Genomic DNA, 113,776 nt, shown 5'->3' on the forward strand with positions numbered 1-113,776 from the left:
GCTTATGGCCTGAGCCGTTGGCTGATCTGCCAACGTCGCAACGGTGAGAAAAGCTGCGGTGAATGCCATAGCTGCCGGTTGATGCTGGCGGGAAATCACCCGGATTACCATGTGTTGACGCCGGAAAAAGGTAGAAGCAGCCTGGGGGTGGAACCCATCCGCCAGCTGATTGATGTCCTTTATTCTCATGCGCAGCAGGGCGGTGCCAAGGTGATTTGGTTGCCACAGGCGGAGTTGCTGACCGAGGCTGCCGCTAATGCCCTGTTGAAAACGCTGGAAGAACCGCCGGAAAAAACCTATTTTCTGCTGAGCTGCCGCGAGCCATCACGGTTGCTGGCGACGTTACGCAGCCGTTGTTTGTACTGGCATCTCGCCAGTCCGGACGAACCGCTCAGCCTGCAATGGCTGAATCGACAGACGCCGGGTAATCAGGTTGATCTCCTGACTGCCTTGCGCCTGCATGACGGTGCGCCGTTGGCCGCAGAGCAATTGCTACAGCCGGAACGTTGGCAACAGCGTAGCGTGTTGTGCACGGCCCTGAGCGCCGCTTTGCCGCAGCACGACATGTTGTCGTTGTTGCCGGTATTGAATCACGAAGACGTTGCTGAGCGGCTTCACTGGCTATGTTCATTGCTGATGGACGCCATGAAGTGGCAGCAGGGTGCCGCCAGCTTTGTTCTGAACCAGGATCAGCAACCGCTGGTGCATCAACTGGCCAGCCGTCTGAGCAGTACGTCGCTGCAGCAAGCCGTGCAGCAATGGCTGCATTGTCGCCATCAGTTGCTTGGTGTCGTCGGCGTTAACCGTGAACTGCTGCTGACCGAACAGTTACTTGGCTGGGAGCAGTTGCTTGGCGCTACCGGCTATTCTCACCCCCATTCGCTGTAAAAGAGTTAAATATTATGTTGTTAGTAGATTCTCATTGTCACCTCGACGGCCTGGATTACCAAACGCTGCATCAAAATGTGGATGATGCTTTGGCGAAGGCCAAAGCGCGCGACGTCGGTTACGTGCTGGCGGTGGCCACCACTTTGCCGGGCTATCAGGCGATGACGCAATTGATTGGCCAACGCGATGACGTGGCCTTCTCCTGCGGGGTGCATCCGCTCAATCTGGAAGGTGGCTACGACTACGCTGAGCTGCGCCGTTTGGCAGCAGCAGAGCAAGTGGTGGCACTGGGTGAAACCGGGCTGGACTACTTCTATCAGAAAGACAATCTTGAGTTGCAGCAAGAGTCGTTCCGTGAACATATTCGTATCGGTCGCGATCTGAACAAGCCGGTGATCGTGCATACCCGCGATGCGCGAGAAGACACACTGGCTATTCTGCGTGAAGAAAATGCCCAGGACTGTGGCGGTGTGCTGCACTGCTTCACCGAAGATTGCGCTACCGCAGAGGCGTTGCTGGATCTGGGGTTCTACATTTCTTTCTCCGGAATCCTGACCTTCCGCAATGCAGAACAACTGCGTGAAGTGGCGCGCTATGTGCCGCTGGATCGTATTCTGGTGGAAACCGACTCACCGTATCTGGCTCCGGTGCCGCATCGCGGCAAAGAAAACCAACCTGCCTATGTGCGTGATGTGGCTGAATACATGGCGGTATTGAAGGGTGTGAGCCTGGAAACACTGGCCGAAGCCACCACCGCCAACTTTTCACGCTTATTTCACATCGAACTCTAATCTTTGACCTAGGCTATAGCTGTGATTAACGAAATCTGAATTCTTTTTAAGCTCGTAATTAATTGCCGAAACGGGTAATGTTCTCACCCGTTTTTCGGGCGAAGTGCGGGCGTTTTTCGCTCATTTTTACCAAAAAATAGGCGATGTAAGAAAAATACCCGGTTTTGTTCATCGAAACGTGACTGTCATCAAACATTGCGCAGTCTATTTATTTTACTCTGCGTAATAATTCAAGGGGTGCTCAGACACCCTGAATTGCAGGGGTTTTTCTCCCCCCCTTGCAACGCGAAGAATCGCGAAAAGTAGCAAAGCACTATTACTCAGGAGCACACTCAACTATGTTCAAGAACGCATTTGCAAACCTGCAAAAAGTAGGTAAGTCGCTAATGCTGCCGGTATCCGTATTGCCTATCGCAGGTATCCTGCTGGGCGTCGGTTCCGCCAACTTTAGCTGGCTACCGGCGGTAGTCTCACACGTGATGGCGGAAGCCGGCGGTTCCGTTTTCGCCAACATGCCGCTGATTTTTGCCATCGGTGTTGCCCTGGGCTTCACCAATAACGACGGCGTCTCCGCGTTAGCTGCGGTAGTGGCTTACGGCATCATGGTGAAAACCATGGCGGTGGTTGCACCGCTGGTACTGCACCTGCCGGCTGAAGAAATTGCGGCCAAACACCTGGCGGATACCGGTGTGCTCGGGGGGATTATCTCCGGCTCCATCGCGGCCTATATGTTTAACCGTTTCTTCCGCATTCAGTTGCCGGAATATCTGGGCTTCTTTGCCGGTAAGCGCTTTGTGCCGATTATCTCCGGCCTGGCGGCAATCGTTCTGGGCGTAGTGCTTTCCTTTATCTGGCCTCCAATCGGTACGGCTATCCAGACCTTCTCCCAGTGGGCGGCTTATCAGAACCCGGTAGTGGCGTTTGGTATCTACGGCGTGGTTGAACGTTCGCTGGTGCCGTTCGGTCTGCACCATATCTGGAACGTGCCGTTCCAAATGCAAATTGGTGAATACACCAACGCAGCGGGCCAGGTGTTCCACGGCGATATTCCACGTTATATGGCGGGTGACCCAACTGCGGGTAAACTGTCCGGTGGCTTCCTGTTCAAAATGTACGGTCTGCCTGCTGCGGCGATTGCCATCTGGCACTCAGCCAAGCCGGAAAACCGCGCTAAAGTCGGCGGTATCATGATCTCCGCTGCGCTGACCTCTTTCCTGACCGGTATCACCGAGCCGATCGAGTTCTCCTTCATGTTCGTTGCGCCGATCCTGTACGCAATCCATGCCATCCTGGCTGGCCTGGCGTTCCCGATCTGTATCCTGTTGGGGATGCGTGACGGCACCAGCTTCTCACACGGTCTGATCGACTTTATCGTCCTGAGCGGCAACAGCAGCAAAATCTGGCTGTTCCCAATCGTCGGTATCATCTACGGTCTGGTGTACTACACCATCTTCCGCGTGCTGATTGCCAAGCTGGATCTGAAAACCCCAGGCCGTGAAGATACGGTTTCTGAGCAGGTTGCGCAGGGCGGTTCCGAAATGTCTGCGGCGCTGGTTCAGGCCTTTGGCGGTAAAGATAACATCACCAACCTAGATGCCTGTATCACCCGTCTGCGCGTTAGCGTGGCGGACGTGAGCAAGGTTGACCAGGCTGATCTGAAAAAACTGGGTGCTGCCGGCGTCGTTGTCGCAGGCTCGGGCGTTCAGGCTATCTTTGGTACCAAATCTGACAACCTGAAAACCGATATGGACGAATACATCCGTAATCATTAATTCAGGCAGGGGAGTTTTGAGGGAGGCGAAAGCCTCCCTTTTTTATTGGCGAGAATTTATTTTACTGCGTGCTTTTGCAGATACTGTTCAAACACCGCCAGGGTGTCGTTAGAAATGTGATGTTCAATCCCTTCGCTGTCCAGCTCCGCCGTTTCATTCGGTACTCCCAGGCATACCAGCAGATCAACCACAATCCGGTGGCGACGCCGTACCTTCTGCGCCAATTGTTCACCTTCTTCGGTCAGAAAAACCCCACGATAAGGGCGTGACTCCACCAGACCGGCACTTTTCAGTCGGGCGATGTTTTTGATCGCGGTAGGGTGCGATACGCCGAAGCGTTTGGCGATATCCGTGGTCCTGGCTTCGCGGGTGGTGACCAGCAGGTCGGCGATCAGCTCAACATAGTCCTCGATCAGCGCATTGGATTGCGCCTCACGAGCGCGGGTGAAGCGCAGGGCATGTTCAGCCTCATCCGGCATTTCAGCCACCACGGGGCGTTCGGCGTCGTCTGGTGCGCTTGTTGCCATAGTCGGAGACGTCCTTTAAACGATAAACCAGTAAGTTGCAGGTTAATGCAGTCCCGCCATACGTTAGTCCAAAGACGACGCATTATCAATTCGGCTGGCGTATTCGATGACAAGATGACAATAAGAAATATTTGTACACAAAGGCAGTTAATCTTCCATTTTGCATAAAGTGTAGCCGATGCTACATTGCTGTGAGTGTTGGGTGAAAAATAACCAGAAAAAGATTGAGGGTAAATCATGCGTGATGCGGCAACCACCACATCGTTAACCGAACGAACCAATGCGGCAATAGGTAACGCACTTGCCGGGCGCAAGCGTGGTGCATTCACGCCGCTACTGTTCGCCGGGCCAGCTGTGATTGCCTCTATTGCCTATATGGACCCGGGTAATTTCGCCACCAATATTCAGGCCGGTTCGAAATACGGTTACAGCCTGCTGTGGGTGGTGGTGATGGCTAACCTGATCGCCATGTTGTTTCAGGCGTTGTCGGCCAAGCTGGGTATCGTCACCAGTCGTAATCTGGCAGAGATGTGCCGCGACCAATTTTCTCGTCCGGTGGTCATTGGTATGTGGCTGCTCAGTGAGGTAGCGGCAATGGCTACCGATCTGGCGGAGTTTCTGGGCGGTGCGATAGCGCTGGCATTACTGTTCCATATGCCGCTGCTGCCAGGAATGGGAGTGACGGCGGTGATCACCTATGCCTTGCTGATGGTTGAGAAGAAAGGCTTTCGTCCGGTGGAACTGATGATTGGCGGCCTGGTCGCGGTGATTGCGCTGTGTTATCTGGTCGAAATGTTTATCGTACCGGTCGATTGGGCGGCAGCGGGCATTGGTATGGTTACCCCGCAATTGCCGGATGCACAGGCGCTGACTATTGCCGTCGGTATCATTGGTGCCACCGTGATGCCGCATGCCATCTTCCTTCACTCGGGCCTGACCCAGCACCGTGCGCCGGGCAGTGACAGCGGCGAGCGCCGTAAATTGCTACGTTTTTCCAACATTGAGGTGGTGATTGCGCTGTCTATCGCCGGGTTGGTGAATATCGCCATGGTGATTATGGCCTCCAGCGCCTTCCATGCCGGTAACAGTGATGTGGCTGAAATTGGTACGGCCTACCACACGCTGACGCCACTGTTTGGCGCCGCCGCCGCCGGTATCTTCCTGATGTCGTTGATTGCCTCCGGTATTTCCAGCTCGGTGGTGGGTACCATGGCGGGCCAGATGATCATGCAGGGGTTTGTCGGTTTCCGCATTCCGGTCTGGATACGCCGCATGGTGACCATGATCCCGGCGTTCATCGTGGTTGCGTTAGGGGTTAATGCCACCGATGCACTGGTTTACAGCCAGGTGGTACTGAGTCTGGCGCTGCCGGCGCCGATGATTGCTTTAGTGATGTTCACCCGCCGTCGCGACATTATGGGCGAATTTGTCAATAGTCGCCTGACCAGCCTGGTGTCAATTATCGGGACGGTGATTATTCTTTTGCTCAACATGGTGTTACTGCTGCAGACCTTCGGCGTTGCTATTCCCGGTCTGGGCTGACCGATAAGCCGTGCAGTCTCGCTGTCACGGCTTTTGACTAAGGGTAACCCCTGGTAACTTGCCGCGAGTTATTACAAATTCCCCACGCCACCGTCGATCAGCAACTCACTGCCTACCATAAAGGCGGACTCGTCAGACGCCAAAAACACCGCCGCCTTGGCTAATTCCAGCGCCGTGCCCATGCGGCCAATCGGCACCAGTGTGCGGATCTCGTCGCGCAGTATTTGCTCATCGGCATCCTTCAACCCGAGCTTGCCCAGCTCTGGGGTTTCTGTCGGGCCGACGCTCGACTCGTTAGTCAACTGGATGCGTGCGCACGCACCACAGTTGATAGAAGATTAGTCACCAATGCCCGGCGGGTTGATGGTTGAGTGTGAGATCTTCTCATCGTGTTCGCCCCAACGATCCAGCACCTGCCCATACTCGCCACTGGCGATCACCCCATTGATGGCGGCGTTGATGGCCGCAACCAGGCCGTTATCTTTTTTGGTGGTCACTGCCACATAGGCCACGTTCGGTCCAATCCCGACCATTTTGGTTTTGCCGGTCAGTGCCGCTTTGTAGGTGCCGGTAGAGTGGGGGCCGAAGAATGCATCGGTGCGTCCAGACTGAATGCTCAGGTTAGCAGCGGCGTCATCGGTGACATAAATCGGCTTCACCGGTGCCAGGCCGTTTGCGCGGTTCTGTTTATCCCAACCAAGCAGGACATTTTCCTGATTGGTTCCCGAGCCGACAATAACCCGTAGCCCGGCAATGTCCGCAGGTTGGTTGATGGAGGTGATTTTGCTGGCGGATTTCACATAAAAACCCAGCGTATCCACGCGGTAGGTGGCGAAATCAAACCTGGTTTTGCGCAGCTTGGTGACGGCAATATTGAAAATAGCGGCATCGTATTTGCCCGAGCTGATCCCGAGTGGCCAGTCTTCCCAGGAGGTAGGCACCAGATTCAGTTCCAGCCCCAGGCTGTCCGCCACCAGTTGTGCAATATCCGGATCGCTGCCAATCAGCGTTTTATTGTCTTCGGCAAACAGCGCCAGTGGCGGAGAATTTTCAGACGCCACCGCTACGGTCAGCTTGCCCGGTACGGCGAAAGGGTAATTAGCCGGGATCAGTGCCATCGCGGCTGGGTTTTTTGCTGCACGCAAATGTTGCTGATTAGCCTGCAGGTCAATAATGCTTTTGGTTTCAGCCGCTGCATGGCCGCACAGCAGCAGCGCGCCCAGCACCAGGGTTTTGCATCGCATGTTTTCACCTATCCTTTTTTAATCATAGGGTTACTATTGGCGGCGGCAACAGACAAGTAAAGCAACAATAGTGAATAACCAAAGTGAAAAAAATCAGATGAATGCCGCGGGCAACGCTGACATCGGCGAGATTTCCCTGAATGGTTGTCTGATTCTGCATCACTCAACGCGGAAAGTGCGCAATCAGGTTGAAAGCAGTAGAATTTGTCACTCATACTGCGTACAGCTTATTTTCCTCTACAAGGAACGCCAGATGGCCGAAGAAACGATTTTCAGTAAAATTATCCGCCGTGAAATCCCTGCTGATGTGGTCTACCAGGACGAACTGGTCACCGCTTTCCGTGATATTTCACCTCAGGCCCCGACCCATATTCTGATCGTACCCAATGTGCTGATCCCCACCATCAACGACGTTACTGTTGAGCACGAAGCCGCTCTGGGCCGTATGATCACCGCCGCCGCCAGGATCGCCGAGCAGGAAGGTATCGCCGAAGACGGCTACCGCCTGATTATCAATTGCAACCGTCATGGCGGCCAAGAGGTCTATCATATTCATATGCATTTGGTCGGTGGCCGCTCATTGGGGCCGCTGCTGTCACGCTAATTGAGGAAAATAATGCGCTATAGCAAAACCCTGCGTTGTCTGATGACGCTGACGTTGCCCGCCATCATACTGATGGGCTGTAGTAGCCCGCGTGGCATTGCGGTTAACGAACGCCAGACGGTAGTGATGGATTCGCCGGTGCTGACCGCGGGCATTCTGGCTGACAATCCGTCGATTTCGAATGCTTCCGGACGAGTGATGGCGACCTCGGAGCTCAGCAACAGTCAACCAACGCCGGTTACGGTGCGCTATCGCTTCTACTGGTATGACGATCAGGGGCTGGATATCCGGCCTTTTGAAGCGCCGCGCACCATCACTATTGCGCCAAATTCAGACGCCACTATTTACTCGCTCAATGGCAACCTCGATGCCAAGCGCGTGCGTCTGTATTTATTCTTGTAAACTCTTGGTTCATTGAGAGAGGGATTAATGAAAAAGTATCTATTTGTCGCGCTGGCCGCGTTGGTATTAACCGGCTGTCTGTCGCGCCCACCGGAACCGGAACAACCGCAACCGCCGGTAACCGTTGAGCCGGTAACGCCACCGGTGACCGAAGAACCGCAGCCACCGGTGACTGAACCTGTCCCGCAACCGCCAAAGATCCAGCAGCTCGATTGGCTGAGCAGCGTACAGCCGCTGGTCAATCAGATGCTGAAAGCTGATGGCGTTAATCCGGGCAGCGTGTTGCTGCTCGACAGCGTGAAGAACAACACCAACGGTGCGTTGCAGACTGCGAAAGCGACTTCCGCACTGCACAAGGCTTTGGCATCAAATAAAACCTTCACCATCGTGCCGGAAGCGCAGTTGGTTACTGCCAAACAGACGCTGGGCCTGTCGGCAGATGACAGCCTGGGTTCACGCAGCAAGGCGATTGGTCTGGCGCGTATCGTTAGCGCGCAGTATGTGCTGTACAGCGACGTCAGTGGTGATGTGAAGTCACCTACGCTGGATATGCAATTGATGCTGGTGCAAAGTGGTGAAATCGTCTGGTCAGGCAATGGCGCCGTTACACACTGAAGCCGAACTGCGAAGACTGATTGAGCACGAACTGCCGGCGGTGAAAACCGCCGGTTGTCGTTTTAGCCCGGTGCAGGGCCTGACCGGCGAAAGTTGGCGTATTGAAGGCGAAGGTGTGCAACTGTTGGCGCGTCAGCAAAGCCCAGAGAAAAGCGCGCTGGGCGTCAGTCGTCGGCGTGAGGCGCGGGTGTTATCTCGTGTCGGTAAGGACATCGGCCCACAGGTTTTAGCGCAAAATAATCAGTGGATTATTTTGCAATGGCTTAATGGTGACGTTGTCACTTCAGCGGATTTTGCTCGGTTGAATGAGGGAGGCCGCCTGGCTGAGTTGATGGCCGGTTTACATCAACGGCCGCCCTGTGGTTACCCGCTGAGCCTGCATCGACAGTTTACTCGTTACTGGCAGCAGCTGGATCCCCGACGCCTGACACCCGCCTGGTTAAAGCTGCATCAGCGTTTTCTGCGCTGTCGGTCCCCAGCGCCGCTAAAACTGGCTCCCCTGCATATGGATATTCATCCGGGCAATCTGATCGCACAGGGTCAAGGTTTGCGGCTGATTGACTGGGAGTATGCGGCCGACGGGGATATCGCGCTGGACATCGCCGCACTGTTTCGCAGCAATGCCTGGTCGCCAGCCGAACAACAGCAATTTTTACGGCATTATGCCCGCATCGGCTACTCAAATTTACCTCTGCTGAGCGCACAGGTGCAGCGTTGGTTGCCGTGGGTAGATTATCTGATGCTGTTATGGTTTGAAGTGCGCTGGCAACAAACCGGCGATCCCGAATTTTGCGTTGGGGCGCAGTGTTGCACCGGCGTTTTTGTTTAACATCCCCATGTTCTGAATAAAGTGAAGTGAGGTGGCCGTGGGCCCAGTAATGTTAGATGTCGCCAGCTATGAGCTGGACGCGGAAGAACGTGAGATCCTGAAACACCCGCTGGTGGGTGGCCTGATCTTGTTCACCCGCAATTTCCACGATGCGCAACAGCTGCGTGAGCTGGTACGCCAAATCCGCGAGGCTTCTCACCATCGGCTGGTGGTGGCTGTGGATCAGGAAGGCGGCCGCGTGCAGCGCTTCCGGGAAGGTTTCACCCGTCTGCCAGCAGCGCAGTCTTTCGCCGCATTAAACGAAGCGCATGAGGGCGGGCGTCTGGCACAGGAAGCCGGTTGGCTGATGGCGGCGGAAATGATCGCGCAGGATATCGATATCAGCTTCGCGCCGGTGCTGGATATTGGCCACGTCAGCGCGGCGATTGGCGAGCGCTCGTTCCACAGCGATCCGCAACAGGCGCTGATGATGGCCGAGCGTTTCATTCAGGGCATGCACAGCGCCGGAATGAAAACCACCGGCAAGCATTTCCCTGGCCACGGTGCCGTCAGTGCGGATTCGCACAAAGAAACCCCCCGCGATCCGCGCCCGTTGGCTGAGATCCGCGAACATGATATGGCGATCTTCCGTGAATTGATTAACCGTCAGTTGCTGGACGCCGTGATGCCGGCACACGTCATCTATACTGAAGCAGACCCACGTCCGGCCAGCGGCTCGCCTTACTGGCTGAAACAGATCCTGCGCCAGGAATTGGGTTTTGACGGCGTTATCTTCTCGGACGATCTGTCAATGGAAGGGGCGGCGATTATGGGGAGTTATGCCGAGCGCGGCCAGGCCGCATTGGATGCGGGCTGCGACATGATCCTGGTATGTAATAGCCGTGCAGGGGCGGTCAGCGTGCTGGATAACCTGTCCCCGGTCAAAGCAGAGCGGGTGAAACGGTTATATCATCGCGGTCAGTTCACCCGTCAGGAGCTGCGTGACTCTGCGCGCTGGCAACAGGCGCATAAAGAGTTGAATGCGCTCAGCGAACGCTGGGAAGAGCACAAGCAGCGTAATGCGGGGTGAACCCAGGACGTCGTAGTGCGGCGTAAATGATGAGGGCTGCGGCGCGGCCCTCTGTTTGTTGCGAGGATCCAGATGATTATCTATTTACATGGCTTTGATTCCACCAGTCCCGGCAATCATGAGAAGGTGTTACAGCTGCAGTTTATCGATCCTGACGTACGCTTTATCAGTTACAGCACTTTGCACCCACGCCATGACATGCAGCATTTGTTGAAAGAAGTGGACAAGGCGGTTCAGCAGGGCGGCGACAAACATTCGCTGATCTGCGGGGTGGGCCTCGGGGGTTTTTGGGCCGAACGTATCGGCTTTCTGTGCGGTATCCGCCAGGTGATCTTCAACCCCAATTTGTCTCCTGAACAACATATGCAAGGCAAAATCGACCGGCCGGAAGAGTATCGCGATATCGCCACCAAGTGCGTCGAGGACTTCCGTGAGAAAAATCGCGATCGCTGTCTGGCGGTGCTTTCCCGCCACGACGAGGTGCTGGACAGCCAACTCAGTGCTGAACTGTTGCACAAGTACTATGAAATTGTCTGGGATGAACAGCAGACCCACAAGTTTAAAAACCTGTCGCCACATCTGCAGCGCATCAAGGCATTCAAGACCCTGCCTTAACAGTTTCATAACGCCTGAAAGCGCCGCAATGATTGTCCTTAACAGGCAAAAATTGCGGCATTTTTTTACCTAAAAGCCCCGTTTTTCCCATTGGGGGACAAAATTTAAAACTGTGATCTCGCGCTAACTATTTGAATCACAATCCTCAAAATTTCCCTTCGTCCAGGCTTTAACCAAAAAAGTTTGATGTACATCAATTTTGGTATGACCAAATAACCCCACATGCTATTCTGGCTTCAGATAGCAGGTTTATTTTAAGCGAACCCTATGTATTCTAAGGATATTATTTATTTACCCTTAGGTAACAATTGGTTCACATTTAGGGGGTCATTTTGACAACGCCAAAGAAAAAAATCGTCATTGTCGGCGGTGGTGCCGGTGGTCTGGAACTGGCGACCAGCCTGGGCCATAAACTCGGTCGTAAGCACAAAGCAGAAATCACGCTGGTAGACCGCAATCACAGCCATCTGTGGAAGCCTTTGCTTCATGAAGTAGCAACCGGTTCCCTTGATGACGGCGTCGACGCGCTGAGCTACCTGGCACACGCACGCAATCACTCTTTCAACTTCCAGTTGGGCTCGCTGACCAACATTAATCGCGAAACGCAAACCCTGCAGTTGGCGCAAATTTGCGACGAGCACGGTGCTGAACTGGTTCCTGCACGCGAACTGCCTTACGACATCCTGGTAATGGCGCTGGGTAGCACCTCTAACGATTTCGGTACTGCCGGCGTGAAAGATCACTGTATCTTCCTGGACAACCCCCACCAGGCACGTCGTTTCCACAACGAAATGCTGAACCTGTTCCTCAAGTTCTCTGCACAGCCGGGGCAAAAAGAGCGGGTGAATATCGCCATCGTCGGCGGTGGTGCCACCGGTGTGGAACTGTCTGCAGAGCTGCATAACGCGGTGAAGCAACTGCACAGCTATGGTTTTGAGGGCCTGGACAACAGCGCACTGAATGTGACGCTGGTCGAAGCGGGCGAGCGTATTCTGCCTGCGTTGCCGCCGCGTATTTCGGCCGCTGCGCATCAGGAACTGAACAAGCTGGGTGTACGCGTATTGACCAACACCATGGTTACCAGCGCGGATGCCAAAGGTCTGAATACCAAGGGCGGCGAATTTATCGATGCCGATCTGATGGTGTGGGCGGCCGGTATCAAGGCACCGGATTTTATGAAGGACATCGGCGGTCTGGAAACCAACCGCATTAATCAGCTGGTGGTGGAACCTACGCTGCAGAGCACGCGCGATCCGAATATCTTCGCTATCGGTGACTGTGCCTCCTGTCCGAAAGAGGGCGGTGGTTTTGTGCCACCACGCGCCCAATCGGCGCACCAGATGGCATCACGCTGCTTCACCAACATTCTGGCGCTGATGAACGGCCAGACGCTGAAGCCTTACGTGTATAAAGACCATGGTTCGCTGGTGTCTCTGTCCCGTTTCAGCACCGTTGGCAGCCTGATGGGCAACCTGATGCGTGGTTCGATGATGGTAGAAGGCCGCATTGCGCGCTTCGTCTACATCTCGCTGTACCGCATGCACCAGGTGGCTTTACACGGGTATATTAAAACCGGCCTGATGATGTTGGTCGGCGGTATCAATCGGGTGATCCGCCCGCGGTTGAAAATGCACTAACAGTTGCCGATCTTGACCCACCCACGCCGGTTCGCCCGCGTGGGTTTTTTTATGCCGCTCCCCGTGCGATAGGGCAGTGACGGGCTGATTGTTCAGCACAATGTCCCGTGAGTATGGGTAAAAGTCTTAAGATTCCTCCTAAACACTGGGGCTAAGGGCGATTTTCAGCATCATTGGTCGCATTGTCTTATTGCGAGGTTCTGGAACATTGTGCAGACTTTATCTTGTTTACAGACGGCGCGTCGCGCACGCCGTAAACCGGAATACCACGTGCCGCCAATGCGCAAAATAATAAGCGCGGTGCAATGTCGGTAAAATCCCCGGTACAAATGCGTGGTAACACTTTCAGGAGGATTTCCTGTGAACAAGTCAATGTTAGCCGGTGTGGGTATTGGTATTGCAGCAGCACTGGGTATTGCTGCGGTGGCCAGTCTTGATGTTTTTTCTTCTGGTCCGCAATACGCGCAGGTAATTGCTGCAACGCCGATCAAAGAAACCATCAAAACACCGCGTCAGGAATGCCGCAATGTGACCGTCACTCATCGTGCGCCAGTGCAGGATGAGAACCGCATTGCCGGTTCGGTTCTGGGTGCAGTAGCCGGTGGCGTTATTGGCCATCAGTTCGGCGGCGGTCGTGGTCGTGATGTGGCGACGGTGGTGGGTGCCTTGGGCGGCGGTTACGCCGGTAACCAGGTGCAGGGTGCGATGCAGAATAACGACAGCACCACCAGCACGCAGCAGCGTTGCAGAACGGTCTACGACAAATCACAGAAAATGCTGGGTTACGACGTGACCTACAAGATTGGCACTCAGCAGGGCAAGATCCGCATGGATCACGATCCCGGCACCCAGATCCCGCTGGATAAAAGCGGCCAACTGGTGCTGAACAAAGCCTAATCAACAGACAAGAATTAAACCCGCGGACAGTGCTAGTTCCAATCGTTTAACGCAGTTAAGCGAGCGGCATTAATATTGACGCGGGTTTCTGCATTCTATACCCGTCGCCTTTCAAGTTGCAGCGTTGTTACCTGCACTCAGTTATGTGGCCCGTCCATGGGCCACACCCCTTTGGGGCCGCTGCTAGCAGCGTTCAAATCTGCTCCCGGCAGATTTGTCATCCCAGTTACTTACTTAAGTAAGCGCCTGGGGATGAGTGAGCTGGGCGCCTAGCTGCAACGTGAAATTCATTGGGTATAATGTCGGTAGGTTTTCCCCGCAGGCCAGTTCTGACGCGATTCCCGACCTAATGTATCCGTGCGATTTATCCGGGCATACCTTCAATAGTGCAACAGTGTTTGTTATATTATTGTGCAGTTGAGTGGGTGTGATGACGTCATCTCACACCGGCCCAGTCCAGGCATTTGGTCTCCCGGAGACAGAGATAAAAACATGTTAGATTTTCGCTTTCCGACTGCAATGCAAATGGTACTTAGCGTGGCCGTGGCTGAGAAGCTGGGCGTGCGTTCGACCAGTGCGGTGCTTGCCGCCGGTCTGGAAGCCAACCCGAGTTTTATCCGCAAGCTGATGGTGCCACTGACCAAAAATGGCATCATTGTTTCGACCTTGGGCCGTAACGGTTCGATTCACCTGGGCCGCCCGGCGGAGCAGATCACCTTGCGGGATATCTATCTGGCCGTTATTGATGATAAACGCATTTGGGCCGCCCGACCGGAAGGGCCGGCGCGTTGCCTGGTCAGTGCCAACGCCTGCTGGTATTTCAAGTCGGTGGTAAACGAGGTGGAAGAGGCATCGCTGAACGTACTGGCGGGCTACACGGTAGCGGATTCTCTGGCAGAGTTGGAACGGGGCGATAAGCGAGCCTGCGCGGCCTATGCAATGCAAGACAAGAAAGACGAAGAGACAGCAGAAAAATAGTCTGCGGTAGATGCGGTATAAAGAATAAGACAAAGAAAAGCCCGGTATAAAAACCGGGCTTAGGTTGCTGACAAAGCAGGAAAAAGCGTGGTTTTTCCTGCTTTGTGGTGAGCAGCCGAAAATCAATAAATTGATTTTCCTGATTTTTATTTATCGGCCTCTACTCGCTCTGGGCAGAAATGAGGTTTGTCATCAGTCTGAGCCCGGTATAAAAACCGGGCTTTTTTTATGGCTGTGGCAGATGAATTATTCCGCCACGGGTTGCCGCGTTTTACGTGTCACCATACGGCGCAGAGTAACGTAGAACACCGGAGTCAGGAACAGCCCGAACAGTGTGACCCCCAGCATGCCGGAAAATACCGTGATGCCGGTGACGCCGCGTACTTCGGCACCGGCGCCGTGTCCGAGGATCAATGGAATAGTCCCGGCGATAAAGGCGATGGAGGTCATTACAATCGGCCGCAGTCGCAGACGACAGGCTTCCAGTGCCGCTTCCATAATGCTTTTGCCCTGTAGCTCCAGTTCACGGGCGAACTCGACGATCAAAATGGCGTTTTTACAGGCCAGGCCCATCAATACCACCAGCCCCACCTGCACGAACACGTTGTTGTCACCGCCGGTCAGCCAGACCCCAAACAGAGCCGACAGCATGGTCATCGGCACGATCAGGATCACCGCCAATGGCAGCGTCCAGCTTTCGTACAAGGCTGCCAGCGCCAGGAAGGCCAGCAGCACTGCCACCGGGAAGACAATAATGGCCGCGTTACCCTGGGTGGACTGCTGATAGCTCAGATCGGTCCACTGAATGTTCATGCCGTTCGGCAACAGCTTGTTGGCCATGGCCGTCAGTTCACTCATGGCCTGCGACGATGACAGTACTCGCGGATCGGCATCACCAATCAGGTCTGCCGCTGGGAAACCGTTGTAGCGGATCACTGGATCTGGGCCGTAAGTGGTGCTGATGCTGACCATGCTGCCAATTGGCACCATTTCCCCTTTATCGTTGCGGGTGCGCAGGTTGGCGATATCTTCCACGCTGTCGCGGAACTGACCGTCGGCCTGCGCCATCACCTTCCAGGTGCGGCCATAACGGTTGAAGTCATTGATATAAGACGAACCGAGATAGGTCTGCAAGGTGCTGAACAGGGCATTGAGCGGCACCCCTTGCGCCTTGGCCTTGTCGCGGTCAATTTTCGCGTCCAGCTGCGGTACGTTGGCCTGATAGGACGAGATCGGGAATCCCATGCCCGGCGTTTGCATGATCGTGCCCGACATGGTGTTGATTGCTGTTTGCAGCGCGCCATAGCCCAGGCCGGCACGGTCCTGAATATACAGTGAGTAACCGGAACCCTGGCCGATACCGAGGATAGGCGGTGGCATAATCGAGAACGCAAACCCTTCCTGGATCTGTGAAATCTTGGCGTTAATCTCGGCATTGATCTGCGCCGCGCTGCGGGTACGGGTGCTTAACGACTCCAGCGCAAAGAACACGGTGCCGGTGTTGGGCGTATTGGTAAACTGTAATGCATTCAGCCCGGGGAAGGAGACCGCATCCGTCACCCCGTCGACGCTCAGGCCGATGGCGCTCATCTTGCGTATCACCGCGTCGGTACGCTCCAGTGACGCGCCCTCCGGCATTTTCACGCCGCCAATCAAATAAAGCTTGTCCTGAGTCGGGATGAATCCACCGGGCACGGTTTTAAACATCACCCCGGCGGCGCACAGCAGCAGCACATACACCACAAATACCGCGCCGCGTTTGCCCAGCGCCCGGGAAACCCCACGTTGATAACGTTGTGAACTGCTGGCAAAGAAGCGATTAAACGGACGGAACAGCCAGCCGAACAAGCGATCAATCAGGCGTGATGGCAGGTCCTTCGGCGCGTCATGCGGTTTCAACAGCAACGCCGCCAACGCCGGTGACAGGGTCAGCGAGTTGATCGCCGAGATTACGGTCGAAATGGCGATAGTCACGGCGAATTGTTTATAAAACTGACCGGTGACGCCGGACAGAAACGCCATCGGTACGAACACTGCGCACAGCACGACGGCGATGGCGATAATCGGGCCGGATACTTCACGCATTGCCTGGTGCGCTGCCGCCAGCGGTGACAGGCCCTCTTCGATATTACGCTCGACGTTTTCCACCACCACGATGGCATCATCGACCACGATACCTATGGCCAGCACCAGTCCGAACAGGCTCAGGGTGTTGAGCGAAAAACCCAACAAATAGAGTGCCGCAAAGGTACCGACGATTGAGATCGGCACGGCCAGCAGGGGAATGATCGACGCCCGCCAGGTTTGCAGAAAAAGAATGACCACCAGAACTACCAGCAGCACTGCTTCGAACAGAGTATCTACCACTGAGCGAATCGAATCGCGCACGAATACCGTTGGGTCGTACGGGGATTGCCAGCTCATGCCGTCCGGAAAGCGGGTCGACAACTCGGCCATTTTAGCCCGCACCGCGTTGGACAATTCTATGGCATTGGCCCCCGGAGCCTGGAAGATACCAATCCCTACTGCGTCCTTATTATTGAGCTGGGCACGTAGCGCGTAGCTGCCGGAGCCCATTTCAATGCGTGCGACGTCGCGCAGGCGAACGACTTCACCGTTGTCGCCGCTCTTGAGGATAATATTGCCGAACTCTTCCTCGGTCTGCAGGCGACCCTGCGCATTGATCGACAGCAGATAATCGCTGCGGGTCGGCATCGGTTCCGCACCCAGTTGCCCGGCAGAAACCTGTACGTTCTGCTCCTGCATGGCAGAGACCACATCAGAGGCGGTCAGCCCGCGTGAGGCAACCTTGTTCGGATCGAGCCAAATACGCATGGCGTACTCACCGGCACCGAAAATCTGTACCTGGCCGATACCGGGCAAACGAGCCAGCTCATCCTTGACCTTCAGAGTGGCGTAGTTGCGCAGGTAGAGCGAATCGTATTTACCGGAAGGGGAAACCAGATGGACCACCAGCGTCAGGGCCGGGGATTGCTTCTGGGTCGTTACCCCTTGCCGCCGCACGTCCTCAGGCAGACGTGCTTCGGCCTGCGCCACGCGGTTTTGTACCTGCACCTGTGCCTGATCGGGATCTGTTCCTGGGCGGAAGGTGACGGTGGTGACCAGCACGCCGTCAGAACCAGCCACCGACTTCATGTACATCATGTTTTCGACGCCGTTGATCGCCTCTTCCAGCGGGGTTGCCACCGTTTCAGCGATCTCTTTCGGGTTAGCGCCGGGGTATTGGGCACGTACCTGCACGCTGGGCGGCACCACGTCCGGATATTCACTGATCGGCAGCAGCGGGATAGCAATAACACCGCCGACAAAAATCAGAATCGACAGTACCGCGGCAAATATCGGCCGGTCGATGAAAAAACGGGAAAAGTCCATGGATCAGGATCCTTTATTGGGGCTTAGTTGAGTGCGGAAGCGTCGGCGTTGATCGCCACGTTTTTGGCAGCGACGGGCATACCCGGCATAAACACTTTTTGCATACCGTCGACGATCACCCGGTCACCGGCAGCCAGCCCCTTCTGTACAATACGTAGCCCGTCAGCCACCCGGCCCACTTCGATATCGCGTCGTTGCGCCTTGCCGTCCTTATCGACGATATAAACAAACTTGCGATCCTGATCGGTCATTACCGATTTATCGTTAATCAACATGGCATTGAACTCGGCACTGCCGGGCATCTGCACCCGGGCGAATAGCCCTGGAGTGAAGCGGCGCTCAGCGTTTTCCAGCAGGGCGCGCATGCGAATAGTGCCGGTACTGGCGTTCAGCTGGTTGTCGGTAAAATCAACAATGCCCTGATGCGGATAGCCGTCTTCGCCGACCAACCCGACCTTCACCGGCAGTTTTGTCGTGCGCCGCCCATCGTTTTGGTAACGCAGAAAAGTGGCTTCATCGACGTCGAAATAGACGTAAACCTTATCGAGCGACACCAGCGTGGTGAGTACGCTGGCACTGTCGCCGGTGGTCACCAGGTTGCCGGCGGTGATCATTGCGCGGCTGGCTCGCCCGTCAATCGGTGCAATCACCCGGGTAAAGTCGAGGTTCAGTTGCGCCAGATCGAACTGGGCCTGAGCCGCCAATACGTTGCTCTGCGCCTGCGCGGCAGAGGAGCGGCGTTGTTCCCACACTTCGGTCGATATCGCCTGGCTGCCGATCAGTTTCTCGGTACGGCCGGATTCGCTGCGGGCCAGTGCCGCCTGATTGCGTGCCCGAACCAGTTCGGCCTGTGCCTGCTCACGAGCGGCGCGGTAGGTACGATCGTCGATGGTGAACAGCACCTGACCTTTTTTCACTTCATCGCCTTCGGTGTAATTCACTTTATCGATATAGCCGGAAACCCGTGGCCGTAGCTGGACGCTTTGCACCGCCTCGATGCGACCGTTAAAAGCATCCCATTGGCTGATGGGTTTTATCACCACGTCGGCGGTACTGACGGCCGGTGGCGGGGGAGCCGCATTTTGAGCGGCGCTGTTGTCACACCCGGCCAGCAGAGCGACCAGCAACGCGACGGCAGAGAGGCGTGTGCTGATACCGATGCCGCTTTGGCGACGGTGTGAATGGAACAATGAGTTTGGCTGGCTTGGCATTATTTTTCTTTCCAGTAGTTAGCACGATCTGGCGATACACCCGGCCCTGTTATCCGGGTAACTTCCCTGGCCTGTGACCGGCGGCAGAGCGGTTGCACCGGTCATTGGCGCAACGGTTAGGTTTTGAAACACATTGTTGTCACATTAATGTATCAATATCGGTTACATTAATTGGCCGGATTATAGAAGTGCCTCTCTGTTAAATGCAATAATAAAAATTGCATTTAATGCGAAACTGCTGCAACGTAATGGCATCGGGCAGCGGATTTATCTGCCAAGTCATGGGAGCGTCAGCATGAACAGCACGGGTTTTATTACTGATTTGATTGAGTGGATTGATAACAATCTGGAAGAGAAGCTGGATATCAATACCGTAGCGGGCCGCGCGGGGTATTCCAAGTGGCACCTGCAACGAATGTTCAAACGCCAGACCGGTTACGCACTGGGAGAATATATTCGCATGCAGAAGCTGAGGGTCTCGGCAGAGCGCCTGGCCAACAGCGGCGAACCGATCGTCAGCGTGGCGATCTCACTCGGCTTTGACTCGCAGCAGTCCTTCAATCGCAGTTTTAAACGCCATTACGGGCAAACCCCGGGCGACTGGCGTCGCTCCGTGATGCAGCCATCCATGGCGGCTGGTCGCACGCACTGAGGCGAATTGCAGACAACAAAAAAGCCTGAACTTGCGTTCAGGCTTTCTCGTAAAATATGGCGGTGAGGGAGGGGTTCGAACCCTCGATACACTTACGCGTATACACACTTTCCAGGCGTGCTCCTTCAGCCACTCAGACACCTCACCGTATTTTGTCGTTGCGTGCTCACTGCTGCAACGGGGCGCTACTATAGGGAGAGCGAGCGATCCGGTCAAGCAGAATTTCTGCGTTTCGGCGCGTCCGCTTAAGCCGTGTTCGCTTTGCTGAAAACTGCGGCGAACGGCAGGGGTGGGGGCCTGACACCCGAATTCCCTGTCTTGCAGACAACAAAAAAGCCTGAACTTGCGTTCAGGCTTTCTCGTGGAATATGGCGGTGAGAGAGGGGTTCGAACCCTCGATACACTTTCGCGTATACACACTTTCCAGGCGTGCTCCTTCAGCCACTCAGACACCTCACCGTTTTACTTCATCGCTAACGCATTGCGCTGTCGACGGGCGCTAATGTAGGAGAATCTGATCCCAGCGTCAACCCTCTTGTGACATAACCATGACTGTTTAGCTAAACTTGCAGCAATTTGCTGATTTACCGAGCGATCGCCCATCATGTCGCAGCAATTGATGGGGAGACATGGCGTAAATTATATAGCAGACTAATATTTGAACGCTTTAGTATGCATTAGCTCAATATATCAGCAAGAGTGAGGCCTGCAGTGCTGTTGTATGCATTAATACTGGATTATTAGTCATATGTATCGCTAAATGGAAAGGTGCTGGCGCGGGGTTTTGGCAAGGATCTTCACACCGCCGCGCAGGTTGCCGGGCAACGACCCGGCGATAAGCAGACAGGGATTGATCTAACAAATAATAATGCAGCAGAGGTTCATTTTGACTTCGACAGATTCCACACCAACGGCGCCTCAGCGCCATGCCATTCCTCCGGGGGCCGGGGCACTGTTCTTTATCCAAATCTTCGCCACGCTGGGTTTTGCCGTCCTGTACTCCACGTTAGTTCTGTACGCCACCAAGCGACTTGGTTTCAGCGAAACTAACGCCAACGCCATGATGGGCGTATTCGGGGCGTTCAACTACGGCTTGCATATGTTCGGTGGCTATCTGGGTGGGCGCTTCCTCAGTAACCGCAACCTGTTCGTGCTGGGTATGATGCTGCAGGTGATCGGTTGCGGGTTGATCGCCGTTGCCGGGGTTTGGGGACTCTACTGGGGCCTGGCGATGTTTCTGACCGGCAGTGGGCTGAACGTCACCTGCATTAATATGATGTTGACCCAGCGTTTTAAGCCGGACGACGATCGGCGCGAATCAGCCTTCCTGTGGAACTACGCCGGGATGAACCTGGGTTTCTTTGTCGGTTTTACCGTCGCTGGCTATTTCCAACTGACCGAAAACTATCGCGCGCTGTTCCTGTTCGCCACTCTGGGCAATGCGGCGGCAATCATCGTCGCCGTCAGCCGTTGGCGCATTCTGGCCGACCTCAACACACCATTGCATGATGCCAGCCGTGGAGAATATCGCTGGCGCATGCTGGTCGGGTTAGCGGTATTGGTGGGGTTGGTGCCTATTATCCGCGTGATGTTGACCCACGCGGAGTTCAGCGGTTATTTCGTTATTGGCCTTGGCGTGCTGATTTTCCTGATGCTGTGCGTGGTCACGTTACGTCATCACCCGCGTGACGAACGCCGCCGGATGACGGCTTACCTTATCTTGTCGCTGGGCTCATTGGTGTTTTGGGCGCTGTATCAGTTGGCGCCGATGGGGCTGATGCTGTTCTCCGAGCACAATATCAACCTGAACGTCTACGGTATTCAGGTGGCACCGCAGTGGATCCAGAACATCAATACGCTGGTTATCGTGGTTGGTGGGCCGTTGATGGCCTGGTGGTTCAATAGTCTGCGCGCCCGTGGCTGCAAAATCGACATTCCGATGCAGTTCTCCGGTTCGTTGTTTTGTATCGGGCTGGGTATGCTGGTACTGCCATTGGGTATCAGCCTAGCCGGCGGTGACGGGCTGGTAGCGTTTAAATGGATTGCCATCAGTTATGTGCTGCAGAGCATCGGTGAATTGATGATTTCCCCGATCGGCTACGCGATGATCGGCAAATTAGCTCCCCCGCGCTATCAGGGGGTGATGATGGGTTGCTGGATGATGGTCACCGGCGTCGCTTCGGTATTGGCGGGCTACGTTTCGGGCCTGATGCCGGAAAACAGCGGCAGTACTCCGGTGTTGACCAACCCTGGTTACAGCGAAGTGTTCAGCGTGCTGGGCTGGGGAGCCGCAGGCGTCGGCGTGGTGATGCTGATTTTTATCCCGCTGCTGCGCCGTCTTATCAGGCACGACACGCCTGTCGCCGCCTGAGATCCCGCAGCATAAAAACAGCCCCACTGGTCGGGGCTGTTTTCGTTTTGGGCTTTAACGCTTGCATCTGTCGGCGAATCGCGGAAGTCTGGGTGGAAACAGATAAAAACAGACGGAGATGCGAAGATGAACATCATTTTTTACCACCCTTTCTTTAATGCCGAGGAATGGCTAACCGGCCTGTCACAGCGCCTGCCGCAAGCTAAGGTACGTGCCTGGCAACCGGGCGATGATCGTCCGGCGGATTACGCGCTGGTGTGGCGCCCCCCCCATGAGATGTTGGCTAGCCGTGGTCGGTTGAAAGGCGTGTTTGCCCTCGGTGCCGGCGTTGACGCTATTCTGGAGCAAGAACGTGCCTACCCGGGTACCCTGCCGGCAGGTGTGCCGTTGCTGCGCCTTGAAGATACCGGCATGGCGCAACAGATGCAGGAATATGCACTGAGCTATGTGTTGCGCTATTTCCGCCGTTTTGATGAATATCTGCTGTTGCAACAGCAGCAAGAGTGGCGGCCGCTCGATCCCCATCAGCAGGATAACTTCACTATTGGCATTCTCGGCGCCGGAGTGTTGGGGAAAAGCGTGGCGCAGAAGCTGACGGCGTTTGGTTTTAACGTACGTTGCTGGAGCCGCAGCCCCAAACAAATCGACGGCGTGCAGAGCTTTGCCGGAGTCGAACAGCGCGCCGCGTTTCTCGATGGTGTGCAATTGCTGATCAATCTGCTGCCCAATACGCCGGAAACCGCCGGGATCCTCAATCAGCAGCTGTTCGCGCATTTGGCTCCGGGGGCTTATCTGATCAACCTGGCACGCGGCGCGCATCTGGTTGAGGAGGATCTGTTACAGGCGCTGGAGCAAGGCCGGCTTGCCGCCGCTACATTGGACGTGTTCGTCACTGAGCCGCTGGCGCAGGCGCATCCGTTCTGGCGTCATCCGCGTGTCACCATTACCCCGCATATTGCTGCCATCACCTTACCGGAAGCGGCGATGGATCAGATAGCGGCGAACATTCTCGCGCTTGAGGCCGGCGAAACACCGGCCGGAGTGGTAGATATGCTGCTCGGTTACTGATCTTCCGGTGATGCACCGGCTAAACTCGATAAATAACAAACCGCGCCTGCCGCCGTATTCTGGCAGGCTGCTCAGAAGGAGAAGCAATGTACCTCGTTGATTTACATATGCACACCGTCGCCAGCACCCACGCCTATAGCACGTTGCATGATTACATCGTCGAAGCCCGGCAAAAGGGCATCAAACTTTTCGCCATCACCGACCACGGCCCGGATATGGCCGATGCACCGCATTATTGGCACTTTATGAATATGCACGTGTGGCCGCGTCTGGTGGACGGCGTAGGCATCCTGCGCGGCATCGAGGCCAACATCAAAAATCGGCAAGGTGATATCGACTGCACCGGTCCGATGCTGGATAAAATCGACGTGATTATCGCCGGTTTCCACGAGCCGGTGTTTGCGCCACAGGACAAGGCCGCCAATACCGAAGCAATGATCGCCGCGATGGCGCAGGGGGATGTGCACATTATCAGCCACCCCGGGAACCCAAGATACCCGATTGATATTGCTGCGGTTGCCGCTGCGGCGGCCAAGTATGAAGTGGCGCTGGAACTGAACAACTCGTCGTTTACCCATTCGCGCAAGGGCAGTGAAGACAACTGCCGGGCCATTGCCGCCGCAGTGCGCGATGCCGGTGGCTGGTTAGCGCTGGGCTCGGATTCACATATTGCCTTCTCGCTTGGCGGTTTTGAACACTGCGAGCGCATTATTGCCGAAGTGGAGTTCCCGCAGGAGCGCATCCTTAACGTTAGCCCACGGCGCCTGCTGGACTTTCTCGAACGGCGCGGCAAGCCAGCGATTGCGGAACTGGCCGATTTGTGACATCGTCCCGGCAAATTTTTCCGTATTGTATAAGGCATTATCATGAATGAGTTTTCTGTTGTTTGCCGCGTGTTGGGTACGCTGTTTTATCGTCAGCCGCAAGATCCATTGCTGGTGCCGCTGTTTACGTTGATCAAAGAAGGCAAACTGCGACAGCACTGGCCGCTGGAGCAGGATGAACTGTTGGTCCGTCTGCAGCAGGGTTGTGATGTCAACCAGCTGTCCAGTGATTTCAACGCGATGTTTGTCGGCAGTGAATGCAGCGTATCACCATTCCGTTCTGCCTATGTTGAAGGGGCGACAGAAGCGGAAGTACGTACTTTCCTGCAGCAGCGCGGTATGCCGCTTGGCGAAGCGCCAGCCGATCATTTCGGTTCATTGCTGTTGGCCGCCTCCTGGCTGGAAGATCAGGCGCAGGAAGACGAAGCACAGTCGCAGATCACCTTGTTTGACGACTATTTGCTGCCCTGGTGCGGCCGCTTCCTTGGCAAAGTGGAAGCTCATGCCTCTACCGGTTTTTACCGTACCCTGTCGCTGTTGGCTCGCGAGTCCATTCAGGCGATGCGTGACGAGCTGGCGGAGTACGAACAAGACGAAGAACACTCGGGCGAAGAGGGCGAACAGCCTTAATACTTTGCCAGCCGGTTTGTGCCAAGCGGCGAAACCGGCCACTTTCCTTGCTACACAGGTTTTCATCCCCCATACGTATATTGACAAATAATCCCCTAATCTGACGGTTCACCGGCGGTTAGGCCCATCTGTGCCTGCGCGCTACGTTTCCTTCGGCAAAGGGTAAAGTATGAAAAATAACTGGATGCAGCAGATCCAATCCATGATTGGGCAAAAGGCCGGTTCAATCGGCGGGACGGAAGGCATCGGCAAACTGCTGGCCCCGACCGCACTGGGTGGCCTGGTGGGCGTCTTGCTTGCGAACAAGTCATCACGCAAATTGGTGGGTAAATTCGGCAAGAACGCGTTGATTATCGGCGGCAGCGCGGCGGTGGGCGCAGTGTTGTGGAATAAGTATAAGCAACGAGTGAAAGAAACCCATCAGGATGAACCGCAGTTCGGTCTGCAAACCACGCCGGTAGATTTGCGCGCCAAACGGCTGGTGCAGGCGCTGGTGTTTGCCGCCAAGAGCGATGGCCATATCGATGCGGAAGAAAAACGCGCTATCGACCACAGCCTGGAACAGCTGCAGGTAGGAGAGGAAGCGCAAAAATGGGTGCAAGAGGCCATTGACCAGCCGCTGAACCCGGATCTGATCGCCCAGAGTGTGAAGAATGAAGACGAAGCGTTAGAAGTTTATTACCTGAGCTGCATGGTGATAGACGTCGATCACTTTATGGAGCGCGGTTATCTCGACGCGCTGGCGCAGTCGTTGAAGATCCCGGCGGACGTTAAGCAGAGCATCGAAAACGACGTGAACGAGAAAAAGCGCGAGCTGGCGTAGCGCCGCTTGGCAAGCCGGGGGGAATCGTGTCACTCTTGCCTTAATCAAGGTAAGCGGATGATTTAGCAATGATGACACCCCCTAAGGCAGAAAAACGTCCTTATCCCATCACTACCCACGGCGACACGCGGGTAGATGACTATTATTGGCTGCGCGACGATGAGCGCGCAGACCCGCAGGTGCTGGACTATCTGCAGGCGGAAAACGCCTTTACCGACGCAGTGTTGAAACCGCAGCAGGCGCTGCGCGAAACTCTGTATGAAGAGATGGTGGCGCGTATTCCCCAGCAGGAACATTCGGTGCCTTACGTCCGGCACGGCTACCGTTATCAAACCCGCTTCGAACCGGGCAATGAATACGCGATTTACGTCCGTCAGCCGCAGGCCGAGAGCGAGCATTGGGACACTCTGATCGACGGTAACCAACGTGCCGAGCAGCGTGAGTTTTATACCCTTGGCGGGCTGGAAGTTAGCCCCGACAACCATAAGCTGGCGGTCGCGGAGGATTTCCTTTCCCGTCGCCAGTACGACATTCGATTCAAAAACCTCAGCGACGATAGCTGGACTGATGAAGTGCTGGAAAATACCTCCGGCAGCTTTGAATGGGCCAATGACTCGGCCACCGTGTATTACGTACGCAAACACGCCAAAACGCTGCTGCCTTATCAGGTCTATCGCCACGTGGTGGGCACCGATCCGCAGCTCGATGAGCTGATCTACGAAGAAAAGGATGACACCTTCTACGTCGGCTTGGAAAAGACCACTTCCGATCGTTTTATTCTGATCCACCTGAGCAGCACCACCACTTCGGAAATCCTGCTGCTGGACGCCGATCGCGCCGACAGCAAGCCGCAGATGTTTGTGCCGCGTCGTAAGGATCATGAATATGGTATCGATCACTATCACCAGCATTTCTATATCCGTTCCAACAAGGACGGCAAGAACTTCGGACTCTACCAGAGTGAGCAGGCGGATGAGGCGCAGTGGCAGACGCTGATCGCTCCACGCATCGAGGTGATGCTGGAGGGCTTTAGCCTGTTCCGTGACTGGCTGGTGGTGGAAGAGCGCAGCGAAGGCCTGACCCAACTGCGACAGATCCACTGGCAGAGCGGCGAAGTGAAGCGCATTGCCTTCGACGATCCTACCTACACTACCTGGCTGGCGTATAACCCGGAACCGGAAACCGAGCTGCTGCGCTATGGCTATTCTTCGATGACCACGCCGACCACGTTGTATGAGCTTAATCTCGACAGCGATGAGCGCGTTATGCTCAAGCAGCAGGACGTGAAAAACTTCACCCCGGAAAATTACCGCAGCGAGCGGGTATGGGTGAAGGCACGCGATGGCGTCGAAGTTCCGGTTTCTCTGGTCTACCGCCACGATAGCTTCACGCGCGGCACTAACCCGCTGATGGTGTATGGCTACGGATCCTACGGCAGCAGTATGGATCCGGCCTTCAGCGCCAGCCGCTTAAGCCTGTTGGATCGTGGTTTTGTGTTTGTACTGGCACACATTCGCGGCGGCGGTGAACTGGGGCAACTGTGGTATGAAGACGGTAAATTGTTCAAAAAGCAAAACACCTTCAACGACTTCATCGACGTGACCGAGGCGTTGATCGCCCAAGGTTACGGTGACGCCAAACGGGTATTCGCCATGGGCGGCAGCGCCGGTGGCCTGCTGATGGGCGCGGTGATTAACCAGGCACCCAAGTTGTTCAACGGCATTGTGGCGCAGGTGCCTTTTGTTGATGTGGTCACCACCATGCTCGACGAGTCGATTCCGCTAACTACCGGTGAGTACGACGAATGGGGCAACCCGAACGAGCAGGCGTATTACGACTACATTTTGCAATACAGCCCGTACGATCAGGTTAAGGCGCAGGATTATCCGCATATGCTGGTCACCACCGGCCTGCATGATTCTCAGGTGCAGTATTGGGAGCCGGCCAAGTGGGTGGCCAAGCTACGTGAGCTGAAGACGGACGATCGCCAACTGTTGCTTTATACCGATATGGATTCCGGCCACGGCGGCAAGTCCGGGCGTTTCAAAGCTTATGAAGATATCGCGCTGGAGTACGCCTTTATTCTGGCGCTGGCGAAGTAACCTTCAGGCGGGCGGCCGGTGCTGCCCGCTTTTTCAACCAATTAGATAGTATTTCAGCGTGTGCTTCATGTCCGGACTGAGGTCTTCGATAGATTTCAGCATCCAGCGTAAATAGCCGGGATCTTCCTGCGCGACGCGATCAATTTCCTGTCCACGATACTTACCGAACTTAAACTTCTTCAGCAGCACTGGCTGGTCAGTGATTTGCGCCATCTGTTCCGGCGTCCAACCTGAATCCTTGATGATGCGTTGCAACAGCGCAACGGTCACGTAGCAGTCGTATAACGCCCGGTGTGGGTAAAGCGTGGTGTCCTGCGGCAGTTGAACATCGAGATTCAGCGCATAGCGCAGATATTGGTTGCCGTATTTGATGTCCGGGTACAGGTTGCGCGCCAGTTTCATGGTGCATATCCAGGCGCCGCGCATTTCGGGTAACACGCTGCGATCGAATGCTGCATTGTGCGCGACATAGTAGGGGCTGCCCTGATAGCGACCGATCGCTACCGCGATGCGTGGTTTCCCTTCGACCATCTGCTCGGTGATATGGTGAATGGCCATGGACTCAATGCTAATAGGACGGTCGGGGCTGATTAAATCGCTCATTGGGTTGGCGATCTGTCCATCGATCAGATCAACAGAGGCCACCTCTACCACGCCGCCTTCCAGCCCGCAGGTTTCAGTGTCTATTACGCGTAAATTCATGGTTTCCTCAGAGTAGCTGCACAGGTTTAGCTTAACCGGCAGGCCTGCTCCTGCCAACCACTGAAAGGTGGAGCATTATTTCAGGCAACAAAAAACCCGCCATGGCGGGTTTAATTACGGTTAGAAGTTCGCTTACTCGCCGGTCGACTGGCCTTTCTTCGCGCGTTTGCCTGCACGTTTTTCTGCAGGGGTTTTCAACGGCTTCTTCTTCGCATTTTTTTTGCTATCCATTCCCTTACTCATGATGGCCTCTCAGTTACCTATGGTTGGGTGGGTTGCTCAGCCATTAACCCCCTTACGTCTGTCGGATGCAAGCAGGAAAGCGAGTGGTTTTTTTAATCGATTGTTTATAGGTGCAATTTTGTTTTCTTATGCGTGGCCGCTTAATCATTAATATATGTTATAATATAACAATTAAGTGATAACCGGAGAGCGCAATGAACGTTGTGACCTTACTAAACCAACAGCAGCTCCTGGCCATGCCGGAGTCTGATTACATGAACCCGGCGCAGCGGGCCTTCTTCCGCCAGCGCTTGCTGGATGAGCAACAAAAGCTGTTGCAGCACATTGATGTGCTGAAGCGGGATATCGATGGCGGGGAGGTGTCCGGTGACGAAGCGGATAAAGCCGCTCGGGAAGAGGACCTGCGATTACTTTTCCGCCAGTTGGATCGTGAAAGCCGCCTGCTGCCGAAAATCAGCGCAGCGCTGACGCGATTACATAACGGCGAATACGGCTATTGCCGTGAAAGCGGTGAGCCTATCGGGTTGGCGCGCCTGTTGCTGCGGCCGACGGCGGAGCTAAGCATTGAAGCCAAAACCGCTCAGGAAATGCGCGAGCCACATCTGCGTAAACGGGGCTAAGTTCACGGCTGGCTACTCGTGGCCAGCCGCTATTTTGTCGTCAGTTCGTATTCATTTTAAGCAAACGCACGCTAACTTGGTGGGGAGGGTAGGAGTTTTCAGGTTTTACCGTTGACCAAATGGGTGGCTTCGGTTTTTATGAGGGCATGACCCACTCAGAGACGGAAGCGCCATGGAACAATTAAGAGGTTTGTACCCGCCGTTAGCAGCATATGACAGCGGTTGGCTGGACACTGGAGATGGCCACCGGATCTACTGGGAGCTGAGCGGCAACCCAAAAGGTAAGCCGGCGGTGTTTATTCACGGTGGGCCGGGCGGCGGTATTTCCCCTTATCACCGCCAACTGTTCGATCCGCAGCGTTATAAGGTGTTGCTGTTCGATCAGCGTGGCTGTGGCCGTTCCAAGCCGCACGCCAGTCTGGACAACAACACGACCTGGCATCTGGTGCAGGACATTGAACGGCTGCGCGAAATGGCCGGTGTCGATCAGTGGCTGGTGTTTGGTGGTTCCTGGGGCTCGACGTTAGCGTTAGCCTACGCGCAAACCCACCCGCAACGCGTCAGCGAAATGGTGCTGCGCGGTATCTTCACACTGCGTAAGCAGGAGCTACATTGGTACTATCAGGACGGTGCCTCGCGATTCTTCCCGGAGAAATGGGAGCGCGTCTTGTCGATTCTTTCAGAGGAAGAGCGTAAGGACGTCATTGCGTCTTATCGCCAGCGCCTGACCTCAACGGATTTGCAGGTGCAGCTTGAGGCGGCGAAGCTGTGGAGTGTGTGGGAAGGGGAGACGGTTACCTTGCTGCCAAGCAGCGAGTCGGCTTCTTTTGGTGAGGATGACTTTGCGCTGGCGTTTGCCCGCATAGAAAACCACTATTTCACCCATATGGGCTTCCTGGAGACCGATGATCAACTGCTGCGCAATGTCCCGCTGATCCGCCATATCCCGGCGGTGATTATCCATGGTCGCTACGATATGGCTTGCCAGGTGCAAAACGCCTGGGATCTGGCGAAGGCCTGGCCGGAGGCGGAACTGCATATCGTCGAGGGGGCCGGACACTCGTTTGACGAACCGGGTATCCTGCATCAGCTGATGCAGGCCACCGACAGGTTTGCCGCAAAGTGACATGAAGCCCGCCATCTCGGCGGGCTTCAGACAGATGGCAAACCTCATTTCTACATAGAGCGAGTAGAGGTCGATAAATAAAAAATCAGGAAAATCAATTTATTGATTTTCGGCTAATCACCACAAAGCAGGAAAAACCACGCTTTTTCCTGCTTTGTCAGCAACCTCAAGCCCGCCATCTCGGCGGGCTTTTTACTATTTGGACTTCGGCTCGTACGGCAGGCGTGAAAACTTGTGTGATTCGACGCGGTAATGCGCCACGCGTTCGCGGAAATAATCACGCAGGTGCGCTGGCTGTTCGCGCTCAACCATTTCCGGGATCACCGGCATGTTGTAGCGTTCTTTGAACGCCACACCGGAAGCCGCGAGATCAACGTTCACTTTGTCCATCTCTTTTTTGGAAAGCTCTGCCAGATTGTAACCCACCGTATTCTCCTTACTGTTACCGCATTGGATCAGCGCAGAAGGTAATGCACCCGGCGGCGCTTGGCAAGCCTGAAGCGAAGAAGGGGAGTTAAATTCAAAGAATGACAGGTGCTATGAAGGGTTATTTATTACACTGATGGCAATGTAATCTATTTATTATTTTAAATAAGAATGATTCGCCTTTTGATTAAATATATAGATGTAAATGGTTATCATAATAATTCAAATTAATAACTTGTTTTTTATGTAAGTTGTTGATTTTAATTTAATTAAAAATTAATTGGGTAATGATGTGAATCAGGTGTGTTTATTTTGTTTTCACCAAGGCATAATGCGTGGAAATTAAGTTGATACCTGCAAAATAAAGGAATGATTATGCTGATGCCAGAAATGACCAAGAAGCTGAATGAGCAACTGAACCTGGAGTTTTACTCTGCCAACCTGTACCTGCAAATGAGCGCATGGTGCAGCGATAAAGGCTTTGAAGGGGCCGCCTCATTCCTTAAAGAGCATTCTCAGGAGGAGATGCAGCACATGCAACGCCTGTTCGAATACCTGAGCGATACCGGTTCCCTGCCGCTGCTGGGCAGCATCGCTGCACCGCCGGTTGAGTTTGCCTCCCTGGCGGATGTGTTCCAGCAGACTTACGAACATGAGCAACTGATTACCCGTCAGATCAACGAACTGGCGCATGCTGCCATGACTGCCCACGATTACTCTACCTTCAACTTCCTGCAGTGGTACGTTGCCGAGCAGCACGAAGAAGAGAAGTTGTTCAAATCCGTGCTGGATAAACTGGCGCTGGTGGGTAACAGCGGTAATGCACTGTTCTTCATTGATAAAGATCTGAAGAAAATGGGAGCGGCTGGCGAGAACGGTAACGGCCAGGTTTAATTACCCTGGTTGAAAACCGCGTGCCGGCGTTGCCCGATGCGCGGTTTTTTTATGCCCTGAGTTTATCGCGGTTATGCAGCGATATGTGCTACCAGATCGCAAAATACCAGCGTTCTGCTCGACTTGCATAATAACACTCGTTATCATTTGACCCGATACGCTACAGGGATGGTAGAGAGTTAAAACAGTGGGTTACTGGTTAATCCCTTCTTCTGTTTACCCGTGGCGCAATCATCTGCGGTGGGTTGGGCTACTGATTCATCGCCCTGGCGGTTAGCCTTAACCCTTATCACCCTCGATTATTGCTGTAAGGGATATCACTGTGATTGGTAAAATTCGTTCTTCTTATCGCCTGTTTTCCACTATTTTCGTGCTGTTTGTTGGGCTTTCTTCACAGCAGGCTCTGGCGCATGCTCATTTGAAAGTTGAAACACCGGCGGCAGATGCCAGCGTTAGCACGGCACCAAAAGTGCTGACGCTTAACTTCTCCGAAGGTATAGAGCCTAATTTTAGCGGCATTAAAATCACCGGGCCAGACAACGCTGAAGTGAAAACCGGCAAGTTGCAGCTTGATGCGAACAACAATACCCAGGTCAATCTGCCTATCGAAGCCGACCTGGCAGCAGGAAAATATAACGTCAGCTGGCATGTGGTTTCGGTCGACGGTCATAAAACCAAAGGCCAGTACAGCTTCACCGTAAACTAACTTATGAGTCTGGCGACCCTGTTTGTCCTGTGTCGCTTTGTGCACTTTGCGGCGGTGATGCTGATGTTTGGCTCCAGCCTGTTCACCGCCTTATTGTCGCCACAGCGCCTTTCCCCGTATCTCACCCGTGATGTGCGTCCTTTGCTGGTCTCCTGTACCTGGCTTGCCGGGCTTTCTGCCGTGGTGCTGCTGGCTATTCAGGCCGGACAGATGGGCGACGGCTGGGCTGACACCTGGCGACTGGACGTGTGGTGGGCGGTACTGGGCACCACCTTCGGTGAAGTCTGGCGCTGGCACCTGGGCATTTCATTATTGGCGTTGCTGAGCCTGTGGTTGGCAGAACCGCGCCGCACGCAGATTTTGGCACTGCTTTCCACATTGTTGCTGGTCAGCATGGCATTTATTGGCCATGCAGCGATGCATGATGGAGCACTCGGCGTAGCGCATCGTTTTAACCACGCACTGCATTTGTTGGCAGCCGGTTACTGGTTTGGCAGCCTGCTGCCGTTGCTGGTTTGCCTGCGTTATCTGGCGCAACCACAAATCCGCAGCGATGCGGTCACTACGCTGATACGCTTCTCGCATTGGGGCCACCTTGCGGTAGCGCTGGTGTTGTTGACCGGCGTGATCAACAGTTTGATTATTCTCGGTAGCTGGCCGCTGGACGTTGATTCATCTTACCAGCGCCTGCTGCTGTTCAAAACCGGACTGGTGGCGCTGATGGTGATGGTGGCGTTGGCCAACCGTTATGCCATCGTCCCGGCGATGAGCAGTATGCCGCAGTTGGCACAGCGCGGGCTGGTGCTGGCTTGCTGGATTGAAGTGGGGTTGGGCGCGGGCGTGCTGCTGCTGGTCAGTTTATTTGCAACTTATGCGCCGGTGTAACATTGCAGCTTGCCGGATGCCCCCAAACTGCGGGAAAATTGAATCAAATAGCAACCTTAAGGCCACAACATGAAATCGGCATTACTTGGAATAACGCTGCTGGCAAGCGCGACCGGTGCGCTGGCGGCAGATCAACTGGTGAACATCACCAAGCTGGAATACGGCAAACAATGGGCGTTCACCAAAGAAGAGGTGACGTTGCAGTGTCGTAGCGGCGGTGCACTGTTCGTACTCAACAACAGCACGCTGATGCAGTACCCGCTCAACGAAACCGCAGAGGAGCAGGTGAAAACAGGGCGGCAGCGCGCCCAGCCGCTGGACGTGATCCTGCTGGATGACGCTGCTAATCCCGGTCATAAAATGAGTGTTGAGCCGTACCGCGAACGCGCCGAAAAGCTGTGCGCTAACTAATCGCTTATCCCACAATGGCTTAGCTTGGAGTGACTGGTGATGGAAAATTACGCGGAATTAATTTCTTCATGAAACTATCACTTGCCGTGTTACTGGCTGGCAAAAATAGCGCGGTAAGCTACTCTTAAAGTGCACGGCTGAACAAGCTTTGCACAAAATGCCAACTTTTAGCGCACGGCTCTCTCCCAAGAGCCATTTCCCTAGACCGAATATAGGAATCGTATTCGGTCTTTTTTTGTTTACCTTTAAAACCAATTGCTTATCTCGTTCATTCTGAGGGCGCCAGCGCAGTGTCTGTGGCCGATAAAACGTTACCATCAGGCACCGCTCTGAACAATGTCACTGAGCCGGGAGAGTACTTCCAGAACGTGACGCGCAATGCCACGTTGGCGATGAATTATCCTGAGGAAGTGGCTGGTGCATTGAAGGTATTCCGCATCGGGGTAGATGAGGGAGCCTGTCGTCAGGTGTTTATGCCCTATAATTCAACGGTTGAGTAACGGCGTTATGCATTCGGCAATCCGCTCGTGTTCTCTGCCTGAAAGGCGTATCGATAAGTAATGGCCGGCGATTGCCGGCCTAATACAGCCAGCGGCCAGCCTTGGCTGATTCAGCAAACATTCTGACGGTTAGCGGTTTTTTTGACTGCTTTACGGGACTTGCTATGAACCATTTACGGAAAAACCATGGTATTTCCCATGGATAATAATCTTCGATATTTAATTCTGAAACATCAATATCGAATTGAGTGGAATATTTATCTATTACTAATGCTAAATCCTCGACCTCTGAAAATTCTTGCAGGATATCGTCTGGTTGAAGTAGAACAGGTTTAAGCCACAAAGTAGTGACTTTGGGTAGCTGTTCCCGAAAGAACATTAAAACATTTTCGTCGGTTACCATATTTTATCGCTTCCTCTGGCTATCCGATTGTAAGTAGTTGTAGCTTTAAATACGATAGAAGACACATCGTATGCAAGAATTACCCACCCGAGTACTGGAACTGTGCGGCCAACAAATGCTCCCAGATTATTCACAAATTTTGGTTTCAAGGTTTTAATACTGGCGTTGGTGAACGTAGGGAGTCGAAAAGGGAGCTCGATGTTTAAATAGCGTCGAGCTGTTTCCGAAGCTATGGATGTGCCTTTAGTCGCTCCAGCGAATTTACCTCTTGTGGGGCGGGTTGGCTGCCCCAGAATGATGCTAGCTGCAGCTACAATATCGGAAACCCCAAACTGCTCATTTACGGCGTCAAGGAAAACCCAAAAGAAAAGTTCTCCCGCTGAAAGATTTGAAACGCCCTTATAAAAATACGTCCCGCCTAATTCCTTAACCGTATCCATAACTTTTCCTTGTCATTTTAGTCGTTGCCTAACATACCAACTGAAGCGAAACATTTCTATGCTGGATGCTGATTTGGGAAAATTGCCCGGTTTTTGTTCTGAGGTGTGTTGCGGGATGCTGCCGCTTTGGTTCGAGAGAAAAGATAGTTATGCCCGGCGGTGTAGAGGTTGGCTTCAGAAGGGATTTTGTCAAAAATCCCTTTCGAGTTTTTTCCGAGCATCCCCAAAAAAATGATATGTGTTTAATTATTTTGACGTTTTTTCGCATGCTTTCTTGGGCATGCTTTAATTGATTTTCATTTTAACCGCATGATATTTAATGAATTAAATAATATGGTGCGGGTATACAGTTGGGACCTGGACAATATTTTCTGTTAGCTTCAGCGACGCAGGTATTTTCTGTCTTCGTGCTAATGGTGATAAGTATAGGGCCCCAATGGCCGGTGCTCGTAATTACGCACATCGCCCAATAATTCTGGGCGGAGGGGACATTGCTCCGCACAATATCGGCATCAATGGGCATGTTGGTCTTTTCGGCGTTTATGAAGGTGTATTCAGCGAGTCGGAAATGATGACGTTAATCCAAAAGGGTAAAGATGTGATGAGGATAGGGGAAGGGATTGTCATCGCTTAGGTGCGTTTTTACTCCATAAATCAATATGCCAGGGATGACCCTGGCTAATACAGCCATCGGCCAGCCTCAGCTGATTCAATAAGCATGCTGATTGTCAGTGCTGCCGGTTCATGATGATCTGTCTGAAGATATTTTGGAAGAATAGCATTAGGAATGAAGCGGATACCCGCGTTAGGGAAGTATTTACGAATGTCAAAATCGGTCATGTCAACTTTCAGTTTGTCTGAATATTCTTCAAGAAAGTCATAGGCATCCTCAGATAGAACACTCTTTTTACCTGTACTCAGCGATGTTTCGTCCGACATGGCCCAAAAGTGTTTTCTGATAAGGTTGCGTACTTCATCAGCCTTATTCATTACTGCTTGCTCCCTTTCCCAACGATCAATTCATAACGGTGAATGACATTGCGGGTTACCATAGCTAAATCATAGGCTGTTAGAACCGCGCCAACCCATGGAAGCCAGCGGCCAACATATGCACCAATACCGGTAGTGTAGGCCCACTCACCACGTAGCATTTTTGCCCAAGTGATGGTTCTGCGCCCTTGTTTAAACCTTTGGTGGATTAGGGTGCGGGATGCAAGAGACAGGGGGCTTGTACCTTTGGTTGCCGCGCCAGCACCCAACTTCCCGCTTACGGGGATAACAGGCAGACTGACCAACATTGAGGCAATAGCAAGCAGGTCAACTACATCGCTAAACTGCTTTTTAAATTCATCAAGGATAAGCCAGAGCAGTAGTTCATCTTTATCAACGCTCATGCCGTTGAAAAAATACTTACCGTTCAACTGTTCAACCGTATCCATAAGCTTTCCTTGTCAAAGGATTGACAATAAAGTAACCCAATACACTTCCAAAGTGCAAACGTACCAGTTCTGATTTGGTTGCTTTGTGACAGGGTGCGCGCTAAATTCCCCAAAGATGCCGACCTGTGCTTAACAGCAAGGTCGGTTTTTTTATTCCCTCAATTTGTGACCCCATATGCCTGATATCGACATCACAACGATGGGCGGCGAGATGCCGCGCATGGTCGCGCACCTGTTGCCGCAGTCCTCTGCGACGATCGCTAAGAACTGCCATTTTCGCCACGACGTGATCACCCCGAATAACGTTGATGCCAAGCAAGGCAAAGTGTTCAGCATTACGCCTGGCACCATCTTCAACTATCACGAAGATGCTTGGTTTGCCTGGAACGGTATCGTTGATGTGATCCGCAGTCCGGTAGCCAATGGCGATTATCCGCCGGGAGAACAAATGGAAAACCAAAACTGTGAAATTGCTGGCTATTGCTGGGGGCGGGGGCTGATTGTTGTTGATTTTTCTGCCTCCAGTAAAAGTTGGTCAATGAAGTGGTGAAATGCCATGAAGCCTTTATCAATGTAAAATGCAGCAAGCTTCTGCTCATCTTCAGAAAAGACGAGTGTATTAATAAGCCCCACATCGCTACCCATTGTATGACCAGATTCATGATTGGCGTGTAACGAGCCACAAAACTTCAGCATAAAATTGGATTTGGCAGTTATTTCACTCAACGCGGTGAACATAACGTTACCTGTTGCCTCCATGATTTCAATAATCACTAATCTAAACTTGGCATGTTTGCCAGTTATCAGTTCTATGAGGTCGTAAGTGAGTCTTCTACTTGCGGATAATTCATCTGACCAAAGGTACCTCAGTGTGTCTGTTAATGGTTGGCTATTATTCATGTTTAGTTGCTGCAGATCAGATATAAACCATGGCCAATGATTTGAATCTTCTTCTGCATGGGTATTGATGGCTTTTTCAAGATCATTTTGAGGCAAGGGGAAGGGGAGTATATATTTATTGATGTCACCAAAACTCATAATGAAGTGTGACATGTTAGGTAGGAATGATAGCCGTTCCTCAAGTGAACGTGATGTATCACAAATATAAGAAAAGAATTTATGATTTGCGAATGTTTTTTTCTTCTCTTCAATCAAGTTTGATAATTTTATCATGTAATATTTCCTTTGTTATCAAAGTGGTGAGGGTTATTTATCTCATGAAGCAACTCTGACTTATTAGATGGTATAAACATTATTGATAAACGTTAGATTGTAATCAGACCAGCTGTTTTGCTTGCTGTCCACCAGGTCAACCGGCAGGGTGCCTTCGGTATAGCTCCATACGGTTTGATTATAACCGCCCCAGCCTGCATAACCTCGACGGCCAACCGGAGCCGGGGTGTCATTCACCTGCACTTTTTTCTGTTTCATTGCACTGCTGTACACCAACAGGTCAGGCGTTGTGCTGGCTTTATAACCGCGCTGCTCCATCTGTTGTTTAATTGCCGATTGAATATACTTACCCATCAGTGTCTGGTATTGCCCGGTCGTCTCTGTGGCAAAGCCGTAGGTGTGATATTGGCTGAAGTTAGCGCTGTGATCATAATTACTGGTCACCTGCCGCTGGCCTCGATAGTCGTAGCTTTGTTACTATCACCCAACCTAAAGACTTGATGGTGTATTACATTGAAAATCAAAGCGTTGTTATTTTTTGCCTTGGCCGGTCTGGCCGGCTGCAGCCAGGAGGGAGCGACAGTGAGCCAACCGGTGAATAAAGACGGAAACCATATGGAAGTGTTGCTGGTGAACAGCGCGCTGGTAAATTGCACGGGCGTTGCCCCAATGAAGTGCATGCAGGTGCGTCATTCCGCGCAAGAACCGTGGGAATTGTTTTATACCGGGATTGAAGGTTTTACTTTTGAACCGGGCTACAACTACCGCCTGAAAGTGCAGGTGACACAGGTGGAAAACCCGCCGGCCGATGCATCGTCACTGCGTTATACGCTGATTGAACAGTTGGAAAAGAACAAAGTCTGATGGGTTTTATCGGGCCGGGCGTACAGTCCACTGGCCTTGAAAACCCCCGCCAGGTTCCTCGCTTCTATCCCCATGATCCTGAAGCGGTAACAAGATTTTCACCGGGACAACTGGTCTGTTCACTGCACTTGTTGCGATTCTGCCATGCGCCCAGCTTAAGTATATTGAGAAAATCAGGTATATTGTCCTTCGGTTTTTAGCTACCAAGAAAAAATTACTATGATTATCAAACCTAAAATTCGTGGTTTTATCTGCACTACCGCTCATCCGGCAGGTTGTGAAGCCAATGTCCGTGAGCAAATTGCCTACGTTAAGTCACGTGGCGAACTGAAAAACGGCCCGAAAAAAGTGCTGGTGATCGGTGCTTCCACCGGTTACGGCCTGGCGTCACGTATCAATGCCGCATTTGGCAGCGGTGCAGCCACCATCGGCGTATTTTTTGAAAAGCCGGGCAGCGAAGCCAAAACCGGTTCTGCCGGCTGGTACAACTCTGCTGGTTTTGACAAGGCAGCTAAAGAAGAAGGCCTGTACGCGAAAAGCGTTAACGGCGATGCGTTTTCCAATGAATGCCGCCAAACGGTTATCGACCTGATCAAACAGGATCTGGGCCAGATCGACATGGTGGTTTACTCGCTGGCCTCGCCAGTGCGTAAAATGCCTGAAACCGGTGAAGTGGTGCGCTCTGCGCTGAAACCTATCGGCGAACCGTACAAATCCGTGGCGCTCGATACCAACAAAGACGTGCTGGTTGAAGCCGTGGTTGAACCGGCCAACGAGCAAGAAATTGCTGATACCGTCAAAGTGATGGGTGGCCAGGACTGGCAGTTGTGGATGGACGCACTGGAAGAGGCCGGCGTGCTGGCGGACAACGTGCAGGCAGTGGCTTACTCCTATATCGGTACCGATCTGACCTGGCCAATCTACTGGCACGGTACGCTGGGCAAAGCCAAAGAAGATTTGGATCGTGCGGCTCTGGCCATCGATCAGAAACTGAAGGCTAAAGGCGGCGCAGCTTACGTTGCCGTGCTCAAATCGGTGGTGACTCAGGCTTCATCTGCTATTCCGGTAATGCCGTTGTATATCTCTATCGTCTTCAAAATCATGAAGGCGCAGGGGATCCACGAAGGTTGCATCGAGCAAATCCAGCGTCTGTTCGCCACCAAGCTGTACAGTGGCACGGCACCGGATACCGATGAGAAGCACCGCTTGCGTCTGGACGACTGGGAACTGCGCGACGACGTGCAGAACACCTGCCGTGAAATCTGGGCACAGATCAACGATAACAACATCAATGAACTGACCGATTACCTGGGCTATAAGGCCGAGTTCCTACGCCTGTTCGGTTTTGGTCTACAAGGTGTTGATTACGAAGCCGACCTCAGCGGTGAAGTTAAGTTTGATGTGGTTGAGCTGGTCTAAATCCGTCGATCATTGAGAAAGGGCCGGACTTCCGGCCTTTTTTACGCCTGTAATCCAATAGCTCATCAGTCCAGTTGATCATTGACAGCAATAAATTATCGTTTTACGATAACTTATTGCTGTTTTTATGGATGAACTCGTTATGGGCGCTGTGTCTCGGATCCACCTTCCGCTTTACGTACGTTGCTTGTGTTTGTTGATCATGACGATGCTGATTGTCAGCACCGGCGTAGAGATATTTATAATTGTCCAGAGTTGGGTGCAAGGCGAGGCGTTCAACAGCATCGTGGCGTCCTACCGCGACTATTACCCGGAACTGAACGCCTATGCCGTTCCGCAGCAGCGCTGGGCTTTGGTGGCAACCCTGTTGTTGGATATGTTCGCCTATGTGCCTTATTACAGCGCACTGCTGTGCGGTGCTGGGCTGTTTTACCAGTTCTATCGCGGCAACGTTTGGCACCGCAACAATATGCTGCTGTTGCAGGTCATCGGCATTTTGCTGATTGTCGACGTGCTCTTCCCCTCGCTGGCCGGGATGTTGCAGGTAATGATACTGACGGCCAATGAAAAAATGCTGCTAATAATTTATTATGGCGTCAACAGCGAGTCGATACGCTCGCTGATCGTTGGCTGCGCAATCCTGGTGTTTAGCCGGGTATTCCTGGAAGCGTTGCGGCTGAATGAAGAACAGCTTTCTTTCGTGTGAGAATAGAGTGGCGATAATAGTAAGTCTTGATGTCATGTTGGCCAAAAGGAAGATGCGTTCGAAAGAGCTGGCGGAACAGGTGGGGATCACCGAACAAAATCTGTCCCTGCTGAAGAACGGCAAGGTGAAGGGCGTCAGACTGGAAACGTTAGACAAAATCTGCCGGATCCTCGACTGCCAGCCTGGCGATCTTCTGACCTGGCAACCGGATAACGAAGGTTAACCCGGTGGTGTGCCTTGCACGCCATATCGTAAATATACGGATTGATATTTATTACCGACACCCTGGATAGGTTTATTTCACGTTAAATTATTAGCGGCCTTATTTAAATTAAATGAGGTTGCCCTTGCTTTGCCCGCGGTTGAATACGAGTTATTAAACTAAAAAAAGTAATTTTTTATTTACCGCGGTTAACGATAACGTTTATTTCAAAGGAGGATATATGAAATTACGCCAATGGATCCCGGCACTATTAATTATGCTGTGTGGTTGCAGTCATATTCAACCCGGATTGTCATCTTCTGGGGCCGGCTGGGAGAAGCCAAAGCCTGCTACCCGTGAGCAAAAACAGCGCATCAGCGCCGGAGAGTCAGCCTCTGCGGTACTGAATGAGAACGTGCCGAGTATCGGAGGAACCATTGATTGGTCAAAATTGTGGGATCGCTAATTTAACAAATATATTTTTCCTGCGAATTATAAGCACTATGGCACTTATTTAATCAGGGTTTATTACTTTCCGGGTAATATTTTTATCTCCTCGCATTTTTTGTTTTGACGACACTGAATATCTTTCTTTATTTAATGGGAATGAGCGCCATTATTGGCCTTATTACAGGAGTTTATTGTGGAAAAGGGCATCCCCGTCATTTTCATATTTCTATTGTTGCCCTGGTGTCATCAGGCCTCCGCCGCGCGTTATGAGCGGGAGCATGAAGGCGTCTCTTCGGTGCTGTTTCGTAAAAAACTGAAAGAGGTGGCTCATGACTTCTGGGACGAGATGGGCAATGAGAAACAGCGCCCTTTGTTATCGACGCAAAGCGAAGACAATACGCTGGTCCAGCGTAAAGCCTGCAAAGGGCAGGGAGGCAAGGCTGCCGCCGCGAGTGATCCGCTTCCATCGGCATCGCCGCGCGAGGAACAATCGCTGCTTATCAACGGTTGCTGATCTCTAGCACTAATGGAGTTTTGCTTTTGAAATTGACCTCTTTGATGACAGCAGCACTCGCCCTGTTGGCGTCATCTTGTTGCTATTCGTTTGTCGACAAGCATGCTCAGCGCGCCGGTTTCGATACGGGGGAAAGTGCTGTGGATTATCGGTTACGGTTTAACGGGGTGTTGCAACATCTGTGGTACGTAGAGCAACTGCGTTCGGAACAGGCGCGGCTTGCCGCGATACACCTTGAACGCAAAACGTTGGAGTCCGCCAGGTTGCCGCGTGAATGTCGGGCAACACCTGTGCCGCTGTTTTTAGTCGGAAAGAGCGCGATAGCCAGAAGATAGTTTTTTGAGTCAACGGGTGAATTTAATATTGGGAGTCTATCAGTGAAACGGATTTTTCTTGCCTGCGTGGCGCAGTGGTCTTGCTTCTCATTACAGGCGTCGGTTGACTGGCAATACCATGCCGCACAGCCGCTGGATAACAAAATCTCTGAGGAGTATCAGCAAAAGCGCAGCGGGTTAAAACATAAAGTATGGAGTGCCGAGGGCGTGGCATTGGCCAATGAGAAGGTGCTTGAATTGGAACGGCAACACGCCGCCGCCGAGCAGGCGAATCGACAGCAGCTTAAAACGCTGTATGACGAGTATCAGTCTCCTTGTGGCAAGCGGAAACAACAATACGGAAAACTGTGCAACCTGCCACGCGGAATGACGGATTTTCCGGGACATAAGCGCCACCCTTAGCGCCCTTGCAACTGGCTTGGCATCTGCACCAGCAGGACGTCGATCGCTGCCCGCGTTTTGCCCGGTGAACAGCGGCTGTGTGACCGCGCTGCGCACTTTTCTGCTGGGGCAGTGAGATAAAAGAGTTGTCTCTGGGCGAAATGACGTTCGATGATCCCCCAGGGGCATCGGCTAACGGCAATACTCTTTCAACATGGCAATGGCATCCGGTTTTAGCTGATAAAGATAGACCGGCCTGCCGGTGGTGCCGTACAGAATGCGAGTGCCGAGAATACCGCTCTCCGCCAAATAAATCAGATATTTTCGGCAAGAAACGCGGGAAATCCCGATGGCATTAGCCAGATTATCGGTCGAAAACTCCCCATCGTGCTGTTGTTCAATCCACTCGCACACCGTACTCAGCGTGATGCTGGTCAGCCCCTTCGGCAGCTTTTTCCCTTCGGTGCTGGTGGGGTGGCGGCGTAGCAAGCTGTCGACATCCCCCTGCGAGAATTCGCGCTGCGCCAGAATTTGCAACTGTTGCTGATAGTTATTCAACGCCTCTTTGAAACGCCCAAACTGGAAAGGTTTGATCAGGTAATCCACCACGCCGTAGTGCAGGGCGCGTTGCACCGTATCCACGTCGCTGGCGGAAGAGATAATGATGACGTCGGTTTTTTCACCCAATTCGCGCAGGCCGGGCAGCAGGTCCAGCCCGTTTTCCTGCTGCATATAGATATCCAGCAGCACCAGATCGATACTGACTTCGGCGTCGGCCAGCAGTGCGCGTGCCTGTGCCAGGGTGGCGACCGTCGCCAGGCAGTGAAAGCCGTTCACCTGGCTCAGGTAGTATTTGTTTAACTCCGCCACCATCGGGTCGTCGTCGATAATCAATACGTTAATCATGGTTCAGCCCTTGGCCTGATAGGGTATATGCACAAAAAATTGGGTTAGCTCACCCGGCTCAGATTCGAAATCAATGCTGCCGCCCAGTTTTTCCAGGCTGCTGCGGATCAACGCCAGGCCGATACCGCGCCCCGGCCCTTTGGTTGAAACACCCTGTTCAAAGATACGTGCACCGAGAACCGGATCGATACCGGGGCCGTCATCGCTGACTATACAGTGTAAGTGATTCTCATTGTGATGAAAGCTCAGGTTGATCTCGTGCCCTTCGATACCATCGATAGCGTCAATGGCATTTTCAATCAAATTGCCCAGCACGCTGATCAGCACGTGGGTGGTTTCTGCATCGTCGGTTTCCGGCAGCAGGCTGGGTTCGTCAATGGTCAGCTCAATGCCGGCTTCATGGGCGCGATTGATCTTGCCGATAAAGAAGCCCGCCACCTCTGGCGACTGGATTTTCCTCAGCAGCGCGCCGATCTCTTCCTGATAGGTGCTGGCGGTATTGATGATGTAGTTTTCCAACTGCTGGTAGGCCTTCATGTGCAGCATGCCGAGGATCACATGCAGCTTGTTCATAAACTCATGTGACTGGACGCGCAACGTGTCGGCATAGTGCGCCATGCCGCTCAGGCGCTGTACCAACTGGCTGATTTCGGTTTTATCGCGGAAGGTGGCGATAGCACCAATCACCTGGCCCTTAACGATCACCGGCACGGTATTGGTCAGCAATTCGCTGCCGTTAAAGCTAATCTGCTGGTCACGTAGCGGTTGACCGCTTTCCAGCACTTCCGCCAGATGCAGCTGCGTCGGCCAGTGTTTGCTGGCGGACTCCAACAGCAGGTTTTCGAAAGGCCCATTTTGGCGTAATAGGCGTTTGGCTTCGTCGTTGACAATGGTGATGCGTGACTGGTTATCGACTGCAATCACGCCTTCTTTAATCGATTGCAGCATGGCGTTGCGCTGTTCGAACAGATTCGAGATTTCGTAAGGTTCAAAACCGAGCATGATGCGTTTCAGGGCCTTCACCAAAAAGAAGATGCCGAGCGTGCCGACCAGCGCGGCGAAGGCCAGTGTCCAGTATATGATCCAGCGGCTTTCGCCCACCACGCGCTGAACGGTATCGAGCGCAATACCCAGCGCCACCACACCAATCTGCCGCCGTTCGCTGTCGTAAACCGGGGCAAAAACCCGCAGTGAAGGGGCTAATGCGCCACGATTGATGGCGCTGTTGGTTTCGCCGTGTAGCGCCGGTTCCAAATCGTCTCCGATAAAATGCTTACCGATCAACCAGGGTTTGGGGTGCGAGTAACGGATGCCTTTCATGTCTACCACCACCACAAACAGTAATTCATTCCGCTGACGTACCTGCTCGGCAAAGCGCTGGACTGCGCCACTGTGATCTTCACGCTGCAGCCCATCAATGACATTACCGGAGAGCGCCAGCGTTTCGGCAATCGCCATCGCTTTTTGGCGTTGCTGATCTTGTCCCTGGTGATTCATCTGCACAAAAAACAGCGCATATACCACTAATAGCACCGAAGCGATGATGGCAGACACCATCAGCGTGAGCGTGGTGCTGAGTTTCAGCGGTATCCGTTGTTTTGGCATGGCGGTTCTCCGAATGGGCCTGTCAGGATAATAGCGGGGATTGGAGCGTAGGGCAGCGACCGGCAGCAGGTTATAACATGCTGCCGCCGGGGGAGGGATTATTTTAATTACAAAAGCGGGGATCAGGGTTGATGGTAGATTTCCAGTCCTTGTTGACCGCTGGCACCCTGATGAATGATGGCCATTAACGCGCTGACCACTTTCGATGGGTTGCTGTGTTGATAGACATTGCGGCCATACACCATACCGGACGCCCCCTGGGCCATCAGGGCAGCAGATTTTTCCAGTACCGCGCCCAGTTCGCCTTTACCGCCGCCACGCACCAGCGTTGGGCAGCGCGCCGCCTCCACAATGCGGTGGAAGTCCTCTACTCGTTCTGTCGGGTCGGCCTTGATGATGTCGGCACCCAGTTCACGCGCCAGCCGGACTAACGGCACCATTTTTTCTACGTCACCAAGTGAACCGTAGGCCGCGCCCTGGCCGGCCGGTGCCATTACCAGCGGTTCGATCATCAGCGGCATGGCGTAGCGCTCGCAGGCATGACGCAGGCGACCAATATTCTCGACACACTGGCGGAAAATGCCCGGTTCATCGGGGATCAGATACAGGTTAACCACCACCGCCGCCGCATCCATTTGCAGTGCGGCGAGGATCGGCGCTTCTGGATTATGCAGTACCGCCCACATTTCACGGTGGCGTGCGGCGTTATAAGCATTGCCGACGTCGGTGCGCATCACCAGTGCCGGTTTATCGCGCTGGGTTGCACGTTGCAATAAATCCGCCTGGCCATAATTGACCTGAATGGCATCGGGACGGGCAACGATCAGGCTGTCAATGACCCGTTCGATGTCCTCCAGGCCAATTAAAAAATCCGGCTCATTGGCGATGCCGTGATCAATCGCCACGTCGAGGCATTTGCCGTTATTAAACAGCCGGTTCATCCGTACCTTACTGCTGAGCTGCATGTCTTATCCTCCTGAAAATACACGTCCATTCAGTATTGTCGAGTAACGCCTTGGATGAAACAGCGGATCCGCAAACTGCGTGCTTGCTCGCACATTTGCTGAGAATGTGCCGCGTCATTTTTCATCGTTGCGGGGGCTCTTTGTTTGCCGAACGCACTTATGCCACCAACACGATGGCGGTTTTTGCGTTATTTGTTAGATCCGTGTCATGTTTTTGTTACTTGGCCATTCCAAAACGCATGTTTCGCTTGTTTGGTTAAAAAAGTTTCAATAATCTCAATTATGAAATAAACATTTAATAATGACTTTGAGGCTTCAATGTCCAGATAGAGTGTTTATTTTAAAGTGTTGTTTTTAATATTATTTGAGACATTGATCAAAGTTTTGCACACCATGTGGATACGGGTGGAAAAGCGATAAATCTGCCGTATCAAAGGGATAACACCGAACGGATTGTTGTTTGAATGTAAAAAATATTTTTCATTAGCTGTCAAATCAACAGGCCTCTTCACTCTAACGATTAAAGGGTACAAAACATGAAGCTGAAGAAACTGATCGTCACCTCGGTATTGATGTGCATGTTGCCGGCCAGCGTGCTGGCAAAAGACATTAAAATCGGCGTTTCCATGGCTGCTTTCGATGACAATTTCCTCACCATCCTGCGCCAGTCAATGCAGAGCAAAATGAAACAGGACGGCAATGTCAGTGCTCAATTTGAAGATGCAAAAGGGGATGTCGCCCAGCAGATCCAACAGATCGAGAACTTTGTCAGTCAGGGCGTCGACGCCATCATCCTAAATCCGGTCGATACCCAGGGCGTGAAACCGATGATCAAACTGGCGGAAAACGCCAAGATCCCGCTGGTGTTCGTTAACCGCCGCCCGGAAGTCACGCTGCCTGCAGGTATGGCCTATGTGGGGTCTGACTCCAAACTGGCCGGCAAGCTGCAGATGGAGGAATTGGCCAAGCTGATGAATGGCAAGGGCAATGTGATGATCCTTATGGGGGAGCTGTCCAGTGAGGCGACCCGTGACCGTACCCGAGGTGTGGAAGAGATGGCGACCCAGTATCCCGACATCAAAATCCTCGACAAGCAAACCGCCAAGTTTGCCCGTAAAGAGGCCATTGACGTTACTACTGACTGGGTGCTGACCGGTCAGAAGATTGATGCTATCGCCTCCAACAACGATGAAATGGCGATTGGTGCGATCCTGGCACTGAAACAGGCGAAGAAAAGTGGCGTATTGGTGGCCGGTGTTGACGGGACCCCGGATGCACTGGAATACATCAAGAAGGGCGATCTGGCGCTGAGCGTGTTCCAGGATGCCAAAGGGCAGGGTGAGGGTGCGGTGCAAACCGCCATTCAACTGGTGAAAGGCGAGAGGGTGGAAAGCAACGTACTGATCCCGTATCAGCTGATCACCAAGGCCAACTACCAGGGATTTGCCGACAAGAACAGAAAATAAGCGTTAAGGCAGCGCGGTTATATCCCTGCCGCATTTACCGGCAGGGATGCATTAACGAACGGCGGAGGTTATCGGTATGTATCCTTATGTTCTTGAGGCTGAAGGCATCAGTAAGCAATTTCCCGGCGTGAAGGCGCTGGATAAAGTCTCAATTAAAATCAAACCAGGTAGCGTACACGCGTTAATGGGAGAAAACGGCGCGGGTAAATCCACGCTGATGAAATGTTTAATCGGTATTTATCACCCCGATGAAGGCACCATTAAAATAAAAGGCCAACCGGTGACCTTCAGCGATACGCTGCAGGCGCTGCATTCAGGGATCTCCATGATTCACCAGGAACTTAACCTGGTGCCTTATATGACGGTGGCGGAAAACATTTGGCTGGGGCGTGAGCCGGCAAAGCTGGGCTTCGTAAACCATGACCAACTGAACAAACAGACCCGCGAATTGCTGACTCGGCTGAACATTAAACTCAAACCTGAGACGTTGGTGGGTGAACTGAGCATCGCCAGCCAGCAAATGGTGGAGATTGCCAAGGCGGTTTCCTATAACGCAGATGTGTTGATCATGGACGAACCCACCTCGGCGTTGACCGAAGGTGAAGTTGTACACCTGTTCGCCATCATTCGTGAACTGCGCGAGCAGGGCAAAGGCATTATTTATATCAGCCACAAGATGGACGAAATTTTCGCCATCACCGATGAAGTGAGTATTTTCCGCGACGGTACCTTTATCGCCTGCGACAAGACCGAAAACCTGACCAAACAGTCGCTGATCACCATGATGGTGGGACGTGAGCTGACCCAGATGTTCCCCAAATTCAACAACAATATCGGCGAGGAAGTACTGCGTGTCGAAGGGTTGCGCCGTGCCGACTGGTTTCACGATGTCTCGTTCAGCGTCAAGCGCGGCGAGATCCTCGGCGTCGCCGGGCTGGTGGGGGCCGGCCGCAGCGAGGTGATGGAAAGTCTGTTCGGCATGCACCCGGCGGACGGCGGTCACATCTTCATTGAGGGCCAGGCGGCCAAAGTGGATTCTCCCTCCCGAGCGATTGAACTCGGGCTAGCGTTCCTTACCGAAGACCGCAAAAAATCCGGGCTGTTTTTGGTGCTGTCGGTGGTCGAGAACATGAGCATCGTCAACCTGTCGGAGTATATCGGCAAAAACGGCTTCGTCAGCCACGTGCAAATGGCCAAGGACTGCATGGAGCAGATCAAAAAGCTCAATATCAAAACTCCGACCATGGACCAAATCATCAATAACCTGAGCGGCGGTAATCAGCAGAAGGTGCTTATTGCCCGCTGGCTGCTGGCCCAGCCAAAAATACTGATCCTCGATGAGCCAACGCGCGGCATTGATGTGGGGGCGAAGGCGGAAATCTATCGTTTGATCAGCGAACTGGCGAACCGTGGCGTCGCCATTATTTTAGTGTCATCGGAATTACCGGAAATCCTCGGCATGAGCGACCGGGTGATGGTGATGCACGGCGGTCGTATTACCGGCATTTTGGATAAAGAAGAAGCGAATCAGGAAAAAATCCTGGCGCTGGCCTCTGAATAACGCAAAGGTGAATTCCCATGAGTAATGTAAAAATCGAGAAGCCGCTTGCGGGCAAAGCGCCACTGTTCGCTGGCCTGAGTGGCAAAATGCCGAAAGACACCGGCATCTTTATCGTGATGCTCGGCATTGCGCTGGTGTTTGAAATTCTGGGTTGGTACATCCGCGACCAGTCCTTCCTGATGAACCCGAACCGCCTGCTGCTGATTGTGTTGCAGGTAGCGATTATCGGCATCATTGCGGTGGGCGTGACCCAGGTTATTATCACCACCGGTATCGACCTTTCCTCCGGCTCGCTGATAGCCTTAACCGCAGTGGTGGCGGCCAGCCTGGCGCAAACCTCAGACAGTATTTCGCCAATGTACCCGGCGTTGCTCGACCTGCCGGCGGCGATCCCTATCGGCGCCGGGATCGGCGTGGGCATTATCTGCGGTTTCATCAACGGCTTCCTGATTACCCGCACCGGTATCCCGCCTTTTATCGCGACTTTGGGCATGATGGTATCGGCACGTGGCCTGGCGCAGTACTACACCCAGGGTAACCCGGTCAGCTTCCTGTCTGACGGCTTTACCTCAATCGGCCAGGGCGCGATGCCGGTGATCATCTTCCTGGTGATTGCGGTGATCTTCCATGTCGCGTTGAAGCATACCCGTTACGGCAAGTACATCTACGCCATCGGCGGCAGCATGACATCGGCCAGAGTCTCCGGCATCAACGTCAATAAATACCTGGTGACGGTCTATACCATCGCCGGTGGGCTGGCAGGGCTGGCAGGTGTGGTATTGGCGGCGCGTGTCAGCAGCGGCCAGTCGAGCATGGGCATGTCTTACGAACTGGATGCCATCGCCGCGGCGGTGATCGGCGGCAGCAGCCTGATGGGTGGCGTTGGGCGCATTACCGGTACGCTGATTGGTGCGGTGATCCTCGGGCTGATTAAAAGTGGCTTCACCTTTATCGGTGTGGACTCCTACATTCAGGACATTATCAAAGGCGTGATTATCGTCGCCGCAGTGTCTATCGACATGCACCGTAACCGTAAAAAACACTGATTGCCGTGAATTTCCGCCGATGCATTTTGCTCGGCGGTTTTTTTTACCCTGGGGAATCATCATGAAATATTTAAAAAGAATCGTGCTGGTGGCGGCGCTCGGCTGTTCCACCTCGGTGCTGGCGGAAACCATCGGCGTGTCAATGGCCTACTTTGACCAGAACTTCCTGACCATCATTCGTCATTCAATCGACAAAGAAGCCAAGGCGCGCGGTATCAGCGTGCAGTTCGAAGACGCGCGCGGCGACGTAGGTCGCCAGACAGATCAGGTGCAGAATTTTATCAGCGCCGGAGTGGACGCGATTATTGTCGATCCGGTCAACTCGGCGGGTACGCCTGCCATCACCAAAATGGTGACCAAAGCGGGCATTCCACTGGTGTATGTGAACCGCACGCCGGGCGACAGCAAACTGCCTGCCGGCGTGGTGTTTGTTGGCTCCGACGAGAAGCAGTCCGGCACCTTGCAGATGGAAGAACTGGCGCGGCTGGCCAACTATCAGGGCAACGTGGCGGTGATGATCGGTAACCTGACCGACGCCGGCGCACTGCAACGCACCAAAGATGTCGAGCAGGTGGTGGCGAAGTACCCGAAAATGAAGGTGGTGCAAAAACAGAGCGCCAACTACTCGCGCAGCGAAGGAATGGAGCTGATGCTGAATTGGCTCACCAACGGTGAGTCTATCGATATCGTCGCCGCCAATAACGATGAGATGGCGATTGGCGCGATTATGGCGTTGCAGCAGGCCGGTAAGCAGGGCAACAAGGTGCTGGTTGGCGGCATTGACGCCACGCCGGACGGCCTGAAAGCCTTGTCTTTTGGCAAGATGCAGGTGACGGTGTTTCAGGATGCGGTTGGCCAGGGCAAAGCCTCGGTTGACGTGGCGCAGCGCATGATTAAAGGCGAAAAGCTGGCTCCTTACTACTGGATCCCGTTTGAACTGGTGACCCTGGCCAATATGCAAAAGTACGCGGCGAAATAACCTTGGCCCTTGGGCTTCGAATAACCGCCAACAACTATCGCCAGAACGCATTATTCAAAAAAAAAGCGGGATCGTTGCAAGTGTAAGAACCTAACTACTTGTAACGCCCGCAAATAGAAAGACAGGGTGGCTTTCTAAATCATGAAACTCTTATTGTTATTGAGGGTGTTCTTAAGTTGATGGAGTCACCATCACAATATAAGTACCGCTATAAGTGCCAAGTGGATAAGTTTCACTTCGTTGCGCCGAAGTGAATTGTACTTTCACCCCCTTTTGCGGGTCTGGAACGTCTGCCAGGGTTGGATAAACCGGTCGATTGCCCAATGGGAAAAGGGCTGATACCGGCGTGCCATTTTCGCGGAGCCATGCGCTATTGAGCTTCATCGTATCTTTGTTTTCAGAAACCAACTCTCGTTTGGGTGGTTCGGTAAGGGATAAGGAAACCGTACTGGCATTGCCGATAAATAAAAACGGCGGAGTAGTACCGACCATATAACCTGCTTTATCTTCCATTTTGACGCTAATGGTGCCGTTAGTGACGTCCTTGCCATCAACATAGACCCGCACACTGGTGCTGATCTCTGCTTGCACCAAAATATCGGTTCTGACCGTTACCGCACTCCATGCAGAACAGTTGAATAACAGCGCCAGTACCATGGCGACTCGCCGTATAGATTTGTTCACCTTTATTCTCCTCGTTAACTGTCTGGCGTGATAACCGCTGTCAGTGTATCGGTCAGTCGGGTACCGGCTTTTAATCCATTAAGTTGTTTGGCTACCAAGGTAAAATGGATATTTACTGTGTCGCTGGTGACACTGCCTGTCGGCACCGTGCCGGAGTAGTTGTCGCCTGGCGTCATACTTTTATCGCCAATTTTGATCTGATAAGTGACGTAACGGTCTTCCAACGTTGATTTCAATTGAAAATTACCCTCACGCTGCTGGCTTGATTCAAATGTCAGAAGATAGGGGATCGCCATGTCTCCTGCATCGCGGGTTTTTGAAATGGTGAGTTTGGCGTCACCTTGAGCATCACTCAGATCGCCGACCTCACCAAATGACAACGTGGGCTTGGAGAAGCTGGCCTTTAGCGTTGCTATACCGCTGCCCAACGTCGCCAGATCGAGATACACCGAATGGGTCGTCACATTGTTACCTGAACTGATGAAATTGATGCTGCCCAACAAGACTCGTTGGCCCAGCAAAGCTGCGGGTATATTGCCGCTGACCAGAGAGTTGATGTCAGGGACGGCTTTCATCCCAACCCACTGCGCCGCTGCCGGGGCATCAAAAAACAGTGATTCTCCACAAGTGATTTTTTGCTGGCTCTGAACCACCCCGTGCGACATGGGTAATAAAGGAATTTTGACCGAAGCCAAGGGGCCGCTACCGCTCAGCATGCCGTTTTCACAACGGCCCATGCCGCTGGGGATCACCTGCAGCGTCATTGTTTCGCCGATTTGTTGGCGCTGAGCAAGCATGTCAGGTGCTAATTCTGCCGTACTGCCCTGTTGGAAAATGCGCAGAGTGCCACTGCCGGTGGGGCGGAAAACCCAATCGCCGGCTACTGCCGAGTTTGCGGTTAACATCAGTAGCATCCCCAAAGTAAGGCGAGTCATGGCTTACTCCTTTAACTGACACTGGTTATAGATGTACATTTTTTTGTCCATTTCAAACGCCAGCGTTTGACTCACCGGCAGGCTGCGTGGAAAGTCAGGATAGACGTTAAAATTCACCACACCTTTACGCCCATCCACTACCAGGTTGCGCATTTCGCTGCGCACGTTGCCGGTAGCGGTGACTGTCCAGATATTATTGCTGCATTTGATATCAACACCTTGGGTGTGTTTGCTGGGCGGTAAATAGCGCAGCAACACGTCATAACCAATGGCGAAACGAACTTTCCCCTTATCTAAGGCCTGTTCTGGATAGCTAGGACGAATGCGTAATCGATAAACTTTTTCACGATCGACCGATTTCAGGGGCATTAAACGAACTTTCCGTTCTTCACCGTAGGGAATAATCAGACGGGTGGGGGAAAAGATCAGGCTTGGATCCTGTTTACCTAACTCTTTTTCAAGAGTTTCTTTTTCTGCGCCAGGATTTTTTACCGAGAATAATTCCAGTGTGACAAATTCATACTGCTGGGCTTCTGTTTTATTCTCATTGATACTGTCCTGTGCACGAAACATTGATTTCACAGTGATATAGTTATCACGTGGAGTATCATTATTTATTTCTTTAATGATCGGGAATACCTCGATGGCTTGAGACATCCCTGATGTCATAAATACAGTAAAGCCAAAAGATAAAAGCAGCGATTTTGTTTTATTGAATTTCACAATCAACCTCACGAATTTGCATAATGCCTTGAGTCAGCCTGATGTTTTCTTCCATCAATGGGCAGGTGTAATTTTGTTGGTCTTTCTTAACCGTTAACATTTGCAATTTATCATTGATTCCCATAGTGAAATCACCGACAAATAATCCTTCTTCATCCGTCAGGGTATTGCCTCCAACCACCCGGGCATGAGGTAGCGGGGCACCTTGGAAATAAATGCGACCGGTCACTGTTTGGTTTTTGGTGGCGGTGATTTTGACTTTGTAAGCTTGCCCGGGCATAGCCCAGGTTGCAGCCGATTTCGTGGTCAGGTTATAAAATGCCGAGGCATCACCGGTATAGACCTGCTCCACCGAAGGGGCCACTTTTTGGTAAGGCTGAATATCCAGAGCGGTTTTTTGGCCGCCTTTTACCACTACCGGCGCTGAATCGCGGTTGCGAACTTCGAAATACTGATCTCCAGGCAACTCGGTAGCATCGACAATTAGTGCAGTATTATTGTCCATACGGCCGTAGCCAAAAGTTCCGTCACCTAATGCGAAACCGCCGCGTTGCGACAGGTAATACTGACGGTAGTTGTTATCACCCAGTGATTTGTTCAGGCCCGCAGAGGTATAACCCAGAGCATTGTCGACAGTGACTCCGGCACCGCCGTTGGTCTGGTTGCCCGGCCCATTGTTGACGCTGGCCGTCACGGAATATTTTCCGCTGCGGTCAAAATCCGGGTTTTGCAGATCCAGGGCATAGTCGGCACTCGAAAGACGGTCGTCGCTACCCTTGTCACTGAGACGTGAACGCAGGTACAGAGACTGGTAATGGTTGAAGCTTTGTTCACGCATACCCAGCGTGAACTGAGCGAAGACTCGATTATCCTTACTGCTGTCGACAAAGGTGTTTTGCGAACCTTTACGGGTGTATTCATTCACACCCTGGTGATAACCCAAATCCACTCGCAGGTTCATATTGTCGTTCAGCGTGAAATCGCGGTTAAGCGCAATATCCCAGGTTTTATAATCGGTTTGGCCCTGTTTTTTATACTCTTGATACAGGGTGTTCATGCTGTAAGTTACCGACAGGCCAATGTTCCATGGCAGAAAGGTGCTGATACCCAGTTGCAGGTAATTAAAATCGTAGGCAGGCACCACACCAAAACGTCGGAAGTCTGATTCACTACCTTGGTAGCGGTTGTTTCGATAGCTCAGGTTAAAACCAATATTGTTCAGGTTTTTGCTAAACCCCACTTGATAACCATAGCTACCGTCATTACCGATCAGAGCATCGGTGTACAGGCGTTCGGCAATCCACAGATTAAGCGGGATATCGAGACTGCCGTTGAAATACAGATGATTGTTATCCAATAGGCTGCCGCTGCCAAAAGACAAGGCGGATTGGGTGGTATAACCCAACGTTATGCTGGCCAGACTGTTATTATTAATACCGTTTTGGCCGTTGTTCAGACTGCAACCGGTGCAATCGTTGCCCCGCAATGATGATAAATGCCCTTGGCGCTGATCGTAACGACCTAATTGCAAGGCGTACTCCAGATCGCCAGAACGGAACATACCGCTGCGCTTAAAAAAAGGTTGGGATTTAACTTCCCGGCTGCCGTTAACCAGCTTGGTGATCAATTGCACATCATAGCCACCGGCAGGCCAGGCCTCAGTATTCAACTGCTGCATGCCTGGCGGGAACTGTTGCAAATCGATCAACCGACCATTGCGATACACTTCCACCGTACCGGCCAGCGGCATGTACAAAGTGACAGGCGAAGAGGCCCCGGTGCTTGAACGCAGGTAGTTATCGGTCATATAACCCAGGGAGACGCCGTCAAAGCTGAGTGGGTTGAAAAAGCTATAACCCAATGAAGGGGTGCTGTAGACCAGGTTGTCGCCCATACGCTGGCGTCCTGCCTTAAAGCGGGTGCTGTCATGCTCCAGATAAAGTGCCAGTTCATCGAGATTCAGCGCGATGTCTTGCGAATAGCTCCATGCGCCCTTGATATAGCTGTTACCCGTCAGGTTGAGCGTATCGTTCGACGCAATGCTGAAGCTGTCGCCATAGTTATCCGATAAAAAGTTCAGGTTATGGCTATGCACAAAACCGGGCTGACTCTTATGCAAAATATAGGTACGGTCATTGGCCTGGTTTGGTGATTTAAACAGGGTAGCCGGTAAAATTAAATGCAGCGTAGCATCAGAATCATTCAGCCACGCCACAATATCCTTTTGAGCCAGAACTTCTTTATTGACGCGTTTTATTGGGGCTGACAGTAATTTCAGTAACTGTTTATTTTCTATGATGAGCGCTGGCATATTCGTGGCGGTCAGTTGTTCCACAATATTTTCAGGAGAAAGTAACAGGACGTCTTTTTTGTCATACTCGGCACTGAGTGACCCGATAGAAATATCGCCATATATCACGTCAAAAATGCCATTTTGCTTCGCGTTGAATATATCCTCAAATCCAGGGGGTAGTGCCATGCCGGAGGCCTGTAATGGAAATGGCTTCAGAGTGATCGCGCTTCCGAAGCAAATTACGGTGAGAGCTAATTTACGGTTCATGCGTCCCTGCTCTGGTTTAAAGTATTGGCGTTACCAATAGGGTAAAAGAGTTTGCATAGCTGCCCTGGGGGTAGTTTCCTGCCAGCGAATCAGATTTGAAACGAACTTTAAATCCTTTGCTTACGCTTGCTTCACCGATATTGTTTAATACAGGAATACGTAATTTTTCCAGGGCATTTGAGGGTGAGCCTTGATAGATAAAATCCCCCTGCAGATTGACTTTTTCTGCACCGCCGCTGATGGAGTTAAGGACAAACCCAACGTCTGAAAATAATACATTCGCATTTTCGATATTCCCCACGATATACAGGAGGTCGGTAGTTTGTTCAAAATGTTGAGAATAACCATTCACCGGTAACTCCAGGTCAATGCCAAATCCGGTTACGGGTTTTCCTTGATAATAAATTGCCAGGCGGGGGATGGATTCCGCGGCAATATTCAGGCTGACCTGTGCATTTGTGATGGCTAAAGCACTTCCATGTAATGACAGCGTCACCAGCAGAAATATAAAGGTGATTTTGGATTTAATCATGGCGTTAACAGAGCCGATCATTACGACCGACCCTGACCTAATAATATAAGAATGTTATGGTTTAGTGCTTATGTTCGCATAAACCACGCCACTGTAGTTACCTTGAGCCAGGGTGTCATATTTGCCATCTGACACGAACTGGAACACCACTGGCAGTTCGGAATGAGTCGTACCATTGGCGATCAGGGTATAGTCGTTAGAGACGCCGGAGGTCGCAAAGGTTTTGGAACCGGCAGAGGTTAAGGTTTTAATCTGATAACTCATAGGGTTAAGCGCTCCACCTTGGGTACTGTACAGCGTAAACGCCGAACCGCTGGTGGCCTGGCTGTCGTCCAGAACCATGGTGACGTCCAGTTTGCTCACATCGTTGTTCCAGATTTTCAACGCTGGCGTTTGCGCTTCCATATAACCGGAGGCTGCCGCCTTCATGACCACATCCAGATCGGTAACCGGACGGCCACTTGGATCGGTAATGTGTACGCTGTCTGGAACGTTAGCGCTGACGTTAAACTTGGTGTCATAGCTGGCAGGGGTTTCTGCCAGGGCAGCTGCCGAGAACATCAGACCTGCTAACACGGAAAGCGCTACTTTAGTTTTCATTTGAATATCCGTCCTTTGATAAGAAATATACTTATTAATACCGTGCACATAAAACACCACCATGCAGATGGCCATAATATATGAACGGTAGCCGTGTAATTATTGTCAGTAATGTTAATTATGAATCTACGACAAGGAATAACATCGAACAGTCATAAATTGTCACTCACATTAACTACGCAATAAGGCTAGCAAGGATATGTCGCCGTGGCTTGCAATCTACCCTCATTAATTCTGATTAAGTATTTTTCAACTGCCCTGAGGCGTGGATTAATCTTTTAGCGTGTTATGACCAACTTCTTCAAATACGGCGCGCCGCATATCATCTTCAAGCTGAGAGATATTCTGAGGGAGATAAAAGTTGCGCGCACCGACGCATTTAACCCAATCTACCGTGGGTTTATAGTCGATGCCAATAAAGGCAATTTTCCCCACAGACTCTTTGGTAGACAGCACACTGCGAATTCTGTCGCACATGCCGGCATTTAATAAGTGCGGGGTAATGTTGTTGGTCACAGGATCGTCCGTACCGTCAGAAACAATCACCAGTACTTTGCGTGAAGCGGTGCCCTTTGCCAGTTCTTGCACTCCTGACAATACGCCAGAACTGACCAGGGTACCGCCATGAGCGTTCATGCTTTGAATCTGAGAAATCTGCCCATAGTTTGACGTCAAGGGAACTACGTAGGTGTTAGTATTTTTCAGGCAAATACCATCGGCGACATTCTCCATGGGGAATTGCATGTCATGGACGGGGTTAGGTATCGCAGCCACCGTTGCCGGGAAATTAACGTAGCCTTCCAGTGCTCCAACTTGTTGCTGATCGCTCAGAATGTCCACGGGTACGGAGCGGTTGGCAACAAACTGTGGTGTGCAGGCTCCGCCGGATTTTGTTCCCCAGGCAAAGGGGGTAAAACCGACTTTATTGTCCATGTCGTAGTTATAAAGTTCGTTTGCCAATTGCAGGACTATGCGTTTGAGCTCAATTAATTTGGTACTGCCACCAAATGGAAAGTTCATAGAACCCGAAAAGTCGGTGACAAACATCACGTCAATATTGGAACGGTATTTGCGTGCGGCACCATTGTCACCAATCACCACCTGTTTATCAAAACTGGGAAACAGGGTGGATGAGAACCAGGAGTTTTGCAGCGTCTGGCCGCTGACTCGGTACTCTACATAAGCCAGTTTGCTGCCGCTGGTGGACATTCCGCGCAGGACATTAACCACGGGTTGATATACCGCTTCATCATGACGCATGTAAGCCCGAAACCAATCCTGGGACAGGGTGTAATTTCGGGGCATGCCCGCGCCGTTATCTTCAGCGGTAAGCGCCAGGGCCGCCTGTTCCATAGCATCGGACAGCCTGGCGCGTTCATCAATATAGCGTGAGCCCTCTAAACCAAATGCGGCCATGGCCAATAAAAAACCGGACATCATGACAAAGCTGATGGCAAAAGCGCCGCGTTGATCGTCATAAAAGCGCTGGTATAGCCTCAGTACTTTTTGATACATAGGCATAATTGATCCTTATTCCTTAAGGTAAATTGCGTTGTCGTTTCCCCATCATTGCGGCAAAAAAGATAGGGAAGTTTCCCTGGACGGAATTGGCCCACCGCCTGGCCTTTACCATCGCGTTGAAAATCCAATTCACCACTAAACGCCGGGCCGCGAGGGTTGATATCAAACACCTGCACCGCAACTTGGCGTCGCAGTGTGGGGCTATAAAATAGCGATTGATTGATTTCGGTAATTAGGTTCGTCTGCGCAGGGTCAGAAGAGTCGATAAAAATGACAGCCTGTTGTTTTTCAGCCCGTACCGGGCAAAGCGTCAGCAGGCTGAGCATGGTCAATAGCAGAAGTCTCATGACATCAACGCAGCATGACGATGGAGAACGAGGACATCAGTGGGGTTTGTCCCAAGCCAGTGGTCAAGCGGGTAAACCAACTCACCGTTGGCAGGCAGACTGTGACCTGATACAAGGGTACCCAACGACCATAACTGCCCTTTGGGGTCAATTGCTGCAGCGTTTGCAACGATTGCGGAGGGGCACAGCTTGCCGTCACGCCACTGTGCCAATTGCGGTAAAACTTCATTCGCTTACTGTCGTCCGAAAGATCTACCGGGTTGTAAAAGTGTATTTCTTCAACCGTGACGCCTAACTGGGACAAATCAGCTTTGTTGTCCATATCACTCAGAATACGCTGAGCCAATGCCCGGGATTGATCGACATCCTGTTGGGTCAGCTGTTCGCGCGCGTCATATAACTGAATACGCTCACGTAATACACCGGCCACCGAATATGAGACGCGATCCAATTTACCAATCATAGCCTGGCGCATTACCAGGTCCGCGAGGAAAAAGATAAACAGGAACAGCACCATGGATATCACCACAAACTCCACAGCCACTGAGGCGCGCTGATCAATCCATAAATTTCGAACGTTCATATTCTTGAACAAAGATCACCTCACGATCAAATAACGTATTAGCCCAACTGTTAGGGAAGGGGAGAAACATTGGCCGGTACTGATAGTTAACGCGATAGCGCGCCAAGGGTTTGTTACGAGCATTGCCGGCAGCCCCCCCTGTGGCGATCATCTGCGCTAATGAGTCGCTGTAAGTGATGTTAATCAGCACCGCATCCTTGTTGGTGAGGAATCCCCAAAGGGATCCCCCCTGTTGGGTCAGGCGCGCGTTGAAACGGGCGTTGTAACCTGCGGTACCCGCCGGCGCATTTTTCGCATCCTTAGCCGCTTCGGAAATCGCCAAATCGATAACCGAAGAGATGTAAGCCATGCGCGACATTTCAGCGACGAACAGCACCATAAACAGAAACAAAATGATGGTGAGGGAAAACTCGATGGTGGCTACACCATCTTGTTCACGCTTGAACCTACGTATCCTTTGCATCAGACCGTCCCTTTCCTCAGTGGCCCGACGCGACCAAGCGCGTCGAGTAACTCATCGGGATAATCGGACAGGTTCTCGTTTCTGAGAATGTCGCGGGCATAACGTATGTCGCCTACTTTCACCAGCGCCAACACCAGGTTGTGCAGCAGGTGGGGCTGTTTGCGGCCACGCAAATACTGTGGTAGCAACAGGCCAACGGCGTCCTGATAGCGTTGATCCAGCAGCGCTATCATCGCCAGATTGTTGATCGCTACGTCATCGGCAATAAACAGATCGCGGGCTTTCTGGATTGAGCCGCCGCCATCGCCCAGCTTGCCGGACAATGCCATGGCAATACCGCGCAGGTTATAGGCTTCGGCACTTTGAGGATCTCGTTCCAGCATGCGATCTGTTACGCGCTGGGCATGTAAATAGTCGCCCATCGCGATCATGTTCTGTGCTTGCAAGGTATAAACGTTGAGGTCCGGTTTGCTGGCCAGCGGCTGCAAATAATAAAGCGACGATTTGTAATCCCCAGAGAGATAATAATAACGCGACAATTTTAAACGGACGTTGGGATCTTCTTTTCCCTTCAACCAGCTACGGTAAAGATTAATCAGTTCATTGTAATTTTTGGCTTTTAGCAAGATGTCTTCCTGAAAAGTCAGATCACTTTGTGTTTTCGGTGTTGGAGTAACACAGCCGCTGAGTAACAATATATATAATGCAAGAGGAATGATTTTTTTATAGCATGGCATGTTTCATAATCCTTAAAATACCCGGTGCAGCAATTAATACTGTGATAGGAAACATAATAAAAAGAATTAATGGCACGCTCATTTTTGCTGAGAGATTGCCTATTTTTTCTTCCGTGATTAATAATTGTAATTCTCGAATGTCTTTCGATAGCTCCATCAAATTTTCATAAAGCGAGGTTCCATAATGCACACTCTGCTGCAGGGTAGCGCAAAACATGCGCATTTCGGTCATATCCATTGAACGGTAAAGTTCTGCCAATGAGTCCTCCAGCCCACTGACCTCGGCTTTCTTCACCACCAACTTGATTAGGCTGGCGAGATTGCAATCCATATCATCAAAGCGTTCGCCGATGTATTTCAGAGCGCTCTCTACTGTCATGCCTGACTGTACGCACACGGCTACCAGATCGATAAAGTAAGGCAGGGCATCCAGCATCCTTTTGATTCGAGTGGTGATCGCGGGCTTTAGCAATAAGCCAGGCACGATAATGATAAGTACAAATACCAATAACAGCAGCATTGCCAACGCACGCATAGAGACAGGAAGTATGCCAACCAATTTTAACGCCAGCATAAACAATCCCATACCGAGACAAATACGTAGCTTCATCTCCAGTTTTTTATCCAGATTGTCGAGAAACGTTAACCAGCGGTCGTTATGAATGATCAACGCCCTATAGTCGATCTTCGCCATCATCTTTTTTCCGCTCTCATCGTTGGCGTGTTCGATGATTTTTTTCTGGCGCATTACCTTTTGTTGCTTTATCAGTGTCACTGCGCTCAGATAAACGCCGAATATAAATATAAAACCATATATCCAATCCATCATACGGCCCTTCTTAACATCGCCCAGATAATTAGCATGCCAATACCCTCACTGATAATCACGTAGTACAGGATCAAGCGGCCAGTGGGATCGTTAACCACAAAGTCAAAGTTTTCCGGGCTAAAATATCGCATGCCGAAAAAGAACAGCAGAGGAATGGCGGCGACGATTTTTGCCGACATCCTAGCTTCTGATGTCATGGCATTTTTTCGTCGTGCCATATTTTTGCTGCTATTGATAATGCGTGACAGCCGACCGATTAAAATTCGTAACTGACCACCGCGTTGAATACTGACTAGCATCACCACGATAAAGAAATAAAACTCACGATAGCGGTAGTTCTGCCAGGCATCATTAAAAACCCTTTCAGGCTCTTCACCCAGATTCAGACGCCGATCAATACGGTTGAAAGTGGCTCCCAAATCGCCCTCAATGCTCTCCCCGCAGCGATTTAAAGCCTGATGAATACTGTTGCCTGCAGAGACTGAAGCGTTGACTACCGATAACACCTCGGGGAAATGCTCTTCGAAATACCTGCGATGTAGCGTACGGCCGATACGAATTTGGCCTATGAATAACATCAGCAGAGTCAATGGCGCAAAAAGTAATAAATCGAACATTAACCAATGAGCATTCACCAACAGTAACGTTATTAATATGACCATGGCTATAATCAGGCTACGGCGCCCACGCCAGGTGTTATCACCCAATGCGTATAATTTCCACTCGGCAATTAACTCGCCTAAAGAAAATAACTGTGCGATCTGCGGGGCGGGGCGTTTTGTCTCATTAGCGGAGAGACGGGATAAACGTCGCAAAATAATGATATTGTAGCCGAGGATTAACAGGCCAATAATCAGGATGAAATAAAACATATTTACTCCATGCCAAATATTTGTTTAAGTTCGTCGCTGAGATTGAAAAGGATAGCGTTTTGCATCACGGTTGAGCGCACCAGTAATCCGTCATTAATAAACTGTCCTTTAATTTTTCCGTTTTCATCCCGTTCGTTCTGGCTTTGGAAGTGAAAGATATCCTGCAAAATAATGCGATCTCCTTCAATGCCCATAATCTCACTAATGTTCATTATTTTTCGAGAGCCATCATTTAATCTCGATACCTGAATAATAATGTTGATTGCAGAGGAGATATTTCGCCGGATTGACTCCATCGGGATATTCATCCCGGCCATCATTACCATGTTTTCCAGACGCGCAACCGCATCGCGCGGGTTGTTGGCGTGCAGGGTTGACATCGAGCCATCGTGGCCGGTATTCATCGCCTGCAACATCTCGAAGGCTTCTTCGCCACGACATTCGCCAACGATTATCCTGTCGGGGCGCATACGCAGTGAGTTGATCAACAGTGAACGCATGGTGATCTGGCCGGTGTTTTCTACCCCTGCCAACCGGGTTTCCAGGCGTAACACATGGGGCTGCATCAAGCGCAATTCAGCCGCATCCTCCATGGTGATAATTCTTTCACTTTCATCAATATATAGCGAAAGTGCATTCAGCAGGGTGGTTTTCCCCGAGCCGGTACCGCCAGAGATGATGATGTTCACCCGACAACGAGCAGCAACGATCAGGAAATTGGCCATTTGGCTGCTCATGGCACCTGAACTGATGAGATCGACCAGTTGCAGGTTACTTTTGCCAAACTTACGAATTGAGATTGAAGTACCGTCCAGCGAGATGGGGGCGATGGCTACATTAAGGCGGCTGCCATCCGCTAAACGCGCATCCACCAGTGGACGGCCTTCATCCAGACGTCTTCCAACCCGTTGTACCAGGCGTTTGGCAATGTCGGTCAACTGACTATTGTTAATGAACCGCTGTTTAGTTAGTTCCAGTTTACCGAAGCGTTCAACAAATACCCGTTCCGGGCCGTTGACCAGGATGTCACTAACGGTTTCGTCCTCCAGCAGGGGGCGTAACGGGCCATAACCACCGATCTCATCCGCCATTAGCTCAGCCATCTGGTGTTGAACCTGGGATGTCAGATAAATGCTTTGTTGTTCAACCACCCGCTCCAAAAGGCGGTTCATTTCTGCAATCATCTGTGGACGATCGTCAATCATGTGCTCGATCTTATTGATTTCAATGATTTTCAATACGCTGTCGCGCAGGTTTTCTTGTAATTCAATCGCGATATCCATTATCTCTCCTGGCGCTGGCGTGTCAGCAGGCGACTGACTAACGATGTCTGAGGGCGTACTGCAGATCCCAAAACATACTGGGTCAGCTTATCGAGTGGCGAAAGGCTACGTACAAAGCGTGAGTGCTTGCTCTTCGTTGGATTTCTTTGCTTGTTATAGGGGAAGGTTACGTCTATCGGGCGGCCTAATAACGCCTGAATATCATCCTGGCTTACGGCATTCACCGCGACGGGGCGGGTGTCATTCAGGCACAAAAACAGGCGGCGGGAAACGCGACTGGTACGCTGTAACAGTTCAATATTTTCGATCATGTTCCGTGCAACCCGCACCGATGCCATTGAGCGATCAAGGATCAGTACCAGACACAGGGAGCTTTCCACTAAATGGCGTAATAGCTCCTTATCGGCGGTATTGATCGATTGCTCGAACAACACGAAGTTGTATTTCTGCAATGAGTCATGTTTTAGATCCGGAAAGCGCTGGCTATCGCTGCTCATCAGGTCAAACTTTTTATGCACCGGTGTGATTTCCTGGGGCAGTTTTTTGCCGGCATGCAGATCCAGATCGCGCGAGCCACTGGCTCCCTGAATAAACAGGGTTGGCATATGCTTGAGACTAACGATTTCATTGGCAAGCTGATAACCGATAGTGGTGCTGCCAACGCCGCCTTTACAACCCAGGACGCTGATACTGACCGCCTGGCGATTGGTTTTGAGTTCAAGCCCTGCTACGGTCGCCTGCACCATCAATTCTTGCTGCGTACTCAGGTTGAAATAACGAATATTGTGACGGGCAAACGCCTGTGCCAGCGCAATGGAATCACTGTCCCCAGCGACGCAGCACCAAACTTCCCGTGGGATGTGGACCTGCAAAGCATGGATAATTTCGTCCACCTGCTCATTGGTTCCAATATCCACCACCACACCGCTGGCATTTGACGGAATATTGAGGCTATTTGCCTGCATAAAGTCCTGCATCAAGCTTTCAACCGTGCTGAAGCCCACTAGGCGGAACTGTTCGCTCAGCGGGGTATTCACCTCCTGCCGGGAGGAGATGATATAAAATTTCTTTCCTGCGGGATCAATATTGGCATCTGCCTTTTGTGGAAATAACAACATTTATCTTTCCTTAGAAATAATATTGAAACGGGCTAACCAGGGAGATGCTACGGGTGTTATTCACCGCACAACCCAGTGTGGCGTGAGTATCAAAGTGATAGTTCTGGTTTTTATCGTCGCATTCCGGTAGCCGTAGAATGACGCGCTGCACCGTTATTTGTATGCCACTGCTCCCACGGGCCCGATATCCACCGGCGTCGCGATCCAACAAGATGCGGTGGGGGGCGACACCTTGTTCGATCAACGCATTGCGCAGCAATTTAGCGCTTTCGGCAAAGCGGTCATTGGTCCAGGTCAGTTTGATATTTCCGTTAAAATCGCGGGAAATTCGGGCCATAATTTTCCCCACCATGACCTCGCGTGCGATGACATCTGTTGAGTCGATATTGAATTGTTCTATACCTAACGGTGAGTTCCCCGCTGGGAGGGGAGTTGAGTTGGCAAAGAGATAAAAAGGCAGCACCAGCACCACCAACCACCACAAAGGTTTGAAACTGATCATTTGATAAATCCTCCCTGTTCAATGAACTCTTGCGCACGTTGCTTATCTCGACGATCGCTGATGCCGTCGAAGTTCAGGAATCTGGCCCAGGTTGAAGTGCGATTGAAGTCAGGCACCACGACTTCTCTCGGGGCGACGGGTTTCACCAGATTTACCGTGGCGACGACTATCAACTCACCACGGGTACGTTGACTTGAAGCATTACGGAATAACGCACCCAAAATAGGCACATCGCCGATAAAGGGGATTTTGGCGAGCGCTTCACGTTCGTTATTGCTGATCAGACCACCAAGCAGAAAGCTTTCGCCATCGGCTAATTCCACGGTGGTTTTTGCACGCCGGGTCTGGAAAGCGGGGAAGGAGTTACCGGCATCAGTGCTATAAGTTTTATCTACGTTGCTGACCTCTTCGCCGAGGGAAACGCGGATTTTTTTACTGCTGCTGACTTTGGCGCCGATGTTCAATTTGATGCCAAACTCTTTGTACTGCACGTTGGTGCCATTATTGGAGGTAGTCACTACCGGAACTTCACCGCCCACCAGAAACTCGGCGGTTTCGCCCGACAATACCGAGAGGTTCGGCTCTGCCAGGACGCGCGCCACAGACTCATTACTGATCGCATGAACCAGGGTACTGAGAGAGTCGGCGTTAAATTTTACAAAGCGGAACATGCCAGGGGTGATGTTCCCTGCTGAACCGCTGATGGTGCCCCAATCGATACCGACGTTATCGGTAAAGGCCCGTGAAACCTCGACTACCGACAGTTTGACGTTGACCTGATTGGTGATGGGTAGCTCTAATTTATTGATCACACTTCGATAGAGCACCTGATCCATTTCAGAGCTGTCGTTATTACCCGAACTGCTGCTGCCACCGCTATTGCCGCTCACATCCGTGACCTGTTTTTTATTGATTACCGCCTCGGCACCAATTCCTTCACCCACCACCTGATAGATGCGATCTTTGGCTTCTTCGGTCGGTGCCGTGCCGGAAATAATGTAGGTTTTGCCCATTTTCTGGATAGTCACATTACTGTCTGGGAATTCCTGGTTAATGCGGTTATGTACGCTGCTTAATACCGAGTCCACTACCAGAGTGGTTTTTAACACCTGATCACCGTTTTTATCGAAGGCAATTAAATCTGTACGGCCTTCTTCCTTGGCGTAAGCCACAAGGCTTTTATCGCCAATCAGTTCATAATCGGCGATATTTTGTGCAGAAATAAAGACGGTATCGATGTTTCCCTGTACCTGAATGACTCTGGAATCTCCGGGAGCCAGATAAGTTTCACTTGCATGAGCTAATAGGGTGGCCAGGCCACAAAGTGCACCAGCAATACTTCGGTAAAAAGCCTTATTCATCTTCATTCCCTGTAGTAAATATTTAAATATCACTTGCCGCCTCTCAGTTCTTTGACCGAGCGGAACTGAGGCAGCACATCATCCATTCTTAATTTCTTTATTGCTTTTGAGTCCCCCCCTTCCGGGAAAATAAATATTTCGCCTGCTTTTTCAATTACTCTTAGTTCGGCCAACTGCTTTTGATTAAGTCGGATAACTATTACGCCAATAGGTGTATTTTCACGGCCATATTGGGGTTGATCATTGCTCTTATCCACCTTGAAACGTTTACTTTCTAATACGGTTATCTCTTTAAATATTCTACTGACAACAAATTTTTTTAATTCTTTGTCTGCACTGACACTGCCTTCAGGAACTAATCCGATATTATTTTTTTTAGTCTTATCGACCTCGGTCACTCTGATATAAAGAGAGACTTTATCCCCGGTGAAAGTTGATGAAAGTAAATAATCATCACTGTTACTGATTGGGAGTGAATAGGGCATCTCATCCGCTCTTAAACTGTGCTTGGCAAAGTCAGGGCTGGAAGGCGCTTCTAACATACTTAATGATAAATAGTCGTCTTTGCCGATATTATTTCTCACCAAGTATCCACGAATACTGCTGTCAGGAACTGATGTGATATCGCGAGGGTCATTGATATCTTTTGGTGCGCTAACGGAGATGACTTTATAATCACTTGGGTTGATTATATCGTAGGGTTTCAAATCTCTTAGCGCTTGTGCGATTAGGATTGTATGTTCGCTCTCTACATTTTTTTCTTTTTGTATCTCATTGTTTGGCTGGCGATTTTGTAGAAAAATTCCGGTTATGCCGACGCCAATAACAACAATTGAAATAAAAAAAATAACTCTGTTATTCATGTGGTGATTCCCTTCTTTTTAAAAGTCCTAAACTATGTGGTAGGAAAAAATGAAAGCCAGCGATATGGCGACCCCATAGGGAATACCATGCTCTTTGGTGTTTTTATGGAAAAAAAACAGGCCGATTAATGCTAAAAAACCACCTAGTAAGGCGGTAAGTAACAAAAATGAATAAAAAACGTCTGTGGTACAGGCCAACGCCAGAGTGGCTATCAGCTTGACATCTCCAGCCCCCAGAACCTTGGCAAGAAACAGTGGAAAGCCGATCAGTAACACGGCGGCTGAAAGAATAAGATTAGGTTGTGCGCCCGACAAAAAAACCATTGGGCACAGGGCCAGGATCAAGAAAGCCAGGTTGCGATTGCGGATCAGGCGAGAGGTAACATCTTGCCATCCGATGATCAACAACAGTATCGTAACTATATACGAGTTTATTGCCAGTAACACGTCCATGATTTAGCTTCCCTGTCGTAATCAGTGAAAATGTATTTCAATATTCAACCGCTATCATTTTTATCGTTGCTACTATCTGTTTGAATGCATCATTTAATGCACCTAATAAACCTGAGTTTTGATCTCCCAGTACGATGGTCAGCAGGATGGCTATTGCGACGGCAATCATTGCATATTCAAGTGTCGTAACTCCTTTTTGCGAACTTAAAAAGTGAAAGAAATTATATTTATAAAATATGGCAAGTGTTAACATGGTTTTCTCTGGCAATGTTAATTAAAAAATAATTTTTATAGCCACTCCGCTAGTGAAGACCGGATAACAATGGTCTTCACTAGCGAATTTAGTTATGTCATTAACAAAACTTTTTTATCTTTACGATTTGGAAATGGTGACGCTTTTTATTGCCGCAGTAATAGCCTGGAATGTCTCATTCAGTGCTCCCAAGAAACCCGAATTTTGATCGCCAAAGATAAAGGCTAATAAAGTTGCCATCGCGACCCCAATCAATGCATATTCGATTGCAGTGACACCAAGCTGGTCGTTAACAAAATTTTTAATGCGTAGTTGAGTTGATGCGTAAATTTTAGTGATGCAGTTATTCATATTTATTCCTTGTAAACCCGAAGCATTGCCATACCCTTCGGTATAAATTAACGTTATTAAATAGAAAGTATCAACGATGAAACTTGTGAGTAAACTGGTAAAAATAGATTAACCAGCATCACTGTGTTGACGAGGGCTATTTAACGCTATTAGAGTTTAAGAGTCTTCATTAGAGTCGTTATTATTCATTGTTTACTCTCACTATCTTTTCCAAAGAATAAAAAAGACCACAAATAGGGTTGTTAACCAACAAACAGCTAATACTGATAATACTGAAACAAATATATTCCAGCTACGTGAGTGATACCATTCCCCCATGGCTTTTCTAAGGCCTTGCGGTTCAATAATTTCAGACAACGATGAGTTATGGCTACCGTGTTCCTGCTTTTTTTGAAACGACCCCTCTAAAGAGGTATTGTTTTTGACATCATGGTCTTCAATTCGAATCGCTATTCTTTGAGGGGCGGGCTCAAGAAACTCACCACAGGCAACATAACCAACGTACTTTACCCCCTTTCTTGGTATCGTCTTGATCAGCGTGTTGGGGAGGCCGGCCAAACTAAATGCTTTTCGTAATAGGTAAAGTTGTCCGTAATAGCTACTTTCACTTACCGATCCTCTTTGTTCAGACCAAACTTGGTTGATCAAATTTTGTTTGTCGGTTTCACCCTTTAATAAAAGAAGTAAAAACCGATAACTGTTTTCAGATAACTCTATGACCTTTCCCCCAGTAGCCACCAGGCAACGCTTTGCAGGTATAAATTGCACTCCTTGATCGAGGGTGAACATTTGGTTTTCTTGATCCATACAATCCATGTGGAGACTCCATTACTAGCAAGCATTAGTTATCATTTGATTTGATTGCATATTAGAATCTTATTGTTCATCAAGTCAACCTCTAGTACTTTTTTGTGTTTTTTAATTCTTTGCTGTGGTTATTTGAATTTCATTATGATACGTGCAACAAAGTATATTTATAACTCATTAATTCTCATAACTCATTTGATGGTTCTAAGTGTGGTTTATGGAGGCTAGAAGCTATTTCCCCAGTGCGGTTATATGTTATGTATGAAAATAATTAACTTTAAAAACATGCACATGGGTTTTTTATGTGAGAGGGGTGGCGACTGTGATTAGACGGGGTTTGGTGAGGTATTATGTGAGGGGTAATTTAAAAATAATATTCTGTGAGGATTGGTGAGATAAGTTTTATTATGAATTTTCTCTTTGTGCGTGTTTTGTAAAAAATAGATGTTTTGATATTGGAATGTGATTGACTTAATGTTTTTTACGCTGGGATTAAAATCCCCAATACGAATTTCGGGGATTAAGAGATAAGAGAAAATTTATAAATATGAGTCAGGGTTATTTCAACGTAACTCATTGTATTCGGCAAACATGAGCTAATGACGCTCAGAGTGCAGCAAGATGCTGCCGCACGATCTCACGGCCTATCTCCAGCGAGGCGGTTGCCGCCGGGGAAGGCGCATTGCAGACATGCAACGAGCGGCGGCCCTTCACAAAATGAAAATCATCCACCAGTTTGCCGTCGATGGTCAGTGCCTGAGCACGAACGCCAGCTGGGCCGGGCTGAATATCTTCCTGTTGCAAATCGGGGATCAATCGGCGCGCATTGTCGGTAAAACGTTGCCGCGACAAAGAACGACGGACTTCTGCCAAACCCTCACCCAAGTAGTTGCCGGCAATTTTCCAGAACCCGCGATAGCTGAGTACTTCGCTCAGATCCCGCAGGCTGAAGTCACATTTGCGATAACCTTCGCGTTTGAATGCCAGCACCGCATTAGGACCAACGTCGCGCTTGCCGTTATACATGCGGGTGAAATGCACGCCGAGGAACGGAAAATCCGGGTTGGGTACAGGGTAGATAAGGTGATTCACCAGGTGGTTTTTCTCTTGGTTGAGCACGTAATATTCCCCACGGAACGGCACAATCTTCATCCCGGTTTGGTAACCGGCCAGGGCGGCGATGCGGTCACTGAACAGGCCGGCACAGTTAACCAGCCATTTGGCCTGATACTGCGCATGTTGGGTACGAACACTGACATCGCTACTACTTTCACTGATGCTTTCGACCTGTTGCCCATAGTGGATCTCGCCGCCGCGTTGGCTAATGATCTCCGCCAGCTTTGCCGCCACCTGGCTGTAATTGACGATACCAGCGTCCGGTATCAACAGTGCTTCAAGCCCGTTGACGTGCGGTTCGCGCTCCCTGAGCTGCGCCTGCGACAGTCGGCTGACCGCCAGGCCGTTTTGCAGCCCGCGTTGGTAGATGTTTTCCAGTAAAGCCAGTTCTTTCAACTGGGTGGCGACAATCACCTTGCCACATTGGTCGTGATAAAGGCGGTGTTCGCGACAAAAGGCGAACATGCTTTGGTTGCCCTGTTTTGCCAGCCGCGCCTTCAGGCTGCCGGGGGCATAGTAAATGCCGGAATGCACTACGTTGCTGTTATGGCCACTTTGATGTGCTGCCGGGCCGCTCTCTTTTTCCAGTATCAGAATGCGTTGTAACGGGTTGGCTTCTTGTAGCGCATTGGCAACGCCCAGCCCGACCAGACCGGCACCAATAATGATCACGTCATGCATGGTTACCCTAACTCCTCATTATCCAGGCGGCGCAGCTTGCCGCGTACGTTGCTGAGATGGCTCTGCATGGCGGCCATGCACGCTGCCTGTTGCTCAATCACCTCGCGCATTTCCAGCAGAGACTCGACCTCATTGGGGTCAGCAACTTCCATCACCAATGGCTGGTATTTGCTCCGCAGCGAGTGCTGTTCCACCCGGTGGCCGCCGCCCTGACGCGAAGAGATAATACCGCTGACCTCCAGTATGCCGAGTGCTTCACGCACAGGCACCCGGCTGACGCCAAATGCCTCCGCCAGCGTATTTTCCGACGGTAGCTTTTCCCCGACCGGGAAGGTACCGTCGCTGATGCCTGCTTTCAACTGCGCCAGCACCTGATGTGAGGCTTTCTGACGCGTGACTTTATTGACCATCCAGCGCCCCCTGCGCAGTGTTTCGTCTGAAACGCAACAGATGTACCGATGCTGCGGTAATAATCAGAGCCGCACCGCCCAGATCGGTCAGCAGGCCCGGTTTAATCAGCAGGATAGCCGCTACGGTGAACAGTATCCGCTCCAGCCAGTGGGTTTTCATCATCCAGAAATTGGCGCTGGCGATCGACAGTGCATAAATCCCTACCAGCGCACTGATCACCATATGGATCACCGACAACGTGTTGAGATCGTCACCCTGCATCAACAGCATCGGGTTGTAGACCAGAATAAACGGGATGATAAAGCCCGGTAATGCCAGCCGTACCGCGTCCCAGGAGGTTTGCATCGGATCGGCGCGGGCAATGCTGGCGGCGGTGTAGCTGGCCAGTGCGACCGGCGGGGTGATGTTGGACAGGGCACCAAACCAGAACACAAAGAAGTGTGCCGCCAGCGGCATCACACCGGCCTTGATCAGGATCGGGGAAACGGTGACGGCTACTACGATATACAGTGCGGTTGAGGGCAGGCCCATGCTCAGCACAATACACACCAGCATCACCACCAGCAGGATCATCCACAAGGTGTTGTTGGTCATGGCGACAATATTGAATGCCAACGTTGAACCGATGCCGGTCATGGTCACGACACAGATAATCACCCCGATAGCGGCGCAGGCCACCGTCACCTGGATGGAGCCGCGTGCGGCATCATTGAGTGCTTCGGCGATTTTCTTCGGCGTCATGCGCACCGAAGTATCTGGGGCTAACCAACTGGCGACGATGATCGAAATAATGCCGAGGAACCCGGCGTAGATCGGTGTTTTACCCAATAACAGGGTACCGATAACAATGATCAGCGGCAGCAACAGCAGCCCACGCGCTTTCAGCACCGCCTTCACTTGAGGGATGTTTTCTTTGCTGATGCCTTTCAGACCCTGCTTTTTGGCCTCCAGATCGATGGCAATAATCAGCGCCGCGTAGTACAGCAGTGCCGGGATGATGGCGGCAATCACAATGGTGGTGTAAGAAATGCCGAGGAAGCCGGCCATGATAAAGGCCGCCGCGCCCATAATCGGTGGCATGATCATGCCGCCGGTTGAGGCGGTGGCTTCAACCGCACCGGCGAAGCGTGCCGACAACCCAATGCTTTTCATCAGCGGAATGGTGAAGGTGCCGGTGGTGGCGACGTTGGCTACCGCACTGCCGCTCAGGGAGCCAGTCAGCGCCGAAGAGATCACCGCCACCTGCGCAGGGCCACCACGACGGCGACCCGCTATCGCCAGTGCCAGATCGTTAAACAATGCGGTTGCACCGCTGACGCTGAGAAATGCGCCAAACAGGATAAATACCACGATGGCGGTGGATGCGGTGGAAAGGGTGATGCCGAAGATCCCTTCACTGGTCATAAACAGCCGGTACAGCAGGCGTTCGAACGAAAAACCGCCGTGGCCGAAAATACCCATAAAATATTGCCCGAACAAGGCATAAACCATGGCGAAGGTCGCCAGACCGGGGATGAAGTAGCCGGTGGTGCGGCGTGCGGCCTCAAACAGCACGCCAATGCCGATCACCGCCATCACATAGTCGGTGGTGTTGGGAATACTTTTGCGTACTACGTGCAAATCCAGATAGCTGGCGTAGAAATAGCCGTAGCTGACCAGCGTCAGAATGATAAACAGGTAGTCCCAGCGGTTGAACTTACTGGTGGCGTAACGGCGTGAAAACGGGAACAAAATAAAGCCCAGGATCAAGATACCGCTGAGGAAGGTGGTATTGCGGTAGAACTCCTGGGTATTCGAAAGCGCGTTGGAGTAAATGGCATAGACGGAAATGGCGATCGCCAGCAGGGTGGCCAATTGCAAATAGATACCGCTCAGCGGGCGGCTACCGGCTCCGGCTTCCTTATCCAGTTCGCTGGCATCTTGTGGTGACAGGTTGTTGGTGTTCATACGGCCTCCTTAGCGATTGGCGGTCAGCGTCGCCGCTTCCGGGGGGATCAGATAGTCGGGCACGCTGACTCCGGCCTCCAGATAATACTTGTAGGCGCCGATGTGCAGTGGCACCGAAACCCCTTTCAGCGCGTTCTCCAGCGAAATGTATTTGGCGGCGCTGTGCACCTGATGCACTTCCGGCAGGTTTTCAAACAGGGTTTTTGTCAGGTCATATACCAGCTTTTCATCCAGCCCATTCAGGGCTACCAGAATATTGGGCTGGGCGATGGTGGCCACCGCTTTGCTCTGCCGTGGATAGGTATCGGCCTTGATATCAAAGCGGAACCAGGAATTGGCGATAGCGTTGATGCTGGCCAGTTGTTCATCGGTCACGTCCAGAATGCGTGAGGGCACACCGCTGGCATACATGTCGGTGACTGCCGCTGCCGGTACCCCGGCGGGCAAAGCACCTCCGTCGAGCCGACCGTCGCGCATGGCGGACACAGTATCGCCGTAACCCAGATATTCCGCCGTCAGTGACTTCTTGCTCAGGTTAACCCCCTGCAAAATGATCAGCGTCGATTGCTCGGTACCGCTGGCCTGCGGTCCTACCGAGAAGCGGGTGCCGGCGATATCGTTCAGCGTGCCGTCTTTCACCTTGTTTTCCAGCATCACAAAATGTTCCACGTTGGGCCACAACATCGATATCGAACGCAGGTGGCTGTAGGCACGGTTTTCAAAATTACGGACGCCTTCATAGGCCTCGACGGCGATCAGGCTTTGCAGGATCGCCAATTGCGCCTCGTCCTTTTGCAGCAGGTCGATATTTTCGATCGAACCGGCGGAGGATTGACCGCTAACCTGAATACCGTTTTGCTTTAACCGGTTGCTCCAGACGTTAGCCAGTCCGACGCCCATCGGGTAGTAAGTACCACCGGTGGAGGCGGTAGCAACTGAAAGGAAGGTTTTGTCGGCATTTTCCACTTTTCCGGCTACCGCCAGTGCGGCGACGGCAGCCATCGTGCCCGCAATCAGTAACAGTTTGATTTTTCTATTTTTCATTATTTTCACCAAAGGTTTTTGAAACAAATAGAAAACATTTAAGCAAATTTGTATACAACATTGCAGCTTTTTTCACCTAACGGGCATTGCATGATTTGTGATCTTGGTGGGTGAAAAACGAGCGAAAATATCGAGGGCATGAGGAGTGGAGGGAGAAACCCCGTGACGCTTGTCACGGGGTGAAGTGCGAATTACCAGCCTTTAACCGCGTCGCCCTTGTAGATTTCTGCGGCGCTGGCGGCGACCTCATCGGTCTGGTAGGCCTTGACCAGGTTTTTCACGTTTTCGTTGTTCTGGTTATCCACCCGACTGGCGAATATATTGACGTACGGTGAGTTTTTGTCTTCGATAAACAGCCCGTCTCTGGCCGGTGTCAGACCGATCTGGCTGGAGTAGTTGGTGTTGATAATCGCCAGTGCGATTTGTTTGTCGTCCAGCGCACGCGGCAACTGCGGCGCTTCAATCTCAACGATTTTCAACTTCTTCGGGTTGCTGACGATATCCAATGAGGTCGGCAGCAGCCCGACGCCGTCCTTCAGCCCGATCAGTCCCTGTTTTTGCAACAGCAGCAGTGAACGGCCAAGGTTGGTTGGGTCGTTAGGCACTGCGACCTGTGCGCCGTCGGGCAATTGGCTGAGGGAAGAGATCTTTTTCGAGTAACCGGCAATCGGGTAAACAAAGGTGTTGCCCACCGCCACCAGTGTGTAGCGACGCTCCTGAATCTGCTTTTCCAGATAAGGCTTATGCTGGAAGGCATTAATATCCAGATCGCCGTTATTCAGTGCTTCGTTGGGCAGTACGTAATCAGTGAATGTCACCACTTCCACATCCAAATCGTATTTTTGTTTGGCGACCTTTTGTACTACCGCCCACAAAGACTGATCAATGCCGGCACTGATACCAACCTTGATGTGGTGAGCGTCTGGTGCGGTCGGCCCGCAGGCGGTCAGCAGCAGGGTGCCGGTTACTGCCAGCGTGGCGGCGAGTTTTTTCAATGTCATTTCCCAGAGTCCTTGTCAAAATAGCCTGCTGGTTATTGCAGGCTGAATAGTGGCAGTGACTGTAGATAAATGCCTGGCTAAAATAAAATACGGATTAACTATGATTAATAGCGATTTGCTATGAGCAAAATCAGGCCGTGTGGCGCTGCCGGAAACGGGTAAAAGAAGGGCAGTCGCTCAGGCGATATGTGCCCTGATATTCAGTTTGTTTTGACGCAGCTTCCGCCCGCTTATTATGATGGCGGCAAGCCCGACAGGGGCGTGAATAGTCAAAGGAAAATAAAATGCAATTTAACATCTGGCGCAAGGCGCTGCTGCCATTGGTGGTTTTGACTTGTGTATCTGCAGCTCAGGTGCAGGCGGCGGATGCGGTGGTGGAACCTATCCCTAAAACGCTGCTGGGCAACTGGCATGTCAGCAAGATCTTGCCGACGCAAACCGTCGGTTGCTGGGACGAGCAACAGGCCAAAAGCCTGATCGGCGGCAAAATTAGTTACAAGGCCGACGGTTTCAGTTGGAATGGCACCGAGTTGAAAAATGAAGGCGCCACTCTCAGCACGGTCGAGGCGCAGGAGTTTGTCGAAGACAATTCTGGCAGCAGTTCTTATATCGACTTCCCGATGCTGGGCATCAGCACGCCGGCGGTAGAACGGGTGATGATCCAGCATGCCGATACGCAGATCAAAGGCATTACCGATCAGGGCACCGATGGCGTGCCGGGAGACAATGTGCTGCAAAAAGACGCCAACACGCTGATCCTATCGGTGTGCAACGTTTGGTTTGAAGCGCAACGCGTGCGTTGACCCCCCGGTGGCGTTCGCTATTGTGTGCGAGCGCTGCCTACAGTATTCTTGCCAGGCAAAAACATTATATTTCCTTCTGCTTGTTTTAAATTTTAATAATAATTCAAATAATCATTAATTCAGTGAATGAATTAGGGGTTAATTCTTGCTGATTTAAATTGCTCGGCTATTTATCTCTAAGTTTACACTGTTTAATTGATAGGCCAATGATATTATATCTATAGGTAATGGTTGTGGTATTTATTGATTGTCGTCAAAATAATTATCCAGCCTCTGTTTTATATTATTTGATGACAATTAATTATTCGTTCGGCAATGTCTCATAAGGATAGAGTCATGAAAAAGGTCACCCGTATTGCGGCGATTTCCATCGCAGGGATTGTGCTGGTTTATTTAGGTTTGTGCGGCTATGTCTGGTATCACGATACCCAGCGTATTCAGAATGGCTCGGTACTGCGTTCCGCTTCGGAAAAGAATAACCAGGTGCTTGGGTTGTTGAGAGAAAAGGGCTGCGATTATTGCCATACCTCCTCTGCTTCGCTTCCGTTTTACGCATCTTTCCCCATCGCCAAACAGCTGATGGAATATGATATTCGTCTGGGTTACTCCTCATTCAACCTGGAGCCCGTGCGTAGCGCCCTGATTAAAGACGGGCCGCAGGCACAAAGCGACCTGAATAAAATTGAGTGGGTGATGCAACACCAAACCATGCCACTCACTCGCTATGTGGCTTTGCACTGGGCTGGACAGATCAAGCCCGATGAACGGGAAATTCTCCTTGCCTGGATAGCGCAGCAACGCGCGCGCTATTACGCCAGTGCGGATACCGCAGAATCCCATCGTAATGAGCCGGTTCAACCGATCCCTAAAACATTGCCGGTTGATGGGCAAAAGGTGGCATTGGGTTTCCGGCTTTTTCACGATCCGCGTCTGTCTGGGGATAACACTCTTTCCTGCGCTCACTGCCATTCCTTGAATACCGGTGGGGTCGACGGAATAAAAACCTCAATCGGAGTCGGCGGCGCGGTGGGACCGATTAACGCGCCAACGGTGTTTAACTCGGTGTTCAATAGCGAACAATTCTGGGATGGCCGTGCGCCGACGCTACAGGTGCAGGCCGGTGGACCACCATTAAACCCGATAGAAATGGCCTCCAAGTCCTGGGATGAAATCATCAATAAACTCAATAAGGATCCGCAGCTGACCCGCGACTTTGCTGAGGTCTATCCACAAGGGCTCAGCGGCGAGAATATTACCGATGCCATCGCTGAATTTGAAAAAACCTTAATCACCCCGAATGCACCTTTCGATAATTGGCTGCGCGGTGATGAGAACGCCATGACGATGCAGCAAAAACGCGGCTATCAATTATTTAAAGACAACAAATGCGCCACCTGCCATGCAGGGATCATATTAGGCGGCCGTTCTTTTGAGCCTTTGGGGCTGAAGCGCGATTTTAATTTTGGCGAGATCACCACGGCAGATATTGGGCGTATGAACGTCACCAGTGATGTACGTGACAGGTTACGCCAGAAGGTGCCAGGCTTGCGCAATGTGGCTCAGACCGCGCCTTATTTTCATCGTGGTGATGTCGCTACGCTGGATCAGGCGGTAAAACTGATGTTGCGCTATCAGGTGGGTAGCGAACTGCCACAGCAGGATGTCGACGATATTGTTGCCTTCCTCGAAAGCCTGAACGGGGTCTATACCCCGTACCGGCAGAATGCAGAATAAGAACAATATCTTTTCATCAGGCCCCGGTCACGGGGCATTTAGCCTGATATCCCCGTCCGAATGCCGCATTTCTGAACTAAAATTAATCATAATGCTATAACGCTAATGTTATCGCAGAAGTTGGGGTCTCTACTGAATCAAAGACAGGAGGCGCTATGTGTTATCAACATATTGTTATCGCCACCGACCTGAGTGATGACGGCAAACGGCTGGTGGAAAAAGGCGCGCGCTTGGCCGCTGCGCTGCAGGCTAAACTTTTCCTGATTTACGTGGATATTTACTACGATACCTATCATGCCGCGATTGGTTTCTCGGAGAAGAGTTACGATGGGGGTTCTTTTGAAGACAAGATCAAAAAAGAGCTGGAGCCGCTGACCCAAAACGTGAATTACCCGATCAACGAGGTGATTATAGGGCGCGGTGATTTCACCGAGCAATTGCAAAATGCGGTGGTGGATAAAAGCATCGATCTGGTGATCTTCGGCCATCACCATGACCTGTGGAACAAACTGTTTTCCTCTACCCAGCATGCGATCAACCAGTTGAACGTTGACGTACTGGTGATCCCGATTAAATCCTAGCCCGAGCGAAACCTCTGCCAGTTTATCGGGCTTGTTGCGGAAGGCGGCGGCGTCATCACGGCCCGATTCCCAGGAGGCGGCCACTTGGGCTGGCATTTTGATGCTGTCATAGCGCCCGGAAGCAACCACCCGATGATAGTTGTTTAATCCGGCGAGCGTTTTCTCCTGCTGCCCGCGTTTAACGGTGAACAGCATGCGGCCATCTGGCGTATTGTGCGCCTTATCCCGCGTCGCGCCATATTCCGGCACGTCGGTGGTGTTATACACCTCCATTATCGCCCAGGCCGCCAGGCTGGGTTTGGTATTGCGTTCATTCCAGTTGCTACCGTCGCCGCCGCATTCCGGGTTGGAGTTGTAGGCGATCAAATCCGGAATAAAGCCGGTATCCCATGGGCGCAGGAGGTCATCCTGTTCCTGCTGCACTTCAGCGGCGGTGAGCAGGTGGTGTAGGGGGGGAACCTTTGATATTGGCTTTGGCGGTGAACTGATGGCCGTTCACCATAGTTTGCTGCGGCAGTGATTTATGATGGCGGAAGCCGATTCCATTTTATGAGTGCTGACGAAGCGGTGGAGTGGGGGCTGGTGGATAAGGTGCTGCGGGGGCGCTGATATTATCCGACAGCCTCAGCGCAGACTCCTGGATCTCATCCCGCGTCAGGGGCCGGATGTCTGCTCGGGGGATTTATTGGGTCAACAAATAGTGGGATTGTACCAGGCCGGAAGGGAAGCTTCGGCTGGACAGTAATTTGAAATCGGCATCTCGAGGCATAGCACCGAACAACGCTCTTCCTGATCCGAGTAGCACTGGCACCGTGGTGATTACCATATCGGTGACCAGTCTTTCACGCAGGAAAGACTGTATCAGTTGTCCGCCATCGAGATAGACCTGATGGATGTTCTGTTCATCCAATTGTTCAATCAGGTGCTTTGGTGTGAGGGCGGAGAATTGTACTTTACCCTTCAGGTGCAGGGGAACCGGCCCATTGACCAGCTGTTTGGACAGTACCACGACGGGAAGGTCATAAGGCCAGGAATCAAAGCTGAGAACTTTTTCAAAAGCCCCCCGGCCCATCACGATCATGTCTTTATCAGCGATAAAGGCGTCGAAACCATGGTCTTCGCTCGGATCATCGCGTTGCAATAGCCACTCGATGTCGCCATCTTGCCGCGCGATATAACCATCCAGACTGGTAGCGATAAAAACGTGTGTCGTGACCATTGAAGGCTCCTTCTTTATAAGCTGTAAATTATTGTCCTGGAGGGCAGCAAAATCAGCAACACGCGTTAAAACAAAAAATCCACGCCTTGGCGTGGATTTTAGAGTTTGCTGCAGAAGATGAGGTTTAGACGTTGAACAAGAAGTTCATCACGTCGCCGTCTTTGACGATGTAGTCTTTACCTTCTGAACGCATTTTACCTGCCTCTTTAGCGCCTTGTTCACCCTTGTAGGTGATGAAGTCGTCAAAAGCGATGGTTTGCGCGCGGATAAAGCCTTTCTCGAAGTCGGTGTGGATCTTGCCGGCGGCCTGTGGTGCGGTAGAGCCAACCGGGATGGTCCAGGCGCGAACTTCTTTTACGCCAGCGGTGAAGTAGGTCTGCAGGTTCAGCAGTTCGTAACCGGCGCGGATCACGCGATTCAGCCCCGGTTCTTCCAGACCCAGCTCGGCCATAAACTCGGCGCGGTCTTCGTCTTCCAGCTCGGCGATGTCGGATTCAACTGCAGCGCACACGGCAACCACTACCGAGCCTTCGGCCGCAGCGATTTCGCGCACTTTATCCAGGTATGGGTTGTTCTCATAGCCGTCTTCGTTGACGTTGGCGATGTACATGGTTGGCTTCAGCGTCAGGAAGCTCAGGTAGCGGATCGCTGCACGGTCTTCATCGGTCAGATCCAGTGCACGCAGCATACCGGCGTTTTCCAACTGCGGGAGGCATTTTTCCAACGCGGCCAGTTCGGCTTTTGCGTCTTTATCGCCGCCTTTGGCTTTCTTCTGTACGCGGTGGATAGCGCGCTCGCAGGTGTCCAGGTCAGACAGTGCCAGCTCGGTGTTGATCACTTCGATGTCGTCCGCCGGGTCAACCTTGTTGTTCACGTGGATGATGTTGTCGTTCTCGAAGCAGCGCACCACGTGGCCGATAGCTTCGGTTTCACGGATGTTGGTCAGAAACTGGTTACCCAGGCCTTCGCCTTTGGACGCGCCCTTCACCAGGCCGGCGATGTCGACGAATTCCATGGTGGTTGGCAGGATGCGTTGGGGTTTGACGATCTCGGCCAACTGGTCCAGACGCGAATCGGGCATCGGCACCACACCGGTATTAGGTTCAATGGTGCAGAACGGGAAGTTGGCTGCTTCGATACCCGCTTTGGTCAACGCGTTGAACAGGGTGGATTTGCCTACGTTAGGCAGGCCGACGATACCGCATTTGAATCCCATGTTGTTATCACCTTAAATATCTTAACTATCAGTCGGTTAGGTTTAACCCACTGCATAAAGGACGAAATAATGGCGCCATTATACACGTAATGGCTGTTTTTCTCGATCTGGCTGTGTGCTGCGGGCAAATGCAGCCGAAAGCCGGTTTTTGATTGAGATTTGGATCACATTTACACATACTGACACTTCTGATTAACCTACAGGAAACGCGCCGGATGCACTTCTTGCCCAGTCCTCTCTGAGTTGCCCCCTCCTGAGGTTCACCGCGCCATGCGGCTCTGTTTCCCGTTCTGCGGGAAGGTTTTTTATCTGTCAGAAGTGAATAATCCATGTTTAACCTGAACAATTTCAGGCTGTCGACCGTCAAGAACGAGGTGCTGGCGGGCTTTGTAGTGGCAGTTTCCATGATCCCCGAAGCGGTCGGTTTTTCTTTGGTCGCCGGGCTTTCTCCGATCGTCGGGCTACACACGGCTTTTATTATCGGTATGGTGACCGCCCTGTTTGGCGGCAAACCGGGCATGGTGTCGGGTGCGGCAGGTTCGATAGTGGTGGTCTTGATGAGCCTGGCGGCGCAACACGGCATGGCCTATGTGTTATGGGCGACGATTTTCGCTGGGGTGATCCAAATCCTGATCGGTGTTTTCCGGCTGGGTAAATTTATTCGTCTGGTGCCGCTGCCGGCGATCCACGGCTTTGTGAATGGTTTGGCGATCGTCATTATGCTGGCGCAGCTGCATATGATTGCCGGGCAGGGGCTGCTGATGTACGGGCTGGTGGCGCTGGCGATCCTGGTCGTAGTGCTGTTTCCGCGACTGACCCGGGTGATCCCGGCTTCGTTGGCGGCCCTGATTGTGGTTTCCGCGCTGGCGATTGGCTTTAACTTGCATACCTTGCGGGTCGGCGATCTGGCCGATATCTCCGGCGCCTTGCCGCATTTCAGCCTGCCTATGGCCCCGTTCAGCCTGGAAATGCTGAAAGTGGTGCTGCCGTATGCAGTAGTGATCGCCCTGGTGGGGTTGATTGAGTCGCTGCTGACCATGACGGTGCTTGACGAAATGGGCGGCAAAAAGGGCAACGGCAACCGTGAGAGTATCGCTCAGGGCGCGGGTAACGCCATTTGTGGCTTGTTTGGTTGCTTTGCGGGCTGCGCGATGATTGGTCAGTCGATTATCAACTTCACCTCGGGTGGGCGTGGACGTATTTCCGGCATCGTTGGCGCGATATTGCTGATCCTGTTTGTGGTCAGCCTGTCAGGCTACATCGGCCTGTTGCCGGTAGCGGCGCTGGCCGGGGTGATGCTGGTAGTGTGTTACAACACCTTTGAGTGGAGTTCGCTGCGCCGCCTGCGTCGGATGCCGAAGGCCGATGCGTTGGTGATGCTGCTGGTCACGCTGATCACTATTTTTACCGATTTGGCAATGGCGGTGATCAGCGGGGTAATTATCTCGGCTCTGGTGTTTGCCTGGCAGCAGGCGCGTATTCGCGTGCGTCAGCATCGGGTGGTAGGGGATGTTGCGGTGTATCAACTGGACGGCCCGCTGTTCTTTGGTTCTACCGCGGCCTTTGCCGAACTGTTCGAGCCGAAAAACGATCCACAAAACGTGGTGCTGGATTTTGCCGGCACCCGGGTGATGGATTCCAGCGGAGTAGAAGCGATTGATAAGCTGACGGCACGTTATCTGGCAGCGGGAAAAACCATTCGGTTGCGCCACCTGAGCGGCGACTGCGTGCGTCTGTTAAAGCAGGCCGGTCCGTTTTGCAGCCATGAACTGGACGATCCGCAATATTACGTGGCGGAAGAAGGTTATCAGACCGATGATGCCAACGTCGGTGAGGAAACCTTCAAGCTGAGAACCTAAGCTGGTCGGCAGCGGGCGCGATGCCCGCTGCCATCACAATCAGGGCTGCGCCTTAAAGCTGTGCAGGCGGCGAACGGTTTTTTCCAGGCCGTCGGTCAGCAGGATTTCCGTGCAACGCGCGGCTTCATCAATCGCTTCATCAATCATTTTTTGCTCGCTGGCCGGTGGCTTGCCGAGCACGAAACCCACCACCTTGTTTTTATCGCCTGGATGACCAATGCCAATGCGCAAGCGATAGAAGTTCGGGTTATTGCCGAACTTACTCTGAATATCCTTCAGCCCGTTGTGCCCACCGTTGCCGCCACCCAGTTTGATTTTTGCAACACCGGGCGGAATATCCAGCTCGTCGTGCGCGACCAGAATTTCGTCCGGCTCGATGCGGTAGAAATTGGCCATCGCCAGCACGGCTTTGCCACTGAGGTTCATAAAGGTGGTGGGGACCAGCAGCCGCACGTCATTACCGGCCAAATTCAGTCGGGCTGTGTAGCCGTAGAATTTGCTCTCTTCTTTCAACTGCTGGTTATGGCGCTGGGCCAGTAAATCGACGTACCAGGCGCCGGCGTTGTGTCGCGTCTGGGCATACTCAGCGCCCGGATTCGCCAGGCCGACTATCAATTTAATACTGCTCACTGGGAGATTCGCTATGATCGGGATAATGGAAAGGGCATTAGTCTACCTGCCTGCGCGGCGAATGACAAAATCCTGATGCCGTGCATGACATCGGTGGACTGTGATCCTTAACGCGGTGAGTGATTCATTAGCGGAATCATTCAATTTGTTAACTAATTAGTTGCTTAAAGTAAAGTTTTGTCATGCTTTCTTTACTATTTATGATCGCCTACGCAATCACCTTGTCGGGCCAGGGTCTATACTTAACTTATCAAAGTGGGTTAACCATTTACTGAGTTATCCCGGTTGGCTAATGGCACTATGGAGGTGGCATATGAAACGTAGAAACGTGCACAAAATGGGCAACTTTTTTATGGGGCTGGGGCTGGTAGTGATGGTCGTCGGCGTTGGATACAACATTCTTGCTGAAGTATCGCAGTTTAATTTACCGCAGTTTTTCGCCCATGGTGCCATCATGAGTATCTTCATCGGCGCGTTGCTATGGCTGGCCGGTGCGCGTATTGGCGGGCGTGAGCAAGTGGCGGATCGTTACTGGTGGATAAAACATTTTGATAAACGGTGCCGAAACGATAATCATCGCTCGTCACATTGATTAAAAAAACAAAAGGGAACAGGTGTTACGGCAAAGGAGATCTGCCGCGCATTAAGGGCTAAGGTCATGTTTGACTACCCCTGGAAAACCCGTTGCTGCTGATGCACCAACGGGTTTTTCTTTTTCTGCCAGCGGGCAATCAATCGATCCGGTACGGCAGGGCGCCGCACCGAAAAGAATTCTGATTAATGCTCGAACATCGCAGAAATTGACTCTTCATTGCTGATACGACGGATGGCTTCAGCCAACATGCCGGACAGCGTCAGAGTACGCACGTTTTTCAGTGCCTTGATTTCTGCAGACAACGGAATGGTGTCGCAAACGATCACTTCATCAATCACCGAGTTCCTGATGTTTTCCACCGCATTACCGGAGAAGATCGGGTGGGTCGCGTAGGCAAATACGCGCTTGGCACCGCGTTCTTTCAAGGCTTCAGCTGCTTTACACAAGGTACCACCGGTGTCGATCATGTCGTCAACCAGCACGCAGTCACGGCCTGCCACGTCACCAATGATGTGCATCACCTGGGAAACGTTCGCACGTGGGCGGCGTTTATCGATGATAGCCATATCGGTATCGTTCAGCAGTTTGGCGATAGCGCGGGCGCGCACTACGCCACCGATGTCCGGGGAAACCACGATTGGGTTCTCCAGATTCTGTTGCAGCATATCTTCGAGCAGGATCGGGCTACCGAACACGTTATCTACAGGAACATCGAAGAATCCCTGAATCTGTTCAGCGTGCAGATCTACCGTCAATACGCGGTCAACCCCAACGCTGGAGAGGAAGTCGGCGACAACTTTGGCGGTGATTGGCACACGAGCAGAACGCACGCGGCGATCCTGGCGGGCATAGCCGAAATAAGGGATAACAGCAGTAATACGACCTGCGGAGGCGCGACGCAGGGCATCTACCATAACAACCAGTTCCATCAGGTTATCGTTGGTAGGAGCACAGGTGGACTGGATGATGAAAATATCACCGCCGCGTACATTTTCGTTGATTTGCACGCTCACTTCGCCGTCGCTAAAACGACCTACTGCGGCGTCACCAAGGCTGGTGTACAAACGGTTGGCAATACGTTGTGCTAGTTCCGGGGTGGCGTTACCAGCAAAAAGCTTCATATCAGGCACGAGAAGAACCTCAGGCATGCGTCCAGAGAAGATATTGTCATTCGGCCTCGCTAAGGGGCAGTTAGCGACGCCGGCGCAATATCATACGGGTGTGTAAAAAAATTTGAAACCGCAGCGGCGCAGGGATGACAGGGCCAGGTGTGAGCGACTCTGCGCAGCGAAACGAGAACTACGGTTCAATCTGCCCGGAACGAATGCGATGTAGTGGAGAGACGTTAACGCCACGCGCTACAAAACCACGTATCCACCCCGGGGCTTGATTTAACACCTGACGGGCGGCGGTTTCTGTGTCGAATTCAGCGAACACACATGCACCTGTGCCAGTCAGGCGTGACGGCGCGTATTCTAACAGCCAAGAAACAAGCTGTTCAACCTCGCGAAAACGTTTTCTTGCTATTGGTTCGCAATCATTTGCGTAAGTTGCCTGCAACAGCACATTTAATGGGCGAACCGGGGTGTCTCTTTTTAAATCGGCATCGCCAAAAATAACCGGGGTCGGGATGCTGACACCCGGGTGGGCAACCAGATACCACTTTTCCTGCGGATTGGCAGGTTGCAAACGTTCACCAATGCCCTCGGCAAAGGCGGCCTGGCCGCGAACGAATACCGGAACATCGGCACCGAGGGCCAGCCCCAGTTCCGCCAACTGCTCGTCGCTCAAGCCGCAGCGCCACAGGTCATTCAACGCTACTAACACCGTTGCTGCGTTGGAGGAACCGCCACCCAGTCCGCCACCCATCGGCAGACGTTTATCGATGCTGATGTCGGCACCGCGCGGGACGGTATTCAGCCCGTGACGATCGCAATACTGTTGCAGCAGACGGGCGGCGCGAACGATCAGGTTTTGCTCATCTGGTACGCCGGCCACCGGGGTCAGCAGACGGATGCTGTCATCCTGCCGTACGTCGATGGTCAGTGTGTCGCCGTAATCCAAAAACTGGAACAGCGTCTGCAGCAGGTGGTAGCCATCTTCGCGTTGGCCGGTAATGTACAAAAACAAATTGAGTTTAGCTGGCGATGGCCATTGACGAATCATTTAAGCGTCCAATCGTCCATTTTCAGTTTGATGCGTTGGTCACCCTGTTTCAGTTCCAGGCGGCTCGGCAACTGTGGCTTGAGGCTGTTGTTGTAGTCCTGGTAATCCACGGTCCAGGTCTGGCTGCCTTGTTGGTAGGTCAGCGAGTTCAGGCGATATTGGTCATCGAGCTTGAAGTCGTCGGCTTCACCCGGCAGGCCGAGCATCCACTGGCGCAGGTTGTCCAGCGGAATGGCCATGCCGGTCAGCTTGCGGATCATCTCTTCGGCATTGTCGCTGACATAGCGTTTGCCCTGGTTGTCCGTCAACTGCACTACGTTTTTCTGTACGTTGAGGTCAAGCTCGGTACTGCCAAGCGGGTTGGTCAGCAGCAGGCGATAACGGTCCGGCGAATACTGTTGCCAGAAGAAGCGGGCGTAGACTTTTTTCTGATCTGACAGGTAGGCGAAAGAACCACGGGTCTGATACTGACTCAGCTGTTGTACCGCTTGTTCGTGGGCACGCCACTGCGGCGACGTCGGGCTGGTGGCCGGGCCGGTCGGCTTGGTGGTAGTACAGGCAGCCAGCACCAGGCTGGCCAGCGGAATCAGGCGGAGCAAACTAACTTTGCGGATTGGCATAACTTTCTCTTGTCCTTTTGTCCTTGCGGGCACGCACAGCGAAACCTGAGTATCGGTATTTACGCTAGCGGGGCAACGCCGGCTCGTCAATTCTTTGCTGCATCGCGTTGAAATTTCCCGGCTTTGTCACCGCTCTCGGGCACGGGGCCAGGTGCGGTCTTCGCTGATAAGATTAACACAATCGTTCCAACCTGAGCTCTGGACGCAATAATATCTCTGGGGCCGGGTGTTGCTGCCGTTGGTGTTTAGTTGATGTTGCGTTCTGTAGTATTGCAAGAGTCTATCGCCGTGGGGAGATCCGAAGATTATGAAGCTTGCAGTTCGAATCGTTATTTCGCTGTTATGTTTTGCGGGCTCGGCATTTTTTTACCTGCAGGCGAAGCATGTTTTTTGCCAACAGGTTTTCTTCATTTTGGATCCTACCTTTCGTTGCGGCACTTTGGGCTGGTAAAAGCCGGATATTTGATCGCTACCCTCAGCTCAGGTGGTCAGTTTTACTCAATACTGTGCGGAATATCGCAGACTGGACTAAAATTCAGTATGTTATGTCGTCAAAATATTATTTATCTTATTGTATTTATTGCTAATCACTCCTTGATGCTGTCTATTTCAGCGATTGGACGGAAGATGCGGTTGTGCCTTTTATTGATCCCGCGCATCAAGTAGAATGCCGTTCAACGAGAACCCGTACCAAAAGAAGTATTACTCGAAGCAATGACCCTGCTGGCGTTAGGTATAAATCACAAAACCGCTCCGGTTTCTCTGCGTGAAAGGGTGACCTTCTCCCCAGAGTCTATCGAACAGGCGCTAACCAGCTTGCTCCAACAACCGTTGGTGCAGGGCGGTGTCGTGTTGTCTACCTGCAACCGCACCGAGCTGTATCTTAGCGTGGAGCAACAGGAACATATTCACGAACAGCTGGTCTCCTGGCTGTGTGAGTACCACCACCTGCGCCCGGAAGAGGTGAGTAAAAGCCTGTACTGGCACCACGGCAACGAAGCCGTCAGCCATCTGATGCGCGTGGCCAGCGGGTTGGATTCACTGGTGCTGGGCGAACCGCAAATTCTCGGGCAGGTGAAGAAAGCCTTTGCAGAATCTCAACGCGGGCAGTCATTGTCTGGTGAGCTTGAGCGTCTGTTCCAAAAATCCTTCTCCGTCGCCAAACGCGTGCGTACCGAAACTGAAATCGGTGCCAGTGCGGTATCCGTAGCCTTTGCCGCCTGTACCCTGGCGCGCCAGATATTCGAATCTCTTGCCGAATTGAATGTCCTGCTGGTGGGGGCCGGTGAAACCATTGAACTGGTGGCGCGTCATCTGCGCGAGCATAAAGTACGGCATATGATTATTGCCAACCGTACCCGCGAGCGCGCCCAACTGTTGGCGGACGAAGTCGGCGCAGAAGTGATCACCTTGCCGGAAATCGACGAACGCCTGGCGGACGCCGACATTATTATCAGTTCTACTGCCAGCCCGCTGCCGATCATCGGTAAAGGGATGGTGGAGCGCGCGCTGAAAGCGCGCCGCAACCAGCCCATGCTGCTGGTGGATATTGCCGTACCGCGTGATATCGAACCGGAAGTGGGCAAGCTGGCCAACGCCTATTTATACAGCGTGGACGATCTGCACGCCATCATTCAGAGCAACCTGGCGCAGCGCAAGGCCGCGGCGGTGCAGGCTGAGTCGATCGTCCAGCAGGAAAGCATCAACTTTATGGCCTGGTTGCGCTCGCAGGGCGCAGTGGAAACCATCCGCGACTACCGTTCGCAGGCCGATCAGATCCGTGCGGAAATGGAAGCCAAAGCCTTGGCCGCCATTGCGCAGGGCACGGACGTGGAGCAGGTTATCCACGAACTAGCCCATCGGCTGACCAACCGTCTTATTCATGCCCCTACCAAATCCCTCCAACAGGCCGCCGGCGATGGCGACGTGGAGCGGTTGCAATTATTACGCGACAGCCTCGGGCTGGATCAGCATTAGTTTTCTCTTTATTAACAGGGTTTAATACCACGCATGAAGCCTTCTATTGTTGCCAAACTGGAAGCGTTACAAGAGCGCCATGAAGAAGTGCAGGCGCTGCTCGGCGATGCCGGCGTTATTGCCGAGCAGGATCGGTTCCGTGCGCTGTCGCGCGAATATGCACAGTTGACCGATGTCAGCCGCTGTTTCCTTGAATGGCGTAAGGTTCAAGACGATCTGGCTACCGCAGAAATGATGTTGGATGACCCGGAAATGCGCGAAATGGCGCAGGAAGAGTTGAAAGACGCCAAGGCGGCAACGGAAGAGCTGGAGCAGCAATTACAAGTGCTGCTGTTGCCGAAAGATCCGGATGATGAGCGCGATTGCTTCCTGGAAGTGCGTGCCGGTACCGGCGGTGACGAAGCGGCGATTTTTGCCGGAGATCTGTTCCGTATGTACAGTCGCTATGCCGAAACGCGTCGCTGGCGCGTCGAGATCATGAGTGCCAATGAAGGCGAGCACGGCGGCTATAAAGAAGTGATTGCCAAGGTTTCTGGGGATGGCGTTTTCGGTCAATTGAAATTTGAATCTGGCGGCCACCGCGTACAACGCGTGCCGGAAACCGAGTCGCAGGGGCGTATTCATACCTCCGCCTGTACCGTGGCGGTGATGCCGGCGGTACCGGAAGCCGAAATGCCGGAGATCAATGCTGGCGATCTGAAAATCGATACCTTCCGTTCCTCCGGTGCCGGCGGCCAGCACGTTAACACCACCGACTCGGCGATCCGTATTACCCACTTGCCAACCGGTATTGTGGTGGAGTGTCAGGACGAACGTTCACAGCACAAAAACAAAGCCAAGGCGATGTCGGTGCTGGGGGCGCGTATCCGTGCCGCCGAAATGGCCAAACGCCAGCAGGCCGAGGCATCAACTCGTCGTAATCTGTTGGGCACCGGCGACCGCTCCGATCGCAACCGCACCTACAACTTCCCGCAGGGGCGCGTGACCGACCATCGCATCAACCTGACTTTGTACCGTCTGGATGAAGTGATGGAAGGCAAACTGGATATGCTTATCCAACCTATTGTGCAGGAATATCAGGCTGATCAACTCGCTGCGCTGTCCGCTGAGCCAGAGTAATGGACTATCAATCCTGGCTGAAGGCGGCAGTTGCCCGGTTGACGCAAAGTGACAGTGCCCGGCGTGACGCGGAAATCCTGTTGGGTTTCGTGACCGGTCGGGCCAGAACCTTTCTGATGGCATTTGGCGAAACTTTGTTGACTCAACAACAGCAAGAACAGTTGGAAAGGTTACTGGTGCGCCGCGAACGTGGCGAGCCGGTGGCTTATCTGATTGGTGAACGCGAGTTTTGGTCGCTGCCGCTGTCGGTCTCGCCAGCTACCCTGATCCCGCGTCCGGACACCGAATGCCTGGTGGAACTGGCGCTGGAGAGCCTGCCGTCATCCGCTTGCAATATCCTCGATCTCGGTACCGGCACCGGTGCCATTGCGCTGGCGTTGGCCAGCGAACGCCCGGACTGCATGGTGACCGGCGTTGATTTACAGCCTGAAGCCGTAGCGCTCGCGCAGCATAATGCGCAGAAGCTGGCGATCGGCAACGCACAATTTCTTCAGGGCAGCTGGTTTGCGCCGCTGGGCAGCCAAACTTTCGCCCTGATCGCCAGTAATCCTCCGTACATCGACGCCACCGACCCGCATCTGGCACAGGGCGACGTACGTTTTGAACCCAGCAGCGCGCTGGTCGCGCAGCAGCACGGGTTGGCGGATTTGTCCGCCATTGTGCAGCAGGCACCGAAGTATCTGCTGCCACAGGGCTGGCTGTTGCTGGAGCACGGTTGGCAACAGGGCGAGAGTGTGCGCGCATTGCTGCAGGCCGCCGGCTTTATTTCGATCGCTACCCGCCGTGACTACGGTGATAACGATCGCGTGACTTTTGGCCAATGGCCGTAGCAGTAACTGAGAACTAACAAAAAAAAGCACACAGCGAATAAACAAAAGGAAGCAATATGGCAGTCTACTCAGCGTTAAAACATTTGCACCTGTTGACAGTCATCATCAGTATTGTCTTGTTTGTGCTGCGATTTTTCTGGAAATGGCGAGACTCGGCGATGATGAACAAGCGCTGGGTGAAGATAACGCCACACATAAATGATACGGTACTGTTCGCCAGTGGTATCGCGTTAGTGGTGATGTTCAAGTTTTACCCGCTGCTGGGTATGGACTCGTGGCTGACCGAGAAGCTGTTTGGCGTTATTATCTATATCCTGCTTGGCTACGTCGCATTGGGCAAGAAGACCAAAAGTAAGAACCTGCGCACCCTGGCGTTTGTGCTGGCGTTGGGCTGTCTGTACCTGATAATTAAACTTGCCACGACGAAAATACCGTTTCTGATGGGATACTTATGAGTAGCATTGCTGATTTTAAATTTAACACCGCGCTGCTGAGCGCGGGTGTGATCCTGGTTTTGCAGTCCGTGCGGCGTGATTTCCCCACCGCTGAAGTCGAACGCAAGCTGCAGCAGCTGGTCGACGACGCACGTGCGGCGATACCGAAGGATCTCAGCCAGGAACAGCAACTGGACGCACTCATTGAACTGTTCTTCAAAACCTGGGGTTTTGGCGGCGCCGGCGGCGTGTACCGTTTGTCCGACGCTATTTGGCTCGACAAGGTGCTGGAAGGGCGCCAGGGCACGCCGGTTTCCCTCGGCACCATTTTCCTGCACATAGCCGCGCATCTGGATTTACCGCTGTTGCCGGTGATTTTCCCCACCCAACTGATCCTGCGGGCAGACTGGCTGGATGAAGAGATGTGGCTTATCAACCCGTTGAACGGAGAGACGCTAAACGAGCATCAACTGGAAGTGTGGATCAAGGGCAACCTGGGTCTGGGCGCCGAGTTGGAAGACGACGATCTCGATGAGTCAGAAAACGTCATGGTGGTGCGTAAGATGCTTGAGACGCTGAAGGCCGCCCTGATGGAAGAGGAACAGATGGAAATGGCATTGCGCGCCAGCGAAACGGTGCTGTGCTTCGATCCGGATGACCCGTACGAAATCCGTGACCGTGGGCTGATTTACGCCCAGTTGGAATGCAACCATATTGCTATTTCCGACCTCAATTATTTTGTCGAACAGTGTCCTGAAGATCCGGTCAGTGAAGTGATCAAAGTACAGATCCACTCGATTGAACCGAAACAGGTCACGCTGCATTAATTCATTTGATTTAACATCAACAAAGGCGAAAGCATGAAACAGAAAGTGGTTAGCATTGGTGACATCAACGTAGCGAACGATCTGCCGTTTGTGCTGTTTGGCGGTATGAACGTGCTGGAATCGCGCGATTTGGCGATGCGCATTTGCGAACACTACGTCACCGTGACGCAAAAACTGGGCATCCCTTACGTTTTTAAAGCCTCTTTTGATAAAGCCAACCGTTCTTCTATCCACTCGTACCGTGGTCCGGGCCTGGAAGAAGGGATGAAGATCTTCGAAGAAATCAAAAAAACCTTCGGCGTGAAAACCATCACCGACGTGCATGAAGCCTCACAGGCGCAGCCGGTGTCCGAAGTGGTTGACGTGATCCAGCTGCCAGCATTCCTGGCTCGCCAAACCGATCTGGTAGAAGCGATGGCGAAAACCGGGGCGGTGATCAACGTCAAGAAACCCCAGTTCGTCAGCCCGGGCCAAATGGGCAATATCGTCGACAAGTTCAAGGAAGGCGGTAACGATCAGGTGATTTTGTGCGATCGCGGCAGCAACTTTGGTTACGATAATCTGGTGGTCGACATGCTGGGTATCAACGTGATGAAAAATGCCACTGGCGGTCATCCGGTGATCTTCGACGTGACCCACGCCCTGCAGACCCGTGACCCGTTTGGCGCCGCATCCGGCGGCCGTCGTGCACAGGTTACCGAACTGGCACGTGCCGGTATGGCGGTTGGCCTGGCTGGGCTGTTTATTGAAGCGCACCCAGAGCCGAACAGCGCCAAGTGTGATGGTCCGTCCGCGTTGCCGCTGGACAAGCTGGAGCCGTTCCTGGTGCAGATGAAAGCCATCGACGATCTGGTGAAGAGCTTCCCAGAGCTCGATACCAGCAACTAAGCCGGTTTTCTCGTAGTAAAAAGCCCGGTTTTTATACCGGGCTCAGACAGATGACAAACCTCATACCTGCCCAGAGCGAGTAGAGGCCGATAAATAAAAATCTGGAAAATCAATTTATTGATTTTCGGCTGCTCACCACAAAGCAGGAAAAACCACGCTTTTTCCTGCTTTGTCAGCAACCTAAGCCCGACTTGACGGGCTTTTTTTTAGGCGTCCAGCTCGGCCAAGGCTTCGGGTAGCGTTGCGTAGAAATGCAGTTTCCCCTCAATCGGCTGTACCCGCGCGCGCGCCAGCGTTTTCAACGGCTGGAACGGTATATCGGTGATCGCCAATTGCTTGCCTGACGGCAGGGCTTCGATAAAGCGCTGCAGGGCATCCAGGCCACCGGCGTCCAGCACCGGTACCGCATCCCACTGCAAGACAATCACGTCATAACTTTCACTGCGCACCAGCAATTCGTTAAAAATGCGTTCGGCGGCGGCGAAGAATAATGGACCGTTCACCCGCAGCACCAGGCGGTCATTTTCGGCGCTCAGTTCGCTCAAGCGTGTCATGCGTGCAATGCGGCGCATAAACAGCAGCGAAGCCAGCACTATGCCTACGGTAATGGCAATCACCATATCAAACAGCACCGTCAGCGACAGGCACAGCAGCATCACCAGAATGTCGTCCTTCGGTGCCCGCCGCAGCAGATAAATCACCTTATGGGCCTCACTCATATTCCAGGCGACCATCAGCAGCAGCGACGCCATTGCTGCCAGCGGCAGCCAGGACAGCCAGGGTGCCAATACCAGCAGTGCCAATAATACCAGCAGCGCATGGATAATGGCAGATACCGGCGAAGTGGCCCCGGCGCGCACGTTGGCGGCGGAACGCGCAATGGCGGCGGTGGCGGTAATGCCGCCAAAGAACGGTGCGATAATATTGCCCGCCCCCTGGCCGATAAGTTCGGTATTGGAGTTATGCTTCTTGCCGGTCATGCCGTCCAACACCACGGCACACAGCAGGGATTCAATTGCGCCCAGCATGGCCATGGAGAACGCCGCCGGTAACAGGGCGGAAATAGTCTGCCAGCTCAGCGCCATCGGCTTGGCATCACCCGCCGGCAGATCCCACGGCAGCATCAACTGCGGCAAAATGGGTGGAATGCCCTGGCCCTGCGTGCCGTCGGCCAGCAGGTAACTGAAGCGGGAACCTATGGTTGCCACCGGGTGGTCAAACAGCGCCAGAATGCCCATCACCGCAGTGCCCGCCAGCAACGCCGGTAAATGCCCCGGTACTCTTAGGCCAAGTTTCGGCCAAAATATCAGGATCAACAAGGTCACTGCGCCGATCAGCGTATCGCCGATATCCAGCGTTGGCAGCGCCTGCAGCAAGGCGTAAACCTTGCCCACATAGTGTTCCGGCACCACCGCCAGTTGCAGACCGAAGAAGTCCTTCACCTGCATGGTGGCGATGGTAATGGCAATACCGGAGGTAAAGCCCAGCGTCACCGACAGGGGAATATATTCAATCAATCGACCGAAACGTGCCAACCCCATGAGCACCAAAAACAGCCCGGAAAGCAGGGTGGCGATCAACAGGCCAGAGAGGCCGAACTGCTGTGAAACCGGATACAAGATCACCACGAAGGCGGCGGTAGGCCCGGAAACGCTGTAGCGCGAGCCGCCGCTAATGGCGATCACAATCCCGGCGACCGCCGACGTGTACAACCCATATTGAGGAGGAACGCCGCTGGCAATCGCCAGTGCCATCGCCAATGGGATGGCGATAATGCCAACGGTGACGCCAGCGATGGCGTCTTTTAGCAGGCGTTGCAGGGAATAGGGGTCTCTCCAGCAGGCATCAATCAGTGCGCTGAATGGCCGAATGCCGTTAATTTCATGCGTTTTCATCTGGGGTGTAAACCAAGTCTATAAAAGAGAACGGAATGGCGGGCCGGTTGCGGTCCGTCTCGAATAGCTGACAGACACCATACGCCTGTTGTGGCGGTGATTCCTAGATATACATCAATATGCTGCGGAAAAATGAAAGTAGACTATTTCAAAACGGAAGTTAATATCAGATAGCAGGCTGGTCGCGGCTCTGACGACCAGCCTAAAGAGAATAGCAGGAGTTTTATCGCTTAATGTACTGCCGGCAGGGATAAGCCGAGAAAGTGGGCCAGGGTGCCGACCAGCAGATTATGATCTTCCAGCTGCGGCGAGCCGGAAATGCTGATGGTGCCGATGCAGCCGAGCCCGGCTAAATTAATCGGAAAGGCTCCGCCGTGCGTCGAGTAGTCACGCACACTCAGCCCATAGCGCTCTTCCAGCGTCGATTGACGTTGTTGCAGGCGCAGGCCGATAGCGTAAGAACTTTTGTGGAAGTGATTCACCACGTTGCGTTTACGCCGTACCCAGTCCGCAATATCAGGCGTGGTGCCGGGCATGGCATAATAAAACAGCGTCTGCCCCGCAAGCTGGATTTCGATGGCGATGGACAGGCGGCCGCGTTCTGCTGCGGATTTTAATGCCGATCCCAGTTCCCAGGCGGTATTATGGTCAAAGTGGCTGAAGGTCAACGTCGCTTCCTGTTTGGTCAGCGCTTGCAAATCATCATCGATATTCATAGTTGTCGCTCCTCTCTAGGTATCTAACAGACTATCCTGAAGCGGAAAGGTGGGATAGATACCTTGGAAATATCATAGAACTGCTAATCTATTATTAATCTGAGTAATATGTTCCATGCCGGAATGGATGAGACAGGGATTGGTGCTCAAAATTTATTGCTTAATCACCCTATAATTTCCGCGGAGCACTGCGAATATTTATGACTTACGTTGCGTCAATTCCCACGCTTTATAGCGACGCTTGCATCACCTACGCTACACTGTCAATCAGCTATTTTGCCCTCAGCAAAAATGCTCCTTTTTCATATCAATCCGAGAGATGGAAACGCCTGCTTTTTGGTCTGCTGGCCGGACTGGCGATACTGTTTCTCAATCAGGATAGGTTGGAATTGACCGATAACGTCCATTACAGCTTCGTGATGATCCCAATGATATTGGTGACTTTCTTTGGCGGTGCGCTCAGTGGAATGGCGTGCTATCTGATGTTATTGGCCGTGAGCGGTGGATTAACCGTCGATAACCTGTTTATCGGCTCGATCATTATTCCCTTGCTGTTGTCGCGGGTCTGGTTGAGAAAGTCGAACCGGGTGTTCTATCTGACCATAGCTCTGATTGCGTTATATCGCATCCTGGTGGTCTGGTTTTTGGTTGATATACGTATCTTGTGGTTGGATGCGTTGATGTATCAGGCCATTTCAGCCCTGTGCCTGGCGATTTGCTACCATGCGCTGAACTTCAAAGAGCGGCATATCCACGCCTATTTCTCAATGCGCGATAAGGCCACCACCGACAGTCTGACTCATCTTGGTAACCGTGCCAGCGTCGACTATCGCCTGATGTTGCAACATGCAGAGCGGCGTCCCTGCGGGTTGATGATCCTCGATCTGGATAATTTCAAGTGTATCAATGATACCTACGGCCATTTGGCAGGGGATTTGTTGCTGACCCAGATGGGGCAATTGTTGCAAAACAGCGTGCGCAGCGAAGATTTTGTTGGTCGCTATGGCGGTGAGGAGTTCATGGTGATTACTGCCAGCTATGATCCGAAGATTATCGGTGGGGTAGCGGAACGCATTCGTCGCAGCGTGGAGGCAACGATATTTTTTCTGGATGAAGGCCACGAAACACAGATCACCGTTTCTATCGGTGCCTCGCTGTATTTACCCGGTATGGCGGTAGAGAAAGCGATAGAGGTGACGGACGAAGCCCTGTATGAGGCCAAACGTGGCGGGAAAAATCAGGTGGTCTGCAGCCGGCTGATGCTGTTTGCGCCGCTGGGGGCTGGCTTTCGGCAGCAGTAACCCCTTCTGACGAACTCAGAAGGGGTTACTGACTCAGGCTGCCAGCGTATGTTCGCGGAATGCGGTCAGGAGTTCTTCGGTAAACTTCAGACGTTTCTGGCGATCGGTCAGATCCAGCATAAACTTCAGTTTACTCGGCCCGTCCAGGCGATAGACCTGCGGATTGCTTTGCAACAACCCAATTAAATAGCCTGGGTCGACCTTGTTTTTTTCACCAAATTCAATGAATCCACCGCGTTCATTACTTTCGATGCGCTTGATGCCCAGTAACTGGGCATGTTGACGCAACGCCGCACTTTGCAGCAGGTTACGCGCCGGATCCGGCAGCAGGCCAAAGCGGTCAATCAGCTCCACCTTCAACTCTTCGAGTTCACCGTCGTTTTTCGCGCTGGCGATACGCTTATAGAACGACAGGCGAGTATTGACGTCTGGAATGTAATCATCCGGCAGCAGGGCCGGCATGCGCAGCTCCACTTCGGTTTGGTTGCTTGTGAGATCTTCCAGCGAAGGCTCGCGTCCGTTTTTAAGTGCGTCCACTGCGCTTTCCAACAGTTCCATATACAGCGAGAAGCCAACGGTGGTCATCTGGCCACTCTGGTCTTCACCGAGCAGTTCGCCCGCACCGCGGATCTCAAGATCGTGGGTGGCCAGGGCAAAGCCGGCACCCAGGTCTTCCAGTGATGCTATGGCTTCCAGGCGTTTATGGGCGTCGGTGCTCATGGCTTTAGGGGGCGGCGTCAGCAGATAGGCATAGGCCTGATGGTGCGAACGTCCGACGCGGCCACGTAGCTGGTGCAGCTGCGCCAGCCCAAAGCGATCGGCTCGCTCGATGATAATGGTATTGGCGCTGGGAATGTCGATGCCGGTTTCGATAATGGTTGTGCAGACCAGTACGTTAAAGCGCTGGTGGTGGAAGTCGTTCATCACCCGTTCCAGATCGCGTTCGCGCATTTGACCGTGGCCGATGGCAATACGCGCTTCCGGCACCAATTCCGCCAGTTTTGTTGCGGCTTTTTCAATGTTTTCAACGTCGTTATACAGGTAGTAAACCTGGCCGCCACGCAACACTTCACGCAGGATCGCCTCACGCACCACCAGGCTGTCGTACTCGCGGACAAAGGTTTTTACCGCCAGACGACGGGCCGGTGGGGTGGCAATAATCGACAGGTCGCGCATGCCGCTCATGGCCATATTCAGGGTGCGTGGGATCGGCGTCGCGGTCAGCGTCAGAATATCCACATCGGCACGCATTGCCTTGATGCGTTCTTTGTGGCGCACACCGAATCGGTGTTCTTCATCGACGATCAACAGCCCCAGATCTTTCCAGCGCAGATCGCTCTGCAGCAGTTTGTGGGTGCCGATGATGATATCCACTTTGCCATCGACGGCATCGTCCATTACCTGCTGCTGTTCCTTGGCACTGCGGAAGCGCGACATCATCTCAATGCGGATCGGCCAGGTGGCGAAGCGATCGCGGAAATTGTCGAAATGCTGCTGCGCCAGCAAGGTGGTTGGCACCAGTACCGCGACCTGTTTGCCGTTCTCCACCGCCAGGAAGGCGGCGCGCATCGCCACTTCGGTTTTGCCGAAGCCGACGTCACCACACACCAGACGGTCCATGGCCAGTGGTTGGCACATGTCGCTCAGCACGGCGTTAATCGCCTGCTCCTGATCCGGGGTGGTCTCAAATGGGAAGGCCTGGCAGAACAGCTGATATTGTTCGCGGTCATGTTTAAAAGCGAAGCCGGTTTTTGCGGCGCGCTGGGCGTAAATATCCAGCAATTCTGCCGCCACGTCACGCACCCGCTCGGCGGCTTTTTGCCGTGCACGCGACCAGGCATCACCGCCCAGTTTGTGCAGCGGTGCGTTTTCGTCCGCACCGCCGGCATAACGGCTGATCAGATGCAGCGAAGAGACCGGCACGTAGAGTTTATCTTCACCGGCATAGGACAGGATCAGGTATTCGGCCTTGATGCCACCAGCTTCCAGCGTGGTCAGGCCAACGTAACGGCCAACGCCGTGTTCCAGATGTACCACCGGTTGGCCGGGGTGCAGCTCCGCCAGATTGCGGATCAGCACATCGGTATTGATGGTGCGACGGTTATCTTGCCGACGGCGACTGACGCGTTCACCGAGCAGATCGCTTTCGCAGATCAAGGCCCGGTTTCGCATGCCGTCGAGGAAACCGCGCTCGGAGGCGCCGACCATCATGTAGCGGCCCGCCGCCTCGGCCTGATCGAGATGCTGGATCAGCGAAGGACGGAGTTTGATGCGGCCGAGCAGATCCTGCAGCGTTTCGCGGCGTCCCTCGCTTTCGACCGAGAAAATAATGCTGCCGTCGAAGCTTTCAATAAAATGGCGCAGGCTGTCCAGTGGCGCTTTCTGCTGGGCTTGTACCGCCAGGTTCGGCAGTGCGCGGTAATCCAGATTGGTGTTACCGGCTTTGGCAGGCAGTTCTTCAGTTTTCAGCGCCATGCGCGGCCAGGCTTTCAGTTCACCAAACAGCGTATCAACCCGTAACCACAGGCTGTCAGGTGCCAACAATGGCCGCATCGGATCGACACGGCGGCTCTCATAACGTTGGTTGACGTCCTGCCAGAAGCGTTCGGCGGCGCTCTCCAGATTACCGGTATTGACGAGCAACGTGTTGTCCGGCAGATAACTGAACAGCGAAGGCAGTGGCTGGCTGAAAAACAGCGGCTGCCAGTATTCGATACCGGCTGGCCAGGTGCCTTTGCTGACCTGCTGATAAATATGTTCGGCATCGCGGCGCACTTCAAACTGCTCACGCCACTGGCTGCGGAACAGCTCGATGGCATTTTTGTCGGTTGGAAATTCATGGGCCGGCAGCAGGTTGATGGCATCGACTTCGTTGAGCGTGCGCTGGTTGTCGACATCAAAGGTGCGCAGGCTGTCGATCTCGTCATCGAAGAAATCGATGCGATAAGGTTCTTCGCTACCCATAGGGAACAGATCAAGCAGTGCACCGCGGGTGGCGAACTCGCCATGTTCCATCACCTGATCAACGCTGCGGTAGCCGGCCTGCTCCAGTTGGGCCCGCAGTTTGTCGCGCGACAGGCGCTGGCCTTTTTCCATTACCAGCGCGTGGCCGTGCAGGAATTCGTGCGGACAAACACGCTGCATCAGGGTATTGACCGGCAGAATGATCATGCCGCGCACCATGGTCGGCAGATGGTACAGGCTCGACAGACGGGCAGAGATGATTTCCTGATGCGGCGAGAAGCTGTCGTAGGGCAGGGTTTCCCAGTCGGACAGCGTGGTGACCATTTGATCGGTAAATTGCTGAATTTCGTCGCGCAGACGCAGGGCATTTTGCATGTCCGGGGCGATTAGCATCACCGGCCCGTTGTGACGTTCGACAATCTCGGCGCATTCCACGGCACAGGCCGAGCCGGTCAGTTGCCCCAACTGGCGCAAATCGCCCGCGCGCTCAGGCAGGGAATAACGGGAGGATGAAGAAGAAGCGGAACGGTTACGGTTATCGGAGATGCTCATGAAGGTATCTTTAATCAATGTGTTAAATTTCGCCCTGGCACAAATCACGCTGCGCCTTTACCCGGTAATACTAGCCCACTGGGCAGTAAACTGACATAGGTAAAAGCGCGATGCGGCGGACTATTGGCGCATGTTTAACCTTCTGATTGCATTATTCTTGCCCCGCCATGGCGAGATAATCAGCGATTTTATCGACGTCGACGTTGCCGCCGCTGACGATCACCCCGACCTTTTTACCGCGTAAATCGAGCAGCGAGTTCATCGCCGCTGCTGCAGCCAGGCAACCGGTCGGCTCGACCACCATTTTCATCCGCTCCATAAAGAAGCGCATTTGCCGACATAACTGCGGATCGCTGACCGTCAGGATATCCTCGACGAACTGCTGAATGATTGGGAAGGTCAACGCACCTACCTGTTGAGTTTGTGCGCCGTCGGCGATGGTTTTCGGGAGCGGGATTTGTACCGGCCGGCCAGTGCGAAATGCCTGCTGCACGTCGTTGCCTGCCTGTGGCTCCACGCCGAACACCCTGCAGCCCGGCGACCAGTGGTGCGCTGCGACCGCACTGCCGGCCAGCAAGCCGCCGCCGCCGGTGCAGACCAGCAACACATCCAAAGGGCCCACTTCCTCAATCAGTTCTTTGGTGGCCGTGCCCTGACCAGCGATCACCTGCGGGTAATCATAGGGGGGGATCATGGTCAGACTCTGTTCGGCCGCCAGCCGTTGAGCAATGGCTGCGCGATCTTCGCTGTGGCGCTGATAAATCACCACCTTGGCACCGTAACCGCGTGTTGCCGCCAATTTGGCCGCAGGGGCGTCGTGCGGCATCACTATGGTTACGTTAACTCCCAGTTCCCGCGCCGCCAACGCCATGGCCTGAGCGTGGTTGCCGGAGGAGAAGGCAATCACCCCAGCCTTGCGCTGCGCATCACTCAATTGAGCAATCGAGTTGTATGCTCCGCGGAACTTGAAGGCGCCGACGCGCTGGAAATTCTCGCATTTAAAGAAAAGTTGCGCGCCGATGAGGCGATCGGCTTGCTGCGAGGTCATGACCGGCGTGCGGATGGCATGTCCGGCCAGGATTTCTGCGGCGGTAGAGATATCGGCGGCGGTGATACAGTGGGGCGTTGAACTCATGGCGACCTCGCGCTGGTGAAAGGTTGATTGATTACCCGGAAATTTTAATTTACTCTTTGTAAAATTATTGTCAAATGGTTAAGTTAATGAGCGATATCAGGCAGGAAAATGCGCTGTTACTGCGCGAAGCGGAAAAAATTGTCCAGGCGCTGGGCGTGATGTTTGCCCCCTGTTGTGAAGTGGTGCTGCACGATCTGACCCAGCCGGAGAGTGCTATCGTCGCCATCGCCAATAATCTGTCTAACCGCAACATTGGTGACGCTGCCAGCGAAATGGGGCTGGAACGTATTGCCTCGCCGGATTTTCCTGACGTGGTGCAAAACTATGCCAATGCTTTCCCGGACGGCCGCCCGGCCAAGAGCACCTCAATAGGTCTGCGCAACAGTCAGGGCACTTTTGTGGCCGCGATTTGTCTTAATCTGGACGTCTCGATTTTCAACAGCGCCACCGCTATTTTGCAGCAGTTAACTGCGGTGGTGCAGAGCTCGTCGCAGCCGGTCGCCGAGGGTGTGCGATCGCTGTCGGACATCGCCTCGGTGATCAACAATTTTGCTGCTTCACATGCCACCGCTCCGCGCGCGCTCTCTTCCGAGCAACGTTTTCAGGCTCTCCAACTGTTAAAGCAGCAGGGTTATCTGCAACTGCGCGGCGCAGCCACTATGGCGGCGGAAGCCTTGGGTATTTCGCGGGTGTCGGTTTACAACCTGTTAAAGCGTGACGCCGGGTGACGTGCTGCCGTTAGCGCGATCGGCGGAATAAAAGGCGTCAGGGTGGTTCCCTAAACGGAGTATAGCCTTTATTATCCTTGATCACTTTTGCTTAAGCTACGGCAACAAAACGGATTTCATGTATCAACCTGTCGCGTTATTCATTGGCCTGCGTTACATGCGCGGGCGGGCTTCAGACCGCTTCGGGCGGTTTGTTTCCTGGCTTTCCACCATCGGCATTACGCTGGGGGTGATGGCGTTGGTTACCGTCTTGTCGGTGATGAACGGTTTTGAAAAGGATCTGGAGAACAATATCCTCGGCCTGATGCCGCAGGCGTTGATTACCAGCCCGCAGGGGTCAATCAACCCGCAACAAATCCCGGCATCGGCGGTGCAGGGCCTGCAGGGCGTCAGCCGCGTTGCGCCCTTGACTACCGGTGACGTGGTGCTGCAAAGCGCCCGCAGCGTAGCGGTAGGGGTGATGCTGGGGGTGAACCCGGACGAAACCGATCCGCTGACGCCGTTTCTGGTGAACGTCAAACAGCAACAGCTGCAGCCGGGCCAATACAATATCATCATCGGCGAACAGTTAGCCGGGCAACTGGGCGTTAAACGTGGCGATCCGCTGCGGGTGATGGTGCCGAGTGCCAGCCAGTTCACGCCCATGGGCCGTATTCCGATCCAGCGTCTGTTTACCGTGATTGGCACTTTCCACGCCAATAGTGAAGTAGACGGTACTCAGATGCTGGTCAATCAGCAGGATGCTTCGCGCCTGCTGCGCTACCCGGCCGGCAATATCACCGGTTGGCGCCTGTTCCTGCAGCAGCCACTGACGGTCGATACCCTCAGCCAACAGAAATTGCCGCAGGGTACCGAATGGAAAGACTGGCGCGAACGCAAGGGCGAGCTTTTCCAGGCGGTACGCATGGAGAAGAACATGATGGGGCTGTTGCTTAGCCTGATCGTGGCGGTGGCAGCATTTAACATTATTACTTCCCTTGGCCTGCTGGTAATGGAAAAGCAGGGCGAAGTGGCTATTTTGCAGACCCAGGGCCTGACGCGTCGACAGGTGATGTCGGTGTTTATGGTACAGGGTGCCAGTGCCGGTATTATCGGTTCGCTGCTAGGCACGCTGCTCGGGGTGTTACTGGCCAGCAATCTTAATAACCTGATGCCGATCCTCGGCGCATTGATTGACGGAGCATCGCTGCCGGTGGCGGTTGATCCGCTGCAGGTGACGGTCATTGCCGTAGCGGCGATGGCGGTTTCCCTGTTGTCCACGCTTTACCCTTCATGGCGCGCCGCCGCCGTACAACCCGCTGAGGCTTTACGTTATGAGTAACCATCTTTTGTTGCAGTGCGACAACCTGTGCAAGACGTATCAGGAAGGCAACCTGCATACCGACGTACTGCGTAATGTCAGCTTTGCCATGCAGCCGGGCGAGATGATGGCGATTGTCGGCAGCTCGGGCTCCGGGAAAAGTACGCTGTTGCACCTGTTGGGCGGGCTGGATTCACCGACTTCCGGCGAGGTAGTCTACAAGGGCCAGTCGCTGAATTCGTTGTCCTCGGCGGCCAAGGCCGAACTGCGCAACCGCCAGCTTGGTTTTATCTACCAGTTCCATCACCTGTTGCCGGACTTTACCGCACTGGAAAACGCCGCCATGCCACTGTTGATTGGCGGCATGAAACCGGCGCAGGCACAGGAAAAAGCACTGGAAATGCTGACGGCTGTCGGGCTGGAAAAACGCAGCAAGCACCGGCCTTCAGAACTGTCCGGCGGTGAGCGTCAGCGCGTGGCGATTGCCCGTGCGCTGGTCAATAACCCGTCGCTGGTGTTAGCGGACGAACCTACCGGTAACCTCGATAAACGCACAGCCGACAGCATTTTCGATCTGCTCGGCGAATTGAACGTGCGCCAGGGCACTGCGTTTTTGGTGGTCACTCATGACTTGCAGTTGGCCAAGCGCCTCAGCCGCCAGTTGGAAATGGCTGACGGCCATCTGCAGGCCCAGTTAACCCTGTTGGGGGCTGAGTAATGGCAGGCGCGTCACTCTCCTTTCTGACGGCCCTGCGTTTCAGCCGCGGGCGCAAGCGCGGCGGCATGGTGTCACTGATTTCGGTGATTTCCACCATCGGTATTGCGCTGGGCGTGGCGGTGCTGATCGTCGGTCTGAGTGCCATGAACGGTTTTGAGCGCGAACTGAAAAACCGCATTCTGGCGGTGGTGCCGCACGGTGAAATCGAACCGGTGAAACAGCCGTTCAAAGATTGGTCGTCGATTCTGCAACGAGTGGAAAAGGTGCCCGGCATTGTGGCTGCCGCCCCCTATATCAACTTTACCGGCCTGATGGAAAATGGTGCGCAGCTGCGTGCGGTCGGCGTCAAAGGCGTTGACCCACAGCAGGAAATCCAGCTCAGTGCGCTGCCGAAATATGTGCAGGGCGATGCCTGGGCCAATTTCAAAAGCGGTGAGCAACAGGTGATCCTCGGTAAAGGTGTTGCCGATGCCCTTGGTGTCAAGCAGGGCAGTTATGTGACGGTGATGATCCCCAACAGCGATCCGCAAATGAAGCTGTTGCAGCCGAAACGTATTCGTCTGCACGTGACCGGAATTTTGCAGCTCAGCGGGCAGCTTGATCACAGCCTGGCGATGGTGCCGTTGGCCGATGCGCAGCAGTATCTGGATATGGGCGACAGCGTGACCGGCATTGCCATCAAGGTGAACGACGTGTTTGCCGCCAACAAACTGGTGCGTGATGCCGGCGAGGTCACCAACACCTACGTTTACATCAAGAGCTGGATTGGCACCTACGGCTATATGTACCGCGATATCCAGATGATCCGCGCCATCATGTATCTGGCGATGGTGCTGGTGATCGGGGTTGCCTGCTTTAATATCGTTTCTACGCTGGTGATGGCGGTGAAGGACAAGAGCGGCGATATCGCCGTGCTGCGTACTCTGGGTGCCAAAGATGGGTTTATCCGCGCCATATTTATTTGGTATGGCCTGCTGGCCGGGCTGGTGGGCAGCGTCAGTGGCGTGGTGGTCGGGGTGATCGCCTCGCTGCAGCTGACCAATATCATCAAAGGGTTGGAAAAACTGATGGGGCACTCATTCCTGTCGGGAGATATTTACTTCATCGACTTCCTGCCTTCCGAGCTGCACTGGCTGGACGTGGTGATTGTATTGGTGACCGCGCTGGTACTCAGCCTCTTGGCTAGCTGGTATCCGGCCAGGCGCGCCAGCCGTATCGATCCGGCACGAGTGTTGAGCGGACAATAATCAAAATCAGGGGAGGCAGAGATGCCGCCCCATTTTTTTAGCCTGAGGGTGGGTTATGTACTACGGTTTCGATATGGGCGGCACCAAGATTGAGCTGGGCGTGTTCGACGCAGACCTGCAGCGCATTTGGCAAAAAAGGGTGCCGACGCCGCGTGAAGATTATCAGCAACTGCTGGCGACGTTGCGCGACCTGACCTTTGAAGCGGATGCGTTCTGCGGCCAGAAGGGCATGGTCGGCATCGGTATTCCGGGGCTGCCCAGCGATGACGACGGCACCGTGTTTACCGCCAACGTGCCGGCGGCGATGGGGCAGAAGTTGCCGCATGACCTGGCTGAACTGATTGGTCGTGAGGTGCGCATTGATAATGATGCCAACTGCTTTGCGCTGTCGGAAGCCTGGGACGAAGATTTCCGTCACTATCCAACGGTATTGGGCATTATTCTCGGCACCGGGGTTGGCGGTGGGTTGATCGTTGATGGCAAGGTGGTCTCCGGGCGCAATTATATCGCCGGTGAATTTGGCCACTTCCGGCTGCCGGTGGATGCGCTGGAGGTGCTGGGGCGTGATATACCTCGCGTCGCCTGCGGTTGCGGTCATCAGGGATGCATCGAAAATTACATTTCCGGCCGCGGTTTTGAGTGGATGTACGCCCACTTTTACCAGCAGCACTTGCCTGCGCAGCAGATCATTGCGCATTATCAGTCGGGTGAGCCTCAGGCCGTGGCTCACGTCGAACGTTTTATGGACGTGCTGGCGATATGTCTGGGTAATCTGCTGACCATCATCGATCCCCATCTGGTGGTGATTGGCGGTGGATTGTCGAACTTTGAAGCGATCTACCAGGAATTACCGCAGCGTTTGCCGGCACATCTGTTGCGCGTGGCCAAGTTGCCACGGATTGAAAAGGCGCGCTACGGCGACGCCGGTGGGGTGCGCGGAGCCGCGTTCCTCAATTTGGTCAACAGGGAAAAGTAAGGAGAGAGTTAATGCACACTCGCCATCGGCTGTGTCAGTTTCGCAAGAGTAAGCATGTGCTGCATCAGCGCTTTCGTTCGCGGATTTTTCATCGCGATACCATGGCGGCCGCCGAGCTGAAAAAGCCGTTTGTCGTGGTGTTGACCGGGGCCGGGATCTCGGCTGAGTCGGGTATTCGCACCTTTCGCGCTGCCGACGGGCTGTGGGAAGAGCACCGGGTGGAGGACGTTGCCACACCGGAAGGCTATCAGCGCGATCCGCAGCTGGTTCAGGCGTTTTACAATGAGCGTCGCCGCCAGTTGCAGTCGGCGGAGATTGCACCTAATGCCGCACACCGTGCCCTTGCCGATCTGGAAGCCTGGCTGGGAGATAACTTCCTGCTGGTGACGCAGAATATCGATAATCTGCACGAACGTGCCGGTAGTACCCGGGTGCTGCATATGCACGGCGAACTGCTGAAAGTGCGCTGTACCAGTTCCGGGCAGGTATTTGACTGGCCGGAAGATCTCAGCGTCGACGATCGCTGTCATTGCTGCCAGTTCCCGGCGCCGCTGCGGCCGCATATAGTGTGGTTCGGCGAAATGCCGCTGGGTATGGATGAAATCTATCAGGCACTGGCCAAGGCAGACTTTTTCGTAGCTATCGGCACCTCAGGCCACGTTTATCCAGCCGCCGGTTTTGTGCACGAGGCCCGGTTGGGCGGGGCGCATACCATGGAGCTGAATCTGGAACCCAGCCAGGTGGAGAGCCAGTTTGATGAAAAACACTATGGCCAGGCCAGTGCCGTGGTGCCGCGCTTTGTGCATAAATTTCTGGTCGGCAAGGTAGCACGAGCGGATCAGCCTTAAGTTTGACTCCAGGGGAAAGTATTTTCCTCTGGGGTTACACCCACCGCTCCACGAGCTGTCTATCCAGAAAATACCCACCTTCTTTCGTCATAATAGTGCCAACGGGGTGACGGTGAACTTCAAACAGGTCTTCAACCAGGCGGATCTGACTAAAACGGATCTGGCTATTCTCAACTGTATTCTCGATAACCCCGATGCCTGCATCGACGAGGGCATTCGTGCGCTTTCCGCCCGTTGTTATAGCTCGCCGTCAACGGTTGTGCGGTTGGCCAAAAAGTTGGGATTTCGCGGTTATCTGGAGCTGGTATATTTTATCAAATTCAACCTGACCATGGCACCGGCCTATCTGGCTGAAAAGTCGGCACCCGTGGCGGTTAGCGTGCAGCAGCAGGCGCAGTTCCTCGATCTGCTCGACGAGGGCAAAATTCTGATCCATGGTAGCGGTTTCTCGCAACTGGTGGCGCAGTACATGTACAACAAGTTTATGACTCTGGGCATCGACAGCTATCTGTCGCTGTGGCCGGACTTCGATATTCTCGATCGTGAAATGCGTTTTGGTTTCAATATGGTGATCGTGATTTCAAAATCTGGCAATAGTGGTTCGGCATTGAACTGGAGCGAGGCGGTGAAGCGTAACGATATCCGGCTGGCGGCGTTCTGTGGCGACGGTGACAGCCCGCTGGTGCAGCAGGCCGACATGAGTTTTATCTACGAAGATCGTCAAAAATATGACCACGATATCTATTACCCCAACCCGTTCTTTGGCCACTGTCTGCTGGGGTTTGAGAACCTGATCAAAGCCTGGTTTGAACGGCGCAGCCGCTGAGGCCGCGCCGCCGGGATTAACGCCAGTGTTCGGCGTACTGCCGATGGGCCTGCAGATACTCCTCTACCAGGGTTTTCGCCAGCGAGTAGGAATTCACTAGTGGGTGCACCATCAAAGCTTTGATGGCTTTTTTACGATTACCTTCCAGAATTGCCTCTACTGCCAGCCGTTCGTACTCCTTCACCTGAGCGATCAGGTTTTTTTGCGTATCGGGAATCTCGCGCATTTTTACCGGGTGAATACCCGCACTGCTCAGTTCACAGCTGATTTCAATCACGTCCTCAGGATGCAGGAAGTCCAGCGTGTCGTTGTTTTGCATTGATACCACCACGCGTTTTTGCTGGCCGCTGTTCACCGCTTCCAGAATATCGATCGCCACCCCGGCGTAGCCACCGCTGTCCGGCTGTTCGATAAACTGTTGCAGCGTCAGCATGGCGCGTTCTTTCACTTTGCCCTGGCTGGACTCGCGCTGCATATACGAGTTCTCGCGCGTCAGATAATGGCTGAAGTAGAGACTGAAGGCCTGGTCCAGTTGGTTCGGGATGTCCAGCTCGGCCAGATCTGCCAGCATCTGCCGGTTGATCTGCGCAATTTGCTCGCCGCGGGTTTCACCGGCGCTGACGATAGCAGCGATCGCTTGTTCGCGGTAGTAATAGTAATACAGATACTCGTTGAGCATCAGGTTATCGGAGAGTTCGACCAGCTCTGGTGAGAAGTATTTCATGCAGGTATTGCGGTACAGGCGTGGGTCTGCCAGCAGCCGTTCTGTTACCGCTTCACCGTTGACCCTGGCGTTGCGGAACCAGGACAGGTGGTTCAACCCGAAGCAGTCGATGCTCAATTCACTTTCGCGGCAACCCAACAGTTCGGCCAGTTCGCGGATAAACTCGCTGGGTGCGTCACAGATGCCATACACCTGGCGTTTAAAGCCTGACTTGATGATAGCTTCGGTCACCATGCCGGAAGGGTTGGTGAAGTTGAATAGCACTGCGCCTGGCGACGACAGCTGCTCTATCAATCGGCAGTAATCGATAATCGCCGGGATTGAACGCATTGCCATGGCGAAGCCGCCGGCACCAGTGGTTTCCTGCCCCAGAACCTGATGGTCGAGCGCGATGCGTTCATCATAAATACGGCCTTCTTCGCCGCCGATACGCAGGGTGGTGATGATATAGTCTGCGCCGCTCAGTGCCTGATGCGCATCGCTGGTCAGGCTGAAGGCGATATCGCTGCGAATGCGCTGGAATACTCCCTGAGCGATGGCACCGTATACGGCTAGTTTTTGTTGATCGGTGTCCATAAACACCACTTCAGTGACGCCGATACGGTGGGCGTTGTAGGCGATAGATTTGGCCAGGAACGGCGAACGCACGCCGCCGCCGCCCAGAACGGTTAATTTCATTTAATATCTCCCAAATTAATAAATGTCAGAGTGCTGCTAAATACTTCTCAACCTGGCTTTTGACCTTGCCAACGGTGACACCATAAATAACCTGAACCTCGCGTCGATTTTTTACCACGCCTTTGGCGCCGGTGCTTTTTAATGCGGGCTCGTCAATAAGCTGCATATCTTTTAATTCCACCCGCAACCGGGTAAAACAGTTGTCGACGGAAATAATGTTATCTTTGCCACCAAGCGCTCGAATAATGATCACACTCAATTCATTAGGCGTATTTTTACTGTTTTGATACTCCAGTTTAGAATAAAGTTTGACCCCGTCGTCATCCTCGCGGCCCGGCGTTTTCAAATTAAGTTTCAGCACCAGCGTTTTGAATACCAGGTAATAGACGGCGAACTGAATCAGGCCGATCACCACGTACAGCGGCCAGCGAGTGAGGGCCACCGGCAACGGCAGGTTATACACCAGGAACTCAATCAGGCCGCTGGCGCCCCAGGGCCGCACTTCGAACAGGTTACAGGCGACCTGCGACAGCGCAGTCAGCACCGCATGGATCACCCACAGCAGCGGTGAAATAAACAGGAAAGTGAACTCGATCGGTTCGGTGATGCCCACCAGAATCGAGGTGGCGATGGCCGGGATCAGGATCGCCTTGGCCAGCATTTTCTTTTCCGGTTTGGCGGTGTGATAAAAAGCCAGCGCTGCGCCTGACAGGCCGAAGATGGTCACCATACCCTGCTGCGAGAAACGCAGTGCTTCATTCATCAACGGTGAGATACTCGGGTCGCGCATATAGGCCAGGAAAATCGCCTGTGAGCCAGAAACGGTGTGGCCATCCTGCACGATCGAACCGCCGATGCTGGTGAGCTGGAACGGCGACCAGATAAAGTGGTGCAGCCCGGTGGGGATCAGGAATTTTTCGAAGAAACCGTAGACAAACACGCCGAGCGAACCGGAGCTTTTCATAAAGCCGGTCAGGGCGATCAGGCCGTGTGAAATGGCCGGCCACAGGTAGCTGAAGCCGACGGCGTAGAGCATAATCACCGGCGTCATGGCGATCAGCACCAGTTTGGAACCGCCGTAGACCGAGAACACGCCGTTCAGCTCCAGGTTGCAGAGTTTGTTGTGCACCCAGGCGATGGTGATGCCGAGGATCAGGCCGAGGAAAATGCCCATATCCACCACGGTAAAGCCCAGCAGCTCGGTTTGCCCGGTACCGTAATATTGCCCGTTAATTTTCTGCGCTATGTGGCCGCTCAATTGCAAATAGGAGGCGTTGGCACCGAGGAACATAATAAAGCACATTACGGCTACCAGCGCCGCTTCGCTTTTTTTATCCTTTGCCAGGCCATAGGTGATACCAATACAAAAAATGAGCCCGAGGTTGCCAAACAACGGCCAAAAGGTATCCCCGATCATTTTGCCAATATGAAATACGCCGGAGTTTTCATTCACCAGCGTGGCGTTGGTAAGAATAGAACTTAATGCCAGGATTAAACCAATAACCGGCAAAAAGAATATCGGCCCCATCATGGCTTTGGAAAAAAGCTGCAGCTTGCTTAAGATATTATCGATAATACCTTTCATGTCAGTTCCTTTTTTATATTTTAATGGACAACGACGTTGTTGATAAAGCTCCCTGGATGGCGAAAAAGAAAGGGGCAAACTCTGCCTTGGCTAAGTTATAGGAGGAAAAATTCGGTGATGCAATTAGCGGGCGGAAATAGGCACCGGTGGTCACTGGCTGACAACCGGTGCCAGTTGTGAAGAGAATCACACAACAGAAATTCTGGCTGGCGATAACTTCGGGTGTGGTGGTCTGGTCAATCTGAGATATCATCACAAGGTTTAATGATTTCCGTTAGATCTGGCTAAAAATGACCTGTCGCAATATTTGATCCTGATCGGTTCCGCATAATGAAACGCGATATTCTGAGGGCGGATACCATGGATAAACTACTAGATCGTTTTTTTAACTACGTCTCATTCGACACGCAATCCAAAGCGAACGCCAAACATGTGCCGAGTACCGACGGGCAAATGAAGCTGGCGCGCGCGTTGCAGCACGAAATGATTGAACTGGGGTTTGAACGGGTGTCGCTCAGCGAGCACGGCTGCGTGATGGGCACTTTACCGGGCAACGTTGCCTGGTCCGTACCGGCCATCGGGTTTATTTCTCACCTGGATACCTCACCGGATTTTACCGGCAAACACGTTAACCCGCAGATCGTCGAAAGTTACCGCGGCGGCGATATTGCATTGGGCATTGGCGATGAGGTGTTATCTCCGGTGATGTTCCCGATCCTGCACCAGATGCTGGGGCAGACGTTGATCACCACCGACGGCAAAACGCTGCTCGGTGCCGATGACAAGGCCGGCATTGCCGAAATTCTGACCGCCATGGTGCGTTTGCAGCAACGCAATATCCCTCACGGTGATATTCGCGTGGCCTTTACCCCGGACGAAGAAGTGGGCAAGGGCGCACGGTTTTTTGACGTTGCACAATTCGACGCCGAGTGGGCCTATACCGTTGATGGTGGTGGTGTGGGTGAGCTGGAATGCGAGAACTTTAATGCGGCGTCGGTGACGGTGAAAATTGTCGGCAACAATGTTCACCCTGGGAGTGCTAAAGGGGTGATGGTGAATGCTCTGTCATTGGCAACCCGAGTTCAGCAGGCGTTACCAGCGGATGAAACCCCGGAAACCACCAGCGGCTACCAGGGGTTCTACCACCTCAGCAGCTTTAAGGGGAGCGTTGAACGTGCAGAAATGCAGTATATCCTGCGTGATTTTGAGCGTGAGGGTTTTGAGGCACGTAAACGCCGGATGATAGAGGTCGCGCAACAGGTGGGCAAAGGTCTGCCGCGTGATTGCTATATCGAAGTGACGATCGAAGACAGCTATTACAACATGCGCGAACAGGTGGCAGAGCATCCCCATGTGATTGCACTGGCACAGCAGGCAATGCGTGATTGTGATATCGAACCGGTTATGAAACCGATTCGCGGCGGTACCGACGGCGCTCAGCTGTCGTTTCGCGGTTTACCTTGTCCAAATCTGTTCACCGGTGGTTATAACTACCACTGCAAGCATGAGTTTGTGTCGCTGGAAGGGATGGAACAGGCGGTTTCGGTTATTATGCGCATCGCCGCGCTGACCGCAGAGCGCGCCAAATAACCTCGATGACATTTAGTATAATTGCTTGCCGCAACAATGATTTGCTCCTAGTGTAGGATATATTTCCAGCACAAGGAGCCGTATCATGAGCAGTACCGAGCACCGTATCGATCGCCAGTGTCTTGAGCAGTTTGTGCAGGCCATTTGGCGCGATGCCGGCAGTAGTGAGCGAGAGGCCGGGCTAGTGGCCGAACATCTGGTTCAGGCCAATCTGGCCGGACACGACTCCCACGGCGTCGGCATGATCCCGAGCTATATGGCATCGTTGGCGCAGGGGCATTTACAGCTTAATGTTCACGCCCAGGTCGTGCGCGACGCCGGTGCGGTCCTGACGATTGACGGTGGTCAGGGTTTCGGTCAGGTGGTCGCCAGTGAGGCGATGGATAAAGGCATCGAACGAGCCAGGCAACTGGGGCTGGCGGCGGTGGCATTAAACAATTCGCATCACATCGGCCGCATTGGCCACTGGGCTGAACAGTGTGCTCGCGCCGGTTTTATCTCCATTCACTTCGTCAATGTCGTGGGCGACCCTATGGTGGCACCCTTTGGCGGCAGCGATCGTCGCTTTGGTACCAACCCCTTCTGCGTTATTTTCCCGCGCACCGGTAAAAAGCCGCTGCTGCTGGATTTCGCCACCAGTGGCATTGCTTTTGGAAAAACCCGCGTCGCCTACAACAAAGGTCTGAGCGTTGCACCGGGCTATCTGATTGACCAGCATGGACAACCGACTCTCGAACCCAAGGTGATGCACGAGCAGCCGTTTGGTTCGTTGCTGCCCTTTGGTGCACATAAAGGTTATGCGCTGGCCGCCCTGTGCGAGCTCCTCGGCGGCGCACTGTCGGGCGGGCGAACGACCCACAGTGCTACGCTGAAATCCAACAGCGACGCCATTTTCAACTGCATGACCACCATTATCCTCAACCCTGCGGCCTTTGCGGCACCTGAGATGCAAAGTGAGGCTGAGGCGTTTATTGACTGGGTGAAAGCCTCACCGCCAAGTGACGGACGGCCGATTGAGGTGCCGGGGGAGTGGGAAGAAGCGAATCGCGAGCAACGCTTGCAGCAGG

Annotated in this window: 116 protein-coding genes, 2 tRNA genes and 3 pseudogenes (2 of these 121 running past the window's edge); 63 read left to right on the forward strand and 58 right to left on the reverse strand. The window is 52.8% G+C overall.

All coding sequences use genetic code 11. The features are described from left to right. The 3 genes from holB to ptsG all read left to right on the forward strand — a co-directional run. Positions 1–888, forward strand: the 3' portion of a protein-coding gene (holB, locus tag ACUTQ5_RS08225; protein ID WP_445650839.1) for a DNA polymerase III subunit delta'. 120 nt of this gene lie to the left of the window's left edge; 888 of the gene's 1,008 nt are visible here — the last part of the coding sequence; its start codon lies off the left edge, out of view; it ends in the stop codon at positions 886–888. A 14-nt stretch (positions 889–902) separates the two neighbouring features. Next, on the forward strand, positions 903–1,679 hold the full coding sequence (locus ACUTQ5_RS08230; protein WP_445650840.1) for a metal-dependent hydrolase: 777 nt from the start codon (positions 903–905) through the stop codon (positions 1,677–1,679). A gap of 338 nt (positions 1,680–2,017) precedes the next feature. Beyond that, the gene (gene ptsG, locus ACUTQ5_RS08235) at positions 2,018–3,451 is read left to right on the forward strand and encodes a PTS glucose transporter subunit IIBC (protein ID WP_445650841.1); all 1,434 of its coding nucleotides are present in this window, start codon (positions 2,018–2,020) and stop codon (positions 3,449–3,451) included. A gap of 56 nt (positions 3,452–3,507) precedes the next feature. Here the strand turns inward: ptsG and mntR are convergent, their stop codons facing one another. Beyond that, on the reverse strand, positions 3,508–3,978 hold the full coding sequence (mntR, locus tag ACUTQ5_RS08240; RefSeq protein WP_261095170.1) for a manganese-binding transcriptional regulator MntR: 471 nt from the start codon (positions 3,976–3,978) through the stop codon (positions 3,508–3,510). Between the two features lie 237 nt (positions 3,979–4,215). Here mntR and ACUTQ5_RS08245 point away from each other — a divergent pair, with 237 nt between their 5' ends. Continuing rightward, the gene (locus tag ACUTQ5_RS08245; protein ID WP_445650842.1) at positions 4,216–5,520 is read left to right on the forward strand and encodes an Nramp family divalent metal transporter; all 1,305 of its coding nucleotides are present in this window, start codon (positions 4,216–4,218) and stop codon (positions 5,518–5,520) included. Positions 5,521–5,591: 71 nt separating this feature from the next. On the opposite strand, the pseudogene ACUTQ5_RS08250 reads toward ACUTQ5_RS08245, so the two are convergent. Further along, positions 5,592–5,816, reverse strand: a pseudogene (locus tag ACUTQ5_RS08250) (SDR family oxidoreductase); the annotation flags it as partial. 42 nt (positions 5,817–5,858) lie between these two features. Then, positions 5,859–6,764, reverse strand: coding sequence for an ABC transporter substrate-binding protein (locus tag ACUTQ5_RS08255; RefSeq protein WP_445650843.1), 906 nt, complete (start codon positions 6,762–6,764; stop codon positions 5,859–5,861). 253 nt (positions 6,765–7,017) lie between these two features. Between ACUTQ5_RS08255 and hinT the strand changes: the two genes are divergently transcribed. From hinT to ACUTQ5_RS08300, 9 genes and pseudogenes are all read left to right on the forward strand, one after another. Next, a complete protein-coding gene (gene hinT / locus ACUTQ5_RS08260; RefSeq protein ID WP_026142310.1) occupies positions 7,018–7,368 on the forward strand; it encodes a purine nucleoside phosphoramidase in 351 nt (116 codons plus the stop codon). A 12-nt stretch (positions 7,369–7,380) separates the two neighbouring features. After that, entirely contained in the window at positions 7,381–7,770 is a 390-nt protein-coding gene (locus ACUTQ5_RS08265; protein WP_445650844.1) for a YcfL family protein, read from the forward strand. 27 nt (positions 7,771–7,797) lie between these two features. After that, positions 7,798–8,385: a penicillin-binding protein activator LpoB gene (gene lpoB / locus ACUTQ5_RS08270; protein WP_445650845.1), complete on the forward strand. Its 588-nt coding sequence runs from the start codon at positions 7,798–7,800 to the stop codon at positions 8,383–8,385. After that, positions 8,366–9,234 (forward strand): annotated as a pseudogene (thiK, locus tag ACUTQ5_RS08275) (thiamine kinase). Before lpoB ends, thiK begins: the two are co-directional and overlap by 20 nt. Before the next feature lie 29 nt (positions 9,235–9,263). Further along, positions 9,264–10,283, forward strand: coding sequence for a beta-N-acetylhexosaminidase (gene nagZ / locus ACUTQ5_RS08280; RefSeq protein WP_445650846.1), 1,020 nt, complete (start codon positions 9,264–9,266; stop codon positions 10,281–10,283). Positions 10,284–10,355: 72 nt separating this feature from the next. Continuing rightward, the gene (gene ycfP / locus ACUTQ5_RS08285; protein WP_017892435.1) at positions 10,356–10,898 is read left to right on the forward strand and encodes an alpha/beta hydrolase YcfP; all 543 of its coding nucleotides are present in this window, start codon (positions 10,356–10,358) and stop codon (positions 10,896–10,898) included. A gap of 332 nt (positions 10,899–11,230) precedes the next feature. Beyond that, positions 11,231–12,535, forward strand: coding sequence for an NAD(P)/FAD-dependent oxidoreductase (locus ACUTQ5_RS08290; RefSeq protein ID WP_445650847.1), 1,305 nt, complete (start codon positions 11,231–11,233; stop codon positions 12,533–12,535). A 360-nt stretch (positions 12,536–12,895) separates the two neighbouring features. Beyond that, on the forward strand, positions 12,896–13,432 hold the full coding sequence (locus tag ACUTQ5_RS08295) for a glycine zipper 2TM domain-containing protein (RefSeq protein WP_174352701.1): 537 nt from the start codon (positions 12,896–12,898) through the stop codon (positions 13,430–13,432). A gap of 492 nt (positions 13,433–13,924) precedes the next feature. Next, a complete protein-coding gene (locus tag ACUTQ5_RS08300) occupies positions 13,925–14,410 on the forward strand; it encodes an RrF2 family transcriptional regulator (RefSeq protein WP_445650848.1) in 486 nt (161 codons plus the stop codon). A 246-nt stretch (positions 14,411–14,656) separates the two neighbouring features. Here ACUTQ5_RS08300 and sdeB read toward each other — a convergent pair whose 3' ends face one another. Further along, positions 14,657–17,803: a multidrug efflux RND transporter permease subunit SdeB gene (sdeB, locus tag ACUTQ5_RS08305; protein ID WP_445650849.1), complete on the reverse strand. Its 3,147-nt coding sequence runs from the start codon at positions 17,801–17,803 to the stop codon at positions 14,657–14,659. 23 nt (positions 17,804–17,826) lie between these two features. Beyond that, positions 17,827–19,014 carry an efflux RND transporter periplasmic adaptor subunit gene (locus ACUTQ5_RS08310; RefSeq protein WP_445650850.1) on the reverse strand — a complete coding sequence of 396 codons (1,188 nt, stop codon included), beginning with the start codon at positions 19,012–19,014 and terminating at the stop codon, positions 17,827–17,829. Positions 19,015–19,309: 295 nt separating this feature from the next. Here ACUTQ5_RS08310 and ACUTQ5_RS08315 point away from each other — a divergent pair, with 295 nt between their 5' ends. After that, positions 19,310–19,666, forward strand: coding sequence for a helix-turn-helix domain-containing protein (locus ACUTQ5_RS08315; protein WP_445650851.1), 357 nt, complete (start codon positions 19,310–19,312; stop codon positions 19,664–19,666). A gap of 57 nt (positions 19,667–19,723) precedes the next feature. On the opposite strand, the gene ACUTQ5_RS08320 is transcribed toward ACUTQ5_RS08315, so the two are convergent. Continuing rightward, positions 19,724–19,813, reverse strand: a tRNA-Ser gene (locus ACUTQ5_RS08320). Positions 19,814–20,035: 222 nt separating this feature from the next. Further along, positions 20,036–20,125 (reverse strand) — tRNA-Ser (locus tag ACUTQ5_RS08325). Positions 20,126–20,534: 409 nt separating this feature from the next. On the opposite strand from ACUTQ5_RS08325, the gene ACUTQ5_RS08330 reads away from it, so the two are divergent. From ACUTQ5_RS08330 to ACUTQ5_RS08355, 6 genes are all read left to right on the forward strand, one after another. After that, positions 20,535–22,037, forward strand: a complete 1,503-nt coding sequence (locus tag ACUTQ5_RS08330; protein ID WP_445650852.1) for a peptide MFS transporter — start codon at positions 20,535–20,537, stop codon at positions 22,035–22,037. Positions 22,038–22,163: 126 nt separating this feature from the next. Next, complete coding sequence (ghrA, locus tag ACUTQ5_RS08335) at positions 22,164–23,105, forward strand: glyoxylate/hydroxypyruvate reductase GhrA (protein ID WP_445650853.1); 942 nt, start codon at positions 22,164–22,166, stop codon at positions 23,103–23,105. An 86-nt stretch (positions 23,106–23,191) separates the two neighbouring features. After that, a complete protein-coding gene (locus tag ACUTQ5_RS08340) occupies positions 23,192–23,929 on the forward strand; it encodes a phosphatase (RefSeq protein ID WP_445650854.1) in 738 nt (245 codons plus the stop codon). 42 nt (positions 23,930–23,971) lie between these two features. Beyond that, positions 23,972–24,559, forward strand: a complete 588-nt coding sequence (locus tag ACUTQ5_RS08345) for a TorD/DmsD family molecular chaperone (RefSeq protein ID WP_445650855.1) — start codon at positions 23,972–23,974, stop codon at positions 24,557–24,559. Between the two features lie 169 nt (positions 24,560–24,728). Continuing rightward, positions 24,729–25,382: a tellurite resistance TerB family protein gene (locus tag ACUTQ5_RS08350; protein WP_445650856.1), complete on the forward strand. Its 654-nt coding sequence runs from the start codon at positions 24,729–24,731 to the stop codon at positions 25,380–25,382. 68 nt (positions 25,383–25,450) lie between these two features. Then, positions 25,451–27,484 (forward strand): S9 family peptidase, encoded by a 2,034-nt coding sequence (locus tag ACUTQ5_RS08355; protein WP_445650857.1) that lies wholly within the window; start codon positions 25,451–25,453, stop codon positions 27,482–27,484. 33 nt (positions 27,485–27,517) lie between these two features. Here the strand turns inward: ACUTQ5_RS08355 and exoX are convergent, their stop codons facing one another. Next, positions 27,518–28,186: an exodeoxyribonuclease X gene (gene exoX, locus ACUTQ5_RS08360; RefSeq protein ID WP_445650858.1), complete on the reverse strand. Its 669-nt coding sequence runs from the start codon at positions 28,184–28,186 to the stop codon at positions 27,518–27,520. 437 nt (positions 28,187–28,623) lie between these two features. On the opposite strand from exoX, the gene ACUTQ5_RS08365 reads away from it, so the two are divergent. Continuing rightward, entirely contained in the window at positions 28,624–29,049 is a 426-nt protein-coding gene (locus ACUTQ5_RS08365) for a TraR/DksA C4-type zinc finger protein (RefSeq protein ID WP_445650859.1), read from the forward strand. A 172-nt stretch (positions 29,050–29,221) separates the two neighbouring features. Beyond that, positions 29,222–30,175 (forward strand): prolyl aminopeptidase, encoded by a 954-nt coding sequence (gene pip, locus ACUTQ5_RS08370; protein WP_445650860.1) that lies wholly within the window; start codon positions 29,222–29,224, stop codon positions 30,173–30,175. 195 nt (positions 30,176–30,370) lie between these two features. On the opposite strand, the gene ACUTQ5_RS08375 is transcribed toward pip, so the two are convergent. Then, positions 30,371–30,601, reverse strand: a complete 231-nt coding sequence (locus tag ACUTQ5_RS08375) for a DNA polymerase III subunit theta (protein ID WP_445650861.1) — start codon at positions 30,599–30,601, stop codon at positions 30,371–30,373. 375 nt (positions 30,602–30,976) lie between these two features. On the opposite strand from ACUTQ5_RS08375, the gene ftnA reads away from it, so the two are divergent. The 5 genes from ftnA (at position 30,977) to ACUTQ5_RS08400 (ending at position 33,997) form a co-directional block, all read left to right on the forward strand. Further along, positions 30,977–31,495, forward strand: a complete 519-nt coding sequence (gene ftnA, locus ACUTQ5_RS08380; RefSeq protein WP_445650862.1) for a non-heme ferritin — start codon at positions 30,977–30,979, stop codon at positions 31,493–31,495. A gap of 322 nt (positions 31,496–31,817) precedes the next feature. Next, complete coding sequence (gene yobA, locus ACUTQ5_RS08385; RefSeq protein ID WP_445650863.1) at positions 31,818–32,201, forward strand: CopC domain-containing protein YobA; 384 nt, start codon at positions 31,818–31,820, stop codon at positions 32,199–32,201. 3 nt (positions 32,202–32,204) lie between these two features. Next, positions 32,205–33,086, forward strand: coding sequence for a copper homeostasis membrane protein CopD (copD, locus tag ACUTQ5_RS08390; RefSeq protein ID WP_445650864.1), 882 nt, complete (start codon positions 32,205–32,207; stop codon positions 33,084–33,086). 69 nt (positions 33,087–33,155) lie between these two features. Beyond that, a complete protein-coding gene (locus tag ACUTQ5_RS08395) occupies positions 33,156–33,497 on the forward strand; it encodes a YebY family protein (RefSeq protein WP_445650865.1) in 342 nt (113 codons plus the stop codon). 290 nt (positions 33,498–33,787) lie between these two features. After that, positions 33,788–33,997 carry a pyocin knob domain-containing protein gene (locus tag ACUTQ5_RS08400; protein ID WP_445650866.1) on the forward strand — a complete coding sequence of 70 codons (210 nt, stop codon included), beginning with the start codon at positions 33,788–33,790 and terminating at the stop codon, positions 33,995–33,997. A gap of 79 nt (positions 33,998–34,076) precedes the next feature. Here the strand turns inward: ACUTQ5_RS08400 and ACUTQ5_RS08405 are convergent, their stop codons facing one another. Continuing rightward, positions 34,077–34,400 (reverse strand): DUF1493 family protein, encoded by a 324-nt coding sequence (locus ACUTQ5_RS08405; RefSeq protein ID WP_445650867.1) that lies wholly within the window; start codon positions 34,398–34,400, stop codon positions 34,077–34,079. Then, positions 34,394–34,840: an STM2901 family protein gene (locus ACUTQ5_RS08410; protein WP_445650868.1), complete on the reverse strand. Its 447-nt coding sequence runs from the start codon at positions 34,838–34,840 to the stop codon at positions 34,394–34,396. The genes ACUTQ5_RS08405 and ACUTQ5_RS08410 overlap by 7 nt, the downstream gene beginning before the upstream one ends. 436 nt (positions 34,841–35,276) lie before the next feature. Here ACUTQ5_RS08410 and ACUTQ5_RS08415 point away from each other — a divergent pair, with 436 nt between their 5' ends. Further along, on the forward strand, positions 35,277–35,474 hold the full coding sequence (locus ACUTQ5_RS08415; RefSeq protein WP_445650869.1) for a hypothetical protein: 198 nt from the start codon (positions 35,277–35,279) through the stop codon (positions 35,472–35,474). 44 nt (positions 35,475–35,518) lie between these two features. Here the strand turns inward: ACUTQ5_RS08415 and ACUTQ5_RS08420 are convergent, their stop codons facing one another. Further along, the gene (locus ACUTQ5_RS08420) at positions 35,519–35,830 is read right to left on the reverse strand and encodes a DUF1493 family protein (RefSeq protein WP_445650870.1); all 312 of its coding nucleotides are present in this window, start codon (positions 35,828–35,830) and stop codon (positions 35,519–35,521) included. Continuing rightward, the gene (locus tag ACUTQ5_RS08425; protein WP_445650871.1) at positions 35,830–36,279 is read right to left on the reverse strand and encodes an STM2901 family protein; all 450 of its coding nucleotides are present in this window, start codon (positions 36,277–36,279) and stop codon (positions 35,830–35,832) included. The genes ACUTQ5_RS08420 and ACUTQ5_RS08425 overlap by 1 nt, the downstream gene beginning before the upstream one ends. A 175-nt stretch (positions 36,280–36,454) precedes the next feature. Between ACUTQ5_RS08425 and ACUTQ5_RS08430 the strand changes: the two genes are divergently transcribed. Next, positions 36,455–36,829 (forward strand): hypothetical protein, encoded by a 375-nt coding sequence (locus ACUTQ5_RS08430; protein ID WP_445650872.1) that lies wholly within the window; start codon positions 36,455–36,457, stop codon positions 36,827–36,829. Here the strand turns inward: ACUTQ5_RS08430 and ACUTQ5_RS08435 are convergent. After that, positions 36,757–37,452 carry a hypothetical protein gene (locus tag ACUTQ5_RS08435; protein WP_445650873.1) on the reverse strand — a complete coding sequence of 232 codons (696 nt, stop codon included), beginning with the start codon at positions 37,450–37,452 and terminating at the stop codon, positions 36,757–36,759. The genes ACUTQ5_RS08430 and ACUTQ5_RS08435 overlap by 73 nt on opposite strands. Before the next feature lie 63 nt (positions 37,453–37,515). Then, the gene (locus tag ACUTQ5_RS08440; RefSeq protein ID WP_445650874.1) at positions 37,516–37,896 is read right to left on the reverse strand and encodes a DUF4136 domain-containing protein; all 381 of its coding nucleotides are present in this window, start codon (positions 37,894–37,896) and stop codon (positions 37,516–37,518) included. 69 nt (positions 37,897–37,965) lie between these two features. Between ACUTQ5_RS08440 and ACUTQ5_RS08445 the strand changes: the two genes are divergently transcribed. The 8 genes from ACUTQ5_RS08445 (at position 37,966) to ACUTQ5_RS08480 (ending at position 42,344) form a co-directional block, all read left to right on the forward strand. Next, positions 37,966–38,316: a DUF4377 domain-containing protein gene (locus ACUTQ5_RS08445; protein WP_445650875.1), complete on the forward strand. Its 351-nt coding sequence runs from the start codon at positions 37,966–37,968 to the stop codon at positions 38,314–38,316. Between the two features lie 219 nt (positions 38,317–38,535). Continuing rightward, positions 38,536–39,735 (forward strand): enoyl-ACP reductase FabV, encoded by a 1,200-nt coding sequence (fabV, locus tag ACUTQ5_RS08450; RefSeq protein ID WP_012006373.1) that lies wholly within the window; start codon positions 38,536–38,538, stop codon positions 39,733–39,735. Between the two features lie 142 nt (positions 39,736–39,877). Next, a complete protein-coding gene (locus ACUTQ5_RS08455; protein WP_445650876.1) occupies positions 39,878–40,441 on the forward strand; it encodes a DUF2975 domain-containing protein in 564 nt (187 codons plus the stop codon). A 7-nt stretch (positions 40,442–40,448) separates the two neighbouring features. After that, the gene (locus ACUTQ5_RS08460) at positions 40,449–40,664 is read left to right on the forward strand and encodes a helix-turn-helix domain-containing protein (RefSeq protein ID WP_037420335.1); all 216 of its coding nucleotides are present in this window, start codon (positions 40,449–40,451) and stop codon (positions 40,662–40,664) included. 220 nt (positions 40,665–40,884) lie between these two features. Then, entirely contained in the window at positions 40,885–41,109 is a 225-nt protein-coding gene (locus ACUTQ5_RS08465; protein ID WP_445650877.1) for a hypothetical protein, read from the forward strand. Between the two features lie 177 nt (positions 41,110–41,286). Continuing rightward, the gene (locus ACUTQ5_RS08470) at positions 41,287–41,607 is read left to right on the forward strand and encodes a hypothetical protein (RefSeq protein WP_445650878.1); all 321 of its coding nucleotides are present in this window, start codon (positions 41,287–41,289) and stop codon (positions 41,605–41,607) included. Between the two features lie 26 nt (positions 41,608–41,633). Then, a complete protein-coding gene (locus ACUTQ5_RS08475; RefSeq protein ID WP_445650879.1) occupies positions 41,634–41,942 on the forward strand; it encodes a hypothetical protein in 309 nt (102 codons plus the stop codon). A gap of 42 nt (positions 41,943–41,984) precedes the next feature. After that, the gene (locus ACUTQ5_RS08480) at positions 41,985–42,344 is read left to right on the forward strand and encodes a hypothetical protein (RefSeq protein ID WP_445650880.1); all 360 of its coding nucleotides are present in this window, start codon (positions 41,985–41,987) and stop codon (positions 42,342–42,344) included. A 171-nt stretch (positions 42,345–42,515) separates the two neighbouring features. On the opposite strand, the gene dcuR is transcribed toward ACUTQ5_RS08480, so the two are convergent. The 3 genes from dcuR to ACUTQ5_RS08495 all read right to left on the reverse strand — a co-directional run bounded on the left by dcuR (position 42,516) and on the right by ACUTQ5_RS08495 (position 45,799). Next, positions 42,516–43,229 (reverse strand): two-component system response regulator DcuR, encoded by a 714-nt coding sequence (gene dcuR, locus ACUTQ5_RS08485; protein WP_445650881.1) that lies wholly within the window; start codon positions 43,227–43,229, stop codon positions 42,516–42,518. A 3-nt stretch (positions 43,230–43,232) separates the two neighbouring features. Then, positions 43,233–44,834, reverse strand: coding sequence for a sensor histidine kinase (locus ACUTQ5_RS08490; RefSeq protein ID WP_445650882.1), 1,602 nt, complete (start codon positions 44,832–44,834; stop codon positions 43,233–43,235). A gap of 122 nt (positions 44,835–44,956) precedes the next feature. Further along, entirely contained in the window at positions 44,957–45,799 is an 843-nt protein-coding gene (locus tag ACUTQ5_RS08495) for a class I fructose-bisphosphate aldolase (RefSeq protein WP_445650883.1), read from the reverse strand. A 536-nt stretch (positions 45,800–46,335) separates the two neighbouring features. Between ACUTQ5_RS08495 and ACUTQ5_RS08500 the strand changes: the two genes are divergently transcribed. The 4 genes from ACUTQ5_RS08500 (at position 46,336) to ACUTQ5_RS08515 (ending at position 50,851) form a co-directional block, all read left to right on the forward strand. Further along, positions 46,336–47,265 (forward strand): sugar ABC transporter substrate-binding protein, encoded by a 930-nt coding sequence (locus tag ACUTQ5_RS08500; RefSeq protein ID WP_445650884.1) that lies wholly within the window; start codon positions 46,336–46,338, stop codon positions 47,263–47,265. 76 nt (positions 47,266–47,341) lie between these two features. Further along, positions 47,342–48,826 carry a sugar ABC transporter ATP-binding protein gene (locus ACUTQ5_RS08505; RefSeq protein WP_153857110.1) on the forward strand — a complete coding sequence of 495 codons (1,485 nt, stop codon included), beginning with the start codon at positions 47,342–47,344 and terminating at the stop codon, positions 48,824–48,826. Between the two features lie 17 nt (positions 48,827–48,843). Next, positions 48,844–49,872 (forward strand): ABC transporter permease, encoded by a 1,029-nt coding sequence (locus tag ACUTQ5_RS08510; protein WP_445650885.1) that lies wholly within the window; start codon positions 48,844–48,846, stop codon positions 49,870–49,872. A 61-nt stretch (positions 49,873–49,933) separates the two neighbouring features. After that, positions 49,934–50,851: a sugar ABC transporter substrate-binding protein gene (locus ACUTQ5_RS08515; protein ID WP_445650886.1), complete on the forward strand. Its 918-nt coding sequence runs from the start codon at positions 49,934–49,936 to the stop codon at positions 50,849–50,851. A gap of 171 nt (positions 50,852–51,022) precedes the next feature. Here the strand turns inward: ACUTQ5_RS08515 and ACUTQ5_RS08520 are convergent, their stop codons facing one another. The 27 genes from ACUTQ5_RS08520 to metQ all read right to left on the reverse strand — a co-directional run bounded on the left by ACUTQ5_RS08520 (position 51,023) and on the right by metQ (position 75,428). After that, positions 51,023–51,535, reverse strand: coding sequence for a hypothetical protein (locus ACUTQ5_RS08520; protein WP_445650887.1), 513 nt, complete (start codon positions 51,533–51,535; stop codon positions 51,023–51,025). Between the two features lie 14 nt (positions 51,536–51,549). Beyond that, the gene (locus ACUTQ5_RS08525) at positions 51,550–52,470 is read right to left on the reverse strand and encodes a hypothetical protein (protein ID WP_445650888.1); all 921 of its coding nucleotides are present in this window, start codon (positions 52,468–52,470) and stop codon (positions 51,550–51,552) included. A gap of 3 nt (positions 52,471–52,473) precedes the next feature. Further along, the gene (locus ACUTQ5_RS08530) at positions 52,474–53,193 is read right to left on the reverse strand and encodes a hypothetical protein (protein WP_445650889.1); all 720 of its coding nucleotides are present in this window, start codon (positions 53,191–53,193) and stop codon (positions 52,474–52,476) included. Beyond that, on the reverse strand, positions 53,180–55,672 hold the full coding sequence (locus ACUTQ5_RS08535; RefSeq protein ID WP_445650890.1) for a TcfC E-set like domain-containing protein: 2,493 nt from the start codon (positions 55,670–55,672) through the stop codon (positions 53,180–53,182). Before ACUTQ5_RS08535 ends, ACUTQ5_RS08530 begins: the two co-directional genes overlap by 14 nt. A 97-nt stretch (positions 55,673–55,769) precedes the next feature. After that, the gene (locus tag ACUTQ5_RS08540; protein WP_445650891.1) at positions 55,770–56,306 is read right to left on the reverse strand and encodes a hypothetical protein; all 537 of its coding nucleotides are present in this window, start codon (positions 56,304–56,306) and stop codon (positions 55,770–55,772) included. 33 nt (positions 56,307–56,339) lie between these two features. After that, positions 56,340–56,885 carry a hypothetical protein gene (locus tag ACUTQ5_RS08545; RefSeq protein WP_445650892.1) on the reverse strand — a complete coding sequence of 182 codons (546 nt, stop codon included), beginning with the start codon at positions 56,883–56,885 and terminating at the stop codon, positions 56,340–56,342. Positions 56,886–57,155: 270 nt separating this feature from the next. Further along, positions 57,156–58,406 carry a TadE/TadG family type IV pilus assembly protein gene (locus ACUTQ5_RS08550; protein ID WP_445650893.1) on the reverse strand — a complete coding sequence of 417 codons (1,251 nt, stop codon included), beginning with the start codon at positions 58,404–58,406 and terminating at the stop codon, positions 57,156–57,158. Continuing rightward, a complete protein-coding gene (locus tag ACUTQ5_RS08555; protein ID WP_445651145.1) occupies positions 58,382–58,732 on the reverse strand; it encodes a hypothetical protein in 351 nt (116 codons plus the stop codon). Before ACUTQ5_RS08555 ends, ACUTQ5_RS08550 begins: the two co-directional genes overlap by 25 nt. Positions 58,733–58,757: 25 nt before the next feature. Then, positions 58,758–59,282: a tight adherence pilus pseudopilin TadF gene (tadF, locus tag ACUTQ5_RS08560; RefSeq protein WP_445650894.1), complete on the reverse strand. Its 525-nt coding sequence runs from the start codon at positions 59,280–59,282 to the stop codon at positions 58,758–58,760. A gap of 28 nt (positions 59,283–59,310) precedes the next feature. After that, positions 59,311–59,799: a TadE/TadG family type IV pilus assembly protein gene (locus ACUTQ5_RS08565; RefSeq protein WP_445650895.1), complete on the reverse strand. Its 489-nt coding sequence runs from the start codon at positions 59,797–59,799 to the stop codon at positions 59,311–59,313. Continuing rightward, positions 59,799–60,425 (reverse strand): tetratricopeptide repeat protein, encoded by a 627-nt coding sequence (locus ACUTQ5_RS08570; protein WP_445650896.1) that lies wholly within the window; start codon positions 60,423–60,425, stop codon positions 59,799–59,801. Before ACUTQ5_RS08570 ends, ACUTQ5_RS08565 begins: the two co-directional genes overlap by 1 nt. Before the next feature lie 97 nt (positions 60,426–60,522). Next, positions 60,523–61,365 carry a type II secretion system F family protein gene (locus ACUTQ5_RS08575; RefSeq protein ID WP_445650897.1) on the reverse strand — a complete coding sequence of 281 codons (843 nt, stop codon included), beginning with the start codon at positions 61,363–61,365 and terminating at the stop codon, positions 60,523–60,525. Next, positions 61,362–62,237, reverse strand: a complete 876-nt coding sequence (locus ACUTQ5_RS08580) for a type II secretion system F family protein (RefSeq protein ID WP_445650898.1) — start codon at positions 62,235–62,237, stop codon at positions 61,362–61,364. The genes ACUTQ5_RS08575 and ACUTQ5_RS08580 overlap by 4 nt, the downstream gene beginning before the upstream one ends. Before the next feature lie 2 nt (positions 62,238–62,239). Beyond that, positions 62,240–63,520, reverse strand: coding sequence for a CpaF family protein (locus tag ACUTQ5_RS08585; RefSeq protein WP_445650899.1), 1,281 nt, complete (start codon positions 63,518–63,520; stop codon positions 62,240–62,242). After that, a complete protein-coding gene (locus tag ACUTQ5_RS08590; RefSeq protein WP_445650900.1) occupies positions 63,520–64,638 on the reverse strand; it encodes a tight adherance operon protein in 1,119 nt (372 codons plus the stop codon). Before ACUTQ5_RS08590 ends, ACUTQ5_RS08585 begins: the two co-directional genes overlap by 1 nt. Before the next feature lie 10 nt (positions 64,639–64,648). Continuing rightward, a complete protein-coding gene (locus ACUTQ5_RS08595; RefSeq protein WP_445650901.1) occupies positions 64,649–65,140 on the reverse strand; it encodes a hypothetical protein in 492 nt (163 codons plus the stop codon). After that, positions 65,137–66,501 (reverse strand): type II and III secretion system protein family protein, encoded by a 1,365-nt coding sequence (locus tag ACUTQ5_RS08600; RefSeq protein ID WP_445650902.1) that lies wholly within the window; start codon positions 66,499–66,501, stop codon positions 65,137–65,139. The genes ACUTQ5_RS08595 and ACUTQ5_RS08600 overlap by 4 nt, the downstream gene beginning before the upstream one ends. A 29-nt stretch (positions 66,502–66,530) precedes the next feature. After that, positions 66,531–67,364: a pilus assembly protein CpaB gene (locus tag ACUTQ5_RS08605; RefSeq protein ID WP_445650903.1), complete on the reverse strand. Its 834-nt coding sequence runs from the start codon at positions 67,362–67,364 to the stop codon at positions 66,531–66,533. Between the two features lie 27 nt (positions 67,365–67,391). Then, a complete protein-coding gene (locus ACUTQ5_RS08610) occupies positions 67,392–67,817 on the reverse strand; it encodes an A24 family peptidase (protein ID WP_445650904.1) in 426 nt (141 codons plus the stop codon). A gap of 37 nt (positions 67,818–67,854) precedes the next feature. Next, entirely contained in the window at positions 67,855–68,070 is a 216-nt protein-coding gene (locus ACUTQ5_RS08615; protein WP_445650905.1) for a Flp family type IVb pilin, read from the reverse strand. Between the two features lie 120 nt (positions 68,071–68,190). Further along, the gene (locus ACUTQ5_RS08620; protein ID WP_445650906.1) at positions 68,191–68,421 is read right to left on the reverse strand and encodes a Flp family type IVb pilin; all 231 of its coding nucleotides are present in this window, start codon (positions 68,419–68,421) and stop codon (positions 68,191–68,193) included. Between the two features lie 201 nt (positions 68,422–68,622). Further along, positions 68,623–69,237: a winged helix-turn-helix domain-containing protein gene (locus tag ACUTQ5_RS08625; protein WP_445650907.1), complete on the reverse strand. Its 615-nt coding sequence runs from the start codon at positions 69,235–69,237 to the stop codon at positions 68,623–68,625. A gap of 597 nt (positions 69,238–69,834) precedes the next feature. Next, positions 69,835–71,025 carry an L-2-hydroxyglutarate oxidase gene (gene lhgO, locus ACUTQ5_RS08630; RefSeq protein ID WP_445650908.1) on the reverse strand — a complete coding sequence of 397 codons (1,191 nt, stop codon included), beginning with the start codon at positions 71,023–71,025 and terminating at the stop codon, positions 69,835–69,837. 2 nt (positions 71,026–71,027) lie between these two features. Continuing rightward, positions 71,028–71,435 carry a FadR/GntR family transcriptional regulator gene (locus tag ACUTQ5_RS08635; protein ID WP_445650909.1) on the reverse strand — a complete coding sequence of 136 codons (408 nt, stop codon included), beginning with the start codon at positions 71,433–71,435 and terminating at the stop codon, positions 71,028–71,030. Further along, on the reverse strand, positions 71,425–73,383 hold the full coding sequence (locus ACUTQ5_RS08640; RefSeq protein WP_445650910.1) for a TRAP transporter permease: 1,959 nt from the start codon (positions 73,381–73,383) through the stop codon (positions 71,425–71,427). Before ACUTQ5_RS08640 ends, ACUTQ5_RS08635 begins: the two co-directional genes overlap by 11 nt. A 9-nt stretch (positions 73,384–73,392) precedes the next feature. Further along, positions 73,393–74,427: a TAXI family TRAP transporter solute-binding subunit gene (locus ACUTQ5_RS08645; protein ID WP_445650911.1), complete on the reverse strand. Its 1,035-nt coding sequence runs from the start codon at positions 74,425–74,427 to the stop codon at positions 73,393–73,395. A gap of 191 nt (positions 74,428–74,618) precedes the next feature. Next, positions 74,619–75,428: a methionine ABC transporter substrate-binding lipoprotein MetQ gene (metQ, locus tag ACUTQ5_RS08650; RefSeq protein ID WP_445650912.1), complete on the reverse strand. Its 810-nt coding sequence runs from the start codon at positions 75,426–75,428 to the stop codon at positions 74,619–74,621. A 284-nt stretch (positions 75,429–75,712) separates the two neighbouring features. Here metQ and ACUTQ5_RS08655 point away from each other — a divergent pair, with 284 nt between their 5' ends. The 3 genes from ACUTQ5_RS08655 to ACUTQ5_RS08665 all read left to right on the forward strand — a co-directional run bounded on the left by ACUTQ5_RS08655 (position 75,713) and on the right by ACUTQ5_RS08665 (position 78,546). After that, positions 75,713–76,231 carry a hypothetical protein gene (locus ACUTQ5_RS08655; protein WP_445650913.1) on the forward strand — a complete coding sequence of 173 codons (519 nt, stop codon included), beginning with the start codon at positions 75,713–75,715 and terminating at the stop codon, positions 76,229–76,231. A gap of 336 nt (positions 76,232–76,567) precedes the next feature. After that, on the forward strand, positions 76,568–77,965 hold the full coding sequence (locus ACUTQ5_RS08660) for a cytochrome-c peroxidase (RefSeq protein WP_445650914.1): 1,398 nt from the start codon (positions 76,568–76,570) through the stop codon (positions 77,963–77,965). Positions 77,966–78,120: 155 nt separating this feature from the next. Continuing rightward, positions 78,121–78,546 (forward strand): universal stress protein, encoded by a 426-nt coding sequence (locus ACUTQ5_RS08665; protein ID WP_445650915.1) that lies wholly within the window; start codon positions 78,121–78,123, stop codon positions 78,544–78,546. Positions 78,547–78,585: 39 nt separating this feature from the next. On the opposite strand, the pseudogene ACUTQ5_RS08670 reads toward ACUTQ5_RS08665, so the two are convergent. Beyond that, positions 78,586–78,951 (reverse strand): annotated as a pseudogene (locus ACUTQ5_RS08670) (MGH1-like glycoside hydrolase domain-containing protein); the annotation flags it as partial. A 144-nt stretch (positions 78,952–79,095) separates the two neighbouring features. Here ACUTQ5_RS08670 and ACUTQ5_RS08675 point away from each other — a divergent pair. Further along, on the forward strand, positions 79,096–79,155 hold the full coding sequence (locus ACUTQ5_RS08675) for a hypothetical protein (protein ID WP_445651146.1): 60 nt from the start codon (positions 79,096–79,098) through the stop codon (positions 79,153–79,155). Between the two features lie 73 nt (positions 79,156–79,228). On the opposite strand, the gene ACUTQ5_RS08680 is transcribed toward ACUTQ5_RS08675, so the two are convergent. Together ACUTQ5_RS08680 and ychF are read right to left on the reverse strand one after the other, a co-directional pair. After that, positions 79,229–79,765, reverse strand: a complete 537-nt coding sequence (locus tag ACUTQ5_RS08680; protein ID WP_445650916.1) for a dihydrofolate reductase family protein — start codon at positions 79,763–79,765, stop codon at positions 79,229–79,231. A 124-nt stretch (positions 79,766–79,889) separates the two neighbouring features. Then, the gene (ychF, locus tag ACUTQ5_RS08685) at positions 79,890–80,981 is read right to left on the reverse strand and encodes a redox-regulated ATPase YchF (RefSeq protein WP_445650917.1); all 1,092 of its coding nucleotides are present in this window, start codon (positions 80,979–80,981) and stop codon (positions 79,890–79,892) included. A gap of 329 nt (positions 80,982–81,310) precedes the next feature. Here ychF and ACUTQ5_RS08690 point away from each other — a divergent pair, with 329 nt between their 5' ends. Then, the gene (locus ACUTQ5_RS08690; RefSeq protein WP_445650918.1) at positions 81,311–82,840 is read left to right on the forward strand and encodes a SulP family inorganic anion transporter; all 1,530 of its coding nucleotides are present in this window, start codon (positions 81,311–81,313) and stop codon (positions 82,838–82,840) included. Positions 82,841–82,879: 39 nt separating this feature from the next. Here ACUTQ5_RS08690 and pth read toward each other — a convergent pair whose 3' ends face one another. After that, entirely contained in the window at positions 82,880–83,470 is a 591-nt protein-coding gene (pth, locus tag ACUTQ5_RS08695; protein WP_445650919.1) for an aminoacyl-tRNA hydrolase, read from the reverse strand. A gap of 313 nt (positions 83,471–83,783) precedes the next feature. Between pth and ychH the strand changes: the two genes are divergently transcribed. Then, positions 83,784–84,062 (forward strand): stress-induced protein YchH, encoded by a 279-nt coding sequence (gene ychH / locus ACUTQ5_RS08700; RefSeq protein WP_445650920.1) that lies wholly within the window; start codon positions 83,784–83,786, stop codon positions 84,060–84,062. 185 nt (positions 84,063–84,247) lie between these two features. Here ychH and prs read toward each other — a convergent pair whose 3' ends face one another. The 3 genes from prs to lolB form a co-directional block, all read right to left on the reverse strand. Then, on the reverse strand, positions 84,248–85,195 hold the full coding sequence (prs, locus tag ACUTQ5_RS08705; RefSeq protein ID WP_012006410.1) for a ribose-phosphate diphosphokinase: 948 nt from the start codon (positions 85,193–85,195) through the stop codon (positions 84,248–84,250). 169 nt (positions 85,196–85,364) lie between these two features. Beyond that, on the reverse strand, positions 85,365–86,231 hold the full coding sequence (ispE, locus tag ACUTQ5_RS08710; protein WP_445650921.1) for a 4-(cytidine 5'-diphospho)-2-C-methyl-D-erythritol kinase: 867 nt from the start codon (positions 86,229–86,231) through the stop codon (positions 85,365–85,367). Next, positions 86,228–86,851, reverse strand: coding sequence for a lipoprotein insertase outer membrane protein LolB (lolB, locus tag ACUTQ5_RS08715; RefSeq protein WP_445650922.1), 624 nt, complete (start codon positions 86,849–86,851; stop codon positions 86,228–86,230). The genes ispE and lolB overlap by 4 nt, the downstream gene beginning before the upstream one ends. 714 nt (positions 86,852–87,565) lie before the next feature. Here lolB and hemA point away from each other — a divergent pair. The 6 genes from hemA to kdsA are packed head-to-tail and all read left to right on the forward strand — an operon-like array spanning position 87,566 to position 92,926. After that, positions 87,566–88,828: a glutamyl-tRNA reductase gene (hemA, locus tag ACUTQ5_RS08720; RefSeq protein WP_445650923.1), complete on the forward strand. Its 1,263-nt coding sequence runs from the start codon at positions 87,566–87,568 to the stop codon at positions 88,826–88,828. Positions 88,829–88,861: 33 nt separating this feature from the next. Beyond that, entirely contained in the window at positions 88,862–89,947 is a 1,086-nt protein-coding gene (gene prfA, locus ACUTQ5_RS08725; RefSeq protein WP_445650924.1) for a peptide chain release factor 1, read from the forward strand. Next, positions 89,947–90,777, forward strand: coding sequence for a peptide chain release factor N(5)-glutamine methyltransferase (gene prmC / locus ACUTQ5_RS08730; RefSeq protein ID WP_445650925.1), 831 nt, complete (start codon positions 89,947–89,949; stop codon positions 90,775–90,777). The genes prfA and prmC overlap by 1 nt, the downstream gene beginning before the upstream one ends. A 56-nt stretch (positions 90,778–90,833) precedes the next feature. Further along, positions 90,834–91,232: a SirB2 family protein gene (locus tag ACUTQ5_RS08735; RefSeq protein ID WP_445650926.1), complete on the forward strand. Its 399-nt coding sequence runs from the start codon at positions 90,834–90,836 to the stop codon at positions 91,230–91,232. After that, positions 91,229–92,038 carry an invasion regulator SirB1 gene (sirB1, locus tag ACUTQ5_RS08740; RefSeq protein ID WP_445650927.1) on the forward strand — a complete coding sequence of 270 codons (810 nt, stop codon included), beginning with the start codon at positions 91,229–91,231 and terminating at the stop codon, positions 92,036–92,038. Before ACUTQ5_RS08735 ends, sirB1 begins: the two co-directional genes overlap by 4 nt. Positions 92,039–92,071: 33 nt before the next feature. Continuing rightward, entirely contained in the window at positions 92,072–92,926 is an 855-nt protein-coding gene (gene kdsA, locus ACUTQ5_RS08745; RefSeq protein WP_445650928.1) for a 3-deoxy-8-phosphooctulonate synthase, read from the forward strand. Between the two features lie 206 nt (positions 92,927–93,132). Here the strand turns inward: kdsA and dauA are convergent, their stop codons facing one another. Then, the gene (dauA, locus tag ACUTQ5_RS08750) at positions 93,133–94,821 is read right to left on the reverse strand and encodes a C4-dicarboxylic acid transporter DauA (RefSeq protein ID WP_445650929.1); all 1,689 of its coding nucleotides are present in this window, start codon (positions 94,819–94,821) and stop codon (positions 93,133–93,135) included. Between the two features lie 230 nt (positions 94,822–95,051). Beyond that, on the reverse strand, positions 95,052–95,537 hold the full coding sequence (locus tag ACUTQ5_RS08755; RefSeq protein WP_445650930.1) for a heme-degrading domain-containing protein: 486 nt from the start codon (positions 95,535–95,537) through the stop codon (positions 95,052–95,054). 200 nt (positions 95,538–95,737) lie between these two features. Here ACUTQ5_RS08755 and ACUTQ5_RS08760 point away from each other — a divergent pair, with 200 nt between their 5' ends. Next, positions 95,738–96,838 carry a GGDEF domain-containing protein gene (locus ACUTQ5_RS08760; RefSeq protein WP_445650931.1) on the forward strand — a complete coding sequence of 367 codons (1,101 nt, stop codon included), beginning with the start codon at positions 95,738–95,740 and terminating at the stop codon, positions 96,836–96,838. 33 nt (positions 96,839–96,871) lie between these two features. On the opposite strand, the gene mfd is transcribed toward ACUTQ5_RS08760, so the two are convergent. Next, positions 96,872–100,354 (reverse strand): transcription-repair coupling factor, encoded by a 3,483-nt coding sequence (gene mfd, locus ACUTQ5_RS08765; protein WP_445650932.1) that lies wholly within the window; start codon positions 100,352–100,354, stop codon positions 96,872–96,874. 151 nt (positions 100,355–100,505) lie between these two features. Beyond that, a complete protein-coding gene (locus tag ACUTQ5_RS08770) occupies positions 100,506–101,489 on the reverse strand; it encodes a threo-3-hydroxy-L-aspartate ammonia-lyase (protein ID WP_445650933.1) in 984 nt (327 codons plus the stop codon). An 86-nt stretch (positions 101,490–101,575) separates the two neighbouring features. On the opposite strand from ACUTQ5_RS08770, the gene ACUTQ5_RS08775 reads away from it, so the two are divergent. The 7 genes from ACUTQ5_RS08775 (at position 101,576) to ACUTQ5_RS08805 (ending at position 108,132) form a co-directional block, all read left to right on the forward strand. Then, on the forward strand, positions 101,576–102,217 hold the full coding sequence (locus tag ACUTQ5_RS08775; RefSeq protein ID WP_445650934.1) for a helix-turn-helix transcriptional regulator: 642 nt from the start codon (positions 101,576–101,578) through the stop codon (positions 102,215–102,217). Positions 102,218–102,335: 118 nt separating this feature from the next. After that, positions 102,336–103,538, forward strand: a complete 1,203-nt coding sequence (gene lolC, locus ACUTQ5_RS08780) for a lipoprotein-releasing ABC transporter permease subunit LolC (RefSeq protein WP_445650935.1) — start codon at positions 102,336–102,338, stop codon at positions 103,536–103,538. Beyond that, a complete protein-coding gene (gene lolD / locus ACUTQ5_RS08785; RefSeq protein ID WP_445650936.1) occupies positions 103,531–104,235 on the forward strand; it encodes a lipoprotein-releasing ABC transporter ATP-binding protein LolD in 705 nt (234 codons plus the stop codon). Before lolC ends, lolD begins: the two co-directional genes overlap by 8 nt. Continuing rightward, positions 104,235–105,482, forward strand: a complete 1,248-nt coding sequence (lolE, locus tag ACUTQ5_RS08790; protein WP_445650937.1) for a lipoprotein-releasing ABC transporter permease subunit LolE — start codon at positions 104,235–104,237, stop codon at positions 105,480–105,482. The genes lolD and lolE overlap by 1 nt, the downstream gene beginning before the upstream one ends. A 55-nt stretch (positions 105,483–105,537) precedes the next feature. Beyond that, positions 105,538–106,458, forward strand: a complete 921-nt coding sequence (gene nagK / locus ACUTQ5_RS08795; RefSeq protein WP_445650938.1) for an N-acetylglucosamine kinase — start codon at positions 105,538–105,540, stop codon at positions 106,456–106,458. Between the two features lie 11 nt (positions 106,459–106,469). Beyond that, positions 106,470–107,306, forward strand: a complete 837-nt coding sequence (gene cobB, locus ACUTQ5_RS08800) for a Sir2 family NAD+-dependent deacetylase (protein WP_261088713.1) — start codon at positions 106,470–106,472, stop codon at positions 107,304–107,306. 112 nt (positions 107,307–107,418) lie between these two features. Beyond that, positions 107,419–108,132: a MurR/RpiR family transcriptional regulator gene (locus tag ACUTQ5_RS08805; protein WP_445650939.1), complete on the forward strand. Its 714-nt coding sequence runs from the start codon at positions 107,419–107,421 to the stop codon at positions 108,130–108,132. A 16-nt stretch (positions 108,133–108,148) separates the two neighbouring features. On the opposite strand, the gene ACUTQ5_RS08810 is transcribed toward ACUTQ5_RS08805, so the two are convergent. Both ACUTQ5_RS08810 and ACUTQ5_RS08815 read right to left on the reverse strand, forming a co-directional pair. Continuing rightward, positions 108,149–109,534 (reverse strand): family 4 glycosyl hydrolase, encoded by a 1,386-nt coding sequence (locus ACUTQ5_RS08810; protein ID WP_445650940.1) that lies wholly within the window; start codon positions 109,532–109,534, stop codon positions 108,149–108,151. A 25-nt stretch (positions 109,535–109,559) separates the two neighbouring features. Beyond that, positions 109,560–111,119 carry a PTS transporter subunit EIIC gene (locus ACUTQ5_RS08815; RefSeq protein ID WP_445650941.1) on the reverse strand — a complete coding sequence of 520 codons (1,560 nt, stop codon included), beginning with the start codon at positions 111,117–111,119 and terminating at the stop codon, positions 109,560–109,562. A 360-nt stretch (positions 111,120–111,479) separates the two neighbouring features. Between ACUTQ5_RS08815 and pepT the strand changes: the two genes are divergently transcribed. Both pepT and ACUTQ5_RS08825 read left to right on the forward strand, forming a co-directional pair. After that, positions 111,480–112,709, forward strand: coding sequence for a peptidase T (pepT, locus tag ACUTQ5_RS08820; RefSeq protein WP_445650942.1), 1,230 nt, complete (start codon positions 111,480–111,482; stop codon positions 112,707–112,709). An 85-nt stretch (positions 112,710–112,794) separates the two neighbouring features. After that, positions 112,795–113,776: the 5' portion of a malate/lactate/ureidoglycolate dehydrogenase gene (locus ACUTQ5_RS08825; RefSeq protein WP_445650943.1), read on the forward strand. 110 nt of this gene lie beyond the right edge of the window; the window shows 982 of its 1,092 coding nt (coding positions 1–982); its start codon is at positions 112,795–112,797; its stop codon lies beyond the right edge, outside the window.

Source organism: Serratia sp. NA_112.1 (assembly GCF_052691715.1).

Coding starts and splice junctions, on each gene's coding strand:
- ACUTQ5_RS08230 (WP_445650840.1), top strand. CDS start 903: ATGTTGTTAGTAGATTCTCATTGTCACCTCGACGGCCTGGATTACCAA.
- ptsG (WP_445650841.1), top strand. CDS start 2,018: ATGTTCAAGAACGCATTTGCAAACCTGCAAAAAGTAGGTAAGTCGCTA.
- mntR (WP_261095170.1), bottom strand. CDS start 3,978: ATGGCAACAAGCGCACCAGACGACGCCGAACGCCCCGTGGTGGCTGAA.
- ACUTQ5_RS08245 (WP_445650842.1), top strand. CDS start 4,216: ATGCGTGATGCGGCAACCACCACATCGTTAACCGAACGAACCAATGCG.
- ACUTQ5_RS08255 (WP_445650843.1), bottom strand. CDS start 6,764: ATGCGATGCAAAACCCTGGTGCTGGGCGCGCTGCTGCTGTGCGGCCAT.
- hinT (WP_026142310.1), top strand. CDS start 7,018: ATGGCCGAAGAAACGATTTTCAGTAAAATTATCCGCCGTGAAATCCCT.
- ACUTQ5_RS08265 (WP_445650844.1), top strand. CDS start 7,381: ATGCGCTATAGCAAAACCCTGCGTTGTCTGATGACGCTGACGTTGCCC.
- lpoB (WP_445650845.1), top strand. CDS start 7,798: ATGAAAAAGTATCTATTTGTCGCGCTGGCCGCGTTGGTATTAACCGGC.
- nagZ (WP_445650846.1), top strand. CDS start 9,264: ATGTTAGATGTCGCCAGCTATGAGCTGGACGCGGAAGAACGTGAGATC.
- ycfP (WP_017892435.1), top strand. CDS start 10,356: ATGATTATCTATTTACATGGCTTTGATTCCACCAGTCCCGGCAATCAT.
- ACUTQ5_RS08300 (WP_445650848.1), top strand. CDS start 13,925: ATGTTAGATTTTCGCTTTCCGACTGCAATGCAAATGGTACTTAGCGTG.
- sdeB (WP_445650849.1), bottom strand. CDS start 17,803: ATGGACTTTTCCCGTTTTTTCATCGACCGGCCGATATTTGCCGCGGTA.
- ACUTQ5_RS08310 (WP_445650850.1), bottom strand. CDS start 19,014: ATGCCAAGCCAGCCAAACTCATTGTTCCATTCACACCGTCGCCAAAGC.
- ACUTQ5_RS08315 (WP_445650851.1), top strand. CDS start 19,310: ATGAACAGCACGGGTTTTATTACTGATTTGATTGAGTGGATTGATAAC.
- ACUTQ5_RS08330 (WP_445650852.1), top strand. CDS start 20,535: ATGCAGCAGAGGTTCATTTTGACTTCGACAGATTCCACACCAACGGCG.
- ghrA (WP_445650853.1), top strand. CDS start 22,164: ATGAACATCATTTTTTACCACCCTTTCTTTAATGCCGAGGAATGGCTA.
- ACUTQ5_RS08340 (WP_445650854.1), top strand. CDS start 23,192: ATGTACCTCGTTGATTTACATATGCACACCGTCGCCAGCACCCACGCC.
- ACUTQ5_RS08345 (WP_445650855.1), top strand. CDS start 23,972: ATGAATGAGTTTTCTGTTGTTTGCCGCGTGTTGGGTACGCTGTTTTAT.
- ACUTQ5_RS08350 (WP_445650856.1), top strand. CDS start 24,729: ATGAAAAATAACTGGATGCAGCAGATCCAATCCATGATTGGGCAAAAG.
- ACUTQ5_RS08355 (WP_445650857.1), top strand. CDS start 25,451: ATGATGACACCCCCTAAGGCAGAAAAACGTCCTTATCCCATCACTACC.
- exoX (WP_445650858.1), bottom strand. CDS start 28,186: ATGAATTTACGCGTAATAGACACTGAAACCTGCGGGCTGGAAGGCGGC.
- ACUTQ5_RS08365 (WP_445650859.1), top strand. CDS start 28,624: ATGAACGTTGTGACCTTACTAAACCAACAGCAGCTCCTGGCCATGCCG.
- pip (WP_445650860.1), top strand. CDS start 29,222: ATGGAACAATTAAGAGGTTTGTACCCGCCGTTAGCAGCATATGACAGC.
- ftnA (WP_445650862.1), top strand. CDS start 30,977: ATGCTGATGCCAGAAATGACCAAGAAGCTGAATGAGCAACTGAACCTG.
- copD (WP_445650864.1), top strand. CDS start 32,205: ATGAGTCTGGCGACCCTGTTTGTCCTGTGTCGCTTTGTGCACTTTGCG.
- ACUTQ5_RS08395 (WP_445650865.1), top strand. CDS start 33,156: ATGAAATCGGCATTACTTGGAATAACGCTGCTGGCAAGCGCGACCGGT.
- ACUTQ5_RS08405 (WP_445650867.1), bottom strand. CDS start 34,400: ATGGTAACCGACGAAAATGTTTTAATGTTCTTTCGGGAACAGCTACCC.
- ACUTQ5_RS08410 (WP_445650868.1), bottom strand. CDS start 34,840: ATGGATACGGTTAAGGAATTAGGCGGGACGTATTTTTATAAGGGCGTT.
- ACUTQ5_RS08415 (WP_445650869.1), top strand. CDS start 35,277: ATGGCCGGTGCTCGTAATTACGCACATCGCCCAATAATTCTGGGCGGA.
- ACUTQ5_RS08420 (WP_445650870.1), bottom strand. CDS start 35,830: ATGAATAAGGCTGATGAAGTACGCAACCTTATCAGAAAACACTTTTGG.
- ACUTQ5_RS08425 (WP_445650871.1), bottom strand. CDS start 36,279: ATGGATACGGTTGAACAGTTGAACGGTAAGTATTTTTTCAACGGCATG.
- ACUTQ5_RS08430 (WP_445650872.1), top strand. CDS start 36,455: ATGCCTGATATCGACATCACAACGATGGGCGGCGAGATGCCGCGCATG.
- ACUTQ5_RS08435 (WP_445650873.1), bottom strand. CDS start 37,452: ATGATAAAATTATCAAACTTGATTGAAGAGAAGAAAAAAACATTCGCA.
- fabV (WP_012006373.1), top strand. CDS start 38,536: ATGATTATCAAACCTAAAATTCGTGGTTTTATCTGCACTACCGCTCAT.
- ACUTQ5_RS08455 (WP_445650876.1), top strand. CDS start 39,878: ATGGGCGCTGTGTCTCGGATCCACCTTCCGCTTTACGTACGTTGCTTG.
- ACUTQ5_RS08465 (WP_445650877.1), top strand. CDS start 40,885: ATGAAATTACGCCAATGGATCCCGGCACTATTAATTATGCTGTGTGGT.
- dcuR (WP_445650881.1), bottom strand. CDS start 43,229: ATGATTAACGTATTGATTATCGACGACGACCCGATGGTGGCGGAGTTA.
- ACUTQ5_RS08490 (WP_445650882.1), bottom strand. CDS start 44,834: ATGCCAAAACAACGGATACCGCTGAAACTCAGCACCACGCTCACGCTG.
- ACUTQ5_RS08495 (WP_445650883.1), bottom strand. CDS start 45,799: ATGCAGCTCAGCAGTAAGGTACGGATGAACCGGCTGTTTAATAACGGC.
- ACUTQ5_RS08500 (WP_445650884.1), top strand. CDS start 46,336: ATGAAGCTGAAGAAACTGATCGTCACCTCGGTATTGATGTGCATGTTG.
- ACUTQ5_RS08505 (WP_153857110.1), top strand. CDS start 47,342: ATGTATCCTTATGTTCTTGAGGCTGAAGGCATCAGTAAGCAATTTCCC.
- ACUTQ5_RS08510 (WP_445650885.1), top strand. CDS start 48,844: ATGAGTAATGTAAAAATCGAGAAGCCGCTTGCGGGCAAAGCGCCACTG.
- ACUTQ5_RS08515 (WP_445650886.1), top strand. CDS start 49,934: ATGAAATATTTAAAAAGAATCGTGCTGGTGGCGGCGCTCGGCTGTTCC.
- ACUTQ5_RS08525 (WP_445650888.1), bottom strand. CDS start 52,470: ATGACTCGCCTTACTTTGGGGATGCTACTGATGTTAACCGCAAACTCG.
- ACUTQ5_RS08535 (WP_445650890.1), bottom strand. CDS start 55,672: ATGGCACTACCCCCTGGATTTGAGGATATATTCAACGCGAAGCAAAAT.
- ACUTQ5_RS08540 (WP_445650891.1), bottom strand. CDS start 56,306: ATGATCGGCTCTGTTAACGCCATGATTAAATCCAAAATCACCTTTATA.
- ACUTQ5_RS08545 (WP_445650892.1), bottom strand. CDS start 56,885: ATGAAAACTAAAGTAGCGCTTTCCGTGTTAGCAGGTCTGATGTTCTCG.
- ACUTQ5_RS08550 (WP_445650893.1), bottom strand. CDS start 58,406: ATGCCTATGTATCAAAAAGTACTGAGGCTATACCAGCGCTTTTATGAC.
- ACUTQ5_RS08555 (WP_445651145.1), bottom strand. CDS start 58,732: ATGCTCAGCCTGCTGACGCTTTGCCCGGTACGGGCTGAAAAACAACAG.
- ACUTQ5_RS08565 (WP_445650895.1), bottom strand. CDS start 59,799: ATGCAAAGGATACGTAGGTTCAAGCGTGAACAAGATGGTGTAGCCACC.
- ACUTQ5_RS08575 (WP_445650897.1), bottom strand. CDS start 61,365: ATGATGGATTGGATATATGGTTTTATATTTATATTCGGCGTTTATCTG.
- ACUTQ5_RS08580 (WP_445650898.1), bottom strand. CDS start 62,237: ATGTTTTATTTCATCCTGATTATTGGCCTGTTAATCCTCGGCTACAAT.
- ACUTQ5_RS08585 (WP_445650899.1), bottom strand. CDS start 63,520: ATGGATATCGCGATTGAATTACAAGAAAACCTGCGCGACAGCGTATTG.
- ACUTQ5_RS08590 (WP_445650900.1), bottom strand. CDS start 64,638: ATGTTGTTATTTCCACAAAAGGCAGATGCCAATATTGATCCCGCAGGA.
- ACUTQ5_RS08595 (WP_445650901.1), bottom strand. CDS start 65,140: ATGATCAGTTTCAAACCTTTGTGGTGGTTGGTGGTGCTGGTGCTGCCT.
- ACUTQ5_RS08600 (WP_445650902.1), bottom strand. CDS start 66,501: ATGAATAAGGCTTTTTACCGAAGTATTGCTGGTGCACTTTGTGGCCTG.
- ACUTQ5_RS08605 (WP_445650903.1), bottom strand. CDS start 67,364: ATGAATAACAGAGTTATTTTTTTTATTTCAATTGTTGTTATTGGCGTC.
- ACUTQ5_RS08610 (WP_445650904.1), bottom strand. CDS start 67,817: ATGGACGTGTTACTGGCAATAAACTCGTATATAGTTACGATACTGTTG.
- ACUTQ5_RS08615 (WP_445650905.1), bottom strand. CDS start 68,070: ATGTTAACACTTGCCATATTTTATAAATATAATTTCTTTCACTTTTTA.
- ACUTQ5_RS08620 (WP_445650906.1), bottom strand. CDS start 68,421: ATGAATAACTGCATCACTAAAATTTACGCATCAACTCAACTACGCATT.
- ACUTQ5_RS08625 (WP_445650907.1), bottom strand. CDS start 69,237: ATGGATTGTATGGATCAAGAAAACCAAATGTTCACCCTCGATCAAGGA.
- lhgO (WP_445650908.1), bottom strand. CDS start 71,025: ATGCATGACGTGATCATTATTGGTGCCGGTCTGGTCGGGCTGGGCGTT.
- ACUTQ5_RS08635 (WP_445650909.1), bottom strand. CDS start 71,435: ATGGTCAATAAAGTCACGCGTCAGAAAGCCTCACATCAGGTGCTGGCG.
- ACUTQ5_RS08640 (WP_445650910.1), bottom strand. CDS start 73,383: ATGAACACCAACAACCTGTCACCACAAGATGCCAGCGAACTGGATAAG.
- ACUTQ5_RS08645 (WP_445650911.1), bottom strand. CDS start 74,427: ATGAAAAATAGAAAAATCAAACTGTTACTGATTGCGGGCACGATGGCT.
- metQ (WP_445650912.1), bottom strand. CDS start 75,428: ATGACATTGAAAAAACTCGCCGCCACGCTGGCAGTAACCGGCACCCTG.
- ACUTQ5_RS08655 (WP_445650913.1), top strand. CDS start 75,713: ATGCAATTTAACATCTGGCGCAAGGCGCTGCTGCCATTGGTGGTTTTG.
- ACUTQ5_RS08660 (WP_445650914.1), top strand. CDS start 76,568: ATGAAAAAGGTCACCCGTATTGCGGCGATTTCCATCGCAGGGATTGTG.
- ACUTQ5_RS08665 (WP_445650915.1), top strand. CDS start 78,121: ATGTGTTATCAACATATTGTTATCGCCACCGACCTGAGTGATGACGGC.
- ACUTQ5_RS08680 (WP_445650916.1), bottom strand. CDS start 79,765: ATGGTCACGACACACGTTTTTATCGCTACCAGTCTGGATGGTTATATC.
- ychF (WP_445650917.1), bottom strand. CDS start 80,981: ATGGGATTCAAATGCGGTATCGTCGGCCTGCCTAACGTAGGCAAATCC.
- ACUTQ5_RS08690 (WP_445650918.1), top strand. CDS start 81,311: ATGTTTAACCTGAACAATTTCAGGCTGTCGACCGTCAAGAACGAGGTG.
- ychH (WP_445650920.1), top strand. CDS start 83,784: ATGAAACGTAGAAACGTGCACAAAATGGGCAACTTTTTTATGGGGCTG.
- ispE (WP_445650921.1), bottom strand. CDS start 86,231: ATGATTCGTCAATGGCCATCGCCAGCTAAACTCAATTTGTTTTTGTAC.
- lolB (WP_445650922.1), bottom strand. CDS start 86,851: ATGCCAATCCGCAAAGTTAGTTTGCTCCGCCTGATTCCGCTGGCCAGC.
- hemA (WP_445650923.1), top strand. CDS start 87,566: ATGACCCTGCTGGCGTTAGGTATAAATCACAAAACCGCTCCGGTTTCT.
- prfA (WP_445650924.1), top strand. CDS start 88,862: ATGAAGCCTTCTATTGTTGCCAAACTGGAAGCGTTACAAGAGCGCCAT.
- prmC (WP_445650925.1), top strand. CDS start 89,947: ATGGACTATCAATCCTGGCTGAAGGCGGCAGTTGCCCGGTTGACGCAA.
- ACUTQ5_RS08735 (WP_445650926.1), top strand. CDS start 90,834: ATGGCAGTCTACTCAGCGTTAAAACATTTGCACCTGTTGACAGTCATC.
- sirB1 (WP_445650927.1), top strand. CDS start 91,229: ATGAGTAGCATTGCTGATTTTAAATTTAACACCGCGCTGCTGAGCGCG.
- kdsA (WP_445650928.1), top strand. CDS start 92,072: ATGAAACAGAAAGTGGTTAGCATTGGTGACATCAACGTAGCGAACGAT.
- dauA (WP_445650929.1), bottom strand. CDS start 94,821: ATGAAAACGCATGAAATTAACGGCATTCGGCCATTCAGCGCACTGATT.
- ACUTQ5_RS08755 (WP_445650930.1), bottom strand. CDS start 95,537: ATGAATATCGATGATGATTTGCAAGCGCTGACCAAACAGGAAGCGACG.
- ACUTQ5_RS08760 (WP_445650931.1), top strand. CDS start 95,738: ATGACTTACGTTGCGTCAATTCCCACGCTTTATAGCGACGCTTGCATC.
- mfd (WP_445650932.1), bottom strand. CDS start 100,354: ATGAGCATCTCCGATAACCGTAACCGTTCCGCTTCTTCTTCATCCTCC.
- ACUTQ5_RS08770 (WP_445650933.1), bottom strand. CDS start 101,489: ATGAGTTCAACGCCCCACTGTATCACCGCCGCCGATATCTCTACCGCC.
- ACUTQ5_RS08775 (WP_445650934.1), top strand. CDS start 101,576: ATGAGCGATATCAGGCAGGAAAATGCGCTGTTACTGCGCGAAGCGGAA.
- lolC (WP_445650935.1), top strand. CDS start 102,336: ATGTATCAACCTGTCGCGTTATTCATTGGCCTGCGTTACATGCGCGGG.
- lolD (WP_445650936.1), top strand. CDS start 103,531: ATGAGTAACCATCTTTTGTTGCAGTGCGACAACCTGTGCAAGACGTAT.
- lolE (WP_445650937.1), top strand. CDS start 104,235: ATGGCAGGCGCGTCACTCTCCTTTCTGACGGCCCTGCGTTTCAGCCGC.
- nagK (WP_445650938.1), top strand. CDS start 105,538: ATGTACTACGGTTTCGATATGGGCGGCACCAAGATTGAGCTGGGCGTG.
- cobB (WP_261088713.1), top strand. CDS start 106,470: ATGCACACTCGCCATCGGCTGTGTCAGTTTCGCAAGAGTAAGCATGTG.
- ACUTQ5_RS08810 (WP_445650940.1), bottom strand. CDS start 109,534: ATGAAATTAACCGTTCTGGGCGGCGGCGGCGTGCGTTCGCCGTTCCTG.
- ACUTQ5_RS08815 (WP_445650941.1), bottom strand. CDS start 111,119: ATGAAAGGTATTATCGATAATATCTTAAGCAAGCTGCAGCTTTTTTCC.
- pepT (WP_445650942.1), top strand. CDS start 111,480: ATGGATAAACTACTAGATCGTTTTTTTAACTACGTCTCATTCGACACG.